This is a genomic window from Sphingorhabdus arenilitoris (assembly GCF_042651485.1).
GTDB lineage: Bacteria > Pseudomonadota > Alphaproteobacteria > Sphingomonadales > Sphingomonadaceae > Sphingorhabdus_B > Sphingorhabdus_B arenilitoris.
On the sequence record NZ_JBHSDH010000010.1, the window covers coordinates 173,014 to 274,344 of the forward strand.

At 54.1% G+C, this 101,331-nt stretch carries 104 protein-coding genes and 1 tRNA gene (1 of these 105 only partly in view); 48 read left to right on the plus strand and 57 right to left on the minus strand.

Features of this window, described 5'->3' with window-relative positions; translation table 11 throughout:
• From ACFOWX_RS02250 to ACFOWX_RS02275, 6 genes are all read right to left on the minus strand, one after another.
• On the minus strand, positions 1-457 hold the 5' end (the start) of the coding sequence (locus tag ACFOWX_RS02250; RefSeq protein WP_381420858.1) for an ATP-binding protein. It extends 1,442 nt beyond the left edge of the window; only the first 457 of its 1,899 coding nucleotides appear in the window; its start codon is at positions 455-457; the stop codon falls past the left edge of the window.
• A 126-nt stretch (positions 458-583) separates the two neighbouring features.
• Positions 584-1,348, minus strand: a complete 765-nt coding sequence (locus tag ACFOWX_RS02255) for a TIGR02186 family protein (RefSeq protein ID WP_381420860.1) — start codon at positions 1,346-1,348, stop codon at positions 584-586.
• The gene (locus ACFOWX_RS02260; RefSeq protein WP_381420862.1) at positions 1,345-2,259 is read right to left on the minus strand and encodes a sulfite exporter TauE/SafE family protein; all 915 of its coding nucleotides are present in this window, start codon (positions 2,257-2,259) and stop codon (positions 1,345-1,347) included. Before ACFOWX_RS02260 ends, ACFOWX_RS02255 begins: the two co-directional genes overlap by 4 nt.
• Positions 2,260-2,365: 106 nt before the next feature.
• Positions 2,366-3,310, minus strand: coding sequence for a hypothetical protein (locus ACFOWX_RS02265; protein WP_381420864.1), 945 nt, complete (start codon positions 3,308-3,310; stop codon positions 2,366-2,368).
• 196 nt (positions 3,311-3,506) lie between these two features.
• Positions 3,507-4,901, minus strand: coding sequence for a glycosyl transferase family protein (locus ACFOWX_RS02270; RefSeq protein WP_381420866.1), 1,395 nt, complete (start codon positions 4,899-4,901; stop codon positions 3,507-3,509).
• 29 nt (positions 4,902-4,930) lie between these two features.
• Complete coding sequence (locus tag ACFOWX_RS02275) at positions 4,931-5,179, minus strand: hypothetical protein (protein ID WP_381420868.1); 249 nt, start codon at positions 5,177-5,179, stop codon at positions 4,931-4,933.
• Between the two features lie 16 nt (positions 5,180-5,195).
• Here ACFOWX_RS02275 and ACFOWX_RS02280 point away from each other — a divergent pair, with 16 nt between their 5' ends.
• A complete protein-coding gene (locus ACFOWX_RS02280) occupies positions 5,196-5,363 on the plus strand; it encodes a hypothetical protein (RefSeq protein ID WP_381420870.1) in 168 nt (55 codons plus the stop codon).
• Between the two features lie 23 nt (positions 5,364-5,386).
• Here ACFOWX_RS02280 and ACFOWX_RS02285 read toward each other — a convergent pair whose 3' ends face one another.
• Both ACFOWX_RS02285 and ACFOWX_RS02290 read right to left on the minus strand, forming a co-directional pair.
• Complete coding sequence (locus ACFOWX_RS02285; RefSeq protein ID WP_381420872.1) at positions 5,387-5,725, minus strand: hypothetical protein; 339 nt, start codon at positions 5,723-5,725, stop codon at positions 5,387-5,389.
• Between the two features lie 51 nt (positions 5,726-5,776).
• Entirely contained in the window at positions 5,777-6,301 is a 525-nt protein-coding gene (locus ACFOWX_RS02290; RefSeq protein ID WP_381420874.1) for a response regulator transcription factor, read from the minus strand.
• Between the two features lie 199 nt (positions 6,302-6,500).
• On the opposite strand from ACFOWX_RS02290, the gene nhaA reads away from it, so the two are divergent.
• The gene (gene nhaA / locus ACFOWX_RS02295) at positions 6,501-7,787 is read left to right on the plus strand and encodes a Na+/H+ antiporter NhaA (RefSeq protein WP_381421071.1); all 1,287 of its coding nucleotides are present in this window, start codon (positions 6,501-6,503) and stop codon (positions 7,785-7,787) included.
• A 10-nt stretch (positions 7,788-7,797) separates the two neighbouring features.
• Positions 7,798-9,105 carry a hypothetical protein gene (locus ACFOWX_RS02300; protein WP_381420876.1) on the plus strand — a complete coding sequence of 436 codons (1,308 nt, stop codon included), beginning with the start codon at positions 7,798-7,800 and terminating at the stop codon, positions 9,103-9,105.
• Positions 9,106-9,145: 40 nt separating this feature from the next.
• On the opposite strand, the gene ACFOWX_RS02305 is transcribed toward ACFOWX_RS02300, so the two are convergent.
• From ACFOWX_RS02305 to sucC, 6 genes are all read right to left on the minus strand, one after another.
• On the minus strand, positions 9,146-9,439 hold the full coding sequence (locus ACFOWX_RS02305) for a hypothetical protein (protein WP_381420878.1): 294 nt from the start codon (positions 9,437-9,439) through the stop codon (positions 9,146-9,148).
• Positions 9,440-9,517: 78 nt separating this feature from the next.
• The gene (locus ACFOWX_RS02310; protein WP_381420880.1) at positions 9,518-10,438 is read right to left on the minus strand and encodes an energy transducer TonB; all 921 of its coding nucleotides are present in this window, start codon (positions 10,436-10,438) and stop codon (positions 9,518-9,520) included.
• A 126-nt stretch (positions 10,439-10,564) separates the two neighbouring features.
• The gene (locus tag ACFOWX_RS02315; protein ID WP_381420882.1) at positions 10,565-11,494 is read right to left on the minus strand and encodes an electron transfer flavoprotein subunit alpha/FixB family protein; all 930 of its coding nucleotides are present in this window, start codon (positions 11,492-11,494) and stop codon (positions 10,565-10,567) included.
• On the minus strand, positions 11,494-12,237 hold the full coding sequence (locus ACFOWX_RS02320; RefSeq protein WP_381420884.1) for an electron transfer flavoprotein subunit beta/FixA family protein: 744 nt from the start codon (positions 12,235-12,237) through the stop codon (positions 11,494-11,496). Before ACFOWX_RS02320 ends, ACFOWX_RS02315 begins: the two co-directional genes overlap by 1 nt.
• A 161-nt stretch (positions 12,238-12,398) precedes the next feature.
• On the minus strand, positions 12,399-13,607 hold the full coding sequence (locus ACFOWX_RS02325; protein WP_381420886.1) for an endo-1,4-beta-xylanase: 1,209 nt from the start codon (positions 13,605-13,607) through the stop codon (positions 12,399-12,401).
• Between the two features lie 31 nt (positions 13,608-13,638).
• The gene (gene sucC / locus ACFOWX_RS02330; protein ID WP_381420888.1) at positions 13,639-14,847 is read right to left on the minus strand and encodes an ADP-forming succinate--CoA ligase subunit beta; all 1,209 of its coding nucleotides are present in this window, start codon (positions 14,845-14,847) and stop codon (positions 13,639-13,641) included.
• A gap of 493 nt (positions 14,848-15,340) precedes the next feature.
• Between sucC and ACFOWX_RS02335 the strand changes: the two genes are divergently transcribed.
• Positions 15,341-16,252, plus strand: a complete 912-nt coding sequence (locus ACFOWX_RS02335) for a beta-1,6-N-acetylglucosaminyltransferase (protein ID WP_381420890.1) — start codon at positions 15,341-15,343, stop codon at positions 16,250-16,252.
• Between the two features lie 39 nt (positions 16,253-16,291).
• Positions 16,292-16,420, plus strand: coding sequence for a hypothetical protein (locus tag ACFOWX_RS02340; RefSeq protein ID WP_381420892.1), 129 nt, complete (start codon positions 16,292-16,294; stop codon positions 16,418-16,420).
• A 452-nt stretch (positions 16,421-16,872) separates the two neighbouring features.
• Here the strand turns inward: ACFOWX_RS02340 and ACFOWX_RS02345 are convergent, their stop codons facing one another.
• Both ACFOWX_RS02345 and ACFOWX_RS02350 read right to left on the minus strand, forming a co-directional pair.
• On the minus strand, positions 16,873-17,388 hold the full coding sequence (locus ACFOWX_RS02345; RefSeq protein ID WP_381420894.1) for a hypothetical protein: 516 nt from the start codon (positions 17,386-17,388) through the stop codon (positions 16,873-16,875).
• 339 nt (positions 17,389-17,727) lie between these two features.
• Complete coding sequence (locus ACFOWX_RS02350; protein WP_381420896.1) at positions 17,728-18,984, minus strand: aspartate kinase; 1,257 nt, start codon at positions 18,982-18,984, stop codon at positions 17,728-17,730.
• A 62-nt stretch (positions 18,985-19,046) separates the two neighbouring features.
• Here ACFOWX_RS02350 and ubiG point away from each other — a divergent pair, with 62 nt between their 5' ends.
• Complete coding sequence (gene ubiG, locus ACFOWX_RS02355) at positions 19,047-19,793, plus strand: bifunctional 2-polyprenyl-6-hydroxyphenol methylase/3-demethylubiquinol 3-O-methyltransferase UbiG (RefSeq protein WP_381420898.1); 747 nt, start codon at positions 19,047-19,049, stop codon at positions 19,791-19,793.
• 7 nt (positions 19,794-19,800) lie between these two features.
• Here the strand turns inward: ubiG and ACFOWX_RS02360 are convergent, their stop codons facing one another.
• From ACFOWX_RS02360 to ACFOWX_RS02395, 8 genes are all read right to left on the minus strand, one after another.
• Positions 19,801-20,469, minus strand: a complete 669-nt coding sequence (locus tag ACFOWX_RS02360) for a glutathione S-transferase family protein (protein WP_381420900.1) — start codon at positions 20,467-20,469, stop codon at positions 19,801-19,803.
• Positions 20,470-20,670: 201 nt separating this feature from the next.
• The gene (locus tag ACFOWX_RS02365; protein ID WP_381420902.1) at positions 20,671-21,222 is read right to left on the minus strand and encodes a hypothetical protein; all 552 of its coding nucleotides are present in this window, start codon (positions 21,220-21,222) and stop codon (positions 20,671-20,673) included.
• 157 nt (positions 21,223-21,379) lie between these two features.
• The gene (gltB, locus tag ACFOWX_RS02370) at positions 21,380-25,915 is read right to left on the minus strand and encodes a glutamate synthase large subunit (RefSeq protein WP_381420904.1); all 4,536 of its coding nucleotides are present in this window, start codon (positions 25,913-25,915) and stop codon (positions 21,380-21,382) included.
• A complete protein-coding gene (locus tag ACFOWX_RS02375; RefSeq protein WP_381420906.1) occupies positions 25,912-26,673 on the minus strand; it encodes a hypothetical protein in 762 nt (253 codons plus the stop codon). Before ACFOWX_RS02375 ends, gltB begins: the two co-directional genes overlap by 4 nt.
• A 52-nt stretch (positions 26,674-26,725) precedes the next feature.
• Complete coding sequence (locus tag ACFOWX_RS02380; RefSeq protein ID WP_381420908.1) at positions 26,726-27,901, minus strand: hypothetical protein; 1,176 nt, start codon at positions 27,899-27,901, stop codon at positions 26,726-26,728.
• Positions 27,902-27,933: 32 nt separating this feature from the next.
• Positions 27,934-29,379: an NAD(P)-dependent oxidoreductase gene (locus tag ACFOWX_RS02385; RefSeq protein ID WP_381420910.1), complete on the minus strand. Its 1,446-nt coding sequence runs from the start codon at positions 29,377-29,379 to the stop codon at positions 27,934-27,936.
• Positions 29,380-29,562: 183 nt separating this feature from the next.
• Positions 29,563-30,363 carry an undecaprenyl-diphosphate phosphatase gene (locus ACFOWX_RS02390; RefSeq protein WP_381420912.1) on the minus strand — a complete coding sequence of 267 codons (801 nt, stop codon included), beginning with the start codon at positions 30,361-30,363 and terminating at the stop codon, positions 29,563-29,565.
• Entirely contained in the window at positions 30,360-31,304 is a 945-nt protein-coding gene (locus ACFOWX_RS02395; protein WP_381420914.1) for a complex I NDUFA9 subunit family protein, read from the minus strand. Before ACFOWX_RS02395 ends, ACFOWX_RS02390 begins: the two co-directional genes overlap by 4 nt.
• 211 nt (positions 31,305-31,515) lie before the next feature.
• Here ACFOWX_RS02395 and ACFOWX_RS02400 point away from each other — a divergent pair.
• Both ACFOWX_RS02400 and ACFOWX_RS02405 read left to right on the plus strand, forming a co-directional pair.
• Positions 31,516-31,602, plus strand: a tRNA-Leu gene (locus ACFOWX_RS02400).
• Between the two features lie 125 nt (positions 31,603-31,727).
• Positions 31,728-32,885 (plus strand): hypothetical protein, encoded by a 1,158-nt coding sequence (locus ACFOWX_RS02405; RefSeq protein WP_381420916.1) that lies wholly within the window; start codon positions 31,728-31,730, stop codon positions 32,883-32,885.
• 5 nt (positions 32,886-32,890) lie between these two features.
• On the opposite strand, the gene ACFOWX_RS02410 is transcribed toward ACFOWX_RS02405, so the two are convergent.
• Positions 32,891-33,499 carry an HAD family hydrolase gene (locus ACFOWX_RS02410; RefSeq protein WP_381420918.1) on the minus strand — a complete coding sequence of 203 codons (609 nt, stop codon included), beginning with the start codon at positions 33,497-33,499 and terminating at the stop codon, positions 32,891-32,893.
• Positions 33,500-33,616: 117 nt separating this feature from the next.
• Entirely contained in the window at positions 33,617-33,742 is a 126-nt protein-coding gene (gene ykgO, locus ACFOWX_RS02415; RefSeq protein WP_033920696.1) for a type B 50S ribosomal protein L36, read from the minus strand.
• A 150-nt stretch (positions 33,743-33,892) separates the two neighbouring features.
• Between ykgO and ACFOWX_RS02420 the strand changes: the two genes are divergently transcribed.
• The 3 genes from ACFOWX_RS02420 to ACFOWX_RS02430 all read left to right on the plus strand — a co-directional run bounded on the left by ACFOWX_RS02420 (position 33,893) and on the right by ACFOWX_RS02430 (position 36,273).
• The gene (locus ACFOWX_RS02420; protein ID WP_381420921.1) at positions 33,893-34,510 is read left to right on the plus strand and encodes a DUF4136 domain-containing protein; all 618 of its coding nucleotides are present in this window, start codon (positions 33,893-33,895) and stop codon (positions 34,508-34,510) included.
• A gap of 124 nt (positions 34,511-34,634) precedes the next feature.
• Entirely contained in the window at positions 34,635-35,789 is a 1,155-nt protein-coding gene (locus ACFOWX_RS02425; protein WP_381420923.1) for a M14 family metallopeptidase, read from the plus strand.
• Between the two features lie 4 nt (positions 35,790-35,793).
• On the plus strand, positions 35,794-36,273 hold the full coding sequence (locus ACFOWX_RS02430) for a GNAT family N-acetyltransferase (RefSeq protein WP_381420925.1): 480 nt from the start codon (positions 35,794-35,796) through the stop codon (positions 36,271-36,273).
• A gap of 80 nt (positions 36,274-36,353) precedes the next feature.
• On the opposite strand, the gene dxs is transcribed toward ACFOWX_RS02430, so the two are convergent.
• The 3 genes from dxs to ACFOWX_RS02445 all read right to left on the minus strand — a co-directional run bounded on the left by dxs (position 36,354) and on the right by ACFOWX_RS02445 (position 39,314).
• The gene (gene dxs / locus ACFOWX_RS02435; RefSeq protein WP_381420927.1) at positions 36,354-38,285 is read right to left on the minus strand and encodes a 1-deoxy-D-xylulose-5-phosphate synthase; all 1,932 of its coding nucleotides are present in this window, start codon (positions 38,283-38,285) and stop codon (positions 36,354-36,356) included.
• Between the two features lie 109 nt (positions 38,286-38,394).
• Positions 38,395-38,856, minus strand: a complete 462-nt coding sequence (locus ACFOWX_RS02440; protein ID WP_381420929.1) for a Fur family transcriptional regulator — start codon at positions 38,854-38,856, stop codon at positions 38,395-38,397.
• Between the two features lie 89 nt (positions 38,857-38,945).
• Positions 38,946-39,314: a MerC domain-containing protein gene (locus ACFOWX_RS02445; RefSeq protein ID WP_381420931.1), complete on the minus strand. Its 369-nt coding sequence runs from the start codon at positions 39,312-39,314 to the stop codon at positions 38,946-38,948.
• Between the two features lie 127 nt (positions 39,315-39,441).
• Between ACFOWX_RS02445 and ACFOWX_RS02450 the strand changes: the two genes are divergently transcribed.
• The 6 genes from ACFOWX_RS02450 to ACFOWX_RS02475 all read left to right on the plus strand — a co-directional run bounded on the left by ACFOWX_RS02450 (position 39,442) and on the right by ACFOWX_RS02475 (position 44,751).
• Entirely contained in the window at positions 39,442-40,551 is a 1,110-nt protein-coding gene (locus ACFOWX_RS02450; protein ID WP_381420933.1) for a COX15/CtaA family protein, read from the plus strand.
• Positions 40,552-40,561: 10 nt separating this feature from the next.
• Entirely contained in the window at positions 40,562-40,879 is a 318-nt protein-coding gene (gene cutA, locus ACFOWX_RS02455; protein ID WP_381420935.1) for a divalent-cation tolerance protein CutA, read from the plus strand.
• A gap of 162 nt (positions 40,880-41,041) precedes the next feature.
• Positions 41,042-41,521 (plus strand): 50S ribosomal protein L13, encoded by a 480-nt coding sequence (rplM, locus tag ACFOWX_RS02460; protein WP_381420937.1) that lies wholly within the window; start codon positions 41,042-41,044, stop codon positions 41,519-41,521.
• Entirely contained in the window at positions 41,521-42,027 is a 507-nt protein-coding gene (gene rpsI / locus ACFOWX_RS02465) for a 30S ribosomal protein S9 (RefSeq protein ID WP_381420939.1), read from the plus strand. Before rplM ends, rpsI begins: the two co-directional genes overlap by 1 nt.
• Before the next feature lie 92 nt (positions 42,028-42,119).
• On the plus strand, positions 42,120-43,058 hold the full coding sequence (locus ACFOWX_RS02470) for an alpha/beta hydrolase (RefSeq protein WP_381420941.1): 939 nt from the start codon (positions 42,120-42,122) through the stop codon (positions 43,056-43,058).
• A 58-nt stretch (positions 43,059-43,116) separates the two neighbouring features.
• Positions 43,117-44,751, plus strand: a complete 1,635-nt coding sequence (locus ACFOWX_RS02475; protein WP_381420943.1) for a methyl-accepting chemotaxis protein — start codon at positions 43,117-43,119, stop codon at positions 44,749-44,751.
• Here the strand turns inward: ACFOWX_RS02475 and ACFOWX_RS02480 are convergent.
• Positions 44,748-46,064, minus strand: coding sequence for a lipopolysaccharide biosynthesis protein (locus ACFOWX_RS02480; protein WP_381420945.1), 1,317 nt, complete (start codon positions 46,062-46,064; stop codon positions 44,748-44,750). The two genes, ACFOWX_RS02475 and ACFOWX_RS02480, sit on opposite strands and share 4 nt — an antisense overlap.
• A gap of 155 nt (positions 46,065-46,219) precedes the next feature.
• Here ACFOWX_RS02480 and ACFOWX_RS02485 point away from each other — a divergent pair, with 155 nt between their 5' ends.
• Complete coding sequence (locus ACFOWX_RS02485) at positions 46,220-47,389, plus strand: hypothetical protein (RefSeq protein WP_381420947.1); 1,170 nt, start codon at positions 46,220-46,222, stop codon at positions 47,387-47,389.
• 8 nt (positions 47,390-47,397) lie between these two features.
• Here ACFOWX_RS02485 and ACFOWX_RS02490 read toward each other — a convergent pair whose 3' ends face one another.
• Both ACFOWX_RS02490 and ACFOWX_RS02495 read right to left on the minus strand, forming a co-directional pair.
• Positions 47,398-48,555 (minus strand): glycosyltransferase, encoded by a 1,158-nt coding sequence (locus tag ACFOWX_RS02490; protein WP_381420949.1) that lies wholly within the window; start codon positions 48,553-48,555, stop codon positions 47,398-47,400.
• A gap of 4 nt (positions 48,556-48,559) precedes the next feature.
• A complete protein-coding gene (locus tag ACFOWX_RS02495; protein ID WP_381420951.1) occupies positions 48,560-49,255 on the minus strand; it encodes an HAD family hydrolase in 696 nt (231 codons plus the stop codon).
• A gap of 46 nt (positions 49,256-49,301) precedes the next feature.
• On the opposite strand from ACFOWX_RS02495, the gene ACFOWX_RS02500 reads away from it, so the two are divergent.
• The 13 genes from ACFOWX_RS02500 to ACFOWX_RS02560 all read left to right on the plus strand — a co-directional run bounded on the left by ACFOWX_RS02500 (position 49,302) and on the right by ACFOWX_RS02560 (position 63,084).
• Positions 49,302-50,075: a nucleotidyltransferase family protein gene (locus ACFOWX_RS02500; RefSeq protein WP_381420953.1), complete on the plus strand. Its 774-nt coding sequence runs from the start codon at positions 49,302-49,304 to the stop codon at positions 50,073-50,075.
• 62 nt (positions 50,076-50,137) lie between these two features.
• Positions 50,138-50,917, plus strand: coding sequence for a succinate dehydrogenase iron-sulfur subunit (locus tag ACFOWX_RS02505; protein ID WP_381420955.1), 780 nt, complete (start codon positions 50,138-50,140; stop codon positions 50,915-50,917).
• A 32-nt stretch (positions 50,918-50,949) separates the two neighbouring features.
• Positions 50,950-51,432 (plus strand): PaaI family thioesterase, encoded by a 483-nt coding sequence (locus ACFOWX_RS02510; RefSeq protein ID WP_381420957.1) that lies wholly within the window; start codon positions 50,950-50,952, stop codon positions 51,430-51,432.
• Positions 51,429-52,580, plus strand: coding sequence for a cell division protein ZapE (gene zapE / locus ACFOWX_RS02515; protein ID WP_381420959.1), 1,152 nt, complete (start codon positions 51,429-51,431; stop codon positions 52,578-52,580). The genes ACFOWX_RS02510 and zapE overlap by 4 nt, the downstream gene beginning before the upstream one ends.
• A gap of 186 nt (positions 52,581-52,766) precedes the next feature.
• On the plus strand, positions 52,767-53,729 hold the full coding sequence (mdh, locus tag ACFOWX_RS02520; protein ID WP_381420961.1) for a malate dehydrogenase: 963 nt from the start codon (positions 52,767-52,769) through the stop codon (positions 53,727-53,729).
• A gap of 201 nt (positions 53,730-53,930) precedes the next feature.
• The gene (locus ACFOWX_RS02525; protein ID WP_381420963.1) at positions 53,931-54,176 is read left to right on the plus strand and encodes a hypothetical protein; all 246 of its coding nucleotides are present in this window, start codon (positions 53,931-53,933) and stop codon (positions 54,174-54,176) included.
• Between the two features lie 3 nt (positions 54,177-54,179).
• Positions 54,180-54,608, plus strand: coding sequence for a PIN domain-containing protein (locus tag ACFOWX_RS02530; protein ID WP_381420965.1), 429 nt, complete (start codon positions 54,180-54,182; stop codon positions 54,606-54,608).
• 13 nt (positions 54,609-54,621) lie between these two features.
• Positions 54,622-55,506 carry a succinate--CoA ligase subunit alpha gene (sucD, locus tag ACFOWX_RS02535; RefSeq protein WP_381420967.1) on the plus strand — a complete coding sequence of 295 codons (885 nt, stop codon included), beginning with the start codon at positions 54,622-54,624 and terminating at the stop codon, positions 55,504-55,506.
• Between the two features lie 37 nt (positions 55,507-55,543).
• Positions 55,544-58,345, plus strand: a complete 2,802-nt coding sequence (locus ACFOWX_RS02540; protein WP_381420969.1) for a 2-oxoglutarate dehydrogenase E1 component — start codon at positions 55,544-55,546, stop codon at positions 58,343-58,345.
• Positions 58,346-58,366: 21 nt separating this feature from the next.
• Entirely contained in the window at positions 58,367-59,596 is a 1,230-nt protein-coding gene (gene odhB, locus ACFOWX_RS02545) for a 2-oxoglutarate dehydrogenase complex dihydrolipoyllysine-residue succinyltransferase (protein ID WP_381420971.1), read from the plus strand.
• Positions 59,597-59,606: 10 nt separating this feature from the next.
• Positions 59,607-61,001 carry a dihydrolipoyl dehydrogenase gene (gene lpdA / locus ACFOWX_RS02550; protein ID WP_381420973.1) on the plus strand — a complete coding sequence of 465 codons (1,395 nt, stop codon included), beginning with the start codon at positions 59,607-59,609 and terminating at the stop codon, positions 60,999-61,001.
• Between the two features lie 138 nt (positions 61,002-61,139).
• Entirely contained in the window at positions 61,140-61,766 is a 627-nt protein-coding gene (locus ACFOWX_RS02555; protein ID WP_381420975.1) for a trimeric intracellular cation channel family protein, read from the plus strand.
• A 127-nt stretch (positions 61,767-61,893) separates the two neighbouring features.
• On the plus strand, positions 61,894-63,084 hold the full coding sequence (locus tag ACFOWX_RS02560) for a hypothetical protein (RefSeq protein ID WP_381420977.1): 1,191 nt from the start codon (positions 61,894-61,896) through the stop codon (positions 63,082-63,084).
• Positions 63,085-63,106: 22 nt separating this feature from the next.
• Here the strand turns inward: ACFOWX_RS02560 and msrA are convergent, their stop codons facing one another.
• From msrA to ACFOWX_RS02635, 15 genes are all read right to left on the minus strand, one after another.
• Entirely contained in the window at positions 63,107-63,748 is a 642-nt protein-coding gene (gene msrA / locus ACFOWX_RS02565; RefSeq protein WP_381420979.1) for a peptide-methionine (S)-S-oxide reductase MsrA, read from the minus strand.
• A 43-nt stretch (positions 63,749-63,791) separates the two neighbouring features.
• Positions 63,792-63,977 carry a hypothetical protein gene (locus ACFOWX_RS02570; RefSeq protein ID WP_381420981.1) on the minus strand — a complete coding sequence of 62 codons (186 nt, stop codon included), beginning with the start codon at positions 63,975-63,977 and terminating at the stop codon, positions 63,792-63,794.
• 133 nt (positions 63,978-64,110) lie between these two features.
• Complete coding sequence (locus ACFOWX_RS02575; RefSeq protein ID WP_381420983.1) at positions 64,111-65,316, minus strand: pyridoxal phosphate-dependent aminotransferase; 1,206 nt, start codon at positions 65,314-65,316, stop codon at positions 64,111-64,113.
• Positions 65,317-65,397: 81 nt separating this feature from the next.
• Positions 65,398-67,167 (minus strand): aminodeoxychorismate synthase component I, encoded by a 1,770-nt coding sequence (pabB, locus tag ACFOWX_RS02580; RefSeq protein WP_381420985.1) that lies wholly within the window; start codon positions 67,165-67,167, stop codon positions 65,398-65,400.
• Between the two features lie 57 nt (positions 67,168-67,224).
• Positions 67,225-68,004: a molybdopterin-dependent oxidoreductase gene (locus tag ACFOWX_RS02585; RefSeq protein ID WP_381420987.1), complete on the minus strand. Its 780-nt coding sequence runs from the start codon at positions 68,002-68,004 to the stop codon at positions 67,225-67,227.
• Positions 68,001-68,834: a cytochrome b/b6 domain-containing protein gene (locus tag ACFOWX_RS02590; RefSeq protein ID WP_381421073.1), complete on the minus strand. Its 834-nt coding sequence runs from the start codon at positions 68,832-68,834 to the stop codon at positions 68,001-68,003. The genes ACFOWX_RS02585 and ACFOWX_RS02590 overlap by 4 nt, the downstream gene beginning before the upstream one ends.
• Before the next feature lie 100 nt (positions 68,835-68,934).
• Positions 68,935-71,619, minus strand: a complete 2,685-nt coding sequence (locus tag ACFOWX_RS02595) for an MSCRAMM family protein (protein ID WP_381420989.1) — start codon at positions 71,617-71,619, stop codon at positions 68,935-68,937.
• 84 nt (positions 71,620-71,703) lie between these two features.
• Positions 71,704-72,546, minus strand: a complete 843-nt coding sequence (locus ACFOWX_RS02600; RefSeq protein ID WP_381420991.1) for a fimbrial biogenesis chaperone — start codon at positions 72,544-72,546, stop codon at positions 71,704-71,706.
• 241 nt (positions 72,547-72,787) lie between these two features.
• Positions 72,788-73,285, minus strand: coding sequence for a DUF4402 domain-containing protein (locus tag ACFOWX_RS02605; protein WP_381420993.1), 498 nt, complete (start codon positions 73,283-73,285; stop codon positions 72,788-72,790).
• A gap of 259 nt (positions 73,286-73,544) precedes the next feature.
• Positions 73,545-74,495 (minus strand): ParB/RepB/Spo0J family partition protein, encoded by a 951-nt coding sequence (locus ACFOWX_RS02610; RefSeq protein WP_381420995.1) that lies wholly within the window; start codon positions 74,493-74,495, stop codon positions 73,545-73,547.
• On the minus strand, positions 74,492-75,274 hold the full coding sequence (locus ACFOWX_RS02615) for a ParA family protein (protein ID WP_381421075.1): 783 nt from the start codon (positions 75,272-75,274) through the stop codon (positions 74,492-74,494). The genes ACFOWX_RS02610 and ACFOWX_RS02615 overlap by 4 nt, the downstream gene beginning before the upstream one ends.
• A 13-nt stretch (positions 75,275-75,287) precedes the next feature.
• The gene (rsmG, locus tag ACFOWX_RS02620; RefSeq protein WP_381420997.1) at positions 75,288-75,938 is read right to left on the minus strand and encodes a 16S rRNA (guanine(527)-N(7))-methyltransferase RsmG; all 651 of its coding nucleotides are present in this window, start codon (positions 75,936-75,938) and stop codon (positions 75,288-75,290) included.
• Entirely contained in the window at positions 75,935-77,824 is a 1,890-nt protein-coding gene (gene mnmG, locus ACFOWX_RS02625) for a tRNA uridine-5-carboxymethylaminomethyl(34) synthesis enzyme MnmG (protein ID WP_381420999.1), read from the minus strand. Before mnmG ends, rsmG begins: the two co-directional genes overlap by 4 nt.
• Before the next feature lie 84 nt (positions 77,825-77,908).
• Positions 77,909-79,204, minus strand: a complete 1,296-nt coding sequence (gene mnmE / locus ACFOWX_RS02630; protein WP_381421002.1) for a tRNA uridine-5-carboxymethylaminomethyl(34) synthesis GTPase MnmE — start codon at positions 79,202-79,204, stop codon at positions 77,909-77,911.
• Positions 79,205-79,228: 24 nt separating this feature from the next.
• Complete coding sequence (locus tag ACFOWX_RS02635; protein WP_381421004.1) at positions 79,229-79,483, minus strand: DUF6489 family protein; 255 nt, start codon at positions 79,481-79,483, stop codon at positions 79,229-79,231.
• 101 nt (positions 79,484-79,584) lie between these two features.
• On the opposite strand from ACFOWX_RS02635, the gene ACFOWX_RS02640 reads away from it, so the two are divergent.
• Positions 79,585-80,295 (plus strand): dienelactone hydrolase family protein, encoded by a 711-nt coding sequence (locus tag ACFOWX_RS02640; RefSeq protein ID WP_381421006.1) that lies wholly within the window; start codon positions 79,585-79,587, stop codon positions 80,293-80,295.
• A 1-nt stretch (position 80,296) separates the two neighbouring features.
• On the opposite strand, the gene ACFOWX_RS02645 is transcribed toward ACFOWX_RS02640, so the two are convergent.
• From ACFOWX_RS02645 to hemE, 5 genes are all read right to left on the minus strand, one after another.
• Positions 80,297-81,022 (minus strand): TerC family protein, encoded by a 726-nt coding sequence (locus ACFOWX_RS02645; RefSeq protein WP_381421008.1) that lies wholly within the window; start codon positions 81,020-81,022, stop codon positions 80,297-80,299.
• The gene (locus ACFOWX_RS02650; RefSeq protein ID WP_381421010.1) at positions 81,019-81,315 is read right to left on the minus strand and encodes an antibiotic biosynthesis monooxygenase family protein; all 297 of its coding nucleotides are present in this window, start codon (positions 81,313-81,315) and stop codon (positions 81,019-81,021) included. The genes ACFOWX_RS02645 and ACFOWX_RS02650 overlap by 4 nt, the downstream gene beginning before the upstream one ends.
• Before the next feature lie 11 nt (positions 81,316-81,326).
• Complete coding sequence (gene rho / locus ACFOWX_RS02655) at positions 81,327-82,583, minus strand: transcription termination factor Rho (protein ID WP_381421012.1); 1,257 nt, start codon at positions 82,581-82,583, stop codon at positions 81,327-81,329.
• A 168-nt stretch (positions 82,584-82,751) separates the two neighbouring features.
• Positions 82,752-83,195, minus strand: a complete 444-nt coding sequence (locus ACFOWX_RS02660; protein ID WP_381421013.1) for a CopD family protein — start codon at positions 83,193-83,195, stop codon at positions 82,752-82,754.
• 3 nt (positions 83,196-83,198) lie between these two features.
• Positions 83,199-84,242 (minus strand): uroporphyrinogen decarboxylase, encoded by a 1,044-nt coding sequence (gene hemE, locus ACFOWX_RS02665; RefSeq protein ID WP_381421015.1) that lies wholly within the window; start codon positions 84,240-84,242, stop codon positions 83,199-83,201.
• Between the two features lie 300 nt (positions 84,243-84,542).
• Here hemE and ACFOWX_RS02670 point away from each other — a divergent pair, with 300 nt between their 5' ends.
• The 10 genes from ACFOWX_RS02670 (at position 84,543) to ACFOWX_RS02715 (ending at position 91,190) form a co-directional block, all read left to right on the plus strand.
• Positions 84,543-85,361, plus strand: coding sequence for a pyruvate, water dikinase regulatory protein (locus ACFOWX_RS02670; protein ID WP_381421016.1), 819 nt, complete (start codon positions 84,543-84,545; stop codon positions 85,359-85,361).
• The gene (locus tag ACFOWX_RS02675; protein WP_381421018.1) at positions 85,358-85,972 is read left to right on the plus strand and encodes a Maf family protein; all 615 of its coding nucleotides are present in this window, start codon (positions 85,358-85,360) and stop codon (positions 85,970-85,972) included. The genes ACFOWX_RS02670 and ACFOWX_RS02675 overlap by 4 nt, the downstream gene beginning before the upstream one ends.
• Positions 85,969-86,793, plus strand: a complete 825-nt coding sequence (locus tag ACFOWX_RS02680; protein ID WP_381421019.1) for a shikimate dehydrogenase family protein — start codon at positions 85,969-85,971, stop codon at positions 86,791-86,793. The genes ACFOWX_RS02675 and ACFOWX_RS02680 overlap by 4 nt, the downstream gene beginning before the upstream one ends.
• The gene (gene coaE / locus ACFOWX_RS02685) at positions 86,790-87,425 is read left to right on the plus strand and encodes a dephospho-CoA kinase (RefSeq protein WP_381421020.1); all 636 of its coding nucleotides are present in this window, start codon (positions 86,790-86,792) and stop codon (positions 87,423-87,425) included. Before ACFOWX_RS02680 ends, coaE begins: the two co-directional genes overlap by 4 nt.
• A gap of 18 nt (positions 87,426-87,443) precedes the next feature.
• A complete protein-coding gene (gene dnaQ / locus ACFOWX_RS02690; protein WP_381421022.1) occupies positions 87,444-88,151 on the plus strand; it encodes a DNA polymerase III subunit epsilon in 708 nt (235 codons plus the stop codon).
• Between the two features lie 42 nt (positions 88,152-88,193).
• Positions 88,194-88,760 carry a ribosome hibernation-promoting factor, HPF/YfiA family gene (hpf, locus tag ACFOWX_RS02695; RefSeq protein WP_381421024.1) on the plus strand — a complete coding sequence of 189 codons (567 nt, stop codon included), beginning with the start codon at positions 88,194-88,196 and terminating at the stop codon, positions 88,758-88,760.
• 105 nt (positions 88,761-88,865) lie between these two features.
• Positions 88,866-89,333: a PTS sugar transporter subunit IIA gene (locus tag ACFOWX_RS02700; protein WP_381421026.1), complete on the plus strand. Its 468-nt coding sequence runs from the start codon at positions 88,866-88,868 to the stop codon at positions 89,331-89,333.
• Between the two features lie 36 nt (positions 89,334-89,369).
• A complete protein-coding gene (locus ACFOWX_RS02705; protein WP_381421028.1) occupies positions 89,370-89,717 on the plus strand; it encodes a DUF1491 family protein in 348 nt (115 codons plus the stop codon).
• A 169-nt stretch (positions 89,718-89,886) separates the two neighbouring features.
• Positions 89,887-90,624 carry a cell wall hydrolase gene (locus ACFOWX_RS02710; protein ID WP_381421029.1) on the plus strand — a complete coding sequence of 246 codons (738 nt, stop codon included), beginning with the start codon at positions 89,887-89,889 and terminating at the stop codon, positions 90,622-90,624.
• A gap of 77 nt (positions 90,625-90,701) precedes the next feature.
• Entirely contained in the window at positions 90,702-91,190 is a 489-nt protein-coding gene (locus ACFOWX_RS02715; RefSeq protein WP_381421030.1) for an MmcB family DNA repair protein, read from the plus strand.
• An 11-nt stretch (positions 91,191-91,201) separates the two neighbouring features.
• Here the strand turns inward: ACFOWX_RS02715 and ACFOWX_RS02720 are convergent, their stop codons facing one another.
• Both ACFOWX_RS02720 and ACFOWX_RS02725 read right to left on the minus strand, forming a co-directional pair.
• Positions 91,202-91,993, minus strand: a complete 792-nt coding sequence (locus tag ACFOWX_RS02720; RefSeq protein ID WP_381421032.1) for a sterol desaturase family protein — start codon at positions 91,991-91,993, stop codon at positions 91,202-91,204.
• Positions 91,990-93,093, minus strand: a complete 1,104-nt coding sequence (locus ACFOWX_RS02725) for an alkene reductase (protein WP_381421034.1) — start codon at positions 93,091-93,093, stop codon at positions 91,990-91,992. Before ACFOWX_RS02725 ends, ACFOWX_RS02720 begins: the two co-directional genes overlap by 4 nt.
• 173 nt (positions 93,094-93,266) lie before the next feature.
• On the opposite strand from ACFOWX_RS02725, the gene ACFOWX_RS02730 reads away from it, so the two are divergent.
• The 5 genes from ACFOWX_RS02730 (at position 93,267) to ACFOWX_RS02750 (ending at position 98,886) form a co-directional block, all read left to right on the plus strand.
• Positions 93,267-93,932: a COQ9 family protein gene (locus tag ACFOWX_RS02730; protein WP_381421036.1), complete on the plus strand. Its 666-nt coding sequence runs from the start codon at positions 93,267-93,269 to the stop codon at positions 93,930-93,932.
• Between the two features lie 101 nt (positions 93,933-94,033).
• Positions 94,034-94,276, plus strand: coding sequence for a FeoA family protein (locus tag ACFOWX_RS02735; protein WP_381421037.1), 243 nt, complete (start codon positions 94,034-94,036; stop codon positions 94,274-94,276).
• Positions 94,276-96,150, plus strand: a complete 1,875-nt coding sequence (gene feoB, locus ACFOWX_RS02740) for a ferrous iron transporter B (protein WP_381421039.1) — start codon at positions 94,276-94,278, stop codon at positions 96,148-96,150. Before ACFOWX_RS02735 ends, feoB begins: the two co-directional genes overlap by 1 nt.
• 29 nt (positions 96,151-96,179) lie before the next feature.
• Positions 96,180-96,692, plus strand: coding sequence for a single-stranded DNA-binding protein (gene ssb, locus ACFOWX_RS02745; RefSeq protein WP_381421041.1), 513 nt, complete (start codon positions 96,180-96,182; stop codon positions 96,690-96,692).
• Positions 96,693-96,738: 46 nt separating this feature from the next.
• Positions 96,739-98,886, plus strand: a complete 2,148-nt coding sequence (locus tag ACFOWX_RS02750; protein ID WP_381421042.1) for an FAD-dependent oxidoreductase — start codon at positions 96,739-96,741, stop codon at positions 98,884-98,886.
• A gap of 5 nt (positions 98,887-98,891) precedes the next feature.
• On the opposite strand, the gene ACFOWX_RS02755 is transcribed toward ACFOWX_RS02750, so the two are convergent.
• The 3 genes from ACFOWX_RS02755 to ACFOWX_RS02765 are packed head-to-tail and all read right to left on the minus strand — an operon-like array spanning position 98,892 to position 100,600.
• Complete coding sequence (locus tag ACFOWX_RS02755; RefSeq protein ID WP_381421044.1) at positions 98,892-99,494, minus strand: CDP-alcohol phosphatidyltransferase family protein; 603 nt, start codon at positions 99,492-99,494, stop codon at positions 98,892-98,894.
• Positions 99,495-100,058, minus strand: a complete 564-nt coding sequence (locus ACFOWX_RS02760; RefSeq protein WP_381421046.1) for a YceD family protein — start codon at positions 100,056-100,058, stop codon at positions 99,495-99,497. It abuts the gene before it with no gap.
• Positions 100,055-100,600 (minus strand): ubiquinol-cytochrome C chaperone family protein, encoded by a 546-nt coding sequence (locus ACFOWX_RS02765; protein ID WP_381421047.1) that lies wholly within the window; start codon positions 100,598-100,600, stop codon positions 100,055-100,057. Before ACFOWX_RS02765 ends, ACFOWX_RS02760 begins: the two co-directional genes overlap by 4 nt.
• 113 nt (positions 100,601-100,713) lie before the next feature.
• Here ACFOWX_RS02765 and ACFOWX_RS02770 point away from each other — a divergent pair, with 113 nt between their 5' ends.
• The gene (locus ACFOWX_RS02770) at positions 100,714-101,199 is read left to right on the plus strand and encodes an outer membrane protein assembly factor BamE (protein WP_381421049.1); all 486 of its coding nucleotides are present in this window, start codon (positions 100,714-100,716) and stop codon (positions 101,197-101,199) included.
• Positions 101,200-101,331 lie beyond the last annotated feature (132 nt).

The following is a 101,331-nucleotide window of genomic DNA, read 5'->3' on the forward strand; positions in this document are numbered from 1 at the left end:
TGCTGCCGATACGGATTTTGATCTGGCTCCCCACTTGCCCGGCCATGGCGAGGCTGGGGTCATCCAAACTCATCATTTTATTCAGCACAGCGCCGTCCAGGCTGACTTGCGAACCCGATCCTGCAATATCGGTGACAAATCCGATATGGTGGAGGCTGTTGGTGTTGCTGCCATCACCTTGCGGTTGACGCTGCTCGGCGGCGCGAGCTGGGCCATCGGCCGCAGGAGCCAAGGATACGGTTTGCGGGGGAACAGACGAAGCCTCTGCCGAAGCAGCAGGCGGCGCGGCCGGCGGCGTTACTGGCGTTGAGGCAGGCGCTGCTGCTGGTGCAGGCGGCACCGTATCACCATCTGTTTGATACGCAGGTGCAGGACCGGGTATCGCCCGCGCATTGCCATCTGCGTCCATGCCATAGGGCATTCCACCAGAAAAACTGCGACCGTCCCGAATATCCATTTTGATTACCCTATTTATTAAAATCTAGGGTTCGGCATAGGGGGACAAGGTAAAGAAATATTTACCATCGGGGCCGCGATCAATTTTGTGTGAAAGGACAAGGATTAGGGCCGCGTAACAATTTTATCAAACGCGCCGGAAAATGACGCCTGCAAGCCAGCCGAGCCCCAACGAGATAATCACAGCAAGCAGGCCATAAAGCAGGGAGTATTTATCGGCCATCACGGTGATAAATTGTTCAAAACCGGTTTTTTGAATCTCAATTTCCACATTATCATCAGCGACAATAACGCGCCCATTTCGGATAAGCAGCGTCTCTGCCGTATAGGTGCCAACCGGCACGCTGGAGGGAATGTCCAGATAGGCGCGGTAGAGCACATTGTCGGTGATTTCGACCGCTCGGTCCTCTTGGCGGTATAGCCCCTGCCGTTGGTTCAAATCGACAAGCCCTTGAATGAATCGGCGTTGTTCCGCCCCGACAATCTCGCCGCTTGGCGATAATTGCATACGCTCCAGTCCCAATTCATAAATAGCAGCGGTTTTTGCATCCACTATTTTGTTCAGCGGGCGCGATGAAGCCACAGCATAATAGGTCGGGACCGAACGAAAATCATTGCTTTCGGCATTGACCCATATGCCCGCTATCTGTTGTTTTTCGCGCAAGGTGATCGCCTGCGTTGGGCCGCGCAGCACGATTGCGACGTCCACCTGACCTGTGGGGGCAACACCGCGCGGATAGATAATCGCACCAAATAACAACAACCTCGCGCCGGTAAAGCCGGTTTGAATTTTAATCTGCCGCTGCGACACATCGGGAACCAGCTTTGGCTCGACGGCCGATGCTGACCCGGGCAAGAGGATCAACAGGGACAGGATAATCAACCGGATCATAACGGCGATACCGTGTAAATTTCATCCGGTTGCCAGCCCAGCCCCAACGCCATACGCAGCGCCACCAACAAAACCACACATGACAATGCCAGTCGTAAATATTCCGGCTTCATTTTTTGTGCAAAACGCGCGCCAATTTGCGCACCAACCACACTGCCGAGCAGCAGCAGCACCGACAACACAATATCCACCGCCTTTGTCGTCAGGCTGTGCATCATGGTGGAGGACATGGTCACGAACAATATCTGGAACAGCGAGGTCCCCACCACGACCTGCGCGCCCATGCCCAGAAGATAAAGCATCGCCGGGATCATAATGAAACCGCCGCCGACGCCCAGCAACATGGTCAATATGCCGGTCAACACCCCCAGTAATAATGGCGCAAGCGGGGAAATATATAATCCCGATTTATAAAAACGCCACCGCATCGGAAGGTTGGCGACGAGCGGGTGATGGCGTCTTTTGCGCGGTGGCAGGGGTTTGCCGCTGCGGCTAGCCCTGACCGCAGTCCAGCTTTCTTTCGCCATCATCGCGCCAATGCTACCCAGCATCACCAGATATAAAATGTTGATGACGGTATCGATCTGTCCCAATTTTTCGAGCAGCGCGAACAGGCCGGCTCCAGTCAACGTGCCAAATACCCCGCCGACGATCAATATCGCTCCCATTTGGAAATCGACCCCGTCGCGTTTCAAATGCGCATATACGCCCGAAACGCTCGCCCCTGTAACCTGCGTCGATGCCGATGCCGCCGCAACCGTCGGCGGAATTCCGTAAAATATCAGCAACGGCGTCGTCAAAAATCCGCCGCCCACGCCAAACATGCCCGACAGCATACCAACGCCAACACCCAAGAAGATGATGACGAATGCGTTGACCGAAAGATTCGCAATAGGAAGGTAAATATCCATGTTCCGCGACCGCTCTAACCCGATTTTGCGGCGCAATAAAGACGCAGCGCGCCGTTGTTGCAATATATCTGTGTGTATTTGCTACTCCGCGGATGAAAACCGATCGTTAAAATCCAGTCGACAGCGTCAAAGCGGGGCCGCTTCCCGGTTGAGCATTGCCGCCGACGCGAAAACGCCAATCGGCATGCAGGCGAAGCGGAATATCAGATAGGGATGCGTCCAGCCGCAGCGTGGGGCCGATATCGATCCGCTGTGTTCCGCGCTGTCCGCCCGCCCATGCACCAGCGCCAATTGCGACGCCCAATGGCTTTGAAGTGACCAACGGTTTTTCCAATCGGGCGCCTGCGTCAAAAAATGCGGAGGACGCACGCGGTGTTGAAGGTAGCGCCTTAACATAGCCCATTTGCGCAAACCCGCTGGCGCGTATATCGGCGGCAATCGCCACGTCATCGATGGAGGTTGCCACATAAATTGCAACCGCATCGGCGCTGCGTTCGCGCATTCGATATTCTGCGGATAGCGAAACCGGCAGGGCGCGGCTGGGCCGCCAGCGCAGACCTACGGCTGCTTCACGGTCGCCGCCTCGCACAGTTTCAGCCGCCAAACGGGTAAGGATCATAAGGTCTGAATTTGTGCTGTTATTCAATTTATAGGTCGCGATGATCCCGCTTTGACTACCGCCATATTGCCCTTGTGCCGCCAAAATATTCCGCTCTTCGCTGGCCGCCAAACGCCAATAGCTATAGGCATATATTTGCAGCTTATCGGGCTTAATACTGGGCTTGTTTCCTGCCTGATTATCGAGCCTATCTTGCCCAGTCGGCCGTTCGATATTGATCAGCGTCGCGGAGCCCGGCGGCGGGCTGGCTACCGGCGGGCGGGCGGGCGAGCTGGACGAAAAATATATGTTTTGACCCGGCAACCCCGCCGTGCCGCCTGCGGTGCGGGCCAAAAGCGAGATGGTCGGGGATGCTGTGCTGCGATCTGCCGCCCTGCCAAACGATACCGCATCGGCGGGCCACCGCATGGGAGCCGGTAAAGCAAGCCCCATTCCATTAGATGCCTGGCCACCTGTATATTCGCCATAAGATTGCTTTATGGGGGCCGACGGGGATTGGTGATCTCTATCTGGCGTGCTGGCAATCAGCGCCTGTGGGCCCGGCTCATTGCCGAAATTGCCCGCTATCCGCATCCCTACCCAAAGACACAGCAGCGCCGACCAAAATATTAAAGGCCGCCCGGTCCGTTCAGCCATGGCGGTTCATTTCTGGAAAATGGCTGTGCTCCGTTTTGTCCCAACTGAGCGGACGCCCGCCGAAGCAATGATAGGCATAATCCATAATCGCCTTACGCGCGGCCATCAACGATATGATGTTGGCGATGAAAATCCGGGGGACTGAGTAAAAAGCCTCGGCCCAGCCATATAGCCGTCCAACAAAAAAGATTCTTAGGGCCATTCGCCAAATCAAGAAGCCGCCATTGATCGTCAGCAGCAGATAGGTAAATGGAGGCAGCCCCGTCCAAGCATATCCGCCAATAATATATGCCAATGCCAATAGAGCGGTCAGGATGATGCAAATATAGGCCGACGCCAAAATAATGGCGGAAAATATCGCCCGCCGGTCGCGCAATATCATCCAATTTTCTGCGATAGTCTTGCCCCAGCCCATCCGGTCCCATCCGGATAGCGATATTCCCATTATCCAGCGTGCTTTCTGACGGACGGCGGCTTCCAATATATCAGGAAAACAGGCGCGGGTGCCAATTAGAACGCCGTCATCATTGACGATCCGCGCCAATATCGTGCGGCCATCTTGTTGCCCAATTTTCAACCCCAGTTCATAATCTTCGGTCAAACTGCCTTCATCAAATGGCCGATGTCCGGTCGCAAGCGCGATCCGGCCCAAAATATTGCGGTCAATGGCACAGCCCACGCCCGCAAGCGGAATAGCAGCACCGATCGCTTCGCGGACCACCAGCGACTTGCCATGCGCTTCGGCAAATTCGTCGCAATAATGGCCGCTAATCCAGCGGGATCCGGCGACGCGAACCGGAATAACGGGCAATTGCACCACATGGTTTTTTTCAATCAACCGGTCATAAATAGTCAGCTCATCGGGATCGACCATGTCTTCGGCATCATGCAGGATTACCGCCTTATACTTATATCCATGTTTAAGCTCATCCGCCGCCATGGCTCGCCACAGATTATTCAGGCAATCGGCTTTGGTGGTTGGGCCGGGTTGGTGACAAATGACCAACTTTACCGCATCATTTACCTCACCGGCGGCGAGCACAGCCGAAATTGTATTTTTGTCATTGGGATAGCAACCGACATATATATTGTGATTGGCGTGATGCACCCAGGCTTTTTGGCATTGGCGCAGCATATCGCCGATCACCGCCGCCTCTTGCCATGCGGCGACAAATATCGCGAGATTCCCTTGCTTATCCGGCTTTGGCAAATCACTAGCCCGCATTGGCTTGACTGTATGATAATAGCGCAGCCGCCGGTAAATGCGGCGCACGATCCAAATAATGTCGATCAGAACATCATCAATTGCACCAATCAGAAACCATATTGCACTGAATAATAGCAGTTCATGCAGGAAAAATTCCGTCCAGACGAAGGCTGCGCCCATGGATCAGCGCTGCCCCCTGCCCAAACGGGTTATTTGCGCATAACCTTCTGGTCGAGCATGATGCCAGCGACCATCACCAACAATATGGGGACGCTCCAAAATTCGATTAACGCCTGATACACGACCGGCGAATAATTCGGTGCCACAACGGTGGCGAAATGGGTTACCAATGCGGCCAGCTGCAGCCCCGCGCACCAAATTAGCCAACCCCGATTGAACCGCATTGCCAAATATAACAGGCATAAGAAGCACAGCAAATCGATCCAAAATATCGCCATATATGTTGATTGCCATTTGAAATATCCTGACGGGATCGCACTGGCCACAGCCGCGCAAATAAAGGTGATGGCGGAATATCGGCCGGCCTTACCCCCAAAAATTGCTGCATATCCGCAGCTTAAGAATAACATTAAAGCAAAAGTTATTTGCAGCAGCATGCTTGACCAGCAAGTTCTGGAGTGAGCCGGCCAAGCATGCTGTGCCGGTCAGGCCGCCACGCGAAGTGGAGACTTGCCCTTAACGGGACCATCGCCGCTCAAGCAGCCAAAATCGGTGACTTGATGGTTGCTGTGGTTGCGCACGATGATCATATGTTTATGAGCAGAGACAAAGCCGCGGCGGCTCGCCATCAATCCGGAAATGCCGTCTGTTACAGCCTCAAGCGCCTTTTGGCTTTCCGCGGCGGGCATATTGGCGGTCCTGCTGGCGCAAATCATCGATTCAGTCAGCGCAGAAAATTTCAGCAAAGCTTCGTCCAACGCTTGGTGAGTTGCGATAATATTATCAGAAACATTTTGCGCATCATGATAGTCCAGCTTGGTCATTTACAACTCCTTTACCTAAAGAATTGCCAAACGCGCGAAACAATATTCAGATTATCCCAAAACCTTCATCAATCCGACAATGATGATCGTCAATGCGCTAATCGACAAGATTGAAAACAGCGCCGTCTTCATTATCGCTGATGCGACTTCCAACTTAGAATAATTATGCTGCTCGCCTCCCAAAACCGGTAACGTGAACCGCAAAAAATTTCCTTCATTGCCCAGTCCAGGAAATATAACCCATTCCCCTGCACCTGATCTGGAATCGCCTGAACTGCCTCCTTCCTGTTCGCTCGGCCCGCTCAATTTGGCCGAATTGGACGGGGTTTCAACAGGCTGTGCTTCGTATACAAAACGTTCGGATACAGGCTTTTTATCCTGCTCGGCGAATATTCGAGCGGCATCCTTGCGGTTTGCGGCATTCAACTTACGCCGAGCGGCATCCAATCGTTGGTCCACCGTGAAGGGAGAAATATTGAGCCGACGTGCGATTTCTTTGGATGTCAGCAATTGATCAACCAGCCGCAGGCACTCTTTTTGCCCCTCGGTCAGTTTAGGCTGTTTTTTACCGGCCATCAGCCATTGGCCCCCCACATCGTTTCGAATAAATTCAATTTGCGCCCTGTCATTTTTAACAAGCCAGTTTTATAACGACTATCACAGCTTTTGCGCAAGAATTTAACAAAATACAAATTGAAATGCTGTTTTGGCACGGATTTGCTTGATCTCAAATGCCCGGCGCGGCATTAACCTTGCCATGAATAATTTATCAAAAATGGCCGAAAAACGTCCCTCCGCCCTACGTGACTTTTTGAAAAGCGAAGCTGCGGGCGGCGTCATATTGATGCTCGCCGCTGCGCTTGCCATGTTTATCGCCAATAGCGCATTTGGCGATACATATCGGCATATATTGCATAATCCATCGGGTCCGGTCCTGAATGATAAGCTGGGACCGATGACCGTTCATTTGTGGATCAATGACGGATTGATGGCCATATTCTTCTTTCTGGTCGGGCTCGAAATCAAACGGGAATTTGTCGATGGCCGCCTGTCCAGCTGGGAAAAGCGCCGCTTGCCCGTTGTTGCAGCCGCAGCAGGCATGATTTTCCCCGCCTTGGTCTTTCTGTTTGTAACGCGGGATATGCCGGAGCTACAAAATGGCTGGGCCATTCCAGCCGCGACCGACATTGCCTTTGCCATCGGTGTTCTGGCGCTGCTGGGGAAAAAAGCGCCAACGTCTCTGAAGTTATTCCTCGTAACGGTAGCGATTGTGGATGACATGGGCGCGGTGGCGATCATCGCGCTTGTCTATACACCGTCGCTTAAAACCGCATGGATATTGGGGTCAGCAGCGATTTTGGGTGTGATGTATTTGCTCAACAAGGGCGGCGTCAAAAATATCCCAGTCTATTTGATATTGTCGGTCATATTATGGTTCGCAGTTCTGCAATCGGGTGTGCACGCAACCATTGCCGGTGTGCTGGCTGCGATGATGATTCCGATCATTGTTACCCCCGGTGCTCCCGATGCCAAGGATAGCCCGCTGCATATCTTGGAGCATGCCATCCATCCATGGAGCGCTTATGTAATCATCCCGATATTTGGTTTTGCCAATGCCGGTGTCGATATTAGCGGCATTGGCCTCGAAGAAATTTTCGCGCCATTGCCGCTGGGCATTGCGCTCGGCTTATTCCTTGGCAAGCAATTGGGTATTTTCGGCGCGGTTTGGCTGGCTGTTAAAACCGGCTTTGCCAGCAAATTGCGCGGCGCGACCTGGCTGCAAATCTATGCGGTCGCCATGTTCTGCGGTATTGGTTTTACCATGAGCCTATTTATCGGCGAACTTGCTTTCCCCGGAAAAGACGCGGCATCGGCGCTGTTGCGGGAAGAGGCGAAAATCGGGATTTTGATGGGGTCGATATTGTCGGCGATTGTCGGATTTTTGATCCTACGCTTTGCACCGCTACATGAACATCACGATAAAATTGAGGCCGAAGAGGCAGGAGAGATTGAAAGCGACGGCGATGTCCAAGGGGTAACCGAACCAGCATTAAAGTTATAGGATGCGGTGCTTGGCTACCTTGGCCGCTGCGTACGCTATCACGGCCTGCGCGCCGGTGACCAAGCCGCCCGCCCAAATTGCTTCGCCGGTATCTGCTATCGATGAACTGGCTGTGCAATATGTGAAGTTGAGCCTCGAAATCGGGGCGCAAGAAGACGGCTATATCGATGCCTATTATGGCCCGGACGAATGGAAACCAGTAGGCGGGAGTCCGCCCAAAGAAAGGGCGCAGCTGCTAGCGGAAACGAGGCAGCTTTTGAGCGCTGTGCAAGATGCCGCAACCCAGTCGCGCAATCCTGATACACTCCGGCGCACCCGTTTCCTTGCAGGGCAGCTGCGCGCTGCAGAGACCCGCTTGCTCATGGCCAATGGGCAAAAATTTTCTTTTGCCGAGGAGGCCGAGCGGCTTTTTGCTGTGCGGCCGCTATTGGAACCGCTGAGCAGCTATGATGATGACCTTGCCGCGCTGGAAAAGCTTTTGCCCGGAGAAGGCAGCCTGTCCGACCGGATAGAAGCTGCGCAGGCCAAGGTAACAATTGCGCCGGATCGGCTGCAGCCTGTGTTTGACCGCGCGATTGCGGAGTGCAAGGCGCGGACCGAGGCTTATATTGACTTACCCGATGGTGAGAGCTTCAAGATGGAATTTGTGACCGGGAAAAGCTGGTCCGGTTATAATTATTATCAGGGCAGCTATAACAGCCTGATCCAGATCAACACCGATTTGCCCATACGGCTAAGCCGTGCGGTCGATCTTGGCTGTCATGAGGGCTATCCCGGCCATCACGCGCTCAACATGTTGCTGGAACAGCGTTTGTCTATCGCCAAAGGATGGCGGGAATTTAGCGTCTATCCGCTCTATTCGCCGCAAAGCCTGATCGCGGAGGGTAGCGCCAATTACGGGATCGAACTGGCCTTTCCCGGTGATGAGAAAATGGAATTTGAACGCGACATACTCGCACCCTTGGCGGGAATAGCCGCAGCAGACGCAGAACGCAGCGCCAAATTGACACAATTGCTTACTTCTTTGTCAGGCGCGCGGTTAACCATCGCACAGCTATATTTGGACGCCAAGATTGGGCGCGAAGAAGCGATTGCGCTGGCCCAAAAATATCAGCTACTTACCCGCCCGCGTGCCGAACAATCGATCCGCTTCACTGAACAATATCGCAGCTATGTCATAAATTACGGCCTTGGGCTGGATATGGTCCGCGCTTATATAGAAGCGGGCGGAGCCGATGTGGCTCTACGCTGGAAACGCATGGAGGCTGTGATCAGTGAACCGACATTGCCCGCCGATTTGGCCGTAGCAGCAAATTGAACTCACGCGGCCTCAATGTCGCTTAATTGACGTCCTGACGCTAGCCCGGTATCTGCAAACCCATTTCAGCAGCGCAGCTTTTCATCGCTTCCATCTGTTCATCGGCGGACGGCATATTGAATTCGGTTTCCGATTTGCCTTCTTTCAACTTGTCCATGGTGCAATTACAGGCCTGCGACGCGACAGCCTCCGGCGCGCCTTTACCAGTTGCGGCCTTCACACATTGTTCCCGAAACTGTTTATCAAATTGTTCGTTAAAACTGCTGTTAAAAGCGTCGCAGCCGGATAACGCCACCACACATCCCAGTGCCAGACAGAGGTTAGAAATTTTCATTTTGAGGTTCCTAATTTCAAGTAGTGGTGAGCCTGTGTGACATATCGGATAGAAAATGAAAAGACCATCGAAGCCGCTTTACGGTTGCAGGCCGGGCAATTGGAATATGACAGTATTTGTCCAAAAACTATTCATTGGCTGGCCAGCCGAGTCGAGCGCTGGTTCGAAACTCGCGCGCTTCATTAAAGACTTACAAACTGCGTCGTCAAATTCCTTTGGACGGGTAGTCGCTTGGATATTGCAGGCACTGGGTTGTCCGTCCGAGCCTACATTTAGTCGAAATTCTACAATCGCGGCTTGTCCGCTGAACAACATATCGCGCGGATAGTCATCCGCGCGCACCCAATTACCAGGGTTACTCGCCGGGACGGCATAACGGGTTAGTGTCCTGTGCTTTTCCGGATCGATGCCCCAGTAAGTAATCAGGTTGTCGATGCATTGGTCCATCGCTGCAAAGGCTTTATCAAGCGGACCGGTTCGCAAAATCACGCTCTGCCTCAATGGCTTACCAATGACCAGTTGTTGCACCGCCGCATAACGATCACTCGGGAAAGCTTTTTCTGTTTGAGGTGACCCGTCATTTGAACTCCGGTAGGTATCAATTTTAGGTCCGGGCAGCGGGCCGATCAGCATGCCGCCAGCCACAATAATAGCAGGATTACCTTTTCCCAATTCGCCGATGAAAAATCCCTTTTCCTGATCCGCTTCTGTGGGACCGAACTGGAAGTGAACTGGCTTTTGCGCGCTGCTCAATTTTACAGGCTTACCCGCGATAGTGAGCTTGAATGTATCCCCGGGGGCGTACCGGCTCGCTACGAACATCACTTCATTGTCTTTGGGACCAAAGGTGCGCACCAGGCGGCAGCCTTCGTCTTTATAATCCACAATCCATTTCAAACTGGGCTCCAGCACCAAGGGCGCTTTTGCGGCAAGCGCAGGAGATGTAACGATCGCTAAGCCAGTGAGCGTAGCAGCAAGGCGCAGAATATATTTACTCATATCCTAAAAATATCAAATGCAAATAATCCTGCAACAGATATTTGATACGGCCAAATGGACACAATAAAAAAGGCGGCTATTACCGCCGCCTTTCTTTGTAATATCCAAAAACCAGCGAGCGGTTGCTTACAGGCTGGCGGTCAATTCCGGTACCGCATTAAACAGATCCGCGACCAAGCCTATATCGGCAACTTGGAAAATCGGCGCGTCTTCGTCTTTATTGATCGCAACGATTGTCTTGGAATCTTTCATACCCGCCAGATGCTGGATCGCGCCCGATATGCCGATGGCGATATAGACTTCGGGGGCCACGATCTTTCCGGTTTGGCCGACTTGATAATCGTTGGGAACATAGCCCGCATCAACCGCCGCGCGGCTGGCACCCACCGCCGCGCCCAATTTATCGGCGAGCGGATAGATAGTGCTTTCAAATGTCGGCCCGTCTTTCAACGCGCGTCCGCCCGATACGATGATTTTCGCACTGGTCAGCTCCGGGCGCTCTTGCTTGGCAATTTCGGCGCTGACAAAGCTGGATAGGCCGGCATCGCCCGACGCCGATACGGCTTCTATTGATGCGCTGCCGCCTTCGGTTGCGGCTTTGTCAAACGCGGTGCCGCGAACGGTAATTACTTTTTTCGCATCCGACGATTGCACAGTGGCGATAGCGTTTCCGGCATAGATAGGACGGGTAAAGGTGTCCGCGCTTTCGACCGAGAGAATATCGCTAATCTGCATCACGTCAAGCAAAGCGGCGACGCGCGGCGCGATATTTTTGCCGTGGCTGGTCGCCGGCGCGAGGAAGGCGTCATGGCTGTCCATCAGGCTGGCCACCAACGGCGCAACATTTTCCGCAAGCTGATGTGCATAAGCGGCATCATCGGCGACATGGACAGTGGTGATACCCGCAACCTTTGCTGCTTCTTCGGCAACTGCGCCGCATCCTGACCCTGCTACCAAAGCATGCACTTCGCCTAGCTTTGTCGCAGCAGTCACAACCGCAAGGGTCGCGTCCTTCATAACGCTATTGTCATGTTCTACATAAACGAGTGTTTTCATTACGCTACTCCCATTTCTTTCATCTTCGCGGCCAGCGCGGCGACATCTTCAACCTTTATTCCGGCGCTGCGCACGGGTGGTTCGGATACATTGGTTGTGGTCAACCGAGGTGAAACATCCACACCATAATCGGCGGGGGTTTTCTTATCCATCGGCTTTGATTTGGCCTTCATAATGTTGGGCAGCGATGCATAGCGCGGTTCATTAAGCCGCAAATCGGTGGTCACGATAGCGGGCATAGACAAAGCCACGGTTTCGAGGCCGCCGTCTACTTCGCGGGTGACGTGCACCTTATCGCCGGACACTTCGACCTTGCTGGCAAATGTGCCCTGCGGACGGCCGAGCAAAGCGGCAAGCATTTGACCGGTTTGGTTGCTGTCATCGTCAATGGCTTGTTTGCCTAGGATCACCAGGCCGGGCGCTTCTTCTTCGACAACTTTGGCGAGCAGCTTGGCGACGGCCAATGGCTCAACATCTTCGGCCTCGATCAGGATCGCACGGTCAGCGCCCATGGCAAGCGCAGTGCGCAGCGTTTCTTGCGCTTTATCAGGACCAATAGAGACGGCCACGATCTCGGTCGCGGTGCCCGCTTCTTTCAAACGGATGGCTTCTTCGACTGCAATTTCGTCGAACGGGTTCATGCTCATTTTGACATTGGCCAGATCAACGCCGCTGCCATCAGGCTTCACCCGCGGTTTCACATTATAGTCGATTACCCGCTTTACAGGGACGAGGATTTTCATCAGCTTTCCTTCTCTTTTTTACACCCGGCAGACATGACAGAATCGAATGCTGTGGGCAATAACGCTAAAGCCCTTATGCATGACGTTAACGTAAACGTCAAGTGTGTTTAGTAGACGGAGGCTTTTGTCCGATTATGCGTGTGACAGCGTTATCGTTGCGTTTAACTGCGCGCGGGTGCTGCGGCGACGGCAGCGACTATTGCATCGTAAACAGGCTTGTTTTTGAAACTGGCATCAAACAAGGTGCAGCGATTTTCCAATCCGTCGGTGCGCGGTTTGAAGCTTTGCAGCCAAGAGTAAGGATCGCAAATGCCCCAAAATAAAATGTCCTTAATCTGCGAATAGCTGAGCGTTACATCCAGATAGGATTTGGCATAATCGGCAACAGCTTGATCGCGCGCCGCAATGTTGCCGGTGAACCCTTGATCATTCACATCCATTTCCGTGATCAACAGACCATATCCCATCGCTGTGATCTCATCCAAAAATTTCCGCCATTCACTTTCCTGACGTGGGGGCGGCGAGCCAGCGACCGTGCGCTCAGTTGTTAAATGCGATTGGATGCCCAGCGCATCAATCGGGGTTCCCCGGCGTTTCAATTCGGTCAGCAACCTAAGCACCGACGCGCGGTGGCCTTCAAAATCTGGCTCCCAACCCATAAAGTCATTATAAACCAGCTGCGTATTCGGCAATAATTCCTGCGCCTTGCGGAAGGCGAAGTCCATCATCACCTCGGTTCCGCCAAAGGCTTTGGACAGCGATGTTTCGGAATAGACATCATTATTATCATAGTTGATCGCTTCATTGACCACGTCAAAGCTTACGATCCGAGTGCCATAACGGGCAATCACGGTTTCCAAATGGTTGGTCAGCAACCGTGCTGCTTCTGTCGCCGGCGTTACGCCATAATCATAGTTACTCAGCCAGTCCGGCGTCCATTGGGGTTGATGCCACAATAAAGTATGGCCGCGCATCGCCATATTTTTGGACTCAGCATAAGCGAGCATATTGTCAAAGGGCGTGAATTCAAAATCGGCGGCGTTGGGGCGAATCGATTGCCATTTCAGTTCATTTTCCGGCACCAGAATGTTGCATTCGGCCTCAAGCAATTTTGCATAATTGCTATTCAGATAGGACCCGCTGGCCGGACCCGCCGCATTAAAGGCTGAGCCGATACGCATTCCCTTCGCAGCAGCGGCATTTTTTAATTTGCCCGCTGTTGCAGCAGGTGGTGACGGTTGAGACGGTGGTGCAGGCGGCGGTGTAAGGGCAACTGGCGGCGGGGTCGATCCAGCGGTTTGGCCTCCACCGCATCCGGTGGCCGCCATGCTGAGTGCGATTATGATTCCTTCCCGCCGCGTGATTTTCATGCCAACGCCTCTCCAGAATGCTCTGAATCAGTTAAGCCGCTTTACGCACCTCCGCCACAATTTTTTTCGCCGCATCGCCAAGGTCATTGGCTGGCACAATCGGAAGGCCGCTATTGGCCAAAATTTCCTTGCCCTTTTCTACGTTGGTGCCTTCTAAACGCACCACCAGCGGGACGGATAAATTCACTTCCTTGGCCGCCGCGACAATGCCGTCGGCGATGATGTCGCATTTCATAATACCGCCAAAGATATTGACGAGGATGCCCTTTACCGCTGGATCGCGCAGGATGATTTTGAAAGCTGCGGTTACTTTTTCTGTTGACGCGCCGCCGCCCACATCGAGGAAGTTTGCGGGAAATTCACCGTTGAGCTTGATGATGTCCATCGTCGCCATGGCAAGCCCTGCGCCATTGACCATGCAGCCGATATTGCCGTCGAGTTTGATATAAGCGAGGTCATATTCCGACGCCTCAACCTCTGCTGGGTCTTCTTCGGTCAAATCGCGCAGCTCAGCCAAATCTTTATGGCGGAACATGGCGTTGCCATCGAAGCCCACTTTGGCATCCAGCACCAGCAATTCATCGCCGTCTTTACCTTCGCAAATGGCGAGCGGGTTAATTTCGATCTGTTCAGCGTCGCTGCCCAAAAATGCCGCATATAGCCCAGCGAGAATTTTCGCCGCTTGCTTGGCCAGATCGCCGTCCAGCTCCAACGCGGCTGCGACCGCCCGGCCATGATGCGGCATCAGGCCCGTGGCTGGATCGATGGTGATGGTATGGATCTTTTCGGGCGTATTATGCGCAACATCTTCAATATCCATTCCGCCCTCGGTCGAGGCGACAACGGCAATGCGGCTGGTCGCGCGGTCAACCAGCAGCGCCAGATAAAATTCATTTTTTATGTCGGCGCCGTCGGTAATATACAGACGGTTAACCTGCTTGCCCGCTTCGCCGGTTTGGATAGTGACCAGCGTATTGCCGAGCATTTCCTTGGCATGGCTTTCGACTTCATCGAGCGAGAAGGCAAGCCGCACACCGCCCTTGGCATCTGGACCCAGTTCCTTAAACTTACCCTTGCCGCGTCCGCCCGCATGAATTTGCGATTTCACCACATATAGCGGCCCCGGCAATTGCTTCGCCGCGGCAACCGCTTCTTCCACGGACATAGCGGCAATACCCTTCGGCACGGCAACGCCATATTTTGCGAGCAATTCTTTGGCCTGATATTCATGGATATTCATGGGAGAGTTAATCCTTGCAATGGAAATTTCTGATTCCGCATAAGCACAGACGCGCAAGCAATGGAAGTAGCAGAGGATATTTTTTTGAACATCCGCCTGCTTGCAAATCCGACAGTGACGGGCGCTCGCATCGCATAGACTAGCGCAGCATAGCTTATGGGAGCAGAGCGTTTGCTGAGGTGACCGCATCATCCGAGCCGCCCGACACGATAGGCAGTGAGGTTTCGCCGTCCAAACTGATACCGCCGATAAAGCGGCCACACGTTCCTACGACAGGATTGGGGAAATTGCTAAAATCGGGCGGCGCATTGAAATGAAAGCTCGCTGTGCCTATATCATAATGAAGCCGTCTAGCTTGTTTAAGCGAAATTCCGTCCGGCATTGTCTCTTCACCATCAGAAATTCATTTGATTGGCATTCCTGAGGCAGGAATTTTAATCGCCATGCCTGGAGTCTGACAGACCGGTATGCGCGATTGTGAAAGGACAGCAATATGATCGCCTATTTCTTACTCGTGCATCGATATCCCGCGCAATTCAAACGCCTGTTTAAGGCAATTTATGTGCCCGGCAATGCCTATGTAATTCACGTCGACAAAAGCTCTGGCGCCGACTTGGCAGAAGAGCTCTCTGACTTCCTCACCCCCTATCAAAATGCAGAGATACTTGAGTCAAAGGAGGCGCTTTGGGGCGGTTACAGCCTTGTTGATGCCGAGTTGCGCGGTATGTCCCGCCTTCTCGAAATGGGTGACCAATGGACCCATTATATCAACTTGTCCGGTCAGGACTTCCCGCTCAAAAGCCAAGAATATATTCGCCAGTTCCTCTCCGCAAACCCTGGCAAGCAGTTTATTCGCGCCTTAGATCAGCGAAAGATGCGACCAGACACTCTGAACCGGATCAACCAGCTTTTTGTGGAGGCAGACGGAAAAATGACGGAGACAGGCGTCGCGCGTCCTTTCCTTGCCGGCGCCACACCCTTTATCGGTACCCAGTGGAAAGCGGTGACCCGTAGTTTCTGCCAATTTGTCTGTCACGACCCAAAGGCTGAGCGCTTTAAAGACTTTTATCGCAACAGTTTCATCGCCGATGAGGCCTTTTTCCAGACCGTGATTATGAATAGCGGCGATCAAGGCACGGTGATGAATGATGATCTGCGGATGATCGATTGGGTGCCAGATGGCGATATCAAACTGCGTCCGCGCAATTATGGGGTGAAGGATTTCGCCAGTCTGCAACGCAGCACCGATCTTTTTGGGCGCAAATTTGATGCCGAAGATGATACCGAGATTCTGACGCTCCTCGAAGGGCATCTTACCTCTGCAGCTGCGAGCTCCTATCGGCCGCCGGTACCCAAGCCAAGCTCGGTATCTGTTTCCCGCACACCGGAGCCCATTGCCGCCTGACGAACGAAGTATCACATAAAATCAATGAAGGACGAAGTCATGGCCAAAGCGCAAAAAAGATCAAACCGCGAAATTCGTAAACCTAAAGCGGCGAAACCAAAGACGGCTCCGTCGCCATCAGCGGGCAAGCAAGGAGTCATCCCCGGCCTTGAAAATATGAAACGCTAACCGTGCCGTCGCTGAGCATTCCAGCAAGTTTCTGCCGGCAACGGGCAACCGAACAACGAGCGAAGGCCGCTAGCGAACCGCTCGAAAACCGGCGTAAAATTGCACTGAAAGCGGCAAATGCTTGGGAAGCCGAAGCATTATTGTTGGAGCAGCACGAAGCCGGGGGTGCGCCACTTGATAAACTCGACGCTGAAATCACCCAAGAGTTTGCACGCGAGACGGCGTCCCCTTGCCGGTTGTCCTCGTCTCCACCGCGAAGCGCCCGGTCTAGGTGACCTCCCTCCGCAACAACGGCAAACTTCGGCCCGAAATCCACCAGGCTCTGCTGGCAGCGATCAAGATAGCAGGCGGGGAATGGTGAAGCTGCTTCTGTTACAAATCTTGTCATTCATGTCGAAATGGCCACCATTCTTTGTTGCTGATATTTGGTAACCTCTACCCTAGAAAGACGTTTAGCTGGACCAAGCATGCGATATTTCTCGCAAGCCTCCGAAGCTAACAAACCCGGAGTTGTATTCATCTATTAAGAAGCTGTATGTTTCAGCATCTTCAACCGCGATCGCACGAACAAAAAGATTGTCATGGAACGCCGCAAATACCGCCGTTATTGATCGTTCGTCACAATTATAGCGGTAATTGAACTGGCGTCCAGAGTATTGCTTGCCTTGCTGCAATTGGCCAACAAGCGGTAGTATATCGAGCGTGCTTTTTGCTATTCCCCGTGTCAGCCCCGCATTGAAATAGAACTGTGTATAAACCCCGCCTGCTGACATTGGTCGGCCAACATGTTCTCGAAATAATGCCATGCCCAATTTGGCACTGAACGCTGTCATCAACGAATGCGTAACGACTCCATCGAGTTTGATTGAACGCATCCGACCTAATATTTTACTTCTACCCTTAGCCCAGATTATCTGAGACTTATTGTCGTCAAAAATCTCGCGGATTGCCCCCGGGGCCAACTGCACTAGAGTCCCTAGAAGCTTGTGTGCTTCACTTAATTCGTTTTCGTCGACTTCATGGGTCGGTGATAACCTTGAGAAGAAACCGGCAGCGGCATCCGATGCTCTAGTACAATGGTTGCAGTCCCTGCATGACGCAAATTCCAGGCCGCTCAGCCTAAGACGTTTACGAAATATTGTGATTGGGGGCATGTGCTCGACGGTTTCCGCCGAAGCCGCGCAGTATATGCACTGGGGTTCCGATTGGAGGATTAGTTTTCTATTGCGGCTTTTGATCTTGGACTCGCCCATACTCCGTTGAAGGCTAACTCAAAATAACACCGTTTACTAGGCTCTTTGCCACCCTCACTCCGCATCCAACCCATAGGCCGTATGCAATACCCGCACGGCAAGTTCCGTCTCATCCTCGTCGATAATCACGCTGACTTTGATTTCGGAGGTGGTGATGGCCTGAATGTTGATTTTGCGGTCGGCGAGCGCGCTGAACATGTTGCTGGCGACGCCTGCGTGGCTTTTCATGCCGACGCCAACGACGCTGATCTTGGCGATTTTGGTGTCGGTGATAATGCGGTTGAAGCCGATTTTTTCGCGCGCATTTTCGAGTATCTCGGTACAGCGGGCGAGGTCGGCCATGGGGCAGGTGAAGGTGACGTCGGTTTCGCCTTTGTCGCGGCCCACATTCTGAATGATCATGTCGACGTTAATATTGGCCTCGGCCAAGGGTTCAAAAATGCTGGCCACCGCGCCGGGCCGGTCGGGCACGCGGGTTAGGATCACTTTCGCCTCATTCTTGTCATGGGCGATGCCGGTTATCAATTGCCGTTCCACGTTCAAATTCTCCAATTCTTCGTCGCTGACAATCAAAGTGCCAGGGATGGTGTTCGCATCGGGGGCGCCTTCCTCGGTAAAAGAGGAGAGGACCTGCACCCGCACATTCTCTTTTAATGCCAAACCGACAGAGCGCGTCTGCAGCACTTTGGCGCCGACGCTGGCCAATTCCAGCATTTCTTCATAGGTGACGGCTTTCAACTTGCGCGCGCGGGCGACGATGCGCGGGTCGGTGGTATAGACGCCGTCGACATCGGTGTAGATATCGCAGCGATCCGCCTTCACCGCCGCCGCAACCGCGACCGCCGATGTATCCGATCCGCCGCGGCCCAACGTGGTGATCCGGTTGTCGGGGGACAGGCCCTGAAACCCCGGAATAACCGCAATCTCCCCGCGCGCCATCGATGCGCCCAGCGCTTCGCCGTCAATATCGCCGATCCGCGCTTTGGCATAGGCGCTGTCGGTATGGATCGGCATTTGCCAGCCCATCCAGCTGCGCGCTTTACAGCCCAGCGCTTGCAATGTCATGGCGAGCAGGCCCGAGGTGACTTGTTCACCCGATGCCACGACCACGTCATATTCGGCCGGATCATAAAGCGCATTGGCTTCTCGGCAGAAATTGACAAGCCGGTCGGTGTCGCCTGCCATGGCCGACACAACGACCGCGACTTCATCGCCATGATCGGCCTGCGCCTTGACGATTTGGGCGACGCGGCGGATGCGCTCCGTGCCCGCCATGGACGTGCCGCCGAATTTCATTACGATACGGGCCATATTTGTTGCTATTTCCTATTAAGGGGCTGTTGAAAAGCGAAGCGCCCTGATAAGGAAAGGATATGACAAAGGCAAGCGCAGCAACGACCAAAAATAACACAATTATTACAGAAGAAGCCGCCCATTTTGGTGCATTGGCCGCCGATTGGTGGGACCCGAATGGCAGCTCGGCGATGCTGCACCGGTTGAACCCTGTGCGGCTGGGCTTTATTCGCAATGCGGTTGATGCGCATTTCGGCTCCGATAGGCTCAGCCGGTCGCCTTTGGCGCAGCGCCGGGTGCTCGATGTTGGCTGCGGTGCGGGCCTGTTATGTGAACCTTTGGCGCGGTTGGGCGGGACGGTGACCGGGGTGGATGCTGCGCCCGAAAATATCGCAGCGGCGCGCGCTCACGCGGCACAATCGGGGTTGGACATAGCCTATCATGCGGGCGAGCTGTCGGATTTGCGGGCCGGTCCGTTTGATATGGTGTCATCCATGGAGGTGATTGAACATGTCGCCGATCCGGCCGCCTTTTTGGCGCAGCTGGTGGAGCGGCTTGCGCCCGACGGGTTACTGCTGCTGTCCACGCCCAACCGGACGGCGGCATCGCGGCTATTACTGGTGGAGGCAGCGGAACGCATGGGGCAAGTGCCGCGCGGGACGCATGACTGGAACCGGTTCCTCACCCCCGATGAATTGGAAGCGATGCTGACGGATAATGGCATGAAGGTGGAAATGATGCGCGGCATTGCCTTTACGCCGGGCAAGGGCCTGCATCTGTCGGATAATATGGCGCTGAATTATATTCTAAGCGCGGTGCGCGCCTGATACGCAGTTAAAAATCGACCATTTCATAATGCGGCGGCGGGGTGATTGATTCCATCCGTTCGGACAGCAGCGGGCGGAAGCTAGGCCGCGATTTGAACATCGCATACCATGCTTTCGTTTGTTCATGCCCGGTCCAATCAATCCCGCCCAGATAATCGGCGACCGAAATTTGCGCAGCGGCGGCAAGGTCGGCCATGCTGATCGTCGATCCAGCGATCCAAGCGCGATGATCGATCAGATAGTCGATATAATCCATATGGTTATTGGCCAGCTTCATCGCTTCGCGCAGCACCTTTGCATCCGGCGGCTGGCGGTAGATCAGCCTTTTGGTCATGCGTTCATGCAAAAGCGGCGCGGTCACATCGCCGAAAAATTGCTGGTCAAACAACGCGACCAACCGCCGAATTTCGGCGCGATAGCCCGCGCTGCCGCTGATCATCGGATTTTTATCGACGGTTTCATCAAAATATTCGGTTATCGCGACGCTGTCGGCCATGATGATACCCTGATTATCGGTAATCACAGGCGTCCGGCCCGCCGGGTTCATCTGCAAAAATTCGTCGCGGTGGTCCCATGGATTTTCCCGCACAAGGCTATAGGCGACGCCTTTCTCTCCCAAAAGCAAGCGGGTTTTACGGGAAAAGGGACATAAGGGAAATTGGTAAAGATGCCACATGATCTTCTGTTAGGAGTGATTGATCCGAAAAGAAAGAGGGATCGCAGTCATTGTCGGGCATATATGTGATCGCTGACTGCCGCCTGCAAAAGCAAGGTGCGGGATCTGCTTAACACAGTCCCGCACCCGCTCGGCACATCCGTGGCTACGACCCAAAGAGCCCCGGACGCGTGACGAAATTTTATCCCTGTTGGTGGAAACTCAGCGGCGGCTTTTTGCTTTGACGTCCGCCATGCTTTTGTCGAGATCGCGGCCCAGCTCTTCCAGCTGCGGCATGATCTGCGCAATTGCTTCGGCAAAACCGCTCATCATCTTTACCGCAACGCGGCTTTGTTGGCCCAGCTGCTGCGGCAAATCTTCAGCCTCTGGTCCGGCCATATCAGCGAAGGTTGTATCTTCATCATAATCGCGATCTACTGTGCCGGGGCGCGCTTTTTCGATGGCGCTCATAAATTTACCGACGGGCAAGCGCATCATCACTTCGCCCAGATTTTCTGCCATATTGGCGATGCCGTCCTGCATATCGGGATCGCCCAGCCGCGCGGCGACACCGCGCAGCTGCTCTTCATTGCTGCTAGATGCGCGTGGATCGGTATTGTCATAAGGAACGCCGCTGCCCGCATCATCGGCTGGCGCAGCTTCGCCGGTTCCGGGTATAAAAATCACGTCTTGCGCATGGACGGGCGCTGCGAATGACATGGCCACTACGATTGCAAGCGGCGATGACAGCATAAATTTGGCAATAGGTCGCATAATCTATTCCTCGGCTTAATCCCGCTGTAGCAAGCGGGATGCGGCGGCAGATGTCTGCCGATACGAAAATAGATAGCAAAGCGAGGCTGAGTGGTTTCTGAACAACTCACTCAGCCTATCGCAATTTACGTAAACAAATGTAACGGCGTGTTGCTGGCTATTCTGCCGCGACCGCTGTTTCTTTATCCGAAAGCGGATGGGCAACACGGCTGACCATTTCTTTGGGACAAATCTGCCAGAATTTATCCCGCCAAATTGCCCAGTCTTCGAGGATAGTTTGCGACCATTTGCTGTCGGTTTTATCGGCATGGCTTTGCACCATTTGCTTCAGCACATCTTCCCAATGAGCGCTGTCCAATCGTTGCCAGACGAGGCTTTCGGGATTGACGCGCTTTTCAAATTCGCCGTCTTCGTCTAAAACAAATGCCATGCCGCCGGTCATGCCAGCGCCAAAATTGCCGCCGGTTTTGCCCAATATGACCGCCAACCCGCCGGTCATATATTCGCAGGCATTGGCACCGCAGCCTTCAACGACGACATGCGCACCTGAATTGCGGACCGCGAACCGTTCGCCCGCTTGTCCTGCGGCATAAAGCGTGCCCGATGTCGCGCCATATAGCACGGTATTGCCGATGATGCTGTTATCCTGACTTTGCAGCGGTGAGCTGACCGTTGGCCGGACGATGATCGTGCCGCCGGACAAGCCTTTACCGACATAGTCATTGGCATCGCCAAACACTTCGAGCGTGATGCCTTGGCATAGAAATGCGCCCAGTGACTGGCCCGCCGATCCGCGCAGGCGGACATGGACATGGCCATCGGTTAAACCCTTCATCCCATAAAGCCGTGTGATTTCCGCCGAGAAACGAGTGCCCACGGCGCGGTGTGTGTTGCGGACATTATAGGTGAGCTGCATTTTTTCGCGCCGGTCGAAAACCGGACGGGCATCGGCAATCATCTGCGCATCCAGACTGTCGGGCACTTCATTACGGTTGCCTTCGATACCGAAACGCCGCTCTTCATCGGCGGCATCGACCTTGGCCAATATCGGGTTGAGATCAAGGTCATCGAGATGCTCGGCGCCGCGGCTCACTTGGCGTAGCAATTCGGTACGACCGATCACTTCATCCAGACTGCGATAGCCCAGCTTCGCCAATATCTCCCGCACTTCTTCGGCGATGAAGGTCATCAGGTTAATGACTTTTTCGGGCGTGCCAGTGAACTTTTTACGCAGCGCCTCATCCTGCACGCATACGCCAACGGGGCAGGTGTTGCTATGGCATTGGCGCACCATGATACAGCCCATGGCAACCAGGCTGAGCGTGCCGATACCAAATTCCTCTGCGCCCAAAATCGCGCCGATCACAATATCACGCCCGGTTTTCAGGCCGCCATCGGTGCGCAATTTGACGCGGTGGCGCAGCCGGTTGAGCGTCAACACCTGATTGGCTTCTGACAGACCCATTTCCCAAGGCGTACCCGCATATTTGATGCTGGTTTGCGGGCTCGCGCCGGTGCCGCCGACATTGCCGGAAATCAGGATCACATCGGCATGGGCCTTCGCTACGCCCGCCGCAATCGTGCCAATTCCGGCAGCGCTCACCAATTTGACGCAAACCCGCGCACGCGGATTTATCTGTTTCAAATCATAGATCAGCTGCGCCAGATCCTCGATCGAATAAATATCATGGTGCGGCGGCGGAGAGATGAGCGTTACGCCGGGCGTTGAATGGCGCAGCTTGGCGATCATTTCAGTCACTTTGAAACCGGGCAATTGCCCGCCTTCACCAGGTTTCGCACCTTGTGCGACCTTGATTTCAATCTCTTCGCATGACCCCAGATATTCGGCAGTCACGCCAAAGCGGCCCGATGCGACCTGTTTGATCACGCTGTTGGCATTGTCGCCATTGGCATAGGGGGTGAAGCGTTTGCTATCTTCGCCGCCTTCGCCCGACACGGCTTTTGCGCCGATGCGGTTCATGGCGATGGCCAGTGTCTCATGCGCCTCAGGTGACAAAGCGCCCAGCGACATTCCCGGCGTTACGAACCGTTTGCGGATTTCAGTGATTGCCTCCACCTCGTCCAGCGGCACGGGTTCCTTGGCATAGTTAAATTCCATCAAATCGCGCAGATAAATCGGCGGCAATTCGCGAACACCCGCAACAAATTGGGCATAGGTGGAGTAGCTGTCATTCGCGACCGAGCTTTGCAGCAAATGCATCAGGCCCGCCGAATAGGCATGCTCCTCGCCATCTTTACGCTGTTTGTAAAAACCGCCAACGGGCAGCCGTGCCACCGCACTATTATAGGCATCGGCATGGCGGTCGCGGGCATTGACGTATAGCGATTGATAGCCTTCGCCCGAAATTTTGTTCGGCATACCGGGGAAAAAGTCGTTCACCAATGCGCGCGACAGACCAACCGCTTCAAAATTATATCCGCCGCGATAGCTGGAGATTACTGCAATGCCCATTTTCGAGAGGATTTTGAGCAAGCCTTCATTGATCGCCGTGCGGAAATTTTCGGTTGCCTGCTCCAACGTCATATCACCGAGCAGGCCGCGTGCATGCCGGTCCTTTATCGCGGCTTCAGCAACATAAGCGTTCACGGTGGTGGCGCCTGATCCGATCAGCACCGCGAAATAATGGGTGTCGAGACATTCGGCGGCGCGGACATTGATTGAGCTATAGCTGCGCAGGCCAACGCGGACGAGTTCGGTATGCACCGCGGCCGCCGCCAATATCATGGCAATGGCAACGCGGTCCTCATTGATATTTTCGTCAGTTAAGAATAGCTCGCTTTTACCCGACCGCACGGCGGCCACCGCTTCGGCGCGGATGCGGGTAATCGCGCTGCGCAGGCCATCCTGACCAGCTGCAACTTCATAAGTGCAGTCTATTTCCGCTGCCGAATTTTTGAAGGCCGCCTTTAACCGGTGATATTCGCCGCTGGTTAAAACCGGGCTGTCGAGCACCAATACATCTTCATTCTGACTTTTTTCGTCCAAAATATTGGCCAGATTGGAAAAGCGGGTTTTCAGGCTCATGACATGACGTTCGCGCAATGCGTCGATTGGCGGGTTGGTCACTTGGCTGAAATTCTGACGGAAAAACTGGCTGATGACGCGGGGCTTGTCGCTAATAACGGCAAGCGGCGTATCATCGCCCATCGAACCTATCGCTTCCTTGCCATCCTCAATCATCGGGGCAAGGATCATTTCGACATCTTCCATCGTCATGCCCGCAGCAATCTGCCGTCTGGTCAGCTCGCTGCGGCTCCAGTCGGCGTCGGTATTTTCGGCATCGGGCAAATCGCCGATTGTCCGGAACCCGCCGACCAAAGCGGCGTAATCCTGTTCATTTGCGATCCGGTCTTTTAACTCTCCGTCCCGGTATAATTGCCCTTCATCGAGATTGACGGCAATCATCTGCCCGGGGCCGAGCCGTCCTTTTTCGGTGATGGTCGATTCCGGCACGACCACCATGCCGGTTTCGCTGCCGATGATGAGGAGATTATCCGATGTCAGGCTATAACGCAGCGGGCGCAGCGCATTGCGGTCGACACCCGCCACCGCCCAGCGGCCATCGGTCATGGCAAGCGCAGCAGGGCCGTCCCAAGGCTCCATAACGCTCGCCATATATTCATACATATATTTGTGCGACGGTTTCATATGCGGATCGGCTGCCCACGCTTCAGGGATCAGCATCAGCTTTGCCGTCGGACCCTCTTTGCCCGATCGCACCAAGGTTTCAAAAACCGCGTCGAGCGCGGCGGTATCGGACGATCCGGCCGGAATAACTGGCTTTATATCGTCGGATTGATCGCCAAAAGCGATGCTCGCCATTTTAATCTCATGGCTTTTCATCCAATTTTTATTGCCGCGAATTGTATTGATCTCGCCATTATGGGCAAGGCTGCGGAATGGCTGTGCCAGCCACCATTGCGGGAATGTGTTGGTCGAATAGCGCTGATGGAAAATCGCCACGCGGCTTTCGAACAATTCATCCTGCAAATCGGGATAGAATATCGACAGGCTCTCCGCCAGGAATAGGCCTTTATAAACGATCGACTGGCATGACAGCGAGCAGATATAGAAATCACGCAATTGCGCCGCGATGATCTTCTTTTCGATACGGCGGCGGATCAAATAGAGGTTTTTTTCAAACTCAACCGCGCTTTGATCTTCGGGCATGGGCCCGGCGATCATGATCTGCTCAATCTCGGGCCGGGTCGCTTTTGCCTTATCGCCGATGACCGATACATCGACAGGCACCTGACGCCAGCCATAGATGGTATAGCCCGCGTCAATGATTTCAGCCTCAACGATGGTGCGGCAATTTTCCTGCGCCGACAAATCGGTGCGGGGCAGGAACACCATGCCTACGGCGAGCCGGTTGGGCATCGGGCGGTGCCCACTATCGGCAATAGCATCGTCAAAGAAGCGGACGGGCAGGTCAACATGAAGCCCCGCACCGTCGCCTGTTTTGCCATCGGCATCAACAGCGCCGCGGTGCCAAACCGCTTTTAGCGCGTCAATGGCCGAAGCCACAACCCGCCGTGACGCTTTGCCATCAGTTGCGGCAACAAGGCCAACGCCGCAAGCGTCGCCTTCAAATTGCGGGTGATACATGCCTTCACGGGCGATACGCTCATGTTCAGCTGTCGGCAGGTGGAATTCGTCATATTGTATCATTTTGCGGCTGCTTTTTCAGTAAGGAATTTCTGGACGGCGGTCCTGGTTGCTGCTTGCACTTTAGGGGTTATCGACTGCATGGCTTCATTCATCGATTTGGTGATGACGGTAACGAGGCCATAGGCATTGGCGGTGAATTTTTGCCCAGCCTTTGTTGCGCTGAATTTGGTCACCGCTGCCATTGAGTTCGCATCCATGGCTTTGATCGCGGCAACAGTCGCCTCGGCCATAAACTCATCTTGCTGCAGCGGTGCATTCTCCTCGCCCTCGGCTATGCGTTTTTTTATACCTTCGGCTAACTTATCCGAGTTAACATTATCTAATGTTCCGAGAAGCAGACGTTGGCCTTCATTTGACATATAAAAAGCGTTAATGACCTTCAAATCATCGGCGGTGAAGAGCGGGTCGGCATAAGCGACAATCGCATTTTTGATCGTTGGAACGACTTCACGCAATCCGGTGACCGTAGCTTCCCGGGACGCGGTCATTGCAGCGTCCAACATGCCGGGATGTTGCTTTTCGGCAGCCATGCTGGCAGCATCCGCGCTGACTTCTTTCAGAAATTGCTGGTCATGGACTTTAGCTGCTCTCTGAACAGCGATGTCCTCGGCCAGATACAGGCTGGCAAACGTCTGAAGCAGCTCCGCTTTTTCGCTATCTTGAACGCTCACCGCCGCCGGTGCATCGCTTTGCGCCATTGCAGGCAGCGCGCCCGCCATGGCGATGGCCGTCAAAAGCAATGTCAGTTTTCTTTTCATCAATTTATCACATTCATCACATTAGACAGTCATTTCATTGGGAAGCCGGTGGTCACTCAACCTCAGCTGCCGCTTCGGTTGCAGGGTCAGCTTCTGCGGCTTCTGGTTGCCATCCTTGCGCTTTGTATTTTTCGCGGTAAGCCGCCACCAGCCGGTTATATTCCGTTTCCCACGCTTCATAGGCGGCGCTCGACTTTTCCGAAGCTTTGTCATGCGCTTCGGACAATTTGGTCAATGCGGCATTTTCCGATTTGGTCCAATTATCGCTATCATACCAAGGTTCCTCACCGGTTTCATAGGCAGCAGGATCGGCGTCCGCATCCTCAGCAGCGGCCACAGCTTCGGCGCCCTCGGTCGCTACATCGGCATCCGCGACCGTCAGATATTCTTTACCCTCGTTCAAGGCTTCGACGGTCACCCCCATCAGCCCGGCGAGCTTTTGTATTTCCGTCTCGGTCAAATCCAATGTTGTTTTGGATTTGGACAGTTCCTCCATGCCGGCATTCATTTCCGGCCCGGCACTGGCAAATTCAGCCATCATATCGGGCAGCGCGGCAAACATCGCCTGCATCACTTCAGGATCGGCTTGCAAGCCAAAGGATTGCTCGGCGTAAAAAGCGCCGGTTGGTGTTTCAAAAAAGCGGTTCAGCTCGGTCAATTGCGCCGCTGAGAATTTACGGGCATAGGCGCGGGCCATGCCTTTGCGGATCGGCGCTTCGATGGCGGCTGATGCCTTTGCCATTAACGGCTGAAAGCTATCGACCATTTTTGCCATCCGCGCTTCCCGCTCGGGATCGAGCAGCGCGGTAATCGCCTTGCGTTTGTCGGCGTCCAATGCATCGAGGCTATCGTCATATACGCCGGTGGCTGACATTATCTCATATACCGGCATTGCTTCACCGCTAACTTCGCTTAACATCGGTGTCATGATCTTGTTGGTGAGGTCAGCCATTAACTTGCCATAGCTGCCCTGTGGCATGATTTTGGCGATGGTTTTTTCCGCGAGGGCCAGTTGCTGCGGCGCGATTGGCGATGCGTCCTTTATCTCAAAAATTTTGGCCAGCATTTCGAACATTTTCTTGTCCTTGTCGGACATCACCGGCGCGGCACTGGCCTCCGTTGCAGTGGCCAGTTCGGTGTCATCTTGTGACCATGCGGGCGCGGTATATAGCGGACCCGACAAAGCGAGCAATGCGGTTGCAGCGGTGAATTTCATCTTTTTACTCATATGCCAATTCCTTGTCCCGAAATAAAAGCCCGTTATGCCGCGACCCTTGCCGCATCCGATTTTGCCTTCAACCATTGATGCATATGCTCGGTCACATCACGGCCATCTTTAATCGCCCATACCACGAGGCTGGCGCCGCGAACAATATCGCCCACCGCAAACACGCCGTCCAAATTGGTCATCATCGTTTTGTGATCCACGCGCACGGTGCCCCAGCGGGTAACGCCCAATTCGTCCGCGCCAAATAAAGCTGGCAAATCTTCCGCTTCAAACCCCAGCGCCATAATGACCATGTCGGCGTCCAGCGTGAAGTCTCCGTCGGGATCGGTTTCGGGTGACCGGCGGCCGCTGGCATCGGGGGCGCCCAGCCGCATTTTGCTGGCGAGAATTTTTTCGACCTTACCATCTTTTCCGTCAAAGCTTTTTGGCCCGGATAGCCAGACAAATTCCACGCCTTCTTCTTCGGCGTTTGCGACTTCGCGCTGTGACCCCGGCATATTTTCGCGGTCGCGCCGGTAAAGGCATTTGACCGATTTCGCGCCCTGACGAATGGCGGTGCGGACGCAATCCATTGCAGTATCGCCGCCGCCGATGACCACCACATTCTTGCCCGCCGCATTCATGCTGCCATTGTCAAAAGTCGGCACCGCATCGCCAAATCCCTTACGATTGGAGGTCGTTAGATAATCCAGCGCGGGCACCACCCCGTCCAATCCCGATCCGGGTGTTTTGATGTTGCGGGCTTTATAAACGCCGGTCGCGATCAGCACCGCATCATGTTTGCTGCGCAGATCATCGAGGCTGGCATCACGGCCGACCTCAAAATTCTGGTGGAATATAATGCCGCCATCTTCCAGCCGCTTGATCCGGCGCATGACAACCTCTTTTTCCAGCTTAAATCCTGGAATACCGTAAGTCAGCAAACCACCGGCGCGGTCATAACGATCGTAAATATGAACCTCATATCCGGCAACACACAGATATTCGGCGGCAGTCAATCCGCCGGGACCAGCGCCAATAATGGCCACCGATTGCCCGCGCGGTGCACCTGCTTCCACCGGCTCCACCCAACCTTCGGCCCATGCCGTATCGGTGATGTATTTTTCAACAGAACCGATTGTGACCGCGCCATGGCCAGCGGTTTCGATCACGCAATTGCCTTCGCATAAACGGTCCTGAGGGCATATCCGGCCGCAAATTTCGGGCATGGTCGACGTCAGGTTCGACATTTCATAGGCTTCGCGCAGCCGACCTTGCGCGGTCAGCCGCAGCCAATCGGGAATATGGTTGCCCAGCGGACAATGGACCGAACAATAAGGGACGCCGCATTGCGAACAGCGCGCGCTCTGCTCATCGGCTTTTTGCGGCGCGTAGCGTTCGGCTATCTCCCGAAAATCCTCGGCCCGCAGTTGCGGCTCCCGTTTTTCAGGGAAAGCTTGAGGGATGCCGACAAATTTCAGCATTGGATCGTTGGCCATGTCTTGATTCTCCGGTTTATGCGGGGGCTTTACCGGTGCAAAGGCCCGCTGTCACGCGAAAAATGCATAATAGGACAGTATAGCTGACTAAATATAGACAATAGCGCGACTGGATCCGTTGCTTGGCATTGAAACATTCTTTCAATAGTCCAATTTCGGACCTAGTTCAGCCCGCTTCCCCTTTTACCGCGAATAGAGCCACACGAGCGCCGTGCTGCCCGCTGCGATCCGGTACCATGCAAAAGGACCAAAGCCATAGCGCGTCACGACCGAAACAAATGCCTTCACCACAATCACTGCCACGACAAAGGAAACGATAGAGCCAATGCCAATCAGGCTCATATCATCCACAGTTAGCTCGTTACGCGCCTTGTATAATTTGTAAACGGTTGCGCCCGCCAATGTCGGAACGGCCAAGAAAAAGCTAAACTCCGCCGCCGTTTTGCGGTCGACGCCGAATGACATCGCGCCCAATATCGTCGCCCCAGACCGGCTGACCCCGGGGATCATGGCAAGGCATTGGACAAGCCCTATCGCTATCGAAGTCCGCAGCGACACTGCACCCACGCCGCCATGATCGGTGGTTACCGCCATTCGCTCGACGATCAATATCGCAATCCCGCCGATAATCAGCGCCCAAGCCACCAGCTCCGCATTGCCCAGCATCAATTCAATCGTATCGCCAAAAGCAAGGCCGAGCAGCACCGCCGGAAAAAACGCCACCAGCAAATTGCGGATAAAGGCGATGGCCCCTTTTTCTAAAGTAAACAGGCCTTTCGTCACATCCCGAAATGTCCGCCAATATAGCACGATGATCGCCATGATCGCACCGGGCTGTATCGCGATATTAAATACCTCCCACGCTTTCTGGTCAAATCCCATCAGCTCGGTTGCGAGGATCAAATGGCCGGTCGATGATACCGGCAAATATTCGGTTATCCCCTCTACAATGCCGAGGATGACAGCAGTCCAAAATTCATTCATGCTGCGGCTTGCCCGCCAAAACGTCCATGCTTCCGGTATATATCCAGCCAGTCATGCGCCGCCGTGTCCAGCGATGTCGGCGCAATCCCCATGACCGCCAATCCATCGCGTTTCTCGTCCACCACATTATCGTAAGCCAGCATCTTAAACTGGTCCGCGGTAATCGGCGCGCCGGGCAGCCAGCCTGTTCCGACCGCCATCGCCTGCGCCGCAAAATCAGGAACGTCGATAAACAAGGGTGACCGGCCAATTGCCTTGGCGATCCATTCGTTCAAACCGCGCATGGTAAAGATTTCCGGCCCGCCCAGATCGAGCACCTGTCCCGCATATGGCGCCGGATTGTTTAAGGCGGCGGCAACCGCGCGTGCCACGTCCCCTACGAAAACAGGCTGGAATTTGGTGTCCGAACCAATGATCGGGACCACTGGCAACATTCGGATGAGACCAGCAAAACGGTTGATAAACTCGTCCTCGCGGCCGAAAATGATCGACGGCCGGAATATGATCGCATCGGCAAACGCCTTTTTCACCGCAGCCTCACCGGCGGCTTTGCTGCGGCCATAACGCGCTGTGCTGTCTGCATCGCTGCCAATGGCGGAGATATGCACCAGAGCGGCGCATTTCGCCTTTTTCGCGGCTTCCGCCACATTGCGCGCGCCGATATGTTGTATGGCCTCCATATCGGCAAAGCTGCCAACCAGGTTGACGACCATGTCCGCGCCTTCCACTGCGCGAGCGACGCTGGCTGGTTTGCGAACATCGGCAGCCATCAATTGCACCTGACCCAGATTACCGAGCGGCTTAATATGCATCCCGCTTGCCGCGCTTTGCCCGGTCACCCGAAGCCGCGCACCCGCATTCAGCAGCGCTTGACACACATAACGTCCCAAAAAACCGCTACCGCCCAAAACCGTAATCAGCTTTCCATCCAGATTATTCATATTATCCGTCTTTCCGAAAAGATATTCCTGCAGCAAACTGCATCATTCTGCCCTCCCAATGCCGCGCAAATGCAGCCGAGGCAAGGGGGTGTTTGGCGATAATAGGGTGAAAAACCGAAATGAAGCCTCATATCCACGCGGCGCGCTTGATTGTTGTGTTGACAGCGGGCGGCGATAGCGGCTAAGCGCCCGCTTCTATTATCTACCCCGTGCCCAGATGGCGGAATTGGTAGACGCACCAGCTTCAGGTGCTGGCGCTCGCAAGGGCGTGGAGGTTCGAGTCCTCTTCTGGGCACCATTTGTTCTTTTCCCTACATTCCAGATTGCTTGCAAAAGCCGAGGCGACCAAGGTTGGGGCCTGTCGCAGCTTGCCTTTTCGGGCATGGGTACATATGTTTCAATGTCATGAAATTCATCCCAAAAATGATCCTTTCGCTCCTATCTTTTTATGCAATAGGCAGCGAAGCACAGGCACAATATATTCCCGACGGGTGGCATATCCTGAACCAGTCAAAAGATGGGATTGTCTATGCTTTTCGAGAGAATGAAGCGATCGTTGCTGTAATTGACAAGCAGGGTCTCGCGCCCGATCAAATGGACCTAGATACTGAAATTTTGAGGGTGTCCGGGCAGCTATCAAAGTCGCCAGCTTGCCAAGGGATGCCCTTATTAAAACCAACCCCGATTATCAGCCGCCAGGGCAGAAAGCTTGAGGCGGCGGCGGCAAACGAGGAATGCGCGGTTTATGTTCTTCAAACGGGCTGGAATTCTTTGCGGACAATCTTCGTCCTGCAACAAGGCAGCAGCATCGCCAATGCGCGCAGTGTTGGGCTGCAACTGCTCCAGCGCAATGTAGCGTTGCCGGCTGCGGCAAGCCAAATTGAGAGCCAAAGTGGCAATGCGTCCCGGCAATCCGCAGAGGCAGAAATAAAGGCAGCACTCTCGCGGGTGCCCCAATCGCGGCGGCCCATTGGCTATTTTCAACGCTCCATTCAAATAGCCGGCGGCATCAACGGAATGATGCAAACGATCATATCAACATGGGCGGTGTTTGCGAATGGATATGCTACCGATTGCTTCGACGGTTGGGATCCCGAATATCAGGATCCCACTCCGGAAAGCCTGGGGCCAATAACCGAGCAGTGCAGCATCGAAAAATGGCGCAAAGTGGGCAGCAATTACGAAACCATCGATGAACAAGGCGATACAACGGAATTCAGCCTCGCCAATATAAGTAAGTTTCAACCCGGTCAGCGGTTGCAAGGCTTTATGAAATCCTATGGGCCCAGCATCGCGACAACCGGATATATCGGCGTGGAAACCAGCGAACTGTTGCTCGAGGAATCAGGCTCCCTCTCCTTTTCCCGGCAAAAGCAACAATGGCAGGGCGGCAATAGCAATAGCAGCCGCGATACCGACGTCGCGCATTATTATTTTGACGGCTATTTGGCTGGGATACGCTATCCCGGCGGCGCCATACAAAAATTCTTTGTGGCCCATGCGGATGGCGAAAAAAGTGCCAGCGGAAAATTCGACTATATCTATTGGAATGGGGCATTATTCGCCCGGGAAGACGAATGATTTGGTTATAGCAATCCCAGCCGCGCCAAGTCTTCACGCAAATTAGCCGCATCGCGGAAATGATGGACATGCAGTCCAAAATCGCAGGCGGCGTCAATATTGGCGAGATTGTCATCGATAAATATCGCGCTGGCTGGATCAATGCTGAAACGGTCGCAGGCAAGCGCATAGATGGCGGGGTCAGGCTTCACCAATTTTTCGCGGCCGGACACGATGATATCGGTGAATAGATCAAATACCGGCTGCGTTGGACGAAACAGGTCCCAAAATTCCGCTCCGAAATTGGTGATTGCGAATAACGGCACTGACGATGCGCTGAGCTGTTCCAATATTTCCAAACTGCCCTCCACCGGCCCGGGAATGGTTTCAGTGAAGCGTTTCGTATAGGCCTCAATCAAATGCGCATGACCGGGAAATTGGGCGCTGCGTTCCTGCAACATTTCGGCGAGGGGCCGCCCGGCATCATGCTGAAAATGCCATTCTTCGGTCACCACATGGTTCAAAAACCAGTCGAGCTCTGCTGGATCATCGATCAGCTTTGCAAATAAATGCCGCAAGTCCCAATGGAACAGAACCCGTCCGACATCAAAAATGACATTTTCGATTGCGCTCATTTACATTCAGTTCCGTCTACTTAGCCTATAACGCAAAAAACCGCCCACGAATGGATCGGGGCGGTGGTTGCTTGCCGAGATTCGCACGAATAGAGCGAATCGATGTCATGGGCTGAATTAGCCCTGACGTGCCTTAAACCGGCGGTTTGTTTTGTTGATCACATAAACGCGGCCACGGCGGCGAATCACGCGGTTATCACGGTGACGGCCCTTAAGGGATTTGAGAGAATTGACGATCTTCATGGGATTTGCCCGCTCATAAATGTTTGTGAATATGCGGCCCAAAGGGCGCATTTGAAGGCGCGCTAATATGGCTGCCACCCTGCAAAGTCAAGCGTCATTGCGGGTTCATCTCCACTTGTTTATGAGCTTTCGATCAACAGGAGAATTTATATGCGCCTTGCCATCCTCTCGCTCACCGCTGCGGCTGTTGCCTTATCGGCTTGCGCAACGCCCGCTGGACCCGTCGAAATCACGCGATTCAACCGCGCTGATGAAGGGGTGCAATATGGCAATGGCAGCTTTGCCGTCGAAATTGCCCGCACCGACAATGCCGGGGAGCAGGCGGAGGGAACACCATTGTCGGCTTCGCCTTATTTGAACGCGGTCGCAGCCGAAATGCAGCGCATAGGCTATAGCGAAAATAGCGATAATGCCTCGGTCATCGCGCAGGTCGGCTATGGCGTGCGTGACCTGGGCAAACGGGATCGGCGCGGTCCCGTGTCGGTCGGTGTCGGCGGTTCAACCGGCGGATATCGCTCCGGCGTTGGCGTGGGGCTTGGCCTTGACCTGACCAGCTTGCTCAACCGGCCGAAAAACCGCGTGCTCACCGAATTATCTGTACGGATCATCGAACGCGATGGCGGGCGGGTAATTTGGGAAGGCAGTGCTGCACAGGAAAGCGACGCTGGGTCGGCTGCATCGGCCAGCGATTCGGCCGCGCAAAAGCTTGCTTCTGCGCTGTTCAGCAATTTCCCCGGCAAATCCGGTGAAAGCATCATCGTTAAATAAAGCGCGCCAGCGACCAGCCGGTGCTAGTCGCATTTGCCCTTGGACAAGCGCTGCCGCTGTCTTTATTGCACCTGATATGACGGGCACACAGCCTGCTCCTATTCACGCTTAGAAAGAATTGTCGATGACCATCCGTTCCATCAACGCCGCCTTTGACAGCGGCAACATCATCGTGAAATCCATTGATGGCGCTGCTGCGACTCTGTCGGTCCGCAAGGATAAGGATAGCGATTTTTTCCAATGGTTCCATTTTCGCGTGGAAAGCGAAGCGGGCGAAGCAATCTCCCTGAAAATTACCGACCTGAATGAAAGCGCCTATCCCGGCGGCTGGTCCGACTATAATGCCTGCGTTTCCGAAGATCGCAGCTATTGGGGCCGCGCCCCGTCCAGCTTTGATGCCAATGAAGATGGCGGCACGCTGACCATCACCTATTTACCGATGGGCGGGATTAGCTGGTTTGCCTATTTTGCGCCTTATTCGCTGGAACGGCATCATGACCTGATCAGCGAGGCCGCCTTATATGAAGGCGTCACCCACCGCACGCTTGGCTATTCGCTGGAGGGACGGCCGATTGACTGTGTCGAAATGGGGACAGGGGAAACCCACGTCTGGCTGTATGCGCGGCAACATCCAGGCGAAAGCATGGCCGAATGGTGGATGGAGGGCGCGCTCGAAATGCTGACCGATCCGGCCGATCCCCATGCGCGTATCCTGCGCGAGAAGGCGACGATACATATCGTGCCCAATTGCAATCCCGACGGGTCATTTCGCGGCCATTTGCGCACCAACTATGCGGGCGTGAACCTGAACCGTGAATGGGCCGAACCGTCGGCAGAACGCAGCCCCGAAGTGCTATGTATCCGCGATGCGATGGACGAAACCGGATGCCATTGGGCGATAGATGTCCATGGTGACGAGGCGATCCCAGCCGCCTTCATCGCGGGTTTCCACGGCATCCCTAGCTGGACCGATGAACAAGGCGCGCGCTATGACGTTTATAAAGCGCGGCTCGATGCGCGAACCCCGGATTTTCAGCGAAAGCTCGGCTATCCCGAAAAAGAAGCGCCGGGCAGCGCGAACTTGTCCATGTCAACCAACCAGCTTGCCGAACGGTTCAGCGATGCCGTCAATGGCGCTGGTAAGGGATGCGTCGCAATGACGCTGGAAATGCCATTTAAGGATAATCACGAATTGCCCGACGCCGAACAGGGTTGGAGCCCGGAACGCAGCGCCGCGCTGGCCCGAGAATGTCTGGCCGTACTGGCGGAGATGGTTTAGGGCCATGCATATCACACCCGACGACCTATCTGGCCCTGAAATCCGCGCCTTGCTTGAAACGCATTTTGCCGGCATGCTGGCAAACTCGCCCAAAGATAAATGCCATTTCCTCGATTTTGACGGGCTTAAGGGACCGGATGTCACTTTCTGGTCAGTATGGACCGGCGACGCCCCCGATGCGCAGCTGATGGGATGCGGCGCGCTGCGCGAAATGATGGGCGCTAACGGGTCTAAAGAGGGTGAGATTAAATCGATGCGCACCGATGAGGGCCATTTGCGCAAAGGCGCGGGCGCGGAGATGTTGCGCCATATTATCGCCGAGGCGCAGCGGCGCGGTTATGTACGGCTGAACCTGGAAACCGGATCGGGCGCCGCCTTTGACGCTGCGCATGCGCTCTATCTCGCGCATGGCTTTACCTATTGCGGACCCTTTGGCGATTACCGCGAAGATCCGTTCAGCCGGTTTATGACGAAGCCGCTGTGACCGCTATTTGGGTCGGTTGAGATTCAAAAACAGTGCCTGTCCAAATCACAATTTAGTGATTCCCGCGAAGGCAAGCGGGGTTAAGCTCGGACGCCCGCTTCCTCTACTCCGGCGCTGTTATGACGGAGCGCCTTAAGCACGGTATCAACGATTTGCGGCGCGTTGAGGCCCGCTTCATCATATTGCTTTTGCGGGTTATCATGTTCTTGAAACATATCTGGTAAACGCAAGGTCCGGATTTTTAGGCCTGCATCGGTTAGCCCCAAATCGCTAGCCAACGTCAATATATGCGCGCCCAGTCCGCCTATAGCCGCCTCCTCCACTGTGACCACGACATCATGGCTTGTCATAAGCTGCCGGATCAATGCTTCATCCAGCGGTTTGGCGAAACGCATATCGGCAACCGTCGTACTTAGGCCTTTGGCGTCCAAAATATCAGCAGCCTTCATGGCTTCGGCAAGCCTGGTGCCGAGTGACAATATAGCAACCTTTTTGCCTTCGCGCACGATACGGCCCTTACCAATGGTCAGCTTTTGCGGAATTTCGGGGAGCGCCGCGCCAGTGCCATTGCCGCGCGGATAACGCAGCGCAATCGGCCCATCATCATATTCGGCCGCCGTATAGGTCATATGGACCAGCTCCGCCTCATCGCTGGGCGACATGACCACCATATTGGGCAAGGTGGCCAAATAGGTGATGTCAAAACTGCCTGCATGGGTGGACCCATCCGCGCCAACCAACCCAGCGCGGTCAATCGCAAAACGCACGGGCAGATTTTGAATGGCGACGTCATGCACCACCTGATCATAGGCGCGTTGCAGGAATGTTGAATATATGGCGGCAAAGGGCCGCATACCCTGCGCCGCAAGCCCGGCGGCAAAAGTGACGGCATGTTGTTCGGCAATACCGACGTCAAAACTGCGATCGGGATGCGCCGCGGCAAATTTATCAACGCCTGTGCCCGATGGCATAGCCGCCGTGATGGCGCAGATACGCGGATCGCTATCGGCCAGATTGGCAAGTGTTTCGCCAAACACATTTTGATAAGCAGGCGGGCCGCCGCCCGGGCCTTTATCCTGTTTGCCGCTAATCACGTCGAATTTGGCGACGCCATGATATTTGTCATCGGCCGCTTCGGCAGGAGCATAGCCTTTGCCTTTTTGCGTTACGGCATGGATCAGCACGGGCCCTTCGGCATTATCGCGGACATTTTCGAGCACTGGGATCAATTGTTCCAGATTATGACCATCAATCGGCCCGACATAATAAAAGCCGAGTTCCTCAAACAAGGTGCCGCCCATCGCCATGCCGCGCGCATATTCTTCCGCCTTTGCAGTGGCATTATGGACGCGGCGCGACAATTTCGCCGTCAGTTTGCTCGCAATTTTGCGAATGCCCAGATATTCGCTCGATGATACAAGGCGCGCAAGATAGCCGGATAGCCCGCCCACCGGCGGCGCGATCGACATGTCATTGTCATTTAAGATCACGACCAGCCGGTTGCCTGCTGCTGCGGCGTTATTCATCGCTTCATAGGCCATGCCGGCGCTCATCGCGCCATCGCCGATGACGGCTATCGCCTTGCCCGGTTTGCCAGCCATTTTATTGGCAACAGCAAAGCCCAAAGCCGCGCTGATTGAGGTAGAGCTATGTGCAGCGCCGAAGGGATCATATTCGCTCTCACTGCGCTTTGTGAAGCCAGATAGGCCGCCGCCTTGGCGCAATGTGCGGATGCGGTCGCGGCGTCCGGTGATGATTTTATGCGGATAGCATTGATGCCCAACATCCCAGATCAGGCGGTCCTGCGGGGTGTTGAAAACATAATGGATGGCAGTGGTTAGCTCTACGACGCCCAGACCTGCGCCCAAATGGCCGCCGGTGACCGACACGGCGCTAATCACTTCCTGACGCAGTTCGTCGGCAAATTTGCGCAGATCGCTTTCTTTCAACTGACGCAAATCAGCCGGGAAATTCACTTTGTCCAACAAAGGTGTATTCGGTGTATCTGTCATGGGCATTAGCAATAACCGCTAAAATCAGCGCTGTCGAATGACTTTATCGTGCAGATGTTGTGCAGCAATGTGGCAATAGCGATGGCCGCAGAGCGCCGATGGTCAGAACCTAGTCGCAGTCGGCGCAGGTGCCGCGCACTTCGATGACCGGCCGGACATTCGCAAAGCCAGCTTCTCCCGCTGCGTCGCGGACGCTTTGCGATAATTTATCGTTATCCAAATGGGTCGCATTGCCGCAATTGTCGCAGATTAGGAAAATGCAATCATGCAAACATCCCGGGTGCGAATTGGCGATATAGGCATTGGCGCTCTCGACGCGGCGGGCGAGATTGGTTGTGACGAACAGGTCCAATATCCGGTATACACTATTTGGCGCAACGCGTTTGCCCCGCTTTTGCGAAACGAGATCGGCAATATCATAAGCCGAAGCCGGCTTTTCAAAAGTTGCCAGCACCTCGAATATCGCTGCGCGCATATCGGTCCACTGCTCTCCCGCTTCGGTCAGCGTAGCCTTGGCCGCATCGGCAAGCGATGCGCCTTCATGTTCATGATGGTGATGATGATCCGTCATGACTTTGAAATAAGCGCTATTTGGCCATATAGCAAGAAAATGCGCCGCAATTCACCGCACCGGTTCAATTATCGGATGTTCTAGGTCGCTTAATGAGCCGCGCGGTGGTTCAAATCATGGCCAAGGGCGAGCAAAATGACCCCGAGCACAGTGTAAAGCATCTCGCTTTCACCATGGGGCAGAGACAAAGCGCCAGACATCACGCCAATACCCAATGCGCCGATCGCTGCAGGCATCATAAAGCCATGCTGTAATATGCCTTTACCTAATGAAAGCAGGCCAAAGCCAATGGCCAGCATCAGGCCGATTTCATGAATGATAGGATCAAATAGAACGCCGCCAGCGGACGCAAGCGCCACAAGGAAAATGGCGGTCGCAAGGCAATGCACTAGGCACAGGCCAGCGAGCCCTATGCCGAGACCGTCCCAGCGCCATTTCTGCCATAATGCGGTTGTCATGGAGGCTATATGGCATGATTCGAGTGAGGTTACAATATATCATTAGGTGAGATGATTGCGATTTATGCAATTTTGTTGCCCCCTAACCACAGTTGATCGCAGCGCCCGTCGGCGGCATATAGCAGAGATGAACGACATTGCTCAAAATGTGAATTTGAAAGCGCGGCCCAACGCGCTTGCCAATTGGTTGTTTTTCGTTGCAAGCCTCGTCTTTGCGATGGTGGTGGTGGGCGGGATAACGCGGCTGACGGAATCCGGTCTGTCTATTACCGAATGGAAACCGGTGACCGGCGCGCTGCCGCCCCTAAACGAGGCCGACTGGCTGTCCGAATTCGAAAAATACCGAACAACGACTGAATATCAGCAAGTGAATGCAGGGATGAGCCTTGCTGACTTTAAATTCATTTATTTTTGGGAATGGGCGCACCGGTTGCTGGCCCGGCTCGTCGGCGTTGCCTTTGCCTTGCCTTTCCTGTGGTTTTTGGTGAAAGGCGCGATTCCCAAGGGCTATATCGTTCGTTTGGTCCCATTATTCCTATTGGGCGGATTGCAGGGGGTGATCGGTTGGTGGATGGTGGTTTCCGGCCTCGCTGACCGCACCGATGTAAGCCATTTCCGGCTTGCAACGCATTTACTATTGGCTCTCTTTATATTGGCATCGTTGGTGTGGACAGCGCTTGATCTAAAAGCGTTGGCGGCAGACAGAAATGCGCCGCGCTCACGGCTCACTGGCTTTGCTCTGATCGTCATCGTGATTTTATTGATACAATTGCTGTTCGGTGCCTATGTCGCTGGCATGAATGCGGGGCAAGTCGCCAATACATGGCCGTTGATGAATGATCATTTTGTTCCAGAGGGTATAGAGTGGACCCAAGGCGTCGTGTTTGCTGTGCTCAATGATCCATTTCTGGTGCATTTCATCCATCGCTGGTGGGCATGGGTCGCGGTCGCGGCGCTGATCCTTATGGCACGGCGGTTGAAAAAAATGGGTGCGCGGCGCATTTCGGTGGCCATCCATGTCGCGTTCGGGACACAGATATTACTCGGCATCTCCACGGTGATGAGCGGTGTCAATATCACCAATTTTGCGATTACATTGGCCGTGTTGCATCAGGCCGTCGGCGCCCTATTGGTTGCCAGCGTGGCCTGGGGCGCGCACCGGCTGGGAACGGCACCCGGGCGGGAACCAAGCATAGCGGGCGGCGGTATGGCGCCTGGTCAGGTAACGGCGGCATAAGGATCAGCAAATGAGTGGTATTGCGCTAATCTACACCGTGTTCGGTAGCGCAGAGGAAGCAGAAAATATCTGCCGGATATTATTGGAAGAGCGGCTGGTTGCCTGCGCCAACCGGTTCGCGCCTTGCATTTCCCAATTTGAATGGAACGGCGCAATTGAGAGCAAAGACGAATATCCCGTTCTGTTCAAAACCGCCGTCGGCACCCGTTTGCGGGCTGAAAAACGGCTAAATGAACTGCACAGCTATGAAGTGCCAGCAATATTGGGATGGGAAGTGGACGCCAATTACTCCTCTTTTGGTAGCTGGACCATCACCCAAACCATATGATGGATACCTGCGATTTGGTATAGGGTATTATTTTACCCGCTCCCAAAGGCGCATATTTGCTTGACGTAGCAGTTGCAGGTCGTCATTAGCGCGGCTTCGAAGGGATGGGCATGTGCCCGTCCTTGATTCTCCATTATCCGAAAGGTTCGATTAGGCGCTCTTATGAAAACGCTGTCTAAACAAACAAAATCGGTCCGTCCTCAGGATGTCGAAAAAGGCTGGGTCATCATTGATGCCGAAGGTCTTGTGGTTGGCCGCGTTGCCAGCATTATCGCCAATATCCTGCGCGGCAAGACCAAACCAACCTACACGCCGCATGTCGATTGCGGCGACCATGTCATCGTCATCAATGCCGATAAAGTGCGCTTCACCGGCAACAAGGCGAAGGACAAACGCTATTATCGCCACACCGGCTATCCCGGGGGCATTAAAGAAACGAGCCCGGAAAAATTGCTGGAAGGCAAATTTCCTGAGCGCGTGATGATTAAAGCGGTAGAGCGCATGGTGCCCCGCGGTCCTTTGGGCCGTGCACAAATGCGCGCTCTGCACGTTTTCGCTGGCACAGAGCATCCCTATGAAGGGCAACAGCCCAAGCCGCTCGACGTCGCTTCCATGAACCGTAAGAATAAGGTGCGTGTATAATGTCAGACACCGATAACAATAGCGCCACCTCGCTCGCCGATCTTGATCAGGTCGCAGGTGCAACGACGCAAGCTCCGGCCGCTCCTGCAACGCCGCTGCGTGAACAAGAATTGGACGCGCATGGCCGCGCTTATGCAACCGGCCGCCGTAAGGACGCGATTGCCCGCGTCTGGTTGAAGCCAGGCACCGGAAAGATCACCGTCAATGGCCGCGATCAGGAAGTGTATTTTGCACGCCCTACGCTGCGCCTTGTCATCAACCAAGTGTTCGACATTACCGAACGCCGCGGTCAATATGACATTGTCGCCACCGTAAAAGGCGGCGGTCTGTCTGGACAGGCTGGTGCGGTCAAGCATGGCATCAGCCAAGCACTGACCCGTTATGAACCGGCGCTGCGCAGTGCAGTCAAAGCCGCTGGCTTCTTGACGCGCGATAGCCGTGTCGTTGAACGTAAGAAATATGGTAAGGCAAAAGCGCGTAAGAGCTTCCAATTCTCCAAGCGTTAATTGGCTTTATCCGTGGTTTTTCAAAAGGCCCTGCAGCGATGCGGGGCCTTTTTTGTTTTTGCGCGCTTATGGTTGTGTAATAGGAGAGTGGCATGTTGAAATATATATTCTGGGCTTTGGTCGCCGGGCTTGCCGGCTTGTCAATCTATTTTTATTTTTTGAGCGGGCCGCAAAAACTCGACTTTGCCGATCGCTGGTATCCCGGCGGCAACGATGCCCCCGCCCGCGTTCACAATGGCCTGTCCTATGGCACCGATGAGCGGCAAAAGCTGGATGTCTATACGCCCGCACGACCCGCGCCAGATGGCGAAACGCGGCAGGTTTTGATATTTTTCCATGGCGGCTCATGGCGCGATGGAGAGCGAGCGGGCTATGCCTTTTTGGGCCGCAGCTTTGCCGCGCGCGGAATTATTACGGTCATCGCCGATTACCGCAAAATCCCGAAAGTCCGCTTCCCTGCCTTTGTTGAAGATGGCGCCGCCGCGGTCAATTGGACGGTGCGCAACATCAGCAAATATGGCGGCGATGCCAATCAGATATTCGTCATGGGCCATAGCGCAGGCGCACATATCGCGATGATGAGCGCACTCGATCCCCAATGGCTCGCCCAAAACGGCCTGAAAACCAATGTGATTAAGGGCGTAATTGGTCTTGCAGGGCCGTATGACTTTCTGCCCTTTGATCGCGGATCAGCGGCCGAATATGCAATGGGTTCATGGAAAGTCCCTGCGGAAACCCAGCCGATCACCTATGCCCGCACCGACGCGCCGCCCTTGTTGTTATTAACGGGCGACGCTGACACCACGGTAAAGCCGCGTAACAGCCGCGCTCTCGATGAAGCCATGCGGAAACAGGGCGGTACATCGGCCAGCAAAATCTATCCCGGCGTGGACCATACCGACATCATCATGGCCGTTGCCCGCCCATTCAGGAACAAGGCACCGGTTATTAGTGACACGGTTAATTTCATGCGCGCCAAAACCCATTTGGCGAAGCACAGCGGTGCATCTGCTGCAATCGTTAACCGATAATTTACCATATTTCGCCAATGCTGTCGGTCAAGTTACGATCGGCGGGCGGCTAGAAGTTATGCAACACCATAAAGATTTATTTGCACATTGGGCAAACCTTGGCGAGGAGTGGAGGCTGGTTCGCCAGGCCAATAGCGTCGACAATCCAGATCTATTGCTAGCACAGCTGATTGCCGCAACTAAATCGCAGATCGCAATTGTAGTCGTCGGGACTTTGGTGATGTGGATTGTGGCTGCACTGCTCTATTTGGGTGCTGGCTCGCTGCTTAGCATCATGGTCGCACCAATCTACACACTAACCATGATCGCCTGCTATTCCGGCTATACCCGCATCCGCCGTTACCAGCCCAACCTTGATCCGCACCATAAACAATTAATGGCGTTCAAGAAGCGGCTAACGCTGACGACCATGAGTGACGTGTGCTGCTGGTCCGCAATTATATTTGCGATTTGGACAGTAGGTGCGCCAACCACAAACATCATTGCAGGCTGCGTAACATTCGCTTTGATGGGCGTAGGTGCACTCATTTATGTCAACCAGATCAACGCGCTGGTCAGCTGGATTTCGTTGATGACCATATCTAGCCTGCTTGCTCCTTATGTTAACGGCACTGCTATGCCATGGTTCTACTATTGCGGCGTCGCAGTGTGCGGCTGGTCCATTTTTCGCATGGCGATGCAAGTATGGCGATCCTTCATCGAATCAGCCAATACTGCAAAGGAATTTGCGGCAGAACAGGCGGCTTTTCACGAAGCGGAAAAACGCCGCCTGGAAGCAGTAGAATCCGAGCGGCAAAATGCTGCAAACGCAAAGGTTGATGCACAAAAACATGCTGATGCTGAACGGCTTGCGGAAATGCAGAAACTGGCTAATAATTTTGAACAATCGGTGCTTTCTATTATCGATGCGCTAGGCGCAGCAGTGCAAACGGTGGGTGAGACATCGCAGCAGCTGGCTAGCATCGGAACGCAAACCCGCGAACGCACCGATGCAATGTCCGAAATGGCGAAAAATATGAGCCATGCCATCCAATCAGTCGCCGCCGCATCCCGGCAGTTGAATGAAGCAACGAGCGGGATTTCTGGGCAGATTGACGAACAAGTACAAGCATCCGGCCATGCCCAATCGATTAGCGACACCGGCAGCAGCGCTATATCCCGATTGCTGGACGAGGCAGAGCATATCGACGAGATAGCTGGGATGATCCGCGATGTCGCCGCACAAACCAATTTATTGGCGCTGAATGCGACGATTGAAGCGGCACGCGCAGGTGACCAAGGTCGCGGCTTTGCTGTCGTTGCACAGGAAGTAAAATCGCTTGCCGGTCAAACCCATGGGGCGATTGGGTCTATCACCGACATTATTACCAATATCCGCAGTGAAATGAATAATGCTGTGCATAGCGTCGGTTTAATCGCTGGCCAAATTGGCCATGTACAACAGGGGGCTAGCAACATCGCAAGCGCGATTAATCAACAACAAGCCGCGACTCACGAAATTAGGAGCAACGCCGAAAGCGCCGCAAACGAAGCTGATCATATGTTCGATTTTAGCCGGGAGGTGAATAGCGCTGCGGTTCAAGTCGGGGAGGTTGCCGATGAAATGCGTCAGATCATGGCTCATTTGGAGGCCCGCACCGCTGCGCTACAGGAAGCCAGTGGCGAATTTCTTGGGCGCCTTCGGTCGGCTTAAATAGTCGGTGTTTGCTGATCGTTGGACATAAACCGAAAAGCGAGCGCCAGCGAAATTGCTGTTAGGGCGGCGCCCACCAAAACGGCAATGGCCGCGCCCGTCGCTTCAAGTTCAGGCATGAGCAGCGGCAGCAGCAGCGCCATGACACCGACGCCCACTGCATTGGCAATTAAAACCCACCCCGCCCGTCCATGCGTCATCAATACTGGTTCAAGCGCCATGGCCGCGACCTGCACCGCCGCTGCACCGCCCAGCAACAAAACTAAGGGATAAGCCGGGGCATAATCCGGTCCGAAGATCATGATGATCAGCGGTTTACCGGCCAGCAACAATATGGCCAGTAAAATCGCGGCGCTGACGGCTGTTACCCGCATCGTGCGCCCAATCATCGAGCGTGCGGCGCCGCTGCCAGCTGATTGAGTAATCCGGCTATATTCGGTGTAGATGGCAAAGGATATACCATCAGCTATCCGCGCGACCACTTGCCCCAGTTGATGGCCCAGCCGGAAAAAACCAGCCGCCGCCGGCCCTGTATAAAATCCGACAATCAAAACGATCAGCTGCTGACTCATCAGCCGTAGGCTGGAGCCCAAATTGGTGAAAGCGGCAAAGCGGGTGAGGTCGGTATATTTGCGGTAATATCGCCCGATATGCCGCCAATTTTGTTGGCCCAGATGCAATGGCATCGTCCGTGCGATGATAATCCACATAATCGCTGTGGCCGCCATCTCCGAAAAAGCCCAAACAAACAGGAATCGGTCGATACTGCCGCCCAGAAACACCGCGACCCCGACGCCAACAAAACGAATGATCGGCACAAGGCTATCGGCGAGCGCAGCATCGCGGAACCGGTCATGCACTCGCAAAATGCCGATCGCTGTGCCGCGAGTGGACAAGAGAATGACGAAGGTGAAAATGCTGATTTTTAAGCTATAGGCAGCATCCCAACCGAAATATCCAGCGAAACCATATACTGCGGTCAGGGTCAAAACCGTACCCAATAGAATACCGATAACGTCGAGCGCCAGGCACAGCATGATCAGCCGGGCAAAATCATCGACCGCTTTTTCCAGAACATATTTGGTCCCGTAGCGAATGATAATCTGCCATGTCTGAAAAGAGATGATGCCGGCAATCGCCTGAGCAAAACTGAAAATCAGGGCGAATTTACCGAAATTTTCTGGCCCCAAATTCCGGGTGATCATCGCCAGATATATGATCGACAAAACAGCGCCAACCGTTTTTCCGCCAAGCAACCAGCCGCCATTTTTCAATATCCTAATACCGGGTTTTTCAATGCTGCTGCGAGACATGGATGATATCCGGGTTGGGGATAGACAATAATGGCATAACGGCTAAGGCTTGATCCCGCACAAGAAGCTATTAAACGCACAAAACGCAGATGATTGCGCTGCTGTAATTTGCTTTTGCACGGCGTTGCCCCCACTGTCCAGAGAATGCCGTTAAAATGAAGCTCCCAATCCTTTTTCTTTATAATCATGATGCCGCGCACCAAGTCGCACATAGCGCGGGCATATTGGGCGAATTGGCGCTGACCTGTGGTGATCGCCCCATCATCGCTGCCTTTGGCAGCGCCGAGATAAAAGAGCAGGTTGAGAAATTATTGACACAAGACCAAGTGGCAGCGGTGCAGTGGGTGGGTTTATCCTTGCCGAGCTGGCTTAACTTTTTGCTGGCGCCGCTTAACCGATTTGTCCCGGCCCGGCGGATTATGCGTTTATATTGGTCGAAAAAAAAGCTGCGCCGAATGGCAATGATTGTGTCAACCGAACGCACCTGCCTGACCCTGAAACGCAGCTGGCGTCGCGGAACTTGTCCCCGCTTTGCCTATATTCCGCATGGATCGGGCGACCGAAATGTCGCCATGCATCCGGCGTTAAAAGATTTTGATCTGTTCCTGCTAAGCGGTCAAAAAGTTGTCGATCAAATCGTCGGGGCCGGGATAACGGCCGAGGAAAAATGCCGGATTATCGGCTATCCCAAATTTGATATTTTGCGCGGGCGAAAGGCGGAAAAATTTTTCCCCAACGATAATCCCACATTCCTGTTCAACCCCCATTTCGATCCGCATATGTCGAGCTGGTATGAACAAGGCGAGGCGGTTTTAGATTATTTTTATAACCATCCAGAATATAATTTGATTTTTGCACCGCATGTCATGCTGTTCTTCAAAAGCCTGCATATTTCGCCCGAATATAAGGTCGCAAAAAAACGCCCTGACATTGCCGATAAATTCTGTCGTGCAGCCAATATCCGAATTGATACCGGCAGCGAGAAATTATTTGATATGAGCTATGTCCTCGCCGCCGACGCCTATATTGGCGATGTGAGCAGCCAGGTTTACGAATTTCTGCATCAGCCGAGGCCCTGTTTTTTTATCGATGTTCATAGCGGCGCACCGGCGCAGGAGCCGGCATATGAATTTTGGCGCAATGGACCGGTGGTTCAGACCGCAGAGCAGTTATTTCCGCTCATCCCAAAATGGCAAGAGATTGGCCGCGAATATCTCGCTGAACAAGAAAGACTGTTGGATTATACAATAAGCATCGACCCCCGGCTTTCCGCAGCACAGCGCGGAGCTGCGGCATTGCTAGCGGATTTGCACGCCGCCAGCTGACAAATGGGTTACAAGTCCATGGCCCGCAAGTGGCTATCGGTCGCCGATTGCAAACTATAATCCAGCGCTCGTTTGCGCAGCACCTCATTTTCGTTATCTGGGCTAGCGTCCCATGCGGCTACCGCCTGTAATATGCCATCGGCCAAAGCTTCTGCGCTTCGTTCAGTCACAACGCACCCTGGCAACGCCGTGAGCAGCTCCTGCGCCGCCGGAAAACAATCGGTGCTAACCACCGGGCAGTTGCTGCCCAAGGCTTCGATCACGACCGCGGGCAGGCCTTCATAATTGGATGACAGAATGAACAGGCTTGCGCGGCGCAGCAAAGCTGGAATATCATCGCTAAATCCGGGAAATTCGACCGCATCCGGCAGCCCGCTATCGCTGGCAAGCTGCTGCAAAAGGCCGAGTTCTGGCCCCTCACCAGCAATTATCAAACGTGCCGCCGCCATCGGTCCGCCGCCTTGTTCGGCGTCTTTTGCCTTGGCAATGGCAAATGCCTGGATGAGGCGGGTCATATTTTTCTGCGGCGCTAACCTGCCAATCGCGACGAGTATCGGCACGCGAGCCTTACCCGATGGATTCGCAGGCGGTTTCTGCATATGTAGGAAATCATCGGTGATATAGGGGTTAAACACGGAGCGGAACCGGCCAGCACATGCAGGAAATTGTGTCTGTAAAATGCGGCTCTCCGCATCGCTAAGCGTCAACGTCTTTTCAGCCTTCAAAAATAGTTTGCGATAACCCCAACGGCGCAGGGCTGTGATGGGCTTACCGTCTTTTTCGCGCAATATCGGATTGGTCGTTTTGATATAGAGCCGCGCCTTAATAGCGCGATTGGCGGCGAGCCCCATGCCGGAAAACCAGCTGATATTATTCGCCGTTCCCATCACAATATCCGGCCGATTGGTCCGCAGCCACGCGCGAAAAGCCCTCATTTGCATGACCTGCCCAAAAGCGCGTGAGGCATAATAGTGGTCCGAAAGCGCGATATAATCAATTCCTGCCGTCAACCGCGCCTTAAAATCAGCATCGCGTTCGCCCGCCGATGTGCAAAGGATCAGGCTGACCCGGTGTCCCGCCGCCGCAAACCCATTGGCAAGATAAATGGCTACGCGGCTGATCCCTCCATTTTCAAGATCGTAGGCTGTCAGGGCAATATGCGCCATTTGATTAGCCCAGGGTGCTGTCAGTTGGCTTCAGCGAAAAATCGGCGTGGTCCCATCCATTTTTGGCGGCAAGCTGAGCCAGAGCAGGGGACGGACCAACCAATATGCCCCTATCGGCCCAATTCAGCATCGGTGCGTCGCTGGGATGGTCTGAATAAAACCAAATGTCGCAGTCTTCTCTCACCAAATTCTCCCTGTCCAACCACAGCTGCACGCGGCGCAATTTTTCGGCGCCATAGCAATTTTCGCCGTCCATCAGATAAGCATAGCCATGTTCGCTGCGGAGATTTTCGGTCGCGACAAAAGCGTCAAATTGCAATGCGCGGGCAATTGCGCTCACATACAAAGCCTGAGCCGCAGATGCGATGATAAGCTTCCCCCCTGCTGCTCGGTCGGCGTCAATTGCGGCCGCCGCGCCGGGCAAAATATCGCTCGGGATGATATTCTGCGCAAATAGCTCCGCGATTTCCTGCGCTTTTGCTGATGGCAATTCGCGCCCGATGAACAGCTTCATGCCATATTGTTTCAGCGCCTTACGCCCGTATAATTTAAGCACATAACCGATCAGCGCACCTGCCCATAATGGCACGCGCCACCATAAAGGACGGCGCAGATGCGCGGCGGCAAAGAATAAAAAGGCCGTGAATGTCGGGGTTTTCACGATTGTCCGGTCCAGATCATATATTGCAATTCGCTGCATAAGGCTCCAACGCGCTGTTAATTTTTCTTGCCTTATGGGGTTGGCAATGCCGATGCAATGGACAGCGATAATTTTGGCCGGACAACGGCCCGGTATTGATCCGCTTGCCGCGCATTTTGGACAAGAATATAAGGCATTGGTGCCGATTGACGGAGAAGCGATGCTAACGCATGTTGTGCGGAGCCTTCATCAATGCGGCGAGATAGGCCGGATTGTGGTTCTTGGCCAACAACCCCAAACATTGGCAACAGCGGCCGAAATGGGCGGCGGCGGTGAAATGCGTCAGAGCAGCGATGGCATTTCAAAAAGTTTGGAACAGTTGATGGAATGCGGGAATCTACCTTTTCCCTGGCTCGTTACAACGGCGGATCATCCCTTGCTAACGCCGGCGATGGTGCAGGAATTTATAAAGGAAGCAGATGGAGACCTGTCCATCGGCATGGTCGAAAAACAGGCGATGCTCGCGCAGTTTCCAGATGCAAAGCGCACCTGGCTGCGTTTTTCCGATGGCGCTTGGTCAGGCGCGAATCTATTTGCCTTTACCTCCGATAACGTTGCAGCTGCGTTGCGATTGTGGGCCGCAGCGGAACAGGACCGAAAGCAAGCGTGGAAGCTATTCCGGCATTTTGGTCCTATCTTGGCACTACGCGCATTGACGCGAACTATTGGGCTTAAATCCGCGCTGGAAAAGGCTGGAACGAGGCTGGGTTTGTCGGCCCATCTGGTGTCGCTGTCGGACCCGGTGGCGGCAATTGATGTTGATAAGCCTGCGGATCACGCACTTGCGGTGCAAATAATTGCAAGTCGGAAAGCCTTGTGATTATGGTTCTGCGCGGCTAACGCCAAAGACCGACATCATTTTGAAACAGGGTTTGTAGGACAATGGCGACTTTCACTCTTCCCAAAAACAGCAAGGTGAAAACCGGTAAAAAGCATGAAGCGGCAACCGGTGGTAAGACAAAGAATTTTAAAGTCTATCGCTACGACCCCGACAGCGGCGAAAATCCGCGTTATGACACATTCCAGATTGATACAGATGACTGCGGTCCGATGGTGCTGGACGCGCTCATTAAAATGAAAAGTGAGCAGGACCCTTCGCTAACCTTCCGCCGGTCGTGCCGCGAGGGGATTTGCGGTAGCTGTTCGATGAATATTGACGGCAAAAATGGTCTTGCCTGCACCACAGCGATTGAAGATTGCAAAGGGGATGTCACGATCACCCCGTTGCCGCATATGGAAGTCATCAAGGATCTGGTTCCGGACTTTACCCATTTTTACGCACAATATGCGTCGATCAAACCATGGCTGCAGACCGTTACCCCGGAACCATCGGGTAAAGAGCGGCTGCAATCGCCGGAAGATCGCGACAAATTGGACGGCCTGTATGAGTGCATTTTATGTGCTTGCTGTTCGACCAGCTGCCCTTCTTATTGGTGGAATAGCGACAAGTTTTTGGGGCCTGCGATCCTGCTGCAAGCTTACCGTTGGCTTGCCGATAGCCGCGATGAGATGACCGGCGAACGGCTCGATGAGCTGGAGGATCCGTTCCGCCTCTATCGCTGCCATACCATCATGAATTGCTCCAATGCGTGCCCCAAAGGTTTAAGTCCCGCCAAGGCCATTGCGGAAACCAAGAAGATGGTCGCCGAAAGGCAGATTTGATCCTTTAGGGTCAAGGCCGAGATTGGCGCTTAGTGTCAGATTCCCACGCAGATAGCATTTTCCTCCATGATCCCGTTGCCGATGCTCCAGGCTGGCTCCATTGGGATTTGCATGATGACAGCCGTTTCAATGCGCTTCTGGGCAGGGTGCAGCTTCAAATGGCGGCAGATGGCGGGCCGTCCCTAGTCCGCATGATGCCCGAGCGACGGCACAGCAACCTGCAGGATAATTTGCATGGCGGGGCAACGCTCGCCTTTCTCGACATAGCGTTATTTGCAGGCTGCAGGGGGCTCGACATTGATCTGGGCATTGGGCCGGTGACGCTCGATGTGCAGTGTCAATTCACCGGCGCGGGACAAGCAGGTCACTGGCTTACCGCTGAGGTCTATCTGGTCCGGGAAACCTATCGCATGGTGTTTTTGCGGGGTCAGATGGTGCAAGATTTGCCCGGACAAGATCGGCTGGTTATTTCGAATTTCACCGGCCTATTGAAAAAGGGCAAGAGCGCCGGATGAAGGACATGGCGGCCCGTTACGCCGCTTTAGTAGCAGCAGGCGAACTTACGGCAGATCCCGCGCAATCGGCGGCGGTCGCGGCGCTATCCGATATTGAAAAACAATTGGAGGCTAGCCCGCCGCGCGGTAGCACATTGTGGCGGCTATTCGGGAAAAAGCCTGATCCGGTGCGCGGCCTATATATGTGGGGCGGCGTAGGACGCGGCAAATCCATGTTGATGGATTTGTTTTTTGACAGCACCCATATCCACCGGAAACGCCGCGCCCATTTCCACGAATTTATGCTGGATGTCCATGCGCGGCTGCGGGAGGAGCGCAAAAAGGAACAGGGTGATCCCATTCCGCCCGTCGTGGCCGCTCTGGCGGACGAGGCACGGCTGCTGTGTTTTGACGAAATGGTGGTCAACAATATGGCTGACGCCGCCATCATGTCGCGCCTATTCACCGGCTTGATTGAGGCGGGCGTTACGATCATCACAACGTCCAATCGCGTGCCGGCGGACCTGTATAAAGACGGACTGAACCGTCAGCTTTTTGTACCCTTTATCAAATTGATAGAGCAAAGGCTTGACGTCATGGCCCTGAATGGGCCGACCGATTATCGGCGCGAGCGGCTGGCGGGGGCGGAGACTTGGCTGGTCCCCAATGGACCGGCGGCCACGGCAGCCTTGTCGCAAAGCTTTTTTCGGCTGACCGACTATCCCCCCGAAGACCGTGCGCATGTGCCGAGCGCGGAGATATCGCTGGGCGGGGGACGGATGCTTCATGTGCCCAAATCGCTGAAGGGTGTCGCGGTTTTCTCCTTCAAGCGGCTGTGCGCAGAGGCGCGGGGCGCCGCCGACTATCTGGCCATTGCGCGGAGTTATCATACCGTCTTTCTGGTCGGCATTCCGATATTGGGCCCACAAAACCGCAATGAGGCCGCGCGTTTTGTGACGCTTATTGACGCGCTATATGAATATCGGGTCAAATTACTGGCAAGCGCCGATGCCGCACCGGATGACCTGTATTCCGAAGGCGACGGGAAATTCGAATTCGACCGGACCGTCTCGCGCCTGCTAGAGATGCAATCGGATGAATATATGGCGCTGGGCCACGGTAGCGACGCATCTAACGAAGGTCCTGCCGGTCAAATGACTGATTATTAGAGGCAGATAGCTGAACGGACTACGCAGCGTTCATACAGTTCTGATATTGCGAACCAATTGCAAAGATAATGTTTTTCCACAGTTGAATTTTCCTATTCAGGCCGCTATCGCCTTGGCAATTCCTAATTTGATAGTGTTTCTCACGACTCGTTTTTGCTCATCGGACAGACAGAAGGACCCCATAATATGGCACGCAAAAAAATCGCGCTCATCGGCTCAGGCATGATCGGCGGCACGCTCGCGCATTTGGCGGCGAAAAAAGAAATGGGCGATATTGTCCTGTTCGATATTGCCGAAGGCATACCCCAAGGCAAGGCGCTCGACCTGTCGCAATGTGGTCCGGTCGAAGGTTTTGATGCCAAAATTACCGGCACCAATGATTATGCCGATATCGCCGGCGCCGACGTCGTTATTGTGACCGCTGGCGTCCCGCGCAAGCCGGGCATGAGCCGCGATGACTTGCTGGGGATCAACCTGTCGGTCATGAAGGCGGTGGGCGAAGGGATTAAGAATAACTGCCCCGACGCTTTCGTCATCTGCATCACCAATCCGCTTGACGCGATGGTATGGGCGCTGCGCGAATTTTCCGGCCTGCCGCATAATAAAGTTGTCGGCATGGCGGGCGTGCTGGATAGCGCCCGCTTTGCGACTTTCCTCGCCTGGGAATTTGATGTCAGCGTGAAGGACGTTAACGCCTTCGTGCTGGGCGGGCACGGCGATACGATGGTACCGGTCACCAGCTACACCACGATCAACGGCATTCCCGTGAATGACTATGCGAAGATCAAGGGCGTGAGCGCAGACCGCATCGACGAGATCGTCAAGCGCACCCGCGCAGGCGGCGGTGAAATCGTTGGCCTGCTCAAGACCGGCAGCGCTTACTACGCCCCCGCCACCAGCGGCATCGCGATGGCCGAAGCCTATTTGGGCGATCAGAAACGCATCCTTCCCGTCGCCGCCTATGTCGATGGCAAATATGGTTTGGACGGTTTATATGTAGGCGTTCCTGCAGTAATCGGCGCAAATGGCATCGAAGATGTGGTTGAAATTTCACTCAGCGACGAAGAAAAAGCTAATCTGAAAGTCAGCACCGATGCGGTCGAGGAATTGCTGGTGGCGTGTAAGGCGTTGGAGCCGTCGCTCGCGTGATGCTGGGTGCGGGATCCCAACTGCTTTTTTTGGCGCTTTTGGCGACTCCAATTTTTCTCGTGGCGTTTGTTCCGTTTTTTTTGCTGCAGATGGCGAGGCATGGCCCTCGCCATCTGCAGCTTTCATGCCGCACTTCTGCGTTGACAGGGAAAGGCACAAAGCGTAGTTTACACATATCCTGTGTAAATGTGGGATTTGATCATGGCTAAAAACATTACCCTTGCTGTCGATGAAAAGTTGCTGGACCAATACCGGCTTCTGGCTGCGCAACAAAACACAACGGTAAATGCTTTGGTGCGCAAACATATGGAAGAAACTGTGGGCATGGAAAAACGCCGCCAGAGCGCAATTGCCAAAATGCTGGAATTGGGCCGCACCACCAAAGCAAAGTTTGATATGAGCGGTTGGGACCGCGAGGCAAGCTACGCACCCGGCGGGAAGGTCTAAATCTTGGCCGTTCGTTTCCTCGACACCAATATCCTGCTCTATGCTGCGTCCGAACAAGCATCGCACGCCGATGCGGGCAAGCATGAAGCGGCGTTGCAGATCCTCAGTGACGGCGACTTTGCGATCTCAGCGCAAGTGCTGCAGGAATTTTATACCAACGCAATCAAGCTGAAGCCAGAACCCCTGCCGCATGAGATTGCATTGCAATGGGTCGAACTACTCGGCGAGTTTGAATGCGTCGCGATTGACCACCGGCTTGTGACAGAAGGCATATTATTATCGCACCGCTACCAGACTTCCTACTGGGATGGCGCAATCATAGCCGCCGCTCATGCAGCGGGAGCGGCCGAACTGGTGAGCGAAGACCTTAATGACGGGCAAATCTATGGCGATGTAACTGTCACTAACCCTTTCAAGAATACCGAGCATTAAAGCAGGAGCTAAAATGAGCATACTCATAAACAAAAATACCAAGGTCATCACGCAAGGGATGACGGGCGCCACAGGCACCTTTCATACTGAACAGGCGATAGCCTATGGCACGCAGATGGTGGCGGGCGTCACGCCCGGTAAAGGCGGCACGACGCATCTTGGTTTGCCTAACTTTAACACTGTGGCCGAGGCGCGCGACGCAACCGGCGCGGATGCATCCGTCGTCTATGTGCCGCCGCCCTTCGCCGCCGACTCCATCCTTGAAGCTATTGATGCGGAAATCCCGCTGATCGTTTGCATCACAGAGGGCATTCCGGTGCTGGACATGGTGAAGGTGAAGCGCGCGCTGTCCGGTTCGAAATCCCGCCTGATCGGCCCCAACTGCCCCGGCGTATTGACCCCCGGCGAATGCAAAATCGGCATTATGCCCGGCAGCATTTTCAGCAAGGGCAGCGTCGGCGTCGTATCGCGCAGCGGCACGCTGACCTATGAAGCGGTGTTCCAGACAACTGCCGAAGGTTTGGGCCAGACCACAGCGGTCGGCATTGGCGGTGACCCAGTGAATGGAACCAACTTTATCGACGTGCTGGAGCTATTCTTGGCCGATGATGCAACCGAATCCATCATCATGATCGGCGAAATTGGCGGCGATGCCGAAGAGATGGCTGCACAATTCCTGATCGATGAAGCTAAGAAGGGCCGTAAGAAGCCGATGGCTGGCTTTATCGCCGGACGCACCGCACCTCCGGGCCGCCGCATGGGCCATGCCGGTGCAATCGTATCGGGCGGTAAGGGCGATGCCGAAAGCAAGATCGCCGCGATGGAAGCAGCAGGCATCCGCGTGGCGGCAAGCCCGTCCGAACTCGGATCGACTTTGGTTGAGGTGTTAAAGGGTTAAGTCCCCGCAACCTCCCTCATCCCGGAAAGGCAAGAAAATGGGTATTGAAGGTCAGGATTTCGAAACCGAACAAGGACCAAGCTGGGCACGGCCCGGCTGGCCGATGGGTATGGACGATGATCTGACGGCAGCGCTCGACCCGACGCAGATGCAGCTGGCGGTAAAGCAGGCTGTACAAAGCGCGGGCAAGCCCATGGCCGATGGCGACGTCGAGGCAGCGGCGGGCGATTCCATCCGCGCTATGCTGCTGATCCGTACATACCGGGTGCGCGGGCATTTGGCCGCCAATCTCGATCCGCTGGGTCTTACCAAACAGGATATTCCCGCCGATTTGACCCCCGAATATCATGGCTTTGCGGGCGCAGACCTTGATAAAAAAGTCTATGTTGGCGGCAATTTGGGGCTGGAATGGACAACCGTGCGCGAGCTGGTTGATATTTTGCGCGCCAATTATTGCGGGCCAGTGGGCCTCGAATATATGCATATTTCCGACATTGAGGAACGCCGTTTCCTGCAAGACCGGATGGAGGGCAAAGAATCGGCTATCCAATTCACGCCAGAGGGCAAAAAAGCCATCTTGGCCAAGGTGATTGAAGCCGAACAATATGAAAAGTTCCTGGGCCGTAAATATGTCGGCACCAAACGCTTTGGCTTGGACGGCGGTGAGGCGATGATCCCGGCGCTGGAAAGCATCATCAAATATGGCGGGCAACTGGGCGTGCGCGAAATTGTCTACGGCATGCCGCATCGCGGGCGGTTAAACGTGCTCGCCAATGTGATGGGCAAACCCTATCGCACCATTTTCCACGAATTTTCAGGCGGCAGCTCCAACCCCGATGACGTCGGCGGATCGGGCGATGTGAAATATCATCTGGGCACCAGCACGGACCGCGAATTTGATGGCATTAAAGTGCATATGTCGCTGGTCCCCAACCCATCGCATTTGGAAGCAGTTAATCCGGTTGTGCTGGGCAAGGTGCGCGCCAATCAGACAATGCGCGAAGACCTTGTCGATCATGATCAGGTTTTGCCCGTCCTGCTGCACGGCGATGCGGCCTTTGCGGGGCAAGGCATTGTGTGGGAATGCCTCGGCTTTTCCGGTGTTCCCGGCTATAATACCGGCGGCTGCATCCATTTCATCGTCAACAATCAGGTTGGCTTCACGACGTCACCAAAATTTGCGCGTTCATCGCCCTATCCTAGCGACGTGGCCAAGGGCGTTCAGGCGCCGATTTTTCATGTGAATGGTGACGACCCCGAAGCCGTGACCTTTGCCTGCAAAATGGCGATCGAATTCCGTCAGCGTTTCCACCGCGATATTGTGATCGACATGTGGTGCTATCGCCGCTTCGGCCATAATGAAGGCGATGAACCCGGCTTTACCCAGCCGCTGATGTATCAAACGATTAAACAGCATCCCGGCGTTGGCAGCCTTTATTCCAAGCGATTGGAAGAAGAAGGCGTGATCGACACCAAATGGGCCGATGACCACAGCGCCCAATTTATTGAACGGCTCGAGGAAGAGTTTAAGGCGGGGCAGGATTATAAGGCCAATGAAGCCGACTGGTTTGGCGGCAGGTGGAGCGGTCTGTCCAAGCCCGCGGATCCAGAAACCGCGCGGCGCAATGTCGAAACCGGCATTTCCAAAAAGCTGCTCGACGGTCTCGGCCGCACGCTGACAACTATTCCCGATAACCTGAATATCCACCCTACGTTGAAACGGGTGCTGAAGGCCAAGGCCGAAATGTTTGCCAGCGGCGAAAATTTCGACTGGGCAACGGGCGAAGCATTGGCCTTTGGTTCATTATTGTCTGAAGGCTATGGCGTGCGCTTGTCGGGTCAGGATTCGGGGCGCGGTACATTCAGTCAGCGGCACGCCGTATGGGTCGATCAAAAAAGTGAAGACAAATATGTGCCTCTGTCCACCGTTCCGCATGGCCGGTTTGAGGTGCATGATAGCCCATTGAGCGAATTTGGCGTGCTCGGCTATGAATATGGCTTTGCCGGGGCCGAGCCCAAATCGCTGGTGATGTGGGAAGGGCAATTTGGCGATTTCGTTAACGGCGCACAGACCATTATCGATCAGTTTATTGCCAGCGGCGAGAGCAAATGGCTACGCGCTAATGGCCTCGTCATGCTGTTGCCTCATGGGTATGAAGGCCAAGGGCCTGAACATAGCTCGGCAAGGCTCGAACGCTTTTTGCAGCTTTGTGCAGAGGATAATATCCAAGTCGCCAATTGCACCACTCCGGCCAATTATTTCCACTTGCTGCGCCGGCAAATGCAGCGCAGTTTCCGGAAGCCGTTGATTGTCATGACGCCAAAATCGCTGCTGCGGCACAAGCTGGCTGTGTCAAGCGCCGATGATTTCATGGGCGACAGCCATTTCATGCGGATATTGTCCGATCCATGGGCACCCAAGGATGAAGATGTCGAACGCTTGGTTCTTTGCACCGGTAAAGTCAGCTATGACCTGATGGAAGCCCGCAATGCCGCAGGTGACAAAAACACGGCAATCATCCGCATCGAACAGCTTTATCCCTTCCCCGGTGAACCGCTCACCGTGCGGTTGAAGCGCATGAAAAATCTGAAAGAGATTATCTGGGCACAGGAAGAGCCGAAAAATAACGGCAGCTGGTTCTTCGTCGAACCGTTGATCGAAGAATGTCTGGCGCAGGCAAAAATAGGGCCGAACCGAGCGATCTATGCGGGACGCAAAGCCAGCGCATCGACCGCCACGGGTATCGCCAGCCGCCACCATGCCGAACAAGCCGCCTTAATCGCCCACGCGCTGGGCCATGATGTCCGCAGTGAAATCCGTCGCCAGAAAAAAGGCTGACCTGAAAAGGATGACAATGAAATGAGCACCGAAGTCAAAGTTCCCGTTTTGGGCGAATCGATCACCGAAGCCACGCTGGGCGAATGGTTGAAAAAACCAGGCGAGGCCGTGGCACAGGACGAACCCATCGCCAGCCTTGAAACCGACAAGGTTGCGATTGAAGTGCCTGCTCCTGTGGCTGGCGTCATGGGGGATTATTCCGTGCAAGCCGGTGATACCGTCAATGTCGGCGCTGTCATCGCATCGATTGAAGCCGGATCGGCCGCGTCTGTCCCTAAAGCCGCAGCAGATACAGCGCCCAAACAAGAAGCGCCAGCGGCCGCTGCGGCCCCGGCGGCTTCTGCCGCGACCAGTGCAGGCAACGATATGCCATTATCCCCGTCGGTTCGCCGCCTGGTGCTGGAACTGGGCGTGGACCCAACAAAGGTCACGGGTACTGGCAAGGACGGCCGCCTGACCAAAGAAGATGTGATCGCTTATTCAAAGGCCGCGCCTGATACTCAACCTGCTCCTGCGTCAGCCGAAGCTGCACCGGTTCCCGCCACTGGCTCACGCGGCGAGGAACGGGTGCGCATGACCCGCCTGCGCCAAACGGTGGCAAAGCGGTTGAAGAGCGCTCAAGAAACAGCGGCGTTGCTTACCACCTTTAACGATGTCGATATGAGCGCAGTCATCGAAACCCGCGCAAAATATAAAGACTTGTTTGAAAAAAAGCATGGCGTCCGCTTGGGCTTTATGGGCTTTTTCACTAAAGCCGTGGCGCTCGCTGCGCGTGATGTGCCGGCCGTTAATGCTCAGATTCAGGGCGATGAAATTGTCTATTTCAATTATCTCGATGTATCGGTCGCGGTCAGCGCACCAAACGGCCTTGTCGTGCCCGTCATCCGCAGCGCGGAATCAATGTCCTTTGCCGAGATTGAAAAAACCATCGGCGATTTTGGGGCGCGGGCAAAGGCCGGAACGCTGACCATGGCCGATATGGAAGGCGGCACTTTCACCATTTCCAATGGCGGCGTGTTCGGATCGCTCATGTCCACCCCGATCATCAACCCGCCGCAATCCGCGGTGCTCGGCCTGCACCGTATCGAAGACCGCCCGGTCGCGATAAATGGCAAAGTCGAAATCCGCCCGATGATGTATATGGCGCTATCCTATGACCACCGCTTGATTGACGGCCGGGAAGCGGTGACCTTCCTAAAAATCATCAAGGAAGCAATCGAAGACCCCGCCCGTTTGTTGATTGACCTATAAGGAACGATCCATGTCCGACACTGAATTTGACGTAATCATAATCGGCGCTGGCCCAGGCGGATATGTGGCCGCAATCCGCGCCGCGCAATTGGGCCTGAAGACCGCCTGCGTGGAAAGCCGCGATACGCTCGGCGGTACTTGCCTCAATGTCGGCTGTATTCCGTCAAAAGCCATGTTACATGCGTCGGAAATCTATAAAGAGGCCGCGTCGGGTTCGCTCGACAAATTCGGTGTGAGCTTTTCGGGTGTGAAGCTTGACCTGAAACAGATGCTGTCGGAAAAAGAAAAGGCCGTCACCGAATTGACCGGCGGCATCGAATTTCTGTTCAAGAAAAATAAGGTCACATGGTTGAAAGGCCATGCCGCGTTTACAGGCGCGAATAGCATCGATGTGGCGGGTTCAGAATATACCGCCAAAAATATCGTCATTGCCACTGGTTCATCCGTCACGCCTCTGCCCGGTGTGGAGATAGATCAAAAGGTCATTGTGGACAGCACCGGCGCGCTATCGCTGCCCAAAGTGCCCGAGAAGATGGTTGTGATTGGCGGCGGCGTGATCGGCCTTGAAATGGGCAGTGTGTGGGGCCGTTTGGGCGCGGAGGTCACCGTCATCGAATATGTCGACCAAATCCTGCCCGGCTTCGACGGCGAGGTCCGCAAGGAAGCCGCAAAGATATTCAAGAAGCAAGGCTTTGACATTAAAACGAGTAGCAAAGTCACCGGCGTCAAAACCAAGGGCGGCAAAGCCACTGTGACTTTCGAACCAGCCTCAGGCGGCGATGCACAGACAATCGAGGCCGACGTGGTTCTGGTATCAATCGGCCGCAAGCCCAACACCGATGGTCTGGCGCTCGATAAGGCAGGTATCACGCCCAATGCGCGCGGCCAAGTGGACATCGACCATGAATTCCGCACCAGCGTGCCCGGCATCTGGGCGATTGGCGATGTCGCGCCCGGCCCCATGCTCGCGCATAAGGCGGAGGATGAAGGCGTCGCCGTTGCGGAAAATATTGCGGGGCTCACGGGTATCATCAACCATGATGTCATCCCCAATGTCGTCTATACGCATCCCGAGATTGCCGGCGTTGGCCTGACCGAGGAGCAAGCCAAAGAGCGCGGCGAAGTGAAGGTAGGCAAATTCCCCTTCATGGCCAATAGCCGCGCGAAAACGAACCGCGACACCGATGGCTTTGTAAAAGTGGTCGCCGATGCCGCGACCGACCGCGTGCTGGGCGTGCATATCATCAGCAGCCTTGCCGGAACAATGATCGCACAAGCGGCGCAGGCGATGGAATTTGGCGCGACTTCAGAAGATATCGCCTATACCTGCCACGCCCATCCCACCCATGCCGAGGCGCTCAAAGAAGCGGCGATGGCGGTACAGGGTAAGCCTATACATATGTGAATAACGGCGAAGCTCTGCGCTGGCGCATCCCTTTCAAAGGATATTGAAAATGTGCCAACGCGCTGTGCGCTTTTCCGCGAAAATTTCGCCGACAGGATCATGGCCCTATCGTCCTATCTAAGGGGGTAGCCTCAAAAAATGACCGACATCGGCTTCTGGCTTAAACTACTCGACTATTTTGGAATCGCGGTATTTGCCGCATCTGGCGCGTTGATGGCGGCGCGGCAGGGGCAAACTCTGGTTACCTTTGCTTTTTTCGCATTGGTAACCGGCGTGGGCGGAGGCAGCGTCCGTGACCTGCTGATCGGCGCGCCGGTTTTTTGGGTCCAGGATGGACTGGTTTCTCTGTTATGCATTGGCATTGCGTTGCTTGTTTGGATCGCGCCTGAAAAATGGTGGCAGGACAATTTGCTGGAATGGTTTGATGCGGTGGGGCTGGCCGCTTATTCCGTATTCGGTACGGCAAAGGCGCTGACCTTTGGCGTGCCGCCTTTTCCAGCCATTTTGATGGGCGTTATCACCGCCTGTGTGGGCGGGATCATCCGTGATGTGCTTGCCAGTCAGCCATCGATCATTATGCGGCCAGAGCTTTATGTGACCGCAGCCTTTGCATCCGCCGCGGCCTTTGCTTTGCTGCTGATGCTGGGGCTGGTTCCGTTTGTGGCCGCCTTGATCGCGGCGCCACTTGGCTTCGCGCTGCGCGCTTCGGCCATCCATTGGCAAATCGCGTTGCCAAGCTATCACTCCAAAAGCGGACCGGAATGATGAAACACTGTGCGGTGCCCAGATGGTATATCGGGCAGTGCATTGCGAAGCTATACATACTTGGGTCATGTCTATAGAAATACTCTGTCATCTTACAAAGCTGACGTAAGGGTGGGAGATAAATTTGATGATCAAGGGCTTACGTTTTTTCCTGCTGGTTGGCCTGTTATCACCGGCCACTCTACCTGCTGCGCCTTTAAGCGTCTCGGTCACCGCCGAGCATCAGGCCATAACCCCCAATATGCGGACAGTTCCGATACATATCGGAGGCCGGACACAGGCAACGGCATTGCCCTCGCCCATGCCGAAAGGTGCGATGGCGCATAGTCATGAATGGCCAGGTATATATTTCGAAGCTGCCTTTGTCGGCGACCGTGTCTTCCTCAAATTTGATGACCGCTATAATCAGTATCGCCTGATCGTCGATGACAATGCGCCGATCATAATAGACCAACCGGGAAATTCGGAATTTGCAGTCAACGGCCTAAAATGGGGCAAACACCGCCTGCGTCTGGAGAAGATCAGCGAAAGCATTAAGGTTCGCGGAACATTCAGCGGTTTTTTCGTGCCCCGAAACCACAAGCCGTTGCCGTTCCAGAGCCGTGTGAAGCAGATTGAGTTTATCGGTCCATCGGCAATGACTGGCTACGGCGTAAACTCAACCAAGCATGAATGTTCTCCAGAAGAATGGCGTAAGGCAACAAATGTTCAGATTGGCTATGCCGCGCTGGTGGCCAAACATTATGATGCGGATTATCAGATTAATGCCATATCTGGCCGTGGGCTTGTTCGTAACTGGAAAGATGCCCGAACAGAATCTGGTCTGGCGGCGCTTTACCCCTATATGTTTTCCGATAAATCGGTTGCTTATACTGATAGCAATTGGCGCCCACAAATTATCCGAATTAGCGGTTGGGTCGACTTAATTGCTGGCCCGATTGAACCCGAAGAACAGTGGAAAGACCATTTTCTTCTCTATGCCGATTGGACTGATGCATTAAGTGCGTTGGTCGTCGACCTTCACACGCGAAGTCCACAGGCAGCCATTCTGATCGATTGGTCAACCGCGCAAGACTTGTGGGGAATGCCTCAATATCAACCCAACGTGGATGCAGCCGAGGCCACAATTACCTCTGTCGCACGTGAGGCAGGTGTCCGAAAGATTGTGTTTGGCGACTTTTCCATTCGTCCCACAAATATTCCGACACTGGAAATGACTGCATGCCACAACCACCTCAGCGTCAGGGACAATGAACGTATCGCTGAATGGATGATCGCCTATATTGATGCCCATCCGGATTTATGGGGTGGGAAATAGCAGGCAGCGCCGCCGCAACTGTTTACCGATAAACCCCCGGAAACAATCGCTTCAAATTCACCAGCTTTGGAGCATCATAGGTACGGATATAGGCGTCGTTCGGGTTATTGCGCATATAGTCCTGATGATAGGATTCGGCTGGGTAAAATGTGCCGCTTTCAATGCGGGTCACCGGTTTTGCGCCCCACGGACTTTTTACGGATAATTGCTGAATATACGCGCCGGCCGCTTTTTTCTGCGCAGCGGTGACCGGGAAGATGGCGCTGCGATATTGCGTGCCCTTGTCCGGGCCCTGACGGTTGAGCTGGGTCGGGTCATGTGCCACCGAGAAATATATATGCAGCAATTGATTATAGCTGATTTTTTTGGGATCATAAATCACGCGCACTGCTTCGGCATGGCCAGTCTGTCCGCTACTTACTTTGACATAGCTGGCGTCGGCTTTGGTGCCCCCGGCATAGCCCGATTCAACCCGCGTGACGCCTTTGCTATGTTCAAATACACCCTCAACACCCCAGAAACATCCGCCCGCGAATATCGCCGTTTGTAATGCGGGGGATTCCACTATCGCCGATTTAGGAGGTGCAATCTTAATGCCTTCAGCCGCCATTGCTGGCTGCGTTACGGCCAGCCGCCCCGCATTTTGGGCGATTAAAAATGTCACGAAAATGGCCGCTGTTGTAGCCGCCAAAGGATAAAATCTATTTTTACTTGCGATTGGGAATTTCGATTTCGCCATGACTAGTTGTCTCCACCGTCACGGACTTTACCGCATCCTGATTGCTTACCGCGCTGGCGGGATTGATAAACGCAATGCCAGCAAGCCCCAAGGCGAAGCCGCCTGCAAGGCTGAGGAAGAGATCGGAACGGATAAAGTCAACAAGACGGTTCATAATGTTTTTCCAATTATCACAGGCTTTGTTCGGTGCATAAGCGGGAAAGGTTACCGTCTTTGCTCGACAATTTTGCATGCAATAAATACCGTTAAGCCCAGCTTAACAGCGGAAAAACAGCCGGAATTTGCGATCAGTTGAGCGCTGCACACGCCGACTGGATGCGCTTGCAGGCTTCAATCAATATCTCGTTTGACGTCGCGTAGCTGATTCGGAAACCTGGTGACAGGCCGAACGCCCCGCCGTGCACCGCCGCAACCCGCGCCTCGTCTAAGAAATACTCGATCAGATCTTCGTCATTTTCAATGACTTTACCCTTTGGCGTCGTTTTACCCATCAACTCGCTGGCGTCGGGATATACGTAAAAGGCACCTTCGGGCACCGGACAATTTAGCCCCGGGGCATCGTTGAGCATTGCCACCACCAGATCGCGGCGCTCCTTAAACTTCGCATTGCGTTCTTTCAGGAAATCCTGCGATCCGTTGAGTGCCGCCAAGGCTGCGTGTTGGCTGATGGAGCAGGGGTTGCTGGTGGATTGCGATTGCAGCTTAGCCATCGCCTTTATCAGCCATGCAGGCCCGCCAGCATAGCCAATCCGCCATCCAGTCATCGCATAGGCTTTCGACGCGCCGCTGACCGTCAATGTCCGGTCATATAAATCGGGGCAAACCTGAGCAATCGTCGCAAATGGCGTATCGGCATACCAGATATGTTCATACATATCGTCGGTCATCACCATGACGTGGGGATGACGCAGCAAGACCTCGCCCAGCGCCTTCAGCTCATCCGCGCTATAGGCCGCGCCCGTTGGGTTGGACGGCGAGTTGATGATCAACCAACGCGTTTGCGGGGTGATCGCCGCCTCAAGTTGAGCGGGAAGCATCTTGTAATGTTGATCCGCACTGGCCGATACAATGACTGGCGTGCCGCCTGCAAATTGCACAATATCGGGATAGCTGACCCAATAGGGTGCAGGGATAATCACTTCATCTCCCGCTTCGACCGTCGCAACCAGCGCATTGAATAAAGTGTGCTTTCCGCCATTATTCACACTGATCTGATTGACTTCGTAATGCAGGTCATTGTCGCGTTTAAACTTCGCTGCCACCGCTTTTTTAAGCGGCGCAATGCCGTCAACATTGGTATAATTTGTTTCACCGTCGCGAATGGCCTTGATCGCTGCCTCTTTGACAAAATCCGGGGTATCAAAATCGGGTTCCCCCGCCGAAAGGCCGATCACGTCAATGCCTTGTTCCTTAAGCTCGGTTACCTTGGCCGACATGGCCAAAGTGGCAGAGGGAGCAATCCGGTTAAGCGCGGCAGTTAGGCGGTTCGTCATTATAGTCTTTCCAGCAAATTTTGCGTTTAGTTGCGTGCAAGCCCGTAAGCGCTACCGGAATATTTCGCAACAAATTTAGGATCAGGACCTATGAATTCGCGCAGAAATAAGCCCGCGCAGGCTGTTGCCGACAAAAAATCCATCCTCTAAATCCGCAGGCCGCAAATCGGCCTCAATCGCCTCGCCATTTTCGATCAGCTCGCGCCTTAATATGGATGGCAACAGTCCGCGCGCCACAGGCGGCGTCAGCAACTTGCCATCACGCGCCAAGAATATAGAGGTAAAACTGCCTTCGGTTAGATAGCCGTCCGCATCGGTAAAGAGCACCTCATCGGCGGGCGCATATTGTTTGCGGGCATCATCATAAAATGCCCGGTCGCTGCATTTATGGCAAAGCCGAAAATCGTCACGAGCAACGGGTAACCGCGTAATCGCGACCTGCCAATCGGACGAAGGCGGCTGAGGTAGAGGGCGAACCTCTATCGCGATAGAACCGGCCCGCGATAACAGCAATCTTACCTTGCTGGGGCTTTCCAAATGAAACGTGACGGCATGCAGTTGATTGCGGGCTGCATGACGATCAAATTCAAAACCCAATGCCCTTGCACTTTCCTTCATCCGTTCCAAATGCAATTCTAACCGGATAAGGCCGTCCGCCGGCTCAAACCGCATAGTTTCAATCAAATCGAAGCCATAGCCTGCCATTTTCGCAAACTCCCCCTTGGCCAGACATTCGGCCCATTCGTCGCCCGCAACCGAATCCGCTACCACGCCCGAACCAAGACCGAATGAAATCTGTTTCGCCTCTTCATCCAACGAAAATGTCCGAATGGCAACATTGAATGCCGCGTCCCCATCCTGATCAATCCGGCCTATCGATCCGCAATAGATGCCGCGAGCGCTGTGTTCAATTTCGGATATGATTTCCATCGCGCGAATTTTGGGCGCGCCCGTTATCGATCCGCAGGGAAAGATTGCTTCGATCAAATCCACTGCATCGCGCCCCTTTTCAAGCGAGCCAGTGACCGTTGAAGTCATTTGATGGACTGTTGGATAGCTTTCGACACGGAATAGGTCGGGCACCTCGACCGATCCTGGCACACAAATACGCGACAAATCGTTACGCAGCAGATCGACGATCATAAGATTTTCTGCCCGCTGTTTGGGATCACTGCGCAGCTTTTCTGCGGCTGCCTTATCCCTATCGGGATCCGCGCAGCGGCTTGCCGTGCCCTTCATTGGCCGGGCCGTGACTTGCCCTTGGCGGCAGGAAAAAAACAGCTCTGGCGAAAATGACAATATCCATTCTTTTCCAGTCCATACCGCCGCCCCATACCCCGCCGCCGCATTTGCGCGAATGGCGGCATATAGCGCAAGCGGGCTTCCTGCATAACGAGCAGCCGCACGAAAGGTCAGATTGGCCTGATAGATATCACCTGCGCGGATATATTCCTGCACTTTCGCAAAAGCTGCATGATATTCACTTGCGGTTATTTCAAGCTGAACCGCCGACAGATAGGCCCCCGCCGGGTTAGGAAGGTATGACGCCACGGCGGTGCGATCAACAATCTGATAGTCTTTAAATAACCCGAACCAAGCAAGCGGTGCATTTTGATCCGCTACCGCTGCAAATGATGCATGTTGCAGCGCATAGCCCGCTTCATATCCCAAATAGCCTGCCGCGTGATAACCGTCTAACCGCGCTTGACGCAGCGATGAAAAAAGTTCGGGCAATTGCGATGGGCCAGTTGCGGTTAAAATCTGGTCCGGCCGTTGATATAACCGCGAGGGCGCGGCATTATCCCGTCTCGCATCATCGAAGAATAAAAATGGCGCATCGGGCGTTATCATTGCCGCTGCTATAGCCGATAATTGAGGCCAGTGAAGCTATTGTGCAGCGGGAGTGGATCAAATGCCAGCATACCAGGCATAATCGGCGACATCCTCCCAATATCCGCCTTTGCCCTGACCAAATTTTGTTAAATCATCGGTAGCCTCAATCCGCATGACAAATTTGGCATGCTTATATCCCAATTGCCGCTCCACGCGCAGCCTGATGGGCGCGCCATGCCCGGTCGGCAGCATGGCACCATTCATGCCCCAGGCCAATATCGTTTGCGGGTGAAAAGCATCAATCAGATCGATGCTTTCATAATAGGCATCCGCTCCAAAACGGTCGGCACAGTGAAAGACAAGATAGCGGGCGGCGGGTAATAAGCCGCTCCGATCCAATAGGGGCCCCAGCTGCGGCCCGCGCCACCGGCCGATGGCGCTCCATCCTTCGACACAATCATGCCGCGTAATTTGTTCCCGCGACGGCATGGCCATAAGCTGCGCCAAGGAATAGGACGCCCGGCGCGCTACCATGCCGTCAATTTTGAGTTTCCAGTTGGCAAACCGTTGCGCCAAATGTGCCTGATATTCGTCCGTATCGCCCGTGATCGAACCATTCATTCTGAATTTCGGCGACATATCGGCCAAGCGATATTCGCGGGCCAAGGCATTTCTGTCCATGATGATCCGCTGGGCACCCTGATGCAGTTTTTCAGCGCCGCTTAATATCTGCCGAACGCCCGCATTGTCGTTTAACGCATCGCATCCCGTGACCAACAATCCGCCAGCGGCAGCGCCTGCCGCTTGTAAAAAACGGCGGCGGGGGAGTATGGGCTTCTTGTCGCCTTTGATCATGCGTCGTTCCTTGGAGGCCGTCCGGTGACCATCGCCCGGATATGCTTCACCGGTCCAGCCAGCAACACCATCACCATATGCACGGCGAAAAAGCCGATGAGCGAAAACGCGATCAGGAAATGAAGGGAGCGTGCCGATTGCCGCCCGCCAAATATATCAATCAACCAGGGCCAAGCCGCATTCATCGCAGGAGACATGGCAAGGCCGGTGAAGATCATCATTGGCAACATTAGGAATATCACGGCTATATAACTGAATTTCTGTAATATATTATAATGTCCGGCTTCATCTCCCTTGGCAAAACGGAGGCGGAGATGGTCCTTGATGTCTTGCCAGATATGGGCAGGCCGCCATTCCTGGCGAGTGATATGCAAGCTGTCCCGTATATGCCCTTTCAACAGCCCGGCGATCAAATATAGCATCAGGGCGAGGCTGAATATCCAGGCAAAAGCCAAATGCCATAGCCGGGCATCGGCAAGGCTATATTCGGACGGTATGGTCGCCCAATACGGAAAGGCATGGGTTTTCAGGGTCCCGTCGGCACCTTCATATACGCCCAGAATTCCAGTGCTATCGAGGCGCCTGTCGCCAATCTGTATGAAGCCGCGCCCTTGATCATCACCAATTTCGAACCAGGCAGGGTCATCATGTGCGCCATATTCGCCCCAATATAGCCGGGGGTGAGCGTTAAAAATCATCAAACCGCTCATCAACAAAATCATTAGCGCTGCCGCATTTGCCCAATGCCATAACCGCACCGTCAATGGGTGACGTATTGCGGAAGGCTGCTTTGCAGGTGGCGGCATGGCCGGCTTATGCGCTTCGCTCATTTCAGTCTGTGTCCTGTCGGGCATGGGCAAACCCTACTCTGCCACCATCTATTCAGCAAGACACACCCCTTTGTTACATGGAGGGCGACGATAGCCGCGTCTATTTTTTCGCCGTTTGCGGGTCGGCGGATAACGTATCTGCTGCGTCTGCAATCCGTTTGGCTGGCTGCGCTGTCACAATGCCCAATTCGGCCATGGGCCGCGTCTTGCTCAGTTCGGCGATTTCGGACAAACGGCTATTCACCCCTATAATATTGGCGGCGAGCGGCGATATTTGCAGGCGATATTTGCCGTAAGGCACGCCTTCAAACAGGAAAAATCCGTCATACTCGCTGCGGGTCGTCTTCACGACATTGCCCTTTTGGTCAAGCAGGTCGATATCGACGCCGCTTAAGATGCGTCCGCCCTCTTTTTGCAACGTGCCCGCAATTTCACCCGCCGCAACAAGCGGCAATTCAACAACAAATGGTATGCCCGGACGGGGTGTCACAACGATGCCTTTGGTGGCCGGCTGCACAAATGGATCGGGCAGACTGGACGCGTCGACACCGATTAAAATGGGCTGGAATGGCTGCAACCCGTCGATCATCGATGCCCCGGTCGCATCTGTCGGCTTACCACGGCCATTCAAACCCGCAGTCAACTCCACCTCTTTATGCAATGGCTCCTCGGGTTGGCGGATCCCGTCGCCATTTTCATCGGTATAAACGATCGCCAGCGCCTGTCCCGTCGCCGCCAGTTTTTCCGATGCCACCCGGAAACCGCCGCGCGGATCGGGGCCGAGGCTGAATGCCAGGCTCAGGCCTGCGGCAACAGAGCCATCGGTTGCGGCTTCCAATTGCCCGGTCAACGCAAATTTTTCGAATCGGCGTGTATATCCAGCAGACAAACGCCCACGGTCGCTTGCGGCATTATAGCCAAGCTCCAAACGATATTCCGAACGATCGCTCGCCCGGTAATCAGCCGTCAATTTTGATTCGCGAAAACCCGTATCGTCACCCGACAGCCCGAATTCCGTCTCGCCGCGAAGACGTACACGGCCGATCCGGCCCGATAAACGCATAAGGGCATCAAGCCGGGCGGGTGGGTCATTGCCAAATGCCCGTTTTTCCTGTTCCCATTTGATTTCCGTACTTGCATTTATCCTATTGATATTAAACGATAAACGGCCAAGCATTTCCAATGTTTCATCGCCGCTGGTCCGGCGCCTATGGCGCGCTTCTACATGAACGGGAATTTTTTCGCCAAAGATGCTGACGCTTTGGTCGACGGAAAGCGCCAATAGCCGTTGTAGGTCAATTTCAAATCGTTCGCTTTGATAACCGTCTTGAAACAGCGCGGCTTCCGCGCTCACCGATGTTTCTCCAAATTGCGCTAATGCCTGACCGCGCAAGGCATAGCCCCCAGCAAAATTGCTGGCCGCTGATAGTTCCATCAATGCAGGCCCCAATGCCCGGCGCAGCGACCCTTCCAAATAATTGCGCCTTACGCCTCTGAATTGGGAGCTGGTAAAGGCCGCACCGACCGATGTCCGCGCATCTATCCCGCGTTCCAAACCAAATCCGCCGCGCCACCCATCGGTATCTGCCGCAACATCGCTGCCAAAATTCAACAAATCCTGACCAGCATCTTGAATCCCGGCCCAATAATAAGTTTCACGCGGCGGAATGGAATCGAGGCCAACAGGAATTAAGCGGCTATCACGCCTGACTTGACCCTGCGGGCCATATAATATGACCTCAAACTGGTTTTGCCCAAATTGGAGCGGCACGTCGAGAAATTCATAACGGCCATCACCGCGGCTTTGCACATATCCGATCAATTGATCATTGCGATAAAGCTCAGCATCCCACCCATCGGGCAGCTCGCCGCGAAATGTGGTGCGGTCGAAACTATCAGGCCGTTCTGTAGGCCGATTGGTAACGTAGGCCCCGCGCCCCGCGCTCCCCTGTGGTCCCAGCGCGGTCGAGGCCGTAGAGACATCACCAACCGCAAAATGTGTCGCCGCAAGCGGCCCCAATAGCTGACCTGCTGGATCGGTACGATAGGCCCGAAAACGAAGCTTTTCCGGAACACCCTGGTTATCCGAAGATAAACGCGCGTCAAATGACGCCCCGGCCAATTCACCGCTGGCATAAACCTCATATCGCGCGTCAAAAGTTGCGCCGCGCAATTTATCCTGCCGCGCGCCTGCCGACGCCACGACGTCAATAGACGGTGTGCGCCACAGTTTGTAGGGATCATGCGCCTGTGGCAGGGACGATAGATCAAATGTCTTGCGCGGTTGAACCTTACCCGCCCGGGCTTTGCGTTCTTCAGCCAGTTCGAAAGGCAGCTTTTCGTCCGATTCCAGGATCAGTAACGAATTGGATAAATCGGGCGTGACTTTTACGTCCAACCATTGAGCCAATATATCTGTATTCACGCACCAGCCTTCCGGCGTGTCATAAATGTCATTAGGCTTGATCTTAGTTTCCTTGTTCACGATTTGTACTATACCAAGGTCACGGTCGATGGTGATTATGCGGTTTTCCTTAAACAACCAGCCAGTTGCGCGGCGCGACTTTTTGTCAAGCCGCACTGGCAGGTCCAACGCCATAATAAAATCGCCCAAATCAACGCAAATATCTGTATTAGTTTGATAACCCCTGACCCCATCGCCAACACGCCATTGCCCCGACCGCACGTCGAGTAACAGCGCATCGTCGCTATTGGCCTTCCACATATTAGCGTTATCAGACGCAAATGCAGGTGCAGCCGGAACCGATAGGGTTCCGACTGCCATGGCGACAAGCGCCAGCGTCTTTCGCAAGGTGGGAAATGATAGGGACACGTATTTGGCCGATCCTTGATCCGGGCGAGTGAGCCCTTAATTCAGGACAGATTTGACCTCCGAAATTAACGCGCCGCCATTTTCAACGGCTTCATAATAGCCGATAGTAACAGGCCCTTTTAACGCCGCCAAAATCTCCTCATTGACGGGCAAGGTTACCACGCGCGATTCGAGTTCAGGATATATTGCGATGCCGCGGGCCACCATTACTGGCTCTGAAATGCCAGGCTTGGATACCCGAATTTCTCCAAAGACAGATGCACTCCCCTTGCGGCTTAGGTCAAAAGCCAAAGCGGGACCGTCCACGGTGCTTTCGACGCGCGGGTTGGCAAGCGCTGCCTGTGCTTCCAGTTGACCTTTGCGAACAATGATCGGAATGGTCACGCCATATACCGGAATCAACTGTATCTGCACGCCATCGCCAGCATCCTCGGTGTCCGTGACGGCAGCGGTTTTGGGAATTGCGCGAAATAACATATGCGCCCGATATTCACCGTCCGGCAGGTCCTGCATTTGGGTCAGACCAATGCGGATCGATTGGGGTTGATTGGGCGGCAGGGTGACACGGCGCGGCGCATAACGGATAATCCGCTGTATTGCCTGCTCTTTTTCATTGGCCGCCTCTTCCGGCACTTCTTCCAATCGTCCGACATCATTCATTCGGCGCAGCTCCAAAGAAATCCGGTATGTCGCCTCTTCTTCGCCGATGTTATTGAGGATCACCTCCGTACCCCGGCGGCCATCGAGCACCACGCGGGTCGGCGCAACCAGCAAGTCTCCGGCGGCATAGGCCGGGGCGGACATCACCATCGGCGCTGTGACCATAGTCGCCATAACGAGGGCAAATGGGCTGAACGATTGGGCGATTTTTGTGAACATCTATTTACTATCCTCTGTTGTTGCACAGGCGGCGACGCGCCGTGCATAATTCGAAGGATATGATTGACAGAATATAGTTACCAACAGCCTAATACACGCTACCAAATTGATGCTGCGCTATTGATCCTTGCGGGTTGCCCATATTGCAACTGCTTTGCGCGCAAAGGCAATGAGCCCCCGGATGGATTGCTCCAGCCGAGGGCTCATTTATTCATTCAACCTTTACAGAAGGTAGAAATGCTTACTGATAATCTGCAGTCACCGGGAAGGTTGTGCTGTAAACGCCAGCTGCTTGGTTTGCACCAACAGTCAACGTGCCGCCGATGTAAACAGTCTGCAAAGCAGCCGAGTTAAATGTGATCGACGCGTTGGACAATGCCAGCGAAACCGGCATATTGGCGCCAGGGCCGCTCAAAGCAACACCAGTTGTTGGAACCGACAGAGCAACAACTTGACCTTGGGTCGCGTTGGTTACCTGAAACGACGCGCGGGTCGCGGTTCCTACGCAAATAACGCCGGTGCAGCTGCGTGTGTCTGATGCCGTTGGCAAAGCAACGGTGCCGCCATCTGCGTCGCCCGCGATCAGACCAAAGTCCAGATCAGTAACAGCCGACAAAGCAACAGGTGTCAGGATTTCGGCTTCAGCATTTGCTGTCTCGGTAGCAGCATTAGCCGCGCCGGAAACCAAAGAAGCGGCTGCAATCGTTCCAGCCAAAGCGAATTTCATTTTGTTCAACATAATATAGTCCTCTTGCGACAAAGTGCAATTTCAGGAATGCCCCACTGCATCCATGGCCCCTTTTGCCGCACGAATCATAAGGACTCGCGAAGCCCTTTGGTTAATCGATCTTAACTTTTTTACTGATATAATTATTTTATTTCAATGTCTTAGATGGATTTTTTAGCGCTAAATCCGACAGGATTGGGATTCATTTGTTAACGGTGACACGATTTTACAAAGAGTTTCACCGCTATTTTGGTGGATCGGTACCGCCCGCTTAAAATGTTTCGCCGGTCAAACGCTGGCATAGCATATCAAGCTGATCCAAGCTGCCATATTGGAATGTCACCGCGCCCGCACCGCTCGAACCTTCCTGTTTGATCATCACCTTCAATCCCAACAAATCGCCCAAATGGTTTTCTACTGCGCGGATATCTGCATCGGCGCTCGCATCCCGCATGGACGGTTTTGTCGTTGCGGCCTTCGATCCTGATTTGTTTTTGCGGACCAACGCTTCGGTCGCACGGACCGACAGGCCTTTTTTAACGACGACAGCGGCAAGCTCCACCGCTTGCTCGCTCCCCAATAGCGCCCGAGCATGGCCCATTTGCAGTTTATTTTCGATCACCAGATCGCGCAATGTTGGCGGCAGGTCGAGCAGACGCATCATATTGGCAACATGACTGCGCGACTTATCGACAATTTGCGCCAGCGCCGCTTGGCTGTGACCAAATTCGTCAGACAGCCTTTTATAGGCTTCGGCCTCCTCGATTGGGTTCAGATCCTGCCGCTGAATATTTTCTATAATCGCTATTTCAAGCGTTTCCGCGTCATCAAAATCCCGAACTATGGCGGGAATGCTATGGATTTGTGCTTTTTGTGCCGCACGCCAGCGCCGTTCACCGGCGACAATTTGATAGCCTTTTCCAAAAGGGCGCACGACGATGGGCTGAATTATTCCATGACGCGATAGGCTTTGCGCCAATTCCTCCAATGCGGGTTCGGCAAAATGCCGCCGCGGTTGAGCGGGGTTGGGCGTGATATCGGCGACATTGATAGAAGCGATCCCGGCTGCTACCGCCCGTGCTTTACTGTTCGAGTTAACGGCAGATGCATCGCCATCATCGCGCACTACCGGCTGTTCCCGGATGGCCTCACCCAGCAGCGCGTCCAATCCGCGCCCGAGGCCCAATTTGCGAGGCACTGCTTTTTCCTTTGGATCGCTCATGCGGCTAACTCCTCTTTTGCGGGCAGGCGGCCGATCAATTCCCGGGCAAGCGCCATATAAGCCTCAGAACCGCTGCACCGATGATCATAAACTAATGCGGGCAATCCATGGCTCGGCGCCTCGGACAGGCGCACATTGCGCGGTATGACGGTGTCAAAAACCAATCCGCTTAAGCAGCTGCGCACATCCTCCTCAACCTGATCGGTCAAGCGGTTGCGGCGGTCATACATGGTCAAGACTACACCCCGGATCGATAAATCGGGGTTGAAGCGTTTTTGTATCCGTTCAACTGTTTGTAAAAGCTGACTTAATCCTTCCAATGCAAAAAATTCGCATTGCAACGGGACAATGATGGAATCGACCGCGACCAGAGCATTGATCGTAAGCAAACCCAAAGAGGGCGGGCAGTCGATCAGCACAATATCCCATTTATCCGCCGCGTCATCGAAAGCGGTCTTTAACCGGTGCGTCCGATCTTCAAACTCCACCAATTCTACTTCAGCGCCGGATAAATCGACCGTGGCCGGAATAATGTCCAATTCCGGAATAATCGTTGCTATGGCCGATTCCTCAATTCCCGCTTCACCGAATAATAAATCATAACTGCTATGCACGCGGTCCGCCTGTTTTACGCCGAGCCCGGTGGAGGCGTTGCCTTGTGGATCGAGATCGATCAACAAGCATTTCCATCCGCTCGCCGCCATTGCGGTGGCCATATTGATTGCGGTTGTGGTCTTCCCGACGCCGCCTTTTTGGTTCGCAATTGCTATACGGATCATCATTATATCCTCGCTATTTTTTTGCCTTTTTCGGCAAAACACCGCGTAAACGGCCGATCAATATTCCCGCATCCGCATCGGTTATGCTTGGCACGACGCGAAAATCAATGGGCCATTGACCTGTGACATCTTCCATTTCCTTAACCGCATTTCGGCCCTTTGGTAATAGCCAGTAACTCTTTTCTGTGGAAAATCGCGCCGCGCCGCTCAACAATCGGGGCAGCGGGGCAAAGGCTCGGGCGCTAATTACATCATATTTTTGACTTTGTAGCTTTTCGACAGGACTTCCGGCTATTTGCACCTGTGTCCCAAAATCGAGCAACAAAGCCGCCCGCTCCAAATAATCTATCCGCCGTGCGCGCGATTCAACCAAGGTGATCTGATGATTCGTGAGCAGCGCAATCACGATTCCTGGAAAACCAGCACCAGAGCCTAGGTCCAACCAGCGCTGATGCTTCTGCATATCCGCAGGTAAATGGATCAGCAATTGAGCGCTATCGACTATATGGCGGGCCCATATGCTATCCAAAGTCGATGCAGCGATTAAATTCTGATTTTCCGCTTCAGCACGCAGAAAGGCGATGAAGCATTCCAACTTCTCCATTGTTTCACGTGAAACATTCAACTGCGATATCAGCCAAGCTTTGGCTTCATCTTCGGTCATGCTGCTTTTGATTCGGAATTGCTTGCCCGTTTGGCATGCACCAATATCGCTGCCAGCGCGGCAGGTGTAACCCCCCTCACCCGGGCTGCCGCCGCCAATGTTTCAGGCCGGGCCAAACTCAATCGCTCTACCATCTCATTCGACAAGCCTGCAATTGACTTATAGTTAAAATCAGCTGCCAACCGAATACGCTCATTGCTGGTCAACGCCGCAATCTCGGCTTCTTGCCGGGCCATATAGGGGGCATATCGGCCGTCCTGTTCAACCTCCGCGATCAAGTCATCGGGAAATTCCGATGTTTCACATGAAACGGATAGGAGATCATTGACCGTCACGGACGGAAAGCGGAGCCAATCGATTAACGGCATCCGGCCCGCATCACTCTTAACATTCAGTCCTGCCTGAATAAGCTGATCAGCTGTTACACTTTCGGCCAAAGCGGTATCAATTGATTCGCGCTGGGCGGCACGCTGTTCATAGGCAGACTGACGCTGCGCACCAACAACGCCCACCTCAATGGCCAGCGGCGTCAACCGTGTCGCTGCATTATCAGCGCGGAGCCGCAACCGATATTCAGCCCGCGCCGTCAGCATCCGATAGGGCTCGGTCACACCTTGCAGGACAAGGTCATCGACCATGACCGCGATATAGCTGTTTGAACGGTCGATGGCCGGCGCATCGCGTTCCAATATCTGGCAAGCTGCCCCCATCCCCGCGATCAAACCCTGCGCTGCGGCTTCTTCATAACCGGTCGTGCCATTTATTTGACCAGCGCAATAAAGGCCTTCAAATCCGCTGACCGCCAAATTGCGGTCAAGCGCCCTTGGATCAATATGATCATATTCGACCGCATAGCCCGGAACAATGATTTCACAATCTTCCAAACCTGCCATCGACCGCACCATCGCCGCCTGTATGTCGGTCGGCAGGGAAGTCGAGATACCGTTGGGATAGATATAATGGCTATCCAGCCCCTCGGGTTCCAAGAAAATCTGATGCCCATCGCGGTCACCAAAACGGAATATTTTGTCTTCAATAGACGGGCAATAACGCGGCCCCTGGCCTTGAATATCGCCGCCAAATAACGGGGACCTGTCTAGGCCCGATCGAATAATATCGTGAGTGATCACATTGGTCCGGGTTACCGCGCAGAATATTTCAGGCACCGGGCGCCGTTTGGTCATCGCCGACATCGTCCAGTTGCCATCGTCGGAGGGCTGTTCGTCCAATGCCGCCCAATTTATCGTCCGGCCGTCCAAGCGCGGCGGTGTTCCTGTTTTCAAACGGGCCATCGGCAGCCCCGCCGAGCGAATCTGGTCTGCGAGTTTTAACGCGCTATTCTCGCCAATGCGTCCGCCCTCCAGCCGCTCTTCGCCGCGAAATAATTTCCCGCCTAAAAAGGTGCCAGTGGCCAATATGACTGCTTTTGCATGAACCGCGCTGCCATCTGCTAAATTGATACCTGTTACCCGCCGATCATTCCGGCCATCAAATAACAGCGCCGCCGCCTCACCCTCTATGATCGTTAGGTTTGAATAGACCCCCAATTGCCTCTGCACCGAGGCCTTAAATAATCGCCGATCAGCCTGAATTCTTGGGCCCTGAACCGCTGCACCTTTGGACGCATTGAGCATTCGATAATGTATCGCTGCATCATCTGCTGCTCGCGCGATAATGCCGTCAAAGGCATCAACCTCTCGAACCAAATGACCTTTGCCCAAACCGCCAATTGCTGGATTACAGGACATGGCACCGATCATCGCCTTGGTAAAGCTGACCAATGCGACGGCCATCCCCATGCGCGCGGCAGCTGACGCTGCTTCACAGCCCGCATGGCCGCCACCAATGACCACAATGTCAAAGTTAAGGGATGAACGATCTTTCATAGTCCAAGCCCTTTAGCGCAGGCCATGCCCATGGTCAAAGCCGCTTTCAATGTTTCACGTGAAACAATCGACAGCACAGCCGCATCACTTGCCTACGCAAAATGTTCCGAAGACCACATCGAGCAAATCCTCGGTGTGAGACCGTCCGGTCAGCGCATCTAACGCGAGCCGCGCCAAACGCAATTGTTCAGCGATGATCAACCAGTCATCGATGCCTTCAACCTCGGTGAGCGCCGCTGCCGCATCGGCCAAAAGAGCGCGCTGACGCATATTGACCGCATAGCTGTCTTCCGGTGGTAACAGGGTTTTGGCGCGCCGCGATATATCAGCCAACAATAAAGACAGGCCAGCGCCCGTCTTACCCGACACCCAAAAGGATTTAGCTGATTTTTGCTGGCGGGCCGCAATGTCGGATTTAGTCTCTACCTGGATAACATTGGGATGCGCAGGAGCCTGTTCTTCTGGGCCCAGCCAAAGGATCATGTCGGCCAGCGAAAAAGCGTGATGCGCTTTTTCTATCCCTATATTTTCAATCGCATCGTCACTGTCAATTCTTACCCCTGCAGTATCGGTGAAGATGAACGCCATGCCATCAATAGCCATAGGCACCTCAATCACATCCCGCGTCGTCCCCGCAATATCTGAAACGATAGCCGCATCTCTTTCGACCAAAGCATTCAATAAAGTGGATTTTCCGCTATTGGGCGGTCCGCCCAGCACAATGCGAAGCCCGTCGCGCAATTTTTCCGCCGCTGGCCGCGCCAATAGCTTATCGATTTCTCTGCGCAACCTGATGCAAGCATCTGTTATTACATGGCTATTCTGATCCGATACGTCATCTTCATCGGATAGGTCGAGCTCAGCCTCGGTAAGCGCCGATATACGCAGCAATTCGGTGCGCCATCCCTCCACGGCCCGGCTAAACGCCCCGCCCAGCATTTCTACCGCCGACCGTCTCTGCCATTCCGTTTCAGCGGACAGCAAATCCGAAAGACCGTCCGCTTCATTCAAATCAATCCGTCCATTTAAAAAAGCCCGGCGGGTAAACTCCCCTGCCAATGCCGGACGCATTCCTTCTATCCGGCCCAAAACCCCCTCGACCGCCCGAACAACCGCACGCCCGCCATGCAGATGTAGTTCCGCCAAGTCTTCTCCTGTTGCGCTATTCGGTGCCGGAAATAACAGCACTAGAGCCTGATCGAGCACCGTGCTGTCCATAGGATCGTACAGCTTTGCCAAAGACGGTTTTCGCATAGGCAATTTGCGCCCGGTAAGCTGCTTTACCGCGCCGAAAGCCGCAGGGCCGCTAATCCTGACGATGGCGATCGCAGATGGCGGTGCGCCGCTGGACAGCGCAAAAATGGTTGCGGCGTTTTTCATAGCGTAACGATCAAAGCAGAGGGATTACTTTTTATCCTTGCCGCCCGAAAACGCCGCCTTCGCGCCGGTTTCAATCAATTGTTGGAATAGCTGCAATCCCATTTGACCCATCGGTGCGATTTGCTTGCCCAGTTCCTGCAACTGTTCAATGCCCCCGGCACCCTGCATCAGCTTAGTGACATTTTCGACATAGGCCTCATTCGCCTTTGTCACATCGGGCAGGCCCAATAACGTCCGGGCTTCCTCCGGCGTGCAATCTATTTCTATGTTCATTTTCATGGGCCCGCTATCCTTCTTGGCTGGTTGGCGCTCTCTAACCTGATTGCTATCAATATAGGGGAAAGCGCGAATCAAACAATTGAAATTACCGGAGCAATAATATGGGCGAGTTAAAACAAATTGCAGCAATGAACGGTGAAGGCCAATTTTACGCTTATGTGGCCGCGCCAGATCAAGCTGCGTCGGCAGCGATCATCGTTATTCCCGAGATATTTGGCGTTAATGCAGGTATCAGAACGAAATGCGACCGGCTTGCCGCACAAGGCTATCTCGCCGTCGCGCCCGAACTCTTTTGGCGGTTTGCCCCAGGCGTGGAACTGGACCCAGACATTGAGGCCGACTTGCAACAGGCTTTTGGCTATTTCCAAAAATATGACGCCGACAAAGGCGTATATGATATCGAGGTAGTGATCCGGGCCGTGCGAGCGGGCCTTGACGGAACACCTCCGGCGCAAAGGGTCGGCTGCGTTGGATATTGCCTCGGCGGACGCCTTGCGTATATGGCGGCAGCGCGCACCGACATTGATGCCTCCGTTGGCTATTATGGGGTGATGATCGACCAAATGCTGGACGAATCCCACGCTATTGCCAATCCACTCATGCTTCACATTCCCACTGCCGACCATTTTGTTGGCCCAGAGGCACAGGCCGCCATTCACGCTGCATTGGATAATCATCCTAAGGTTACGCTGCACGACTATGTTGGGCTAGACCACGGTTTCGCCACCGAAACCGGACACCGGCGCAATGATGAGGGCGCAAAACTTGCCGATGCACGGACGGCGGAGTTTTTTGCCAAATGGCTGGGTTAGATTACCCCAACAAGGTCCCCAATCCGACATTTGGATCGACCCAGCCTTCGTAGATCATCTTGACCGCGACATATACGATGACGGCCAATCCAATATAGGCGATCCATTTATAGCGTTCTATATATTTGGCGATAATATTCGCGGCCACACCCATCAACGCCACCGCGAAAATCAGGCCGACGATTAAAATGCCCGGATGTTCGCGCGCAGCGCCAGCAACGGCCAGCACATTATCAAGGCTCATCGACACATCAGCGACGGCAACGGCCCAAGCTGCTCCCGCAAAGCTTTTCGCAGGGCGCAGACCTGATGATTCGTCGCCAGTAATTTCCGGCGAACCGGGACTCATCCCATCATGCCGCAATTCCCGCCACATCCGCCATGCCACCCAAACAAGCAGCAATCCGCCGATGAATATAAGCCCAATCACCTGCATGAGTTGTGTCACCACCAACGCAAAAGCGATCCGCAGAACCAGCGCCGCCAGCACCCCGATAACGATCACTTTTCTACGTTGCTCAGGGGGCAAACCAGCAGCCAAAGCGCCAACCACAATCGCATTGTCACCTGCCAAAACCAGATCAATCGCCAGCACCTGCAAAAACGCGGCAAAAGCAGCGGGTTCCGTTATGTTGCTGAAATCTTTAACAATAGCCTGCCACATATCGGCAGGTCCGCCAAATCCCTGCGCCGCAGCACTTGCAAAAATCATCAGAAAATCGATCATGAAATTACCGGTTCCTCAAAATATATAACTTCGGGCATAGGATCGTAAAAACCATGCAGCAACTCGCGCCATTTGGCATAGCGATCGGATTTGCGAAAACCCTCTTCGTGGCTCGCTACACAATCCCAACGCACCGTTAACAAATATAGATCCGCTTGCCTTGCCGCTGGCCGAACTTCAAAACCCAGAAATCCCGCAGAGGCCGCGATCAAAGGTTTCGCCTGCGCCATGGCAGCTTCAAACGCAGCAGACTGTCCTTTTCGGATATGTAATAGGGCCTGTTCCAATATCAAAACAGAAATTCCTATTGGTTCATGCTGTCGAAGAAATCCTCATTCGTCTTGGAATCCTTCATCTTGTCGAGCAGGAATTCCATCGCATCAACCGTGCCCATTTGCATCAATATGCGCCGCAATACCCACATTTTCTTAAGCTTATCGGGTTCGACCAGAATTTCTTCCTTACGTGTGCCCGATTTGCCCACATCCAATGCTGGGAAAATGCGTTTATCGGCGACTTTGCGATCAAGCACGATTTCGCTGTTGCCGGTGCCTTTGAATTCCTCAAAGATAACCTCATCCATACGGCTGCCGGTATCAATGAGCGCAGTTGCGATAATGGACAGCGAACCGCCCTCCTCGATATTTCGTGCCGCGCCAAAAAAGCGCTTTGGACGCTGCAGCGCATTGGCATCGACGCCGCCGGTTAACACCTTGCCAGAGCTCGGTACTACGGTGTTATATGCGCGGCCCAAGCGCGTGATGGAATCGAGTAGGATGACGACATCATGCTTATGCTCCACCAGCCGCTTTGCCTTTTCGATCACCATTTCGGCGACTTGAACATGGCGCGTGGCGGGTTCGTCAAAGGTCGAAGATACGACCTCACCCTTCACGCTGCGCTGCATATCGGTCACCTCTTCGGGCCGTTCGTCGATCAATAGAACGATCAGGAACACTTCAGGATGATTATCGGTAATGGCACGGGCGATATTTTGCAGCAAGACGGTTTTACCGGTGCGCGGCGGCGCGACGATCAGGGCACGCTGACCTTTGCCCTGCGGAGAAATAATATCAATCACCCGCGCCGATTTATCCTTCTCGGTCGGATCATTGCTATCCAGTGTCAATTTTTTATCCGGATAAAGCGGCGTTAAATTGTCAAAATTCACCCGGTGGCGCACGACATCAGGATCATCGAAATTGATGCTGGTCAGCTTGGTCAGCGCGAAATAACGCTCGCCATCACGCGGTGCGCGAATTTCGCCTTCAACGGTGTCGCCGGTCCGCAGCCCATATTGGCGTACAATATTGGGTGACACATAAATATCATCGGGACCCGCCAGATAATTTGCCTCTGGAGACCGCAGAAAGCCGAATGAATCAGGCAGTACCTCAATGGTGCCCAGGCCCATTGTCTCCTCGCCATCATCCGCAACCTCTTTCAGAATTGCGAACATCAAATCCTGTTTGCGCATGGTCGATGCGCCTTCAATGTCCATTTCTTCGGCCATTGCGACGAGCTCGGCGGGTTTTTTATCTTTCAAATCTTTTAAATGCATGGCGCAACCATTCGCTAATATTGGAGTCCAGACATAAGCAGGCTGGATTTTGGAGAGAGTTTTGATGGCGCTTTATATTTAACTGGAAAACGGCGCCTCATGCCCGGACGGGCTTGGCACCTCAGTTAGTCGCCTACCGCGCCCATGTCAATCAATCTGAACCGACGCTCAAAACGGCTTAACGATCACCAAAATGACGATGATAGCCGCTGCCACGCCAGGCACTTCGTTTAACAAACGCAGTTTTTTGCCGGCAAGCTTTCGTTCACCGCCGGCCAGCTTCTTTGCATAACCCGCCATCCAGCCGTGATAGCCCGATAACAGCAATACAAACAGCATTTTGGCATGGAACCAGCCTTCTTTAAAGGCGCCGATTTCATAGGCGAGATATAATCCCAAAACCCACACAACAATCATCGAAGGATTCAGGATGATTTTAATCAATCGCCTTTCGCGCTCGACCCACAGCTCGCTCTCCGCGCTGCCGATCGCGGATTCCTGATGATAGACAAAAAAGCGCGGGAGCATAAATAGCCCGGCCATCCAGAATATAACGAAAATGAGATGGGCGGATTTGAGCCAAAGATAGAGCAAAGCGAAAATGTCCGTCATAAATTATCCTGAGGCATTATCGCCTTGCACCAATTTAAGCAGCTTTGTGACATGATCAATAGGGGTATCTTGCTGAATCCCATGACCCAGATTAAAAATATGCGGGCGATCCTGAAAAGCTGATTTGATCGCCGACACCGCAATTTCCAAACTGTCTCCTCCGGCTATCAAAGCCAGCGGATCAAGATTGCCCTGAACCGGCATCCCCTTCGGCAAAATCTGATTGGCCCAGACAGGATCCACGGTTTCATCGATACCGATGGCATCGACGCCGGTTGCATTTGCGTAAGCCGCCAATTTTCCGCCCGCTCCCTTTGGAAAACCGATCACCGGAACATCGGGATGACGCGCTTTCAGCGCTTCTACAATTTTGGCATTAGGCGCAATGACCCACCGGTCAAATTGCTGCGGCGATAACGATCCTGCCCAGCTGTCAAACAATTGCACCGCATCAACTCCGGCGTCAATCTGACCCGATAGATAATCCACCGTCATATCGGCGATAGCATCAATCAGCGCGGCAAAGCGTTCTGGCTCATTATAGGCCATGCGCCGCGTCTCACTTTGATCCTTCGATCCTTGCCCATTTACCATATAGGTCGAAATCGTCCATGGGCTGCCCGCAAAGCCCAAAAAGGTGACTTCGGCAGGTAATGCCGCCGCGACCTTGCGAACGGTATCATAGATAGGCTCTAGCCGGCTTAAATCAGCTTTTAAACTGTCCAGCGGCGTCTCTGCCATACGCGGAGCGAGGCGCGGCCCTTCACCTGCCTCAAACCATAAATCCTGACCCATCGCATAGGGTATGATCAAAATATCCGAAAATAATATGGATCCGTCGAAACCAAAACGCCTGATAGGCTGCAGCGTCACTTCGGCGGCAGCATCGCTGTCATATACAAGTTCGAGAAACCCGCCTTTGTCTGCCCGCAAAGCGCGGTATTCGGGTAAATAGCGCCCTGCTTGACGCATAAGCCAGACAGGCGGGATATCTTCTTTTTGCCCGCGCAGAACATTGAGCAATTTTTTGACGGGCAGAGCAGGCATATCGGAATCAGATCCAATCAATATAATTATTTATAATAGAATGATGAAAGATGATGGTAATGTGGACAAAGCGGCCAATAAGCGCTTTTGCGGAATTTGCCAACAGCTTGACGGCAAAGCGATCTGAAAGACTCTTGGATTCGCAAATTTTATCCTCGTTATTCACAGCCTGTGTGAAACCTATTTCACTTGTGGACAATTTGTGGCCGAATCGAAGGTGAAATGACTCGCATCGGGTACAATGAGGGAGCGCCAAATTTGTCCCTTGATTTATCCACAACTAGCCCACAAAGCTGTCCTATGGCGCATAAATTCCATCTGCATCTTTTATCGGATTCCACAGGGGAAACGCTGGAAAATATCGCCAAAGCTGCGTTGGCACAGTTTGATGGCACAGATGATGTGGTCAAGCATTTTTGGCCCATGGTGCGCTCGGAAAGTCATTTGGACCGGATATTGGCTGATGTCGCAAAAAACCCTGGAATGGTGTTATTCACACTGGTGAACCGGGACACACGGCGAAAGCTGGAGCAACGATGCCGGGCGCTTAACCTGCCCGCTATTGCGGCGCTCGACACGGTTACTGATGCTTTGTCCAATATGCTGGGACAACAGGCGAAGGCCCGGCCGGGGCGGCAGCATTTGATGGACGCTGCTTATTTTGCCCGCGTGGAGGCGATACAGTTTACCATTGCCCATGATGACGGCATCAATGCGCATAATTGGGAAGAAGCGGATATCGTGCTTGCAGGTGTATCGAGGACATCGAAAACACCGACGAGCATTTATCTGGCCAATCGCGGGTATAAAACCGCGAATATTCCAATTGTACCGGAATCGCCGCCGCCTGAAAGTCTCTATACGCTTAAAAATCCAATGGTTGTTGGTCTTATCACCAATCCCGAAAGGTTGATTCAGGTACGGCGCAACCGGCTGTTATCGTTGAATCAGGCTCCAGATACCGATTATGTCGATGCCGAACGGGTAAAAGCAGAGGTGGCCTATGCGCGGCGTATGTTTGCGGATAATGATTGGCCGGTTATCGATGTCACGCGCCGTTCGATTGAGGAAAGCGCGGCGGCGATCATAAATCTTGTCAATGAAAGGGCTAATATATGAATCAAGTCATTGCCAAGGACCTGATTTTGGCATCCAAAAGCGCGGCTCGGCTCGCCATGTTGGAATCCGTTGGTCTTAAATTGGACGGTGTTGCCCCGATGGTTGACGAAGATGCGATTAAAGAGGCGATGATTGCTGAAAATGCCACGCCGCGCGTTATGAGCGATGCCTTGGCTGAAGCAAAGGCGGTCAAAATATCCAAAAAATATCCTGGCGCGCTGGTGCTGGGGTCCGACCAGATATTGGAAGGGCCAGATGGCGCGACGATGAGCAAAGCCGAAAGCCCCGATGAGGCCAAGGAAAAACTCGCTGCACTTTCGGGCAAAACCCACAGGCTATATAGCGCCGCTGTCATCGCAGAGGGCGGCAGGCCGAGCTGGCGGCATATTGAAAAGGCGGTGCTGACTATGCGCGCGCTGAGCGCCCGTTTCATCGACGAATATGTTGATCAATATTGGGAGGAAATCCGCCCATGCGTGGGCTGCTACCGCATCGAGGCAGAAGGATTGCAGCTATTCCAAAAAGTCGAAGGCGATCATCACGCGATCATGGGCATGCCGCTGCTTGCGATCCTTGATTATCTGAGGATCAGGGGTAACCTACCTTCATGACGTCATCATCGCCGCAACCCTATGCCGAGGTGATCGGTGATCCGATAGCGCAAAGTAAATCCCCGCTCATCCACGGATTTTGGCTGGAAAAACTAGGAATAAAAGCACGCTATACGGCGAATCATGTGACAGCGGACCAACTGGGTGGCTATTTTGATATGCGGCGCGGCGACCCCGATTGGCGCGGGTGCAATATCACGATTCCGCATAAAATCGCTGCGCTCGACCATGTCAGTGATCCTGGTGATATTCGGGGCAGTATCGGGGCGGTGAATACAGTATTCCGGGGAACTGACGGCGCGCTGATTGGCACAAATACAGATGCAGGCGGATTTTTCCTGCCATTGGCGGAGATGGACTGGTCGGGGCAGAGTGCCATCGTGATTGGCGCAGGCGGCGCTGCAAGAGCGGTGCTGTTTGCATTGGCGCGGGCAGGAATCGGCGAAGTAACCTTATTGGCGCGCAGCGGACTGAAAGCAGCGGGCCTGCTGGCGCATTTTGGGTTGAAGGGTAAGGTTCTACCTTTTGACGCGAAACTGCTGCCAGCCGCGTTGTTGGTGAATGCCAGCCCGCTGGGCATGAAAGGCCAAGAGCCGCTTCATATGGACCTGTCCCCGTTGGCACCGGATGCTTTGGTTTACGATCTGGTCTATGTTCCGCTCGAAACGCCATTGTTGAAAATGGCGAAATCCATGGGGTTTGAGGCTATTGACGGGCTGGATATGTTGATTGGTCAAGCTGCGCTGGCTTTTGAATTATTTTTTGGCGAAAAGCCGCCCGAAGGACATGATGATGAATTGAGGGATATTTTGGTGCGATGACCGATGCGGCTGAATCCGCTGGGGGCCGCCCCTTGATCGTTGGTCTCACGGGTTCAATCGGCATGGGCAAATCGACCGTAGCAAAAATGTTCGAGGATGAAGGGATAGCGGTTTTTGACGCCGATGCCGAGGTGCACCGGCTGCAGGGCCCAGACGGAGCACTGATTAGCGCAATCGAGGCAGCATTTCCGGGCACGACTGGCCCATATGGTGTCGATCGCAAAGCGTTGGGCGCAGCGGTTTTGGGCGATAAGGCAAAGCTGACGCAGCTCGAATCCATCATTCATCCAGCGGTCGGCAAAGCGCGAATGGCCTTTTTTGCGGCGCATCAAAATGACGATATGGTGGTTGTCGACATACCGCTTTTGTTTGAAACCGGCGGCTCCGATATGGTTGACGTGGTTATCGTGGTATCGGCTGCAGCCGATCAACAACGCGCGAGAGTATTGGCCCGCGACGGGATGACCAAAGAGAGGTTCGAACAAATATTGGCGCTTCAAACGCCCGATTCGGAAAAACGAGCAAGGGCGGATCATGTCATTTATACCGGCGCTACCCTTGATGAAACGCGGAAACAGTTGCGAAAAATCGTCAAAAAGCTGCGGCAGGGACTTGCGCAACGGCATGAATGAGCCGATATTGACTGCAACATGAGAGAAATAATTTTCGACACTGAAACAACCGGATTTGATCCCCATAACGGGGACCGGATGGTTGAAATAGGTTGTGTTGAAATGATTGACCGGGTGATGACCGGCGAAACCTATCATTGCTATTATAATCCGCAGCGCCCCATGCCGGCCGCCGCTGAGCAAGTGCACGGCCTGTCCGACGTTTTTCTGTCGGACAAACCTTTATTCGCGGAAAAAGCGGCTGAATTGCTGCGCTTCATCGGAGATTCCCCGTTGGTCGCGCATAATGCCAGTTTCGACTTCGGCTTCGTCAATATGGAGCTGGAAAAATGCGGGTATAACCCCATCGATATGGGCCGGATGGTCGATACAATAGCGATTGCACGTATCAAACATCCCGGCGCAAAAATGTCGCTCGATGCGCTGTGCACCCGCTATGGCATAGATCGCAGCCACCGGGTGAAGCATGGCGCATTGCTCGATGCAGAATTGCTGGCGCATCTTTATGTTGAGCTGACCGGAGGGCGGCAGATCGGCCTTGGCCTTGCGGAAGAAGAAGGTCGGAGCATCGGCGAGGAACCGATGACCAGTATCCAACCGCGCAGCGACCGCCCATTCCGGCCCGCCCGTCCGCACAGGCCCGCCGAAGAAGAATTACAACGACACAGCGCCTTTATCGCCAATATAAAAGATGCACTGTGGAATGACACAGGGCGTTTACCCTAAGCAGTTATTTAGATTATATTTTATCTTACAAGGAGACAGCAAATGGACATACGGGTTTCAGGTCATCAGGTCGAAACAGGCGAAGCTTTGCAAGGCCACGTTGAATCGCGTTTGTCCGCTATCGCTGATAAATATTTTTCGCGGGCCATTTCGGCTCATGCAACCTTTGGCCGGGCACCGCATGATAAATTTGCGTGTGATATCGTTGCGCATGTTATGCAAGGCCTCGTGCTAAAAGGCCGCGCCGAAGCCAGCGATGCCCATGTGGCTTTTGATGGCGCCGCTGACAAAATCGAAAAGCAATTGCGCCGCTATATGCGCCGAATTCATGATCGTCACTCGCAAGCAGCCCATGCCTTAAAAGAAGAAGAAGCCGCCTATACGGTTTTTGACTCAATGGATTATGAGGATGAGGCCGATGCGCCTGACTCGCCCGCAATCATAGCCGAAACAAAAGCAGATATCCCTGTTTCTTCGGTATCCGACGCCGTGATGATGATGGATTTGCGCAACACCCCGGCGCTATTATTCAAAAATACTGGAACTGGACGTCATAATATGGTTTACCGCCGCGAAGATGGCACAATCGGATGGGTAGAACCAAGATAACCGCCCACCTTATCGTTGCCAATCCAAGCTGTTTCAGATTATATTTCAACGTTTTGGGGCGTATGCAATCGCCGTTAAGAAGTGATGCATACAATAGATCGGGTCATGATTCGAATTTCTTCCACACTTGCCGACGGGGCAGTTCGCACCGGTGTGGCATGCACCAATAAAGCAGCTATTTTGGCCAAATTGGCCAAATTGGCAGCGGATAATTATGGTGTCGATGCCCAGGCCGTATTGGACGGTTTGAACGAGCGGGAAAATTTGGGGGCTACCGGATTTGGCGGCGGTAGCGCGATTCCGCATACTAAGATTGAAGGATTACAGGCACCCGTTGGGTTGTTTTTGCGGCTTGAACATCCTGTTCCATATGACGCCGTTGATGACGAACCGGTTGATCTGGTCTTTTGCCTGATTTCCCCTGCGCATGATGGCGCGGCGCATTTACGCGCGCTTGCCGAAGTGTCGCGGATGCTTCGCGATGATGACAGCTGTTCCCATTTACGGGGCGCGCAGGATGCGGGCGCCGTCTTTGCGTTGCTCACCATGCCGCCGGAGCGTAATGCGGCTTAACCTCATTATACGCGCTATTTTCGGTTCACCGGGAATATGAGCATCGAACCGTGCCTTGCCACTTCTGTTCAAATTAGCGCCTTTATTCGCTTGGCCGAGGCGCAAGGCGATTTCGCCACTCTATTGCGAAAAGGTGATCCGGTATCAGGCGCGATATTGATTGTGGCCTTGGTTCGCGGGGCAAATGCAAAAATATACGAACGCTATCCATCGCTGGATGGCCCGCCCAGTTGGCAGGCATTGGCCACATTGACGCTGGAATCCGAAGCGCAAATTCGCGAATATCTTGAAAAAAGAACCGCGCGGGATCCGGATTTATGGGTAATTGAACTGGATACCGCAGACGATGAACGGCTCGCCGGACTATTGGGTAAACAGGCTTGACTTTGCTGCGCTGCACAATAAATGGAGCGCCAACGGATAGCGAAGGTTACCGACGGGTTACAAAAAGGGGTGCCCGGGAAAACACGCGAGCCGGATATGGGATCAACCGGGTTTATAACCAAAGCATTACTGCCCGTTTGCAAACATAGCCGCACAAACTGCTGATTTAATGTTAAAATTTTCTAAGGCTGCGACTTTCGCGGCCACTTTTGTAGCGCTGGCATCAGTAACAATTTATTCTGATCCCGGCCTTGCCTTCGGTAGCGCCGAAGCAGATACTGCCTTAACGGCCAGTGTCATCACTGTAGACCCGGCCGTATTAGCCGCAGATGTCTCTGCCGCCGCTATGGCTAGCAAGCCCGATGTCGAAATGACTGTGAAGGGCAATGGTGACATTATTTTCATCCCAGGCATCGCCGACACCGAGCCGATGAAAGTTCCCGAAAAAGAAATCATTCCCGAAGAAGATAGCCGCGCTTATCAGCCGATATCGGCTTCGTCTCTGCGCGAACTGGTCCGCGCTCAAAATACCGACATTGCCTTGACCGAAGAAGAGCGTTGCCTTGCCGGCACGATCTTTTTTGAATCAAAGGGCGAATCGCTTGCCGGCCAATTGGCGGTTGCCAAGGTTGTGTTGGCACGCAAAAATTCCGGGCGTTTCCCGTCCAGCATATGCGGCGTTGTGTATCAGAAAAGTCAATTTTCCTTCATCCGCGGCGGCCGTATGCCAAAGATTAACACGTCAAAGCAAAGCTGGCGCAATGCCGTTGCCATTGCTCAGATCGCCCTGAATGATGCGTGGGATAGCCCGGTTGAAGGTGCGTTATTCTTTCATGCCAAACGGGTTCGTCCCGGCTGGCGCTTGACGCGCCTTGGCTCGATTGACAATCACATCTTCTACCGTTGAGGGTATTAAGGCAAATAAAAAGGGGCTCCGTTACGCGGGGCCTTTTTTTTGTTCTTATTTCGTTCTAATACGAAAGAATGAATCATACCGACAATCAACCACTCGCCCATGACGCAGCCAGTGTTGCCCGCGGGGTATCGCGGTTATTTTTACGGCATCAAATCTCCGTCCAGAGCGAGGTTATCTTGCGTAATAAACGGCGGGCTGACCTAATGGGGTTAAATGCCAAGGGCGAAATCATTATCGTTGAGATAAAATGCGCACGTGCCGATTTGCTCGGTGATCAGAAATGGACCGAATATCTGGATTATTGCGACCGTTTTTTTTGGGCGGTTCCCGCTGGTTTTGACTGGAAACCGGTTGATGGTGAAGCATTCCTGCCGCAGCGCACCGGTTTGATTGTCGCGGATGCCTATGATGCGCAAATTATCCGCCCGGCGGCGCTGGTCGCGTTGAATGCCACCCGGCGCAAAACTGAAACGCAAAGGCTGGCGCGGCTGGCCATGCGGCGGTTGACAGCCCTAGCGGACCCGGAGGCGATAAACGAAGAATTTTGGCAGGATTGACGGCGGAAAACTTACCGCAGCGGCAATAATAAGCTCCACAGCGCGCGGCCGGGAGAATTATTTTGCGCTTCCTGCAATCCCACAATTTGCTGGTCCTGCCCGCCCGCCGATTCGGGTAAATAGACGCCGAACAAGCGGTCCCAAATACTAAGTGCAAAGCCGAAATTGCGATTTTGCTCGCCGATCACGATGCTGTGATGGACGAAATGCATATCGGGCGTGACGAGTATCGGGCGAAGGAGCCGGTCCAGCCATTTGGGCAAACGGATATTGCTATGGTTGAACAGCGCATTGGCATTGAGCCAAAGCTCAAAAATCAGCGCGACCATAACCGGCACGCCCAATAAAGCGACCCACAGCGATTTGTATAAGGTGGACAGGATCAATTCAAAGGGATGAAAACGGAGCGCGCTGCTGGCATCCAAATCCCGGTCGCTATGATGGACTTTGTGCATGCGCCATAATAATGGATGCTTATGCATAACAAAATGTTGAAACCAAACGGCAAAGTCGAGAATGACAAATGCAGCAATTGCCTCAACCCATATCGGCCATGACGTCATTTGCAGCAGACCAAATCCCGATGTTTCGGCCCATGTGGCGGCGCTGCCGACGACTATGATCAGGGACAGCAATCGGCCGATGGCTGCGTTGCACAGGAAAAATATTCCGTGCGTTATCCAGCGGGGATACCGGCCCAGAGCCAGCTTGCGCCGGGGGGCCCAATATTCGGCGATAGCGAGCAGGGCAAAGAGCGCCGCCGGAACGGCTATCGCCCAAATACCAAGCCCGCTTTCAATCATATCACCTCTTGCGCGGCACGAACCGGATAATCGGTATAGCCCACGGGTCCGTCACTATACCAACTTTTATAATCATCTGGGGTCAATTCGGCGTTGTCACGCAGTCTAGCGACCAGATCAGGGTTGGAAATATACGGACGGCCAAAGCTGATGGCGTCGCATAAGCCGGATGCTAAATCTGCATCGGCGCGCTCGCGGTTATATTCCTGATTGAGCACGAGCGGACCTTTAAACACTTTGCGGATATCGGGCGAAATGCGCGGCACATCGGTTTGACCGAAATTGCCAAAATCCTTCTGCTCGCGCAGTTCCAAAAAGGCGATTCCTATATCCTGCAAAGCTGCTGCTGCTGCGGTAAACAGCGCAACCGGATTACTGTCATCGCAGCTTTGCGTTTCGCCATTGGGTGACAGGCGCACCGATGTGCGATCGGCGCCGATGGCACCTGCCACCGCCTGTGTTACTTCGCGCAGCAGCCGAATACGGTTCTCAATCGAGCCGCCATATTCATCATCTCGCAAATTGGTGCCATCACGTAAAAACTGATCGATCAAATATCCATTGGCGGCGTGAATTTGCACGCCGTCAAAACCCGCCGCGATCGCATTATGGGCCGCCTGCACATAATCGGCCACCAGCCGGGGTATTTCCTCTTTTGCCAGCGCGCGGGCCTCAGCATAATCTTTTTTGCCTGTGGGGGTGTGTGCATATCCTCCCGCAGTCGTGGCAGAGGCGGAGACCGGCGGGGCACCGTCCAGAAAATCGGGATGCACCAGCCGCCCCATATGCCAAAGCTGTAAGATGATCCGCCCACCTGCATCATGCACGGCCTTTGTCACAGGTTGCCAAGCGGTGATTTGATCCTGCGACCATATTCCAGGAGCAGACGGCCAGCCAAGTCCTTCGCGGCTTATCCCTGTCGCTTCTGCGATGATCAATCCGGCACTTGCCCGCTGCGCATAATACTCGGCCTTCAGCGAGCTTTGTGGGACATGTCCCTCGTCGCTGCGCCCCCGGGTTAGCGGAGCCATCACTATGCGGTTTGGCGCGGCAATCGCGCCTAGTTGGATAGAATCGAACAAAGATGGAGTATCGGCCAATGGGGTTTCCTTAGAAAGTAATATCAACCCTAATTGGCAATGCAGGTTTCAAATTGCAACGGGGCATTTATCCCGCATCGGCCATTTGCTGCTGCTGCATTTTGCATCCCGCTACCCGTAATTCGCATTTTCAAATGGTTGCGCTGAACAAACAAGCCGCCTATCTTTCGGCTATGATACAAACTTTGCCCGAAGATCCGACCTTAGACGAGATCCGCATCGCTATTGCTCCCTTATTGGGAAGTCATGCGGCTTTTGATGGCTGGAACGAGACAGCGGTGCGTGCAGCGGCCAGCGATTTGAATCTGGATGGCGACATCGCAATGCTCGCTTTTAAGGGCGGTGCCATGGATATGATTGATGCGTGGATCGACAGCATTGACGCCGAAATGGGCCGGCGCTTGCCGCCCGAAAAACTAAACGCGATGAAGATCAGAGCGAGGATAACCGCGCTGTTGTCCAGCCGCTTGGAAATTATGGCTGCCGATAAAGAAGCCTTGCGCCGTGCCATGGCTATTATGGCCATGCCGTCTAATATTGTGGCAGCAGCGCGCATGGGTTGGCGCAGTGCCGACCGGATGTGGCGGCTGGCAGGGGATAGCGCCAGCGATTTCAACCATTACACCAAACGCATGACGCTATCAGCCGTTTATGGCAGCACATTGGCTGTGTTCATCAATGACGATAGCGCCGATTTTGCAGAAACACGGGCTTTTTTGGATCGGCGGATCGAAAATATCATGCAATTTGAAAAAGTGAAAGCTCAGGCAAAGGCGCGCCAAGATTATGTGCCCAGCCTATCGCGGTTCATCGGCCGTTTGCGCTATCCCCCGCGGTAACGGCTTGTCTGCCGATAGTTACGTCCGCGCATAAGAAAATTTTTTCAAAACAGCGACATTGAAAGCTTGATGTTATTGCGAATCGGTTGCAAATAAGCCTTATGCAATTGCACCAAGCTCCTTTACGCCGCGTTTTGCGTGTCGATTCGATTGATTGGCCAGCGATTCCACAAAGCGAGGGGCATAGGTTACGCTCGCTCGGGCTGGAGGAAGGCGCATTGGTCGAACCTTTGCATCGCGGCATTTTATTCTTCCGCGATCCGCTTGCTGTTCGGGTTGGGCGCATGACGATTGCGCTGCGCCGGAAAGTTGCATTGGCCATCCATTGCACCGCGATTGATTGATGGACGCCATAACGACGCCCTTAATTGCCCTTGTTGGCAATCCCAATGCGGGCAAAAGTGCGCTGTTCAATGCGCTCACCGGTGCGCGGCAAAAAATCGGAAATTATCCGGGCGTTACCGTCGAACGGAAATTGGGCCGTTTCATGCTGGGCGATGGCCGTCCCGCCGAGATTGTCGACCTGCCCGGGGCCTATAGCCTCACTCCCGATAGTCTTGATGAAGAGGTCACTCGCAATGTCGTCTTGGGGCGGCAAGCGGGTCAGCGCAGGCCCGATGCGATTGTCATTGTGGTCGATGCCGCCAATCTTGACAATCATCTCCGCTTCACACTCGAACTTATCGGCCTTGGCCTTCCGGTTGTGGTTGCGCTGAATATGATCGACTTGGCGGTGCGCGACGGGTTGGAAATTGATACAGATCTTTTGTCGGCGGAGCTCGGTGTCCCCGTGATACCGACCGTAGCAGTCCGCAAACGCGGCCTCGACCAATTGGCAGAGGGGTTGGCATCGGTCCTGACAGGCCCATCCATCGAGCCCGCCATTTTGGAAGAACCTCTCGAACGCGATCGCAAGGGCCTGACCGCCGAAGCGCACCGGCTGGCCAAAAAAGCAATTTTACGAGAGACACCGACACGGCAATGGACCCGTATATTGGACTCCATATTGCTCCACCCGGTCGCTGGTGTCGTGATATTATTCGCTTTGCTCTTTGTAATGTTCCAAGCGGTGTTCGCTTGGTCGGAAACGCCAATTGCGTGGATAGAGGCAGCCTTCGCTTTCGTCGCGCAGGAAGTGACCGCCATCACTCCTGACAATTGGATTCGCTCGCTGATCAACGACGGGATCATTGCGGGCGTCGGTTCCGTGGTCGTTTTCCTGCCGCAGATTTTGATATTATTTTTATTCATCCTGCTGCTCGAATCGACCGGCTATATGACCCGCGCGGCCTTTGTCATGGACCGGATGATGGCCAGTGTCGGCTTGTCCGGGCATAGTTTCATCCCGCTTTTATCTTCCTTTGCCTGCGCTATTCCCGGGATTATGGCGACGCGGACAATTATGGATCAAAAGGACCGGCTGACCACGATATTGATTGCGCCGCTCATGACCTGTTCTGCGCGCCTGCCGGTTTATACGGTGATTATCGGCGCTTTTATCCCGGCGCAGACCGTCGGGCCGGGTATTGGGTTAAAAGGCCTTGTTCTGTTTGGACTATATGTCGCGGGTATTGTTGGCGCGATGCTGGCGGCGCTCTTAATCCGGCGCAGCGTGGCAAAGGGCGCGCAAGGGAGCTTCCTCCTCGAAATGCCGCGCTATCAATGGCCTCGGCTGCGAGATATTGTGCTGGGACTGTGGCAACGTGCGTGGCTATTTCTGCGCCGGGCAGGGACAATCATTTTCGCCTCGACGGTCATCTTATGGGCATTGCTCAGCTTTCCCAAAGCGCCGGAAAATAGCGGAGTTGGCCAGGCCGAATATTCTATCGCTGGACGAATTGCCGACGGCGTTGAAGTTATCGTTCGGCCCATTGGCTTTAACAAGGAAATCGCGCTGGCACTCATTCCTGCCATGGCCGCGCGGGAGGTAGCGGTATCGGCGCTTGCGACCACCTATGCGATTGACGACAGCGGTGACGAAGATCAAGTGGCCCAATCGCTGGGCGACCGGTTGGCGGGCAAATGGTCGCTGGCCACGGCGCTGGCCTTTCTGGCATGGTTCGTATTTGCGCCGCAATGTATCTCGACAATCGCAGTTGCTAAACGCGAGACAAATGGGTGGAAATGGCCGATATTTATGGTGACATATTTGTTTGCAATGGCCTATGTTGCTGCCGGAATTACATATTGGACGGCGGTTGGCTTCGGCCTTGGATAGCTGTCCGGCAAAAATATAAGGGGTAGGTCATGGCTGGATCAGTCAACAAAGTAATCATCGTCGGCAATCTGGGTGCGGACCCTGAAGTGAAAAGTTTCCAAAATGGCGGGCGGATTTGCAACTTGCGGATCGCGACGTCAGAGGATTGGAAAGACAAACAAACCGGCGAAAAACGCGAACGCACTGAATGGCATAGCATCGTATTGAATAGCGATGGGCTGGTCGGCGTCGCCGAACGCTTCCTGAAAAAAGGCAGCAAAGTCTATATTGAAGGTCAGCTGCGCACCCGCAAATGGCAGGACCAATCGGGTAATGACCGCTACACCACCGAGGTGAGCGTTGGCGGATTCGATGGCAAGCTCGTCATGCTCGATGGTGCCAAAGGTGGCGGCGGGGGTGCCGGAATGAGCGGCGGGTCGGATAGCGGCTGGAATCAGGGCGGCGGAGCGTCCAGCGGTTCGTCTGCTTCTTCTTCTGGTGGCGGCTGGAATCAAGGCGGCGGCGGGTTTGACAGCGATCTTGACGATGATGTGCCCTTTTGATCTGCTTTAGGAGTAACCATGTGACCGCCAGAAGCGAAAAAAGGGCATGATAAAAAAACTCGGTCTTGTCGTTATTCTGGCGAGTGCGATAGTTGCATTCTTCTATTTTGGTTTAAGCGAATATCTCAGCCTTGATTATTTCAAGGCGAGGCAAGCCGATTTTGATGCCGGTTACGCTGCCAATCCTTGGCTGTTTATTGGCGGATTTTTCCTGATTTACGTCGCAACTACGGCGCTATCGCTTCCTGGCGCTGCGATTTTGACATTGGTTGCGGGCGCGTTATTCGGGCTCGTCACTGGAACGATCATCGTTTCCTTTGCATCGACAATCGGCGCAAGCTTGGCCTTTTTATCGTCCCGTTTTGTCCTGCGCGATTGGGTGCAGGCAAAATTCGGCGACCGGTTAAAAGGATTGAACGAAGGTTTGGCGCGTGACGGTGCTTTTTACCTTTTCACCATCCGGATGATCCCGGTCGTCCCTTTCTTTGTTGTCAATCTGGCCATGGGCCTGACGAAAATTCGGCTCTCTACTTATTATTGGGTCAGTCAATTGGGAATGCTCGCGGGCACCATTGTCTACGTGAATGCGGGAACTCAAATCGCCAATATCGAATCGGCATCGGGGCTGTTTACGCCGGCGGTCATTGGATCTTTTGCCGCGCTTGCTATTTTCCCTTGGATCACCAAAGCCATTATCGCCGCAATTAAGCGCCGCCGTGCCTATAAAGGGTGGACCAAGCCCAAAAAATTTGATCGCAATTTGATTGTTCTTGGGGCCGGTTCCGCCGGGCTTGTTTCCTCCTATATTGCGGCCACAGTGAAGGCCAAGGTGACATTGATTGAAGCCAATGAGATGGGCGGCGATTGCCTGAATACCGGATGCGTACCGAGCAAAGCGCTGATCAAAAGCGCCAAAATCGCATCGCATATCGAGCATGCCGACCGCTATGGCTTGAAGGCCGCGAAGGCAACGCTGGACTTTGCCGAAGTTATGGCGCGGGTCAAATCGGTCATTAAGGATATCGAACCGCATGACAGTGTCGAACGCTTTACAGGGCTAGGCGTTGACTGCGTCGCGGGCTATGCCAAATTTGTCGATCCTTGGACGGTAGAGATTGCGCATCAAGGCGGCACGACGTCACGCATGACGGGTAAGAATTTCATCATTGCCACAGGCGCCGCCCCCTTTGTCCCGCCGCTGCCGGGTATGGAAGAGAGCGGCTATTTGACCAGTGAGACGCTGTGGGATGCTTTGTCGGGGCTGCCCAATCCGCCGCAGCGGATGATCATCATGGGCGGCGGACCGATCGGGTGCGAGCTGGCGCAAAGTTTTCAGCGTTTGGGCAGCCAGGTGACGATTGTTGAAATGGCGGACCGGTTGCTCGGCAAAGAAGATGCCGAAGCCGCCGCCGTGATCCTCGAGCATTTGCAAAAAGAGGGCGTTGATGTGCGCCTCACCCACAAGGCGGTTCGGGTGGAGGGCGGCAACAGCTTAATCGCCGAATCAGAAGGCGGCGAAACGGCGATTGCCTATGATGCCCTGATCGTGGCGGTCGGCCGCCGCGCCCGGGTGACTGGTTTCGGGCTTGAGCAATTAGGACTGCTGGACGAAAATGGGCGGATGGTGGTCGATGATAGCCTGACCAGCCTGATGCCGCATATTTACACGGCGGGCGATGTTGCGGGCAAACAGCAATTCACCCACGGCGCAAGCCATGAGGCTTGGCACGCAACGATCAATTCGCTGGCCAGTCCGTTCAAAAAATACCGGGTGAGCTATGATGTCCTGCCGCGCGTCACCTATACCGACCCAGAAGTGGCGACCGTCGGCCTAACCGAGGAAGAAGCCGCGCAGCAGGATAAGGAATTTGATGTCACACACTATCATCTGGACGACCTTGACCGCGCCATTGCCGAAAGCGAGACCGCCGGTTTTGTCAAAGTGATAACGGCGAAAGGCAGCGACAAGATATTGGGCGTGACTATTGTCGCGAGCCATGCCGGTGAAATGCTCGCGCAGTTTACTTTGGCGATGCGCAATAATATGGGCCTGTCAAAACTGGCGCAGCCCATCGCGCCCTATCCCACGTGGAACGAAGCCGACAAATATGTGGTCGGTCAGTATAAACTGGCGCGTAAACCGGAAAAGCTGCTCGCCTTTGCGGAAAAATATTTCAACTGGCGGCGGGGTTGATGGCTTCAGTCAAACTGCCGTCTGGCCATTGCTATACGCTGCAACACGGTGGCCACGCAGAGCGCCGTGAATATCCAAGCCAGTGCCGGAAACCAAAGCGGGAATAGGCACATGGCGATAAAAAAGGCGATGGTCTCGGCCCCTTCCATCAAACCGGTGGAATAGATAAACGCCTTTTTGCCATGCGCTCCATCATTCGCGCCCGCCCGTGCGGCGACGGCGGCAAAGGCCAGAAAGCTGACGGCGGTAATGGTGAAGCTGGATACCAAAAATAATGCAGGTAACGCGTTAGCGGGATTGGCGATACCAAAGGCAGCAGGCACCGAGACATAGAATAGGAAATCGGCAAGGCTGTCGAGATAGCCGCCAAATTCGCTGGGTCCCTTTATGCGCGCTACCGGACCATCAAGCCCGTCAAGCAACCGGTTGGCCGCAACGAGCAATAATCCAGCGGTATAATATTGCAGCGCAATCGCCGCCGCCGCGCCAAGACCGATCAACGCGCCTGCGATGGTGAGCATATTGGCGCTGACCCCCAAACGAACCAATTGCCGGGCCGCCGCATTTAAGGGCGGATCGATTACCGGACGCAGTTTCGCGTCAAACATTCAGGGTTTATTCTTTGGCTGCTGCAATCCAGCCAGGCCAGCAAACGGACCGGATACGGCCTTTCTTGCTTCCAATTCCCGGGCTTCCTCCTCCTCGCTTTTAACCCCTGCAGCCCGCAATTTTTCGTCGGCTATTTTGCTGCGCGGATAGGGATTGATGGCCAATCCCATGCTTTGGGCGGCGGCTTCGCCCAAATCCACAACCTTGCCATCGTGGAAAATCACTTCACATTCATCGGGCAATAGCTCGATTTCGGCATCTTCCCCATGTTGCGGCGGTGCCATGAACAGCAAGTCGATATCATCGGCAATGCTGTCCGGCACCGGCTCACCTGTTGCTGTGCATGCCTGCACCAGCTCGGCCCAAATTTTGCCTTTCGCGCTAATGCCCTTTTCTGTCGCTGATACTGTAATAACGGCCTCTAGCTTCTCCAGCGACAATAAGTCAAAACGCTCCGACAAGGCGGCCCGCTCGCTCTCGCTCGCCGCGATATTATGCTTCATGTCACCTGCGCCGATATCCGCCAATTTGACGGTTCGGCTAAATTCATTTTCTGACGTCATGCAAGCTGTCCCGCCATCAACTGCTTCGCGCTGCTTTTGTTCAATTGTTTCCAATAAGCGGTGAAAGCTTTAGCCACATGGGCAAGCGCGTCCTTGTCCACTTTTTCCCCGCCGTAAATATTTCGCTTAATAGCGTCTTTCAGCGTTTTCTTGTCATCAAACGCGCCGCGAAACGCCCCCAGACGTCCGCCCAAAACGCCCATGACCTTACCCATATCTTTGGCAATCACCACATCGCCAATTCCCGCTTCACGCATTTGTGCATCCATATCTTCCACGAAAATTTCGGTGAGCCATGCAGCTTCCTGCGCCAATTCGGGGAAGCTTTCCATGCGCAGCAAAACCAAAGCCAGGATCGAACTGATCATGTCAAATCGGCCGTCCAATGTATCGGGCACTTGCCCATTTTCATACCAGTGCAGCTCCCGCCCCTTGGCGATCACCATCAAATAAAGCGGACGAAGCGCTTGGTTGGGATTGGGTTGTTTCGGCCCGAACAGGTTTTTTAACAAGGACATGGTGATTACTCCGGCTTTGCTCATCGAATGTTCATTTTGCGATGCTTATTGATCTTGCCTGCCAAAGGATGCAATGGCAATTGCAAGATCGGACTGTTATCATCCGCTCGTATAAATTGCCCAGCCCGGAGACCAAAATGTCCGTATATAAGTTACTATCGTCCAATCGCCGCGCAATTGCTGTGACTGCGCTTGCCGCACTGGCATTGGGCGCTTCGGGATGCACAAGGCTGCGCACCCACCAAGGTTATGTGGGCGACAGCAGCTTGATCGATGCGGTCACCGCTGGGGTCGACAATAAACAATCGGTGCAAGCATCGCTGGGCCGTCCGACTTTTGTGGGACAGTTTGATCAAAATGATTGGTATTATTTTGCCCGCGATTCGCGACAGCTCGCTTTTTCCAAACCACGTGCATCGGATCAGACCGTCCTTCATGTCCGCTTTGATGACGCCGGTAATGTGGCGTCGGTGAATAAATTCGGCATGGAATATATCGCGCGGATCAATCCCGAAGGCGACAAGACACCAACATTGGGCCGCGAAAGCAGCTTCTTCGAAGATTTGTTCGGCGGTATTGGCACGGTTGGCGCGCCCGGGGCAGGCGGCGGTCCGGGGCAATAATTGGTTGCTTGAGTTACGGCGCGAACCCTAGGTCACCGACTCATTAAAGCGCAACCAGATGCGGATTGAGGCGAGTTGTACCGAGGCGAGATAATTGTCATCGCGCTTGTCGTATCGTGTTGCAACGGCACG

What these genes read in the sequence shown, in the direction of transcription:
- ACFOWX_RS02680 (WP_381421019.1), top strand. Translation starts at nt 85,969, where the DNA reads ATGACGTCATCATCGCCGCAACCCTATGCCGAGGTGATCGGTGATCCG.
- ACFOWX_RS02270 (WP_381420866.1), bottom strand. Translation starts at nt 4,901, where the DNA reads ATGGGCGCAGCCTTCGTCTGGACGGAATTTTTCCTGCATGAACTGCTA.
- ACFOWX_RS02495 (WP_381420951.1), bottom strand. Translation starts at nt 49,255, where the DNA reads ATGCAGCGAATTGCAATATATGATCTGGACCGGACAATCGTGAAAACC.
- ACFOWX_RS02390 (WP_381420912.1), bottom strand. Translation starts at nt 30,363, where the DNA reads ATGAATGAATTTTGGACTGCTGTCATCCTCGGCATTGTAGAGGGGATA.
- ACFOWX_RS02360 (WP_381420900.1), bottom strand. Translation starts at nt 20,469, where the DNA reads ATGTGGCATCTTTACCAATTTCCCTTATGTCCCTTTTCCCGTAAAACC.
- ACFOWX_RS02700 (WP_381421026.1), top strand. Translation starts at nt 88,866, where the DNA reads ATGATTCGAATTTCTTCCACACTTGCCGACGGGGCAGTTCGCACCGGT.
- sucC (WP_381420888.1), bottom strand. Translation starts at nt 14,847, where the DNA reads ATGAATATCCATGAATATCAGGCCAAAGAATTGCTCGCAAAATATGGC.
- ACFOWX_RS02260 (WP_381420862.1), bottom strand. Translation starts at nt 2,259, where the DNA reads ATGGATATTTACCTTCCTATTGCGAATCTTTCGGTCAACGCATTCGTC.
- ACFOWX_RS02375 (WP_381420906.1), bottom strand. Translation starts at nt 26,673, where the DNA reads ATGAAAAGAAAACTGACATTGCTTTTGACGGCCATCGCCATGGCGGGC.
- dxs (WP_381420927.1), bottom strand. Translation starts at nt 38,285, where the DNA reads ATGACAGATACACCGAATACACCTTTGTTGGACAAAGTGAATTTCCCG.
- ACFOWX_RS02730 (WP_381421036.1), top strand. Translation starts at nt 93,267, where the DNA reads ATGATACAAACTTTGCCCGAAGATCCGACCTTAGACGAGATCCGCATC.
- ACFOWX_RS02705 (WP_381421028.1), top strand. Translation starts at nt 89,370, where the DNA reads ATGAGCATCGAACCGTGCCTTGCCACTTCTGTTCAAATTAGCGCCTTT.
- ACFOWX_RS02365 (WP_381420902.1), bottom strand. Translation starts at nt 21,222, where the DNA reads ATGCGACCTATTGCCAAATTTATGCTGTCATCGCCGCTTGCAATCGTA.
- ACFOWX_RS02555 (WP_381420975.1), top strand. Translation starts at nt 61,140, where the DNA reads ATGACCGACATCGGCTTCTGGCTTAAACTACTCGACTATTTTGGAATC.
- ACFOWX_RS02765 (WP_381421047.1), bottom strand. Translation starts at nt 100,600, where the DNA reads ATGAGCAAAGCCGGAGTAATCACCATGTCCTTGTTAAAAAACCTGTTC.
- gltB (WP_381420904.1), bottom strand. Translation starts at nt 25,915, where the DNA reads ATGATACAATATGACGAATTCCACCTGCCGACAGCTGAACATGAGCGT.
- ACFOWX_RS02505 (WP_381420955.1), top strand. Translation starts at nt 50,138, where the DNA reads ATGGCGACTTTCACTCTTCCCAAAAACAGCAAGGTGAAAACCGGTAAA.
- ACFOWX_RS02475 (WP_381420943.1), top strand. Translation starts at nt 43,117, where the DNA reads ATGCAACACCATAAAGATTTATTTGCACATTGGGCAAACCTTGGCGAG.
- ACFOWX_RS02635 (WP_381421004.1), bottom strand. Translation starts at nt 79,483, where the DNA reads ATGAAAATGAACATAGAAATAGATTGCACGCCGGAGGAAGCCCGGACG.
- ACFOWX_RS02305 (WP_381420878.1), bottom strand. Translation starts at nt 9,439, where the DNA reads ATGAAAATTTCTAACCTCTGTCTGGCACTGGGATGTGTGGTGGCGTTA.
- ACFOWX_RS02470 (WP_381420941.1), top strand. Translation starts at nt 42,120, where the DNA reads ATGTTGAAATATATATTCTGGGCTTTGGTCGCCGGGCTTGCCGGCTTG.
- ACFOWX_RS02720 (WP_381421032.1), bottom strand. Translation starts at nt 91,993, where the DNA reads ATGATTGAAAGCGGGCTTGGTATTTGGGCGATAGCCGTTCCGGCGGCG.
- ACFOWX_RS02440 (WP_381420929.1), bottom strand. Translation starts at nt 38,856, where the DNA reads ATGACGGATCATCATCACCATCATGAACATGAAGGCGCATCGCTTGCC.
- lpdA (WP_381420973.1), top strand. Translation starts at nt 59,607, where the DNA reads ATGTCCGACACTGAATTTGACGTAATCATAATCGGCGCTGGCCCAGGC.
- ACFOWX_RS02265 (WP_381420864.1), bottom strand. Translation starts at nt 3,310, where the DNA reads ATGGGGCTTGCTTTACCGGCTCCCATGCGGTGGCCCGCCGATGCGGTA.
- ACFOWX_RS02670 (WP_381421016.1), top strand. Translation starts at nt 84,543, where the DNA reads ATGGCGCATAAATTCCATCTGCATCTTTTATCGGATTCCACAGGGGAA.
- hemE (WP_381421015.1), bottom strand. Translation starts at nt 84,242, where the DNA reads ATGCCTGCTCTGCCCGTCAAAAAATTGCTCAATGTTCTGCGCGGGCAA.
- mdh (WP_381420961.1), top strand. Translation starts at nt 52,767, where the DNA reads ATGGCACGCAAAAAAATCGCGCTCATCGGCTCAGGCATGATCGGCGGC.
- mnmG (WP_381420999.1), bottom strand. Translation starts at nt 77,824, where the DNA reads ATGAAAGATCGTTCATCCCTTAACTTTGACATTGTGGTCATTGGTGGC.
- cutA (WP_381420935.1), top strand. Translation starts at nt 40,562, where the DNA reads ATGAGTGGTATTGCGCTAATCTACACCGTGTTCGGTAGCGCAGAGGAA.
- ACFOWX_RS02640 (WP_381421006.1), top strand. Translation starts at nt 79,585, where the DNA reads ATGGGCGAGTTAAAACAAATTGCAGCAATGAACGGTGAAGGCCAATTT.
- ACFOWX_RS02450 (WP_381420933.1), top strand. Translation starts at nt 39,442, where the DNA reads ATGAACGACATTGCTCAAAATGTGAATTTGAAAGCGCGGCCCAACGCG.
- ACFOWX_RS02335 (WP_381420890.1), top strand. Translation starts at nt 15,341, where the DNA reads ATGATCGCCTATTTCTTACTCGTGCATCGATATCCCGCGCAATTCAAA.
- ACFOWX_RS02425 (WP_381420923.1), top strand. Translation starts at nt 34,635, where the DNA reads ATGACCATCCGTTCCATCAACGCCGCCTTTGACAGCGGCAACATCATC.
- hpf (WP_381421024.1), top strand. Translation starts at nt 88,194, where the DNA reads ATGGACATACGGGTTTCAGGTCATCAGGTCGAAACAGGCGAAGCTTTG.
- ACFOWX_RS02395 (WP_381420914.1), bottom strand. Translation starts at nt 31,304, where the DNA reads ATGAATAATCTGGATGGAAAGCTGATTACGGTTTTGGGCGGTAGCGGT.
- ACFOWX_RS02525 (WP_381420963.1), top strand. Translation starts at nt 53,931, where the DNA reads ATGGCTAAAAACATTACCCTTGCTGTCGATGAAAAGTTGCTGGACCAA.
- rpsI (WP_381420939.1), top strand. Translation starts at nt 41,521, where the DNA reads ATGTCAGACACCGATAACAATAGCGCCACCTCGCTCGCCGATCTTGAT.
- ACFOWX_RS02420 (WP_381420921.1), top strand. Translation starts at nt 33,893, where the DNA reads ATGCGCCTTGCCATCCTCTCGCTCACCGCTGCGGCTGTTGCCTTATCG.
- sucD (WP_381420967.1), top strand. Translation starts at nt 54,622, where the DNA reads ATGAGCATACTCATAAACAAAAATACCAAGGTCATCACGCAAGGGATG.
- ACFOWX_RS02540 (WP_381420969.1), top strand. Translation starts at nt 55,544, where the DNA reads ATGGGTATTGAAGGTCAGGATTTCGAAACCGAACAAGGACCAAGCTGG.
- ACFOWX_RS02595 (WP_381420989.1), bottom strand. Translation starts at nt 71,619, where the DNA reads ATGGCAGTCGGAACCCTATCGGTTCCGGCTGCACCTGCATTTGCGTCT.
- ssb (WP_381421041.1), top strand. Translation starts at nt 96,180, where the DNA reads ATGGCTGGATCAGTCAACAAAGTAATCATCGTCGGCAATCTGGGTGCG.
- ACFOWX_RS02755 (WP_381421044.1), bottom strand. Translation starts at nt 99,494, where the DNA reads ATGTTTGACGCGAAACTGCGTCCGGTAATCGATCCGCCCTTAAATGCG.
- ACFOWX_RS02315 (WP_381420882.1), bottom strand. Translation starts at nt 11,494, where the DNA reads ATGAAAACACTCGTTTATGTAGAACATGACAATAGCGTTATGAAGGAC.
- ACFOWX_RS02380 (WP_381420908.1), bottom strand. Translation starts at nt 27,901, where the DNA reads ATGAGTAAAAAGATGAAATTCACCGCTGCAACCGCATTGCTCGCTTTG.
- ACFOWX_RS02585 (WP_381420987.1), bottom strand. Translation starts at nt 68,004, where the DNA reads ATGATCAAAGGCGACAAGAAGCCCATACTCCCCCGCCGCCGTTTTTTA.
- ACFOWX_RS02710 (WP_381421029.1), top strand. Translation starts at nt 89,887, where the DNA reads ATGTTAAAATTTTCTAAGGCTGCGACTTTCGCGGCCACTTTTGTAGCG.
- ACFOWX_RS02385 (WP_381420910.1), bottom strand. Translation starts at nt 29,379, where the DNA reads ATGGCCAACGATCCAATGCTGAAATTTGTCGGCATCCCTCAAGCTTTC.
- rplM (WP_381420937.1), top strand. Translation starts at nt 41,042, where the DNA reads ATGAAAACGCTGTCTAAACAAACAAAATCGGTCCGTCCTCAGGATGTC.
- ACFOWX_RS02340 (WP_381420892.1), top strand. Translation starts at nt 16,292, where the DNA reads ATGGCCAAAGCGCAAAAAAGATCAAACCGCGAAATTCGTAAACCTAAA.
- ACFOWX_RS02320 (WP_381420884.1), bottom strand. Translation starts at nt 12,237, where the DNA reads ATGAAAATCCTCGTCCCTGTAAAGCGGGTAATCGACTATAATGTGAAA.
- rho (WP_381421012.1), bottom strand. Translation starts at nt 82,583, where the DNA reads ATGCATTTAAAAGATTTGAAAGATAAAAAACCCGCCGAGCTCGTCGCA.
- ACFOWX_RS02605 (WP_381420993.1), bottom strand. Translation starts at nt 73,285, where the DNA reads ATGTTGAACAAAATGAAATTCGCTTTGGCTGGAACGATTGCAGCCGCT.
- feoB (WP_381421039.1), top strand. Translation starts at nt 94,276, where the DNA reads ATGGACGCCATAACGACGCCCTTAATTGCCCTTGTTGGCAATCCCAAT.
- ACFOWX_RS02480 (WP_381420945.1), bottom strand. Translation starts at nt 46,064, where the DNA reads ATGTCTCGCAGCAGCATTGAAAAACCCGGTATTAGGATATTGAAAAAT.
- ACFOWX_RS02285 (WP_381420872.1), bottom strand. Translation starts at nt 5,725, where the DNA reads ATGACCAAGCTGGACTATCATGATGCGCAAAATGTTTCTGATAATATT.
- ACFOWX_RS02735 (WP_381421037.1), top strand. Translation starts at nt 94,034, where the DNA reads ATGCAATTGCACCAAGCTCCTTTACGCCGCGTTTTGCGTGTCGATTCG.
- ACFOWX_RS02570 (WP_381420981.1), bottom strand. Translation starts at nt 63,977, where the DNA reads ATGAACCGTCTTGTTGACTTTATCCGTTCCGATCTCTTCCTCAGCCTT.
- ACFOWX_RS02325 (WP_381420886.1), bottom strand. Translation starts at nt 13,607, where the DNA reads ATGAAAATCACGCGGCGGGAAGGAATCATAATCGCACTCAGCATGGCG.
- pabB (WP_381420985.1), bottom strand. Translation starts at nt 67,167, where the DNA reads ATGATAACGCCCGATGCGCCATTTTTATTCTTCGATGATGCGAGACGG.
- ACFOWX_RS02405 (WP_381420916.1), top strand. Translation starts at nt 31,728, where the DNA reads ATGATCCTTTCGCTCCTATCTTTTTATGCAATAGGCAGCGAAGCACAG.
- ACFOWX_RS02675 (WP_381421018.1), top strand. Translation starts at nt 85,358, where the DNA reads ATGAATCAAGTCATTGCCAAGGACCTGATTTTGGCATCCAAAAGCGCG.
- ACFOWX_RS02770 (WP_381421049.1), top strand. Translation starts at nt 100,714, where the DNA reads ATGTCCGTATATAAGTTACTATCGTCCAATCGCCGCGCAATTGCTGTG.
- ACFOWX_RS02615 (WP_381421075.1), bottom strand. Translation starts at nt 75,274, where the DNA reads ATGATCCGTATAGCAATTGCGAACCAAAAAGGCGGCGTCGGGAAGACC.
- coaE (WP_381421020.1), top strand. Translation starts at nt 86,790, where the DNA reads ATGACCGATGCGGCTGAATCCGCTGGGGGCCGCCCCTTGATCGTTGGT.
- ACFOWX_RS02410 (WP_381420918.1), bottom strand. Translation starts at nt 33,499, where the DNA reads ATGAGCGCAATCGAAAATGTCATTTTTGATGTCGGACGGGTTCTGTTC.
- ACFOWX_RS02750 (WP_381421042.1), top strand. Translation starts at nt 96,739, where the DNA reads ATGATAAAAAAACTCGGTCTTGTCGTTATTCTGGCGAGTGCGATAGTT.
- ACFOWX_RS02490 (WP_381420949.1), bottom strand. Translation starts at nt 48,555, where the DNA reads ATGGCGCATATTGCCCTGACAGCCTACGATCTTGAAAATGGAGGGATC.
- ACFOWX_RS02255 (WP_381420860.1), bottom strand. Translation starts at nt 1,348, where the DNA reads ATGATCCGGTTGATTATCCTGTCCCTGTTGATCCTCTTGCCCGGGTCA.
- ACFOWX_RS02600 (WP_381420991.1), bottom strand. Translation starts at nt 72,546, where the DNA reads ATGTTCACAAAAATCGCCCAATCGTTCAGCCCATTTGCCCTCGTTATG.
- ACFOWX_RS02350 (WP_381420896.1), bottom strand. Translation starts at nt 18,984, where the DNA reads ATGGCCCGTATCGTAATGAAATTCGGCGGCACGTCCATGGCGGGCACG.
- mnmE (WP_381421002.1), bottom strand. Translation starts at nt 79,204, where the DNA reads ATGAAAAACGCCGCAACCATTTTTGCGCTGTCCAGCGGCGCACCGCCA.
- ACFOWX_RS02430 (WP_381420925.1), top strand. Translation starts at nt 35,794, where the DNA reads ATGCATATCACACCCGACGACCTATCTGGCCCTGAAATCCGCGCCTTG.
- ACFOWX_RS02660 (WP_381421013.1), bottom strand. Translation starts at nt 83,195, where the DNA reads ATGACGGACATTTTCGCTTTGCTCTATCTTTGGCTCAAATCCGCCCAT.
- odhB (WP_381420971.1), top strand. Translation starts at nt 58,367, where the DNA reads ATGAGCACCGAAGTCAAAGTTCCCGTTTTGGGCGAATCGATCACCGAA.
- ACFOWX_RS02575 (WP_381420983.1), bottom strand. Translation starts at nt 65,316, where the DNA reads ATGACGAACCGCCTAACTGCCGCGCTTAACCGGATTGCTCCCTCTGCC.
- ACFOWX_RS02610 (WP_381420995.1), bottom strand. Translation starts at nt 74,495, where the DNA reads ATGAGCGATCCAAAGGAAAAAGCAGTGCCTCGCAAATTGGGCCTCGGG.
- zapE (WP_381420959.1), top strand. Translation starts at nt 51,429, where the DNA reads ATGAAGGACATGGCGGCCCGTTACGCCGCTTTAGTAGCAGCAGGCGAA.
- ACFOWX_RS02590 (WP_381421073.1), bottom strand. Translation starts at nt 68,834, where the DNA reads ATGAGCGAAGCGCATAAGCCGGCCATGCCGCCACCTGCAAAGCAGCCT.
- ykgO (WP_033920696.1), bottom strand. Translation starts at nt 33,742, where the DNA reads ATGAAGATCGTCAATTCTCTCAAATCCCTTAAGGGCCGTCACCGTGAT.
- ACFOWX_RS02310 (WP_381420880.1), bottom strand. Translation starts at nt 10,438, where the DNA reads ATGAGTAAATATATTCTGCGCCTTGCTGCTACGCTCACTGGCTTAGCG.
- nhaA (WP_381421071.1), top strand. Translation starts at nt 6,501, where the DNA reads ATGGCCGAAAAACGTCCCTCCGCCCTACGTGACTTTTTGAAAAGCGAA.
- ACFOWX_RS02500 (WP_381420953.1), top strand. Translation starts at nt 49,302, where the DNA reads ATGCCGATGCAATGGACAGCGATAATTTTGGCCGGACAACGGCCCGGT.
- ACFOWX_RS02560 (WP_381420977.1), top strand. Translation starts at nt 61,894, where the DNA reads ATGATCAAGGGCTTACGTTTTTTCCTGCTGGTTGGCCTGTTATCACCG.
- ACFOWX_RS02290 (WP_381420874.1), bottom strand. Translation starts at nt 6,301, where the DNA reads ATGGCCGGTAAAAAACAGCCTAAACTGACCGAGGGGCAAAAAGAGTGC.
- dnaQ (WP_381421022.1), top strand. Translation starts at nt 87,444, where the DNA reads ATGAGAGAAATAATTTTCGACACTGAAACAACCGGATTTGATCCCCAT.
- ACFOWX_RS02715 (WP_381421030.1), top strand. Translation starts at nt 90,702, where the DNA reads ATGAATCATACCGACAATCAACCACTCGCCCATGACGCAGCCAGTGTT.
- ACFOWX_RS02485 (WP_381420947.1), top strand. Translation starts at nt 46,220, where the DNA reads ATGAAGCTCCCAATCCTTTTTCTTTATAATCATGATGCCGCGCACCAA.
- ubiG (WP_381420898.1), top strand. Translation starts at nt 19,047, where the DNA reads ATGACAAAGGCAAGCGCAGCAACGACCAAAAATAACACAATTATTACA.
- rsmG (WP_381420997.1), bottom strand. Translation starts at nt 75,938, where the DNA reads ATGACCGAAGATGAAGCCAAAGCTTGGCTGATATCGCAGTTGAATGTT.
- ACFOWX_RS02645 (WP_381421008.1), bottom strand. Translation starts at nt 81,022, where the DNA reads ATGATCGATTTTCTGATGATTTTTGCAAGTGCTGCGGCGCAGGGATTT.
- ACFOWX_RS02760 (WP_381421046.1), bottom strand. Translation starts at nt 100,058, where the DNA reads ATGACGTCAGAAAATGAATTTAGCCGAACCGTCAAATTGGCGGATATC.
- ACFOWX_RS02275 (WP_381420868.1), bottom strand. Translation starts at nt 5,179, where the DNA reads ATGGCGATATTTTGGATCGATTTGCTGTGCTTCTTATGCCTGTTATAT.
- ACFOWX_RS02445 (WP_381420931.1), bottom strand. Translation starts at nt 39,314, where the DNA reads ATGACAACCGCATTATGGCAGAAATGGCGCTGGGACGGTCTCGGCATA.